This is a genomic window from Mesorhizobium sp., assembly GCF_041661565.1.
Classification (GTDB): domain Bacteria; phylum Pseudomonadota; class Alphaproteobacteria; order Rhizobiales; family Rhizobiaceae; genus Mesorhizobium.
This window is the reverse complement of record NZ_JBAZUD010000002.1, coordinates 1-109,621: the sequence shown is the minus strand read 5'-3', so window position 1 is coordinate 109,621 and position 109,621 is coordinate 1. Positions and strand designations below refer to the sequence as shown.

93 protein-coding genes and 1 pseudogene are annotated in these 109,621 nt (G+C 62.8%); 62 read left to right on the top strand and 32 right to left on the bottom strand.

The window, feature by feature from the left end:
- The 9 genes from WC739_RS00975 to WC739_RS00935 all read left to right on the top strand — a co-directional run.
- A partial coding sequence (locus WC739_RS00975) for a lytic transglycosylase domain-containing protein (protein WP_372951131.1) occupies positions 1 to 730 on the top strand: 730 nt, incomplete at its 5' end.
- A 14-nt stretch (positions 731 to 744) separates the two neighbouring features.
- Positions 745 to 1,443 carry a type IV secretion system protein gene (locus tag WC739_RS00970; RefSeq protein WP_372951130.1) on the top strand — a complete coding sequence of 233 codons (699 nt, stop codon included), beginning with the start codon at positions 745 to 747 and terminating at the stop codon, positions 1,441 to 1,443.
- Entirely contained in the window at positions 1,440 to 1,664 is a 225-nt protein-coding gene (locus tag WC739_RS00965; RefSeq protein WP_372951129.1) for a hypothetical protein, read from the top strand. Before WC739_RS00970 ends, WC739_RS00965 begins: the two co-directional genes overlap by 4 nt.
- A gap of 7 nt (positions 1,665 to 1,671) precedes the next feature.
- Entirely contained in the window at positions 1,672 to 2,682 is a 1,011-nt protein-coding gene (locus WC739_RS00960) for a type IV secretion system protein (protein ID WP_372951128.1), read from the top strand.
- Positions 2,683 to 2,723: 41 nt separating this feature from the next.
- A complete protein-coding gene (locus WC739_RS00955) occupies positions 2,724 to 3,416 on the top strand; it encodes a virB8 family protein (protein WP_372951127.1) in 693 nt (230 codons plus the stop codon).
- Entirely contained in the window at positions 3,416 to 4,228 is an 813-nt protein-coding gene (virB9, locus tag WC739_RS00950) for a P-type conjugative transfer protein VirB9 (RefSeq protein WP_372951126.1), read from the top strand. Before WC739_RS00955 ends, virB9 begins: the two co-directional genes overlap by 1 nt.
- Positions 4,228 to 5,457 carry a type IV secretion system protein VirB10 gene (virB10, locus tag WC739_RS00945; protein ID WP_372951132.1) on the top strand — a complete coding sequence of 410 codons (1,230 nt, stop codon included), beginning with the start codon at positions 4,228 to 4,230 and terminating at the stop codon, positions 5,455 to 5,457. The genes virB9 and virB10 overlap by 1 nt, the downstream gene beginning before the upstream one ends.
- Entirely contained in the window at positions 5,438 to 6,463 is a 1,026-nt protein-coding gene (virB11, locus tag WC739_RS00940) for a P-type DNA transfer ATPase VirB11 (RefSeq protein ID WP_372951125.1), read from the top strand. Before virB10 ends, virB11 begins: the two co-directional genes overlap by 20 nt.
- Positions 6,460 to 8,502: a type IV secretory system conjugative DNA transfer family protein gene (locus WC739_RS00935; protein WP_372951124.1), complete on the top strand. Its 2,043-nt coding sequence runs from the start codon at positions 6,460 to 6,462 to the stop codon at positions 8,500 to 8,502. The genes virB11 and WC739_RS00935 overlap by 4 nt, the downstream gene beginning before the upstream one ends.
- A gap of 239 nt (positions 8,503 to 8,741) precedes the next feature.
- Here the strand turns inward: WC739_RS00935 and WC739_RS00930 are convergent, their stop codons facing one another.
- Positions 8,742 to 9,212: a MucR family transcriptional regulator gene (locus WC739_RS00930; RefSeq protein ID WP_372951123.1), complete on the bottom strand. Its 471-nt coding sequence runs from the start codon at positions 9,210 to 9,212 to the stop codon at positions 8,742 to 8,744.
- A gap of 319 nt (positions 9,213 to 9,531) precedes the next feature.
- Positions 9,532 to 9,972, bottom strand: coding sequence for an Lrp/AsnC family transcriptional regulator (locus WC739_RS00925; protein WP_372951122.1), 441 nt, complete (start codon positions 9,970 to 9,972; stop codon positions 9,532 to 9,534).
- A 132-nt stretch (positions 9,973 to 10,104) separates the two neighbouring features.
- Between WC739_RS00925 and rocF the strand changes: the two genes are divergently transcribed.
- Positions 10,105 to 11,040 (top strand): arginase, encoded by a 936-nt coding sequence (gene rocF, locus WC739_RS00920; protein WP_372951121.1) that lies wholly within the window; start codon positions 10,105 to 10,107, stop codon positions 11,038 to 11,040.
- Complete coding sequence (locus WC739_RS00915; RefSeq protein WP_372951120.1) at positions 11,037 to 12,095, top strand: ornithine cyclodeaminase; 1,059 nt, start codon at positions 11,037 to 11,039, stop codon at positions 12,093 to 12,095. The genes rocF and WC739_RS00915 overlap by 4 nt, the downstream gene beginning before the upstream one ends.
- A gap of 3 nt (positions 12,096 to 12,098) precedes the next feature.
- Here the strand turns inward: WC739_RS00915 and WC739_RS00910 are convergent, their stop codons facing one another.
- From WC739_RS00910 to WC739_RS00875, 8 genes are all read right to left on the bottom strand, one after another.
- Positions 12,099 to 13,004 carry a LysR substrate-binding domain-containing protein gene (locus WC739_RS00910; protein ID WP_372951119.1) on the bottom strand — a complete coding sequence of 302 codons (906 nt, stop codon included), beginning with the start codon at positions 13,002 to 13,004 and terminating at the stop codon, positions 12,099 to 12,101.
- Positions 13,005 to 13,074: 70 nt separating this feature from the next.
- Positions 13,075 to 14,454, bottom strand: a complete 1,380-nt coding sequence (argH, locus tag WC739_RS00905; RefSeq protein WP_372951118.1) for an argininosuccinate lyase — start codon at positions 14,452 to 14,454, stop codon at positions 13,075 to 13,077.
- A 50-nt stretch (positions 14,455 to 14,504) separates the two neighbouring features.
- Positions 14,505 to 15,875 (bottom strand): MmgE/PrpD family protein, encoded by a 1,371-nt coding sequence (locus WC739_RS00900; RefSeq protein ID WP_372951117.1) that lies wholly within the window; start codon positions 15,873 to 15,875, stop codon positions 14,505 to 14,507.
- 1 nt (position 15,876) lies between these two features.
- Positions 15,877 to 16,758 carry a polysaccharide deacetylase family protein gene (locus WC739_RS00895; RefSeq protein WP_372951116.1) on the bottom strand — a complete coding sequence of 294 codons (882 nt, stop codon included), beginning with the start codon at positions 16,756 to 16,758 and terminating at the stop codon, positions 15,877 to 15,879.
- Positions 16,755 to 17,636: a polysaccharide deacetylase gene (locus WC739_RS00890; protein WP_372951115.1), complete on the bottom strand. Its 882-nt coding sequence runs from the start codon at positions 17,634 to 17,636 to the stop codon at positions 16,755 to 16,757. The genes WC739_RS00895 and WC739_RS00890 overlap by 4 nt, the downstream gene beginning before the upstream one ends.
- A 175-nt stretch (positions 17,637 to 17,811) precedes the next feature.
- Complete coding sequence (locus tag WC739_RS00885; protein ID WP_372951114.1) at positions 17,812 to 18,639, bottom strand: ABC transporter substrate-binding protein; 828 nt, start codon at positions 18,637 to 18,639, stop codon at positions 17,812 to 17,814.
- 40 nt (positions 18,640 to 18,679) lie between these two features.
- Entirely contained in the window at positions 18,680 to 19,441 is a 762-nt protein-coding gene (locus WC739_RS00880) for an amino acid ABC transporter ATP-binding protein (protein ID WP_372951113.1), read from the bottom strand.
- Entirely contained in the window at positions 19,441 to 20,319 is an 879-nt protein-coding gene (locus WC739_RS00875; RefSeq protein WP_372951112.1) for an amino acid ABC transporter permease, read from the bottom strand. Before WC739_RS00875 ends, WC739_RS00880 begins: the two co-directional genes overlap by 1 nt.
- A gap of 341 nt (positions 20,320 to 20,660) precedes the next feature.
- On the opposite strand from WC739_RS00875, the gene WC739_RS00870 reads away from it, so the two are divergent.
- The 4 genes from WC739_RS00870 to WC739_RS00855 all read left to right on the top strand — a co-directional run bounded on the left by WC739_RS00870 (position 20,661) and on the right by WC739_RS00855 (position 23,468).
- Complete coding sequence (locus tag WC739_RS00870; RefSeq protein WP_372951111.1) at positions 20,661 to 20,885, top strand: hypothetical protein; 225 nt, start codon at positions 20,661 to 20,663, stop codon at positions 20,883 to 20,885.
- Between the two features lie 23 nt (positions 20,886 to 20,908).
- Positions 20,909 to 21,481, top strand: coding sequence for a GNAT family N-acetyltransferase (locus WC739_RS00865; protein ID WP_372951110.1), 573 nt, complete (start codon positions 20,909 to 20,911; stop codon positions 21,479 to 21,481).
- Positions 21,482 to 21,656: 175 nt separating this feature from the next.
- Entirely contained in the window at positions 21,657 to 21,905 is a 249-nt protein-coding gene (locus WC739_RS00860) for an ATP-binding protein (protein ID WP_372951109.1), read from the top strand.
- Positions 21,906 to 22,775: 870 nt separating this feature from the next.
- Positions 22,776 to 23,468 carry a hypothetical protein gene (locus WC739_RS00855; protein WP_372951108.1) on the top strand — a complete coding sequence of 231 codons (693 nt, stop codon included), beginning with the start codon at positions 22,776 to 22,778 and terminating at the stop codon, positions 23,466 to 23,468.
- Positions 23,469 to 23,638: 170 nt separating this feature from the next.
- Here the strand turns inward: WC739_RS00855 and WC739_RS00850 are convergent, their stop codons facing one another.
- The 6 genes from WC739_RS00850 to WC739_RS00825 form a co-directional block, all read right to left on the bottom strand.
- On the bottom strand, positions 23,639 to 24,337 hold the full coding sequence (locus WC739_RS00850) for a hypothetical protein (RefSeq protein WP_372951107.1): 699 nt from the start codon (positions 24,335 to 24,337) through the stop codon (positions 23,639 to 23,641).
- Entirely contained in the window at positions 24,334 to 25,080 is a 747-nt protein-coding gene (locus WC739_RS00845; RefSeq protein ID WP_372951106.1) for a hypothetical protein, read from the bottom strand. Before WC739_RS00845 ends, WC739_RS00850 begins: the two co-directional genes overlap by 4 nt.
- A 608-nt stretch (positions 25,081 to 25,688) precedes the next feature.
- Positions 25,689 to 26,831 carry a glycosyltransferase family 9 protein gene (locus WC739_RS00840; protein ID WP_372951105.1) on the bottom strand — a complete coding sequence of 381 codons (1,143 nt, stop codon included), beginning with the start codon at positions 26,829 to 26,831 and terminating at the stop codon, positions 25,689 to 25,691.
- Positions 26,832 to 27,395: 564 nt separating this feature from the next.
- Entirely contained in the window at positions 27,396 to 27,869 is a 474-nt protein-coding gene (locus tag WC739_RS00835) for a MucR family transcriptional regulator (RefSeq protein WP_372951104.1), read from the bottom strand.
- Positions 27,870 to 27,953: 84 nt separating this feature from the next.
- The gene (locus WC739_RS00830; protein WP_372951103.1) at positions 27,954 to 28,244 is read right to left on the bottom strand and encodes a hypothetical protein; all 291 of its coding nucleotides are present in this window, start codon (positions 28,242 to 28,244) and stop codon (positions 27,954 to 27,956) included.
- Positions 28,245 to 28,643: 399 nt separating this feature from the next.
- Positions 28,644 to 28,952, bottom strand: coding sequence for a hypothetical protein (locus tag WC739_RS00825; protein ID WP_372951102.1), 309 nt, complete (start codon positions 28,950 to 28,952; stop codon positions 28,644 to 28,646).
- 2,067 nt (positions 28,953 to 31,019) lie between these two features.
- On the opposite strand from WC739_RS00825, the gene WC739_RS00820 reads away from it, so the two are divergent.
- The 23 genes from WC739_RS00820 (at position 31,020) to WC739_RS00710 (ending at position 55,885) form a co-directional block, all read left to right on the top strand.
- The gene (locus WC739_RS00820) at positions 31,020 to 31,820 is read left to right on the top strand and encodes a glutathione S-transferase family protein (RefSeq protein ID WP_372951101.1); all 801 of its coding nucleotides are present in this window, start codon (positions 31,020 to 31,022) and stop codon (positions 31,818 to 31,820) included.
- A 270-nt stretch (positions 31,821 to 32,090) separates the two neighbouring features.
- Positions 32,091 to 32,948, top strand: a complete 858-nt coding sequence (locus WC739_RS00815; protein WP_372951100.1) for an alpha/beta hydrolase — start codon at positions 32,091 to 32,093, stop codon at positions 32,946 to 32,948.
- Between the two features lie 545 nt (positions 32,949 to 33,493).
- Positions 33,494 to 34,567 carry an alpha/beta hydrolase family protein gene (locus tag WC739_RS00810; protein WP_372951099.1) on the top strand — a complete coding sequence of 358 codons (1,074 nt, stop codon included), beginning with the start codon at positions 33,494 to 33,496 and terminating at the stop codon, positions 34,565 to 34,567.
- 28 nt (positions 34,568 to 34,595) lie between these two features.
- Positions 34,596 to 35,585, top strand: a complete 990-nt coding sequence (locus WC739_RS00805) for an ABC transporter substrate-binding protein (RefSeq protein ID WP_372951098.1) — start codon at positions 34,596 to 34,598, stop codon at positions 35,583 to 35,585.
- Positions 35,586 to 35,600: 15 nt separating this feature from the next.
- Positions 35,601 to 36,416: an ABC transporter ATP-binding protein gene (locus WC739_RS00800; RefSeq protein WP_372951097.1), complete on the top strand. Its 816-nt coding sequence runs from the start codon at positions 35,601 to 35,603 to the stop codon at positions 36,414 to 36,416.
- Entirely contained in the window at positions 36,413 to 37,180 is a 768-nt protein-coding gene (locus WC739_RS00795; RefSeq protein ID WP_372951096.1) for an ABC transporter permease, read from the top strand. Before WC739_RS00800 ends, WC739_RS00795 begins: the two co-directional genes overlap by 4 nt.
- 32 nt (positions 37,181 to 37,212) lie before the next feature.
- Entirely contained in the window at positions 37,213 to 37,947 is a 735-nt protein-coding gene (locus WC739_RS00790; RefSeq protein WP_372951095.1) for an isochorismatase family protein, read from the top strand.
- Positions 37,944 to 38,924, top strand: a complete 981-nt coding sequence (locus WC739_RS00785; RefSeq protein ID WP_372951094.1) for an ABC transporter substrate-binding protein — start codon at positions 37,944 to 37,946, stop codon at positions 38,922 to 38,924. The genes WC739_RS00790 and WC739_RS00785 overlap by 4 nt, the downstream gene beginning before the upstream one ends.
- 76 nt (positions 38,925 to 39,000) lie before the next feature.
- The gene (locus WC739_RS00780) at positions 39,001 to 41,079 is read left to right on the top strand and encodes a hydantoinase/oxoprolinase family protein (RefSeq protein ID WP_372951093.1); all 2,079 of its coding nucleotides are present in this window, start codon (positions 39,001 to 39,003) and stop codon (positions 41,077 to 41,079) included.
- Between the two features lie 15 nt (positions 41,080 to 41,094).
- Positions 41,095 to 42,825: a hydantoinase B/oxoprolinase family protein gene (locus tag WC739_RS00775; RefSeq protein ID WP_372951092.1), complete on the top strand. Its 1,731-nt coding sequence runs from the start codon at positions 41,095 to 41,097 to the stop codon at positions 42,823 to 42,825.
- A gap of 283 nt (positions 42,826 to 43,108) precedes the next feature.
- The gene (locus tag WC739_RS00770) at positions 43,109 to 43,726 is read left to right on the top strand and encodes a TetR/AcrR family transcriptional regulator (protein ID WP_372951091.1); all 618 of its coding nucleotides are present in this window, start codon (positions 43,109 to 43,111) and stop codon (positions 43,724 to 43,726) included.
- A complete protein-coding gene (locus WC739_RS00765; protein WP_372951090.1) occupies positions 43,723 to 44,094 on the top strand; it encodes a hypothetical protein in 372 nt (123 codons plus the stop codon). The genes WC739_RS00770 and WC739_RS00765 overlap by 4 nt, the downstream gene beginning before the upstream one ends.
- Positions 44,091 to 44,387 carry an SH3-like domain-containing protein gene (locus WC739_RS00760; protein ID WP_372951089.1) on the top strand — a complete coding sequence of 99 codons (297 nt, stop codon included), beginning with the start codon at positions 44,091 to 44,093 and terminating at the stop codon, positions 44,385 to 44,387. Before WC739_RS00765 ends, WC739_RS00760 begins: the two co-directional genes overlap by 4 nt.
- A 4-nt stretch (positions 44,388 to 44,391) precedes the next feature.
- Complete coding sequence (locus tag WC739_RS00755) at positions 44,392 to 45,060, top strand: nitrile hydratase subunit alpha (RefSeq protein ID WP_372951088.1); 669 nt, start codon at positions 44,392 to 44,394, stop codon at positions 45,058 to 45,060.
- A 94-nt stretch (positions 45,061 to 45,154) separates the two neighbouring features.
- Positions 45,155 to 47,557 (top strand): xanthine dehydrogenase family protein molybdopterin-binding subunit, encoded by a 2,403-nt coding sequence (locus WC739_RS00750; RefSeq protein ID WP_372951087.1) that lies wholly within the window; start codon positions 45,155 to 45,157, stop codon positions 47,555 to 47,557.
- 284 nt (positions 47,558 to 47,841) lie between these two features.
- Positions 47,842 to 48,597, top strand: coding sequence for a GntR family transcriptional regulator (locus WC739_RS00745; protein WP_372951086.1), 756 nt, complete (start codon positions 47,842 to 47,844; stop codon positions 48,595 to 48,597).
- Positions 48,598 to 48,674: 77 nt separating this feature from the next.
- Positions 48,675 to 50,168: an FGGY-family carbohydrate kinase gene (locus WC739_RS00740; protein WP_372951085.1), complete on the top strand. Its 1,494-nt coding sequence runs from the start codon at positions 48,675 to 48,677 to the stop codon at positions 50,166 to 50,168.
- Between the two features lie 69 nt (positions 50,169 to 50,237).
- Positions 50,238 to 50,984 (top strand): GntR family transcriptional regulator, encoded by a 747-nt coding sequence (locus tag WC739_RS00735; protein WP_372951084.1) that lies wholly within the window; start codon positions 50,238 to 50,240, stop codon positions 50,982 to 50,984.
- Positions 50,981 to 51,718, top strand: coding sequence for an SIS domain-containing protein (locus WC739_RS00730; protein ID WP_372951083.1), 738 nt, complete (start codon positions 50,981 to 50,983; stop codon positions 51,716 to 51,718). Before WC739_RS00735 ends, WC739_RS00730 begins: the two co-directional genes overlap by 4 nt.
- Positions 51,719 to 51,784: 66 nt before the next feature.
- Entirely contained in the window at positions 51,785 to 53,071 is a 1,287-nt protein-coding gene (locus tag WC739_RS00725; RefSeq protein WP_372951082.1) for an ABC transporter substrate-binding protein, read from the top strand.
- Positions 53,072 to 53,093: 22 nt separating this feature from the next.
- Complete coding sequence (locus tag WC739_RS00720) at positions 53,094 to 53,966, top strand: carbohydrate ABC transporter permease (RefSeq protein WP_372951081.1); 873 nt, start codon at positions 53,094 to 53,096, stop codon at positions 53,964 to 53,966.
- Positions 53,963 to 54,790, top strand: coding sequence for a carbohydrate ABC transporter permease (locus WC739_RS00715; RefSeq protein WP_372951080.1), 828 nt, complete (start codon positions 53,963 to 53,965; stop codon positions 54,788 to 54,790). Before WC739_RS00720 ends, WC739_RS00715 begins: the two co-directional genes overlap by 4 nt.
- 15 nt (positions 54,791 to 54,805) lie before the next feature.
- Positions 54,806 to 55,885, top strand: coding sequence for an ABC transporter ATP-binding protein (locus WC739_RS00710; RefSeq protein ID WP_372951079.1), 1,080 nt, complete (start codon positions 54,806 to 54,808; stop codon positions 55,883 to 55,885).
- Between the two features lie 333 nt (positions 55,886 to 56,218).
- On the opposite strand, the gene WC739_RS00705 is transcribed toward WC739_RS00710, so the two are convergent.
- The 4 genes from WC739_RS00705 to WC739_RS00690 are packed head-to-tail and all read right to left on the bottom strand — an operon-like array spanning position 56,219 to position 59,860.
- Positions 56,219 to 56,980 (bottom strand): N-formylglutamate amidohydrolase, encoded by a 762-nt coding sequence (locus WC739_RS00705; RefSeq protein WP_372951078.1) that lies wholly within the window; start codon positions 56,978 to 56,980, stop codon positions 56,219 to 56,221.
- Positions 56,980 to 58,299: a glutamine synthetase gene (locus WC739_RS00700; protein WP_372951077.1), complete on the bottom strand. Its 1,320-nt coding sequence runs from the start codon at positions 58,297 to 58,299 to the stop codon at positions 56,980 to 56,982. The genes WC739_RS00705 and WC739_RS00700 overlap by 1 nt, the downstream gene beginning before the upstream one ends.
- Positions 58,296 to 58,943, bottom strand: a complete 648-nt coding sequence (locus tag WC739_RS00695) for a cysteine hydrolase family protein (RefSeq protein ID WP_372951076.1) — start codon at positions 58,941 to 58,943, stop codon at positions 58,296 to 58,298. The genes WC739_RS00700 and WC739_RS00695 overlap by 4 nt, the downstream gene beginning before the upstream one ends.
- The gene (locus WC739_RS00690; RefSeq protein ID WP_372951075.1) at positions 58,940 to 59,860 is read right to left on the bottom strand and encodes a MurR/RpiR family transcriptional regulator; all 921 of its coding nucleotides are present in this window, start codon (positions 59,858 to 59,860) and stop codon (positions 58,940 to 58,942) included. The genes WC739_RS00695 and WC739_RS00690 overlap by 4 nt, the downstream gene beginning before the upstream one ends.
- A 143-nt stretch (positions 59,861 to 60,003) precedes the next feature.
- On the opposite strand from WC739_RS00690, the gene WC739_RS00685 reads away from it, so the two are divergent.
- The 6 genes from WC739_RS00685 to WC739_RS00660 all read left to right on the top strand — a co-directional run bounded on the left by WC739_RS00685 (position 60,004) and on the right by WC739_RS00660 (position 67,499).
- Positions 60,004 to 61,170, top strand: a complete 1,167-nt coding sequence (locus tag WC739_RS00685; RefSeq protein ID WP_372951074.1) for an NAD(P)/FAD-dependent oxidoreductase — start codon at positions 60,004 to 60,006, stop codon at positions 61,168 to 61,170.
- The gene (locus WC739_RS00680) at positions 61,170 to 63,023 is read left to right on the top strand and encodes a branched-chain amino acid ABC transporter ATP-binding protein/permease (protein ID WP_372951073.1); all 1,854 of its coding nucleotides are present in this window, start codon (positions 61,170 to 61,172) and stop codon (positions 63,021 to 63,023) included. The genes WC739_RS00685 and WC739_RS00680 overlap by 1 nt, the downstream gene beginning before the upstream one ends.
- Before the next feature lie 51 nt (positions 63,024 to 63,074).
- Complete coding sequence (locus WC739_RS00675) at positions 63,075 to 64,241, top strand: ABC transporter substrate-binding protein (RefSeq protein ID WP_372951072.1); 1,167 nt, start codon at positions 63,075 to 63,077, stop codon at positions 64,239 to 64,241.
- Between the two features lie 4 nt (positions 64,242 to 64,245).
- Positions 64,246 to 64,950, top strand: a complete 705-nt coding sequence (locus WC739_RS00670) for an ABC transporter ATP-binding protein (RefSeq protein ID WP_372951071.1) — start codon at positions 64,246 to 64,248, stop codon at positions 64,948 to 64,950.
- 5 nt (positions 64,951 to 64,955) lie between these two features.
- Entirely contained in the window at positions 64,956 to 65,837 is an 882-nt protein-coding gene (locus tag WC739_RS00665; protein ID WP_372951070.1) for a branched-chain amino acid ABC transporter permease, read from the top strand.
- Between the two features lie 753 nt (positions 65,838 to 66,590).
- Positions 66,591 to 67,499: a nucleotidyltransferase and HEPN domain-containing protein gene (locus tag WC739_RS00660; protein WP_372951069.1), complete on the top strand. Its 909-nt coding sequence runs from the start codon at positions 66,591 to 66,593 to the stop codon at positions 67,497 to 67,499.
- A 761-nt stretch (positions 67,500 to 68,260) separates the two neighbouring features.
- On the opposite strand, the gene WC739_RS00655 is transcribed toward WC739_RS00660, so the two are convergent.
- Complete coding sequence (locus WC739_RS00655; protein ID WP_372951068.1) at positions 68,261 to 70,126, bottom strand: vanadium-dependent haloperoxidase; 1,866 nt, start codon at positions 70,124 to 70,126, stop codon at positions 68,261 to 68,263.
- A gap of 218 nt (positions 70,127 to 70,344) precedes the next feature.
- On the opposite strand from WC739_RS00655, the gene WC739_RS00650 reads away from it, so the two are divergent.
- The 3 genes from WC739_RS00650 (at position 70,345) to WC739_RS00640 (ending at position 76,143) form a co-directional block, all read left to right on the top strand.
- Positions 70,345 to 71,526 carry a ferritin-like protein gene (locus tag WC739_RS00650; protein WP_372951067.1) on the top strand — a complete coding sequence of 394 codons (1,182 nt, stop codon included), beginning with the start codon at positions 70,345 to 70,347 and terminating at the stop codon, positions 71,524 to 71,526.
- Between the two features lie 317 nt (positions 71,527 to 71,843).
- Complete coding sequence (locus tag WC739_RS00645) at positions 71,844 to 72,503, top strand: Crp/Fnr family transcriptional regulator (RefSeq protein ID WP_372951066.1); 660 nt, start codon at positions 71,844 to 71,846, stop codon at positions 72,501 to 72,503.
- A gap of 100 nt (positions 72,504 to 72,603) precedes the next feature.
- Positions 72,604 to 76,143 (top strand): tetratricopeptide repeat protein, encoded by a 3,540-nt coding sequence (locus WC739_RS00640; protein WP_372951065.1) that lies wholly within the window; start codon positions 72,604 to 72,606, stop codon positions 76,141 to 76,143.
- 47 nt (positions 76,144 to 76,190) lie between these two features.
- Here WC739_RS00640 and WC739_RS00635 read toward each other — a convergent pair whose 3' ends face one another.
- The 7 genes from WC739_RS00635 to WC739_RS00605 all read right to left on the bottom strand — a co-directional run bounded on the left by WC739_RS00635 (position 76,191) and on the right by WC739_RS00605 (position 85,034).
- Entirely contained in the window at positions 76,191 to 76,841 is a 651-nt protein-coding gene (locus WC739_RS00635) for a hypothetical protein (protein WP_372951064.1), read from the bottom strand.
- Complete coding sequence (locus WC739_RS00630) at positions 76,838 to 78,163, bottom strand: YCF48-related protein (RefSeq protein WP_372951063.1); 1,326 nt, start codon at positions 78,161 to 78,163, stop codon at positions 76,838 to 76,840. The genes WC739_RS00635 and WC739_RS00630 overlap by 4 nt, the downstream gene beginning before the upstream one ends.
- Before the next feature lie 253 nt (positions 78,164 to 78,416).
- Positions 78,417 to 79,826: an NAD(P)/FAD-dependent oxidoreductase gene (locus WC739_RS00625; RefSeq protein WP_372951062.1), complete on the bottom strand. Its 1,410-nt coding sequence runs from the start codon at positions 79,824 to 79,826 to the stop codon at positions 78,417 to 78,419.
- Positions 79,827 to 79,838: 12 nt separating this feature from the next.
- Positions 79,839 to 81,212, bottom strand: coding sequence for a radical SAM protein (locus WC739_RS00620; RefSeq protein WP_372951061.1), 1,374 nt, complete (start codon positions 81,210 to 81,212; stop codon positions 79,839 to 79,841).
- A complete protein-coding gene (locus WC739_RS00615; RefSeq protein ID WP_372951060.1) occupies positions 81,196 to 82,026 on the bottom strand; it encodes a hypothetical protein in 831 nt (276 codons plus the stop codon). Before WC739_RS00615 ends, WC739_RS00620 begins: the two co-directional genes overlap by 17 nt.
- Before the next feature lie 15 nt (positions 82,027 to 82,041).
- A complete protein-coding gene (locus WC739_RS00610; protein WP_372951059.1) occupies positions 82,042 to 83,565 on the bottom strand; it encodes a hypothetical protein in 1,524 nt (507 codons plus the stop codon).
- Positions 83,566 to 83,672: 107 nt separating this feature from the next.
- Positions 83,673 to 85,034 (bottom strand): WD40/YVTN/BNR-like repeat-containing protein, encoded by a 1,362-nt coding sequence (locus tag WC739_RS00605; protein ID WP_372951058.1) that lies wholly within the window; start codon positions 85,032 to 85,034, stop codon positions 83,673 to 83,675.
- 277 nt (positions 85,035 to 85,311) lie between these two features.
- On the opposite strand from WC739_RS00605, the gene WC739_RS00600 reads away from it, so the two are divergent.
- The 5 genes from WC739_RS00600 (at position 85,312) to WC739_RS00580 (ending at position 95,675) form a co-directional block, all read left to right on the top strand.
- The gene (locus tag WC739_RS00600; RefSeq protein ID WP_372951057.1) at positions 85,312 to 89,157 is read left to right on the top strand and encodes a S8 family serine peptidase; all 3,846 of its coding nucleotides are present in this window, start codon (positions 85,312 to 85,314) and stop codon (positions 89,155 to 89,157) included.
- 73 nt (positions 89,158 to 89,230) lie between these two features.
- Positions 89,231 to 90,901: a hypothetical protein gene (locus WC739_RS00595; RefSeq protein ID WP_372951056.1), complete on the top strand. Its 1,671-nt coding sequence runs from the start codon at positions 89,231 to 89,233 to the stop codon at positions 90,899 to 90,901.
- 34 nt (positions 90,902 to 90,935) lie between these two features.
- Entirely contained in the window at positions 90,936 to 93,455 is a 2,520-nt protein-coding gene (locus tag WC739_RS00590) for a phosphatidylserine/phosphatidylglycerophosphate/cardiolipin synthase family protein (protein WP_372951055.1), read from the top strand.
- Positions 93,456 to 93,556: 101 nt separating this feature from the next.
- Complete coding sequence (locus tag WC739_RS00585; protein WP_372951054.1) at positions 93,557 to 95,137, top strand: S8 family serine peptidase; 1,581 nt, start codon at positions 93,557 to 93,559, stop codon at positions 95,135 to 95,137.
- Positions 95,097 to 95,675 (top strand): hypothetical protein, encoded by a 579-nt coding sequence (locus WC739_RS00580; protein ID WP_372951053.1) that lies wholly within the window; start codon positions 95,097 to 95,099, stop codon positions 95,673 to 95,675. Before WC739_RS00585 ends, WC739_RS00580 begins: the two co-directional genes overlap by 41 nt.
- Positions 95,676 to 96,015: 340 nt before the next feature.
- Here the strand turns inward: WC739_RS00580 and WC739_RS00575 are convergent.
- Positions 96,016 to 96,198: pseudogene (locus WC739_RS00575) on the bottom strand (transposase); the annotation flags it as partial.
- Between the two features lie 281 nt (positions 96,199 to 96,479).
- Between WC739_RS00575 and WC739_RS00570 the strand changes: the two are divergent.
- A complete protein-coding gene (locus tag WC739_RS00570) occupies positions 96,480 to 97,430 on the top strand; it encodes an HNH endonuclease (protein WP_372951052.1) in 951 nt (316 codons plus the stop codon).
- A gap of 311 nt (positions 97,431 to 97,741) precedes the next feature.
- On the opposite strand, the gene WC739_RS00565 is transcribed toward WC739_RS00570, so the two are convergent.
- Together WC739_RS00565 and WC739_RS00560 are read right to left on the bottom strand one after the other, a co-directional pair.
- Entirely contained in the window at positions 97,742 to 98,269 is a 528-nt protein-coding gene (locus WC739_RS00565) for a very short patch repair endonuclease (protein WP_372951051.1), read from the bottom strand.
- A gap of 11 nt (positions 98,270 to 98,280) precedes the next feature.
- Positions 98,281 to 100,119: a helicase HerA domain-containing protein gene (locus tag WC739_RS00560; protein WP_372951050.1), complete on the bottom strand. Its 1,839-nt coding sequence runs from the start codon at positions 100,117 to 100,119 to the stop codon at positions 98,281 to 98,283.
- A gap of 481 nt (positions 100,120 to 100,600) precedes the next feature.
- Here WC739_RS00560 and WC739_RS00555 point away from each other — a divergent pair, with 481 nt between their 5' ends.
- From WC739_RS00555 to WC739_RS00515, 9 genes are all read left to right on the top strand, one after another.
- Positions 100,601 to 100,735: a MucR family transcriptional regulator gene (locus WC739_RS00555; protein ID WP_372951049.1), complete on the top strand. Its 135-nt coding sequence runs from the start codon at positions 100,601 to 100,603 to the stop codon at positions 100,733 to 100,735.
- Positions 100,736 to 101,145: 410 nt separating this feature from the next.
- Positions 101,146 to 101,964 carry an ABC transporter ATP-binding protein gene (locus tag WC739_RS00550; RefSeq protein ID WP_372951048.1) on the top strand — a complete coding sequence of 273 codons (819 nt, stop codon included), beginning with the start codon at positions 101,146 to 101,148 and terminating at the stop codon, positions 101,962 to 101,964.
- Positions 101,957 to 102,682 (top strand): ABC transporter ATP-binding protein, encoded by a 726-nt coding sequence (locus WC739_RS00545; RefSeq protein WP_372951047.1) that lies wholly within the window; start codon positions 101,957 to 101,959, stop codon positions 102,680 to 102,682. Before WC739_RS00550 ends, WC739_RS00545 begins: the two co-directional genes overlap by 8 nt.
- Positions 102,679 to 103,581 carry a branched-chain amino acid ABC transporter permease gene (locus tag WC739_RS00540; RefSeq protein ID WP_372951046.1) on the top strand — a complete coding sequence of 301 codons (903 nt, stop codon included), beginning with the start codon at positions 102,679 to 102,681 and terminating at the stop codon, positions 103,579 to 103,581. Before WC739_RS00545 ends, WC739_RS00540 begins: the two co-directional genes overlap by 4 nt.
- Complete coding sequence (locus WC739_RS00535; RefSeq protein WP_372951045.1) at positions 103,578 to 104,627, top strand: branched-chain amino acid ABC transporter permease; 1,050 nt, start codon at positions 103,578 to 103,580, stop codon at positions 104,625 to 104,627. The genes WC739_RS00540 and WC739_RS00535 overlap by 4 nt, the downstream gene beginning before the upstream one ends.
- Entirely contained in the window at positions 104,624 to 105,802 is a 1,179-nt protein-coding gene (locus tag WC739_RS00530) for an ABC transporter substrate-binding protein (protein ID WP_224663450.1), read from the top strand. The genes WC739_RS00535 and WC739_RS00530 overlap by 4 nt, the downstream gene beginning before the upstream one ends.
- Positions 105,803 to 105,804: 2 nt before the next feature.
- Positions 105,805 to 106,563 (top strand): cyclase family protein, encoded by a 759-nt coding sequence (locus WC739_RS00525; protein WP_372951044.1) that lies wholly within the window; start codon positions 105,805 to 105,807, stop codon positions 106,561 to 106,563.
- 65 nt (positions 106,564 to 106,628) lie between these two features.
- On the top strand, positions 106,629 to 107,885 hold the full coding sequence (locus tag WC739_RS00520) for a cysteine desulfurase-like protein (RefSeq protein WP_372951043.1): 1,257 nt from the start codon (positions 106,629 to 106,631) through the stop codon (positions 107,883 to 107,885).
- Between the two features lie 13 nt (positions 107,886 to 107,898).
- Positions 107,899 to 108,468 (top strand): cupin domain-containing protein, encoded by a 570-nt coding sequence (locus WC739_RS00515; protein WP_372951042.1) that lies wholly within the window; start codon positions 107,899 to 107,901, stop codon positions 108,466 to 108,468.
- A gap of 141 nt (positions 108,469 to 108,609) precedes the next feature.
- On the opposite strand, the gene WC739_RS00510 is transcribed toward WC739_RS00515, so the two are convergent.
- Positions 108,610 to 109,440: a GNAT family N-acetyltransferase gene (locus WC739_RS00510; RefSeq protein ID WP_372951041.1), complete on the bottom strand. Its 831-nt coding sequence runs from the start codon at positions 109,438 to 109,440 to the stop codon at positions 108,610 to 108,612.
- Positions 109,441 to 109,621 lie beyond the last annotated feature (181 nt).

Genomic DNA, 109,621 nt, shown 5'->3' with positions numbered 1-109,621 from the left:
CGCCGGCGCGTTGGGCCTTGCCCAGCTGATGCCGGGCACCGCGTCGGAGCTGGGCGTCAACCCCTACGACATCGAGCAGAACCTGCGCGGCGGCGCACGCTACTTCAAGCAGCAGCTGGATCGCTTTGACGGTACCGTGTCGCTGGCGCTTGCAGCCTACAATTCGGGCTCCGGCAATGTCGAAACCTATGGCGGCATCCCGCCATTCCGCGAAACCCAGGACTACGTGCGCGACATCACGCAGAAATGGCTGCCGGCGTTTGGCGGATCGGACAAGTCAGGCATTCCGCTGAACTATGGCGGCACCGGCTTGGCCTATGAAGGCATGCGCTCCAGCACCATCGAGGCGCTCGCATTGACCCGCGCCACCGCCGACGGGTCGGGCGAGGTGGCGTCCTGGTTCGAGCAATTCGGCGCGGTTCCAACCGGCACCGTGCAGGAGAGCTGGGATCAGAATTCAGCCGCCCGCAACGCCTCGATCGACCTGCTGAACCGCATGATCGCGCTGTCGGCCAGCCTGGCCGACCTCGCCAACAGCGCCAACGCCGTCACGATGAGCGAGGTGTCGGGCGCCAATCGCTCGGGCCGCTACCAACAGGGGCACGGGCAGGGTTCACAGCCGGGCGCCGGCTCCTGCAATGACCGTGCCGGTGACGTCCCGGGCAGCGAGCCAAAGGCCTGCGCCGGCGAACCCGACCACCAAAACCAACTGCTTCTTGTGGCGCAATGAACTGGGAGATCTCGATGAAACGCATTCTGTTTCTGGTGGCCGGCATGGCCGTCGGCATGACGACGGCGCAGGCCGATATTCCGGTCATCGACAAGACAAATTATGCCGTCGCCAAGGACACGGCCGAAAAGACCGCCAGGATCCTCGACACCAACAAGGACATTCTGACCACCGTCGAAAAAACGTTGCAAGCGATCTCCGGCGACCGCAGCAGCGAGACGGGCACGCTCAAGGACATCGCCATCGGCAATGGCTTCAGCGTGACGTCGGTGCCGTCCTTTGACAGTCTTCTACAGAGCGGAATGCCGAATTTCGGCGCCATGGCACCCGAGATCGCCAGGACGGCGACGCTGTTCGTCAACGGACTGCAACTGGTGAAGTCGCTCTCGGGCAGGCAGGACAGCGCGCTTGCCAGCGACAAATCCTACGAGGAACTGGTCAAGACCGTCCTTGGCGTCTCCGCGCTCATCAATGGCTCGCGGCAGGCGGTTGAAAGCCGGCGCTCGGCGCTGGAGCGGGCGGGACAACAGATCGGCGCCGCGAGGGACATCAAGGGATCGATCGACCAGAACACGCAGCTCCAGGTGCAGACCGGGCTTACCCTCAACGAAATGATCGGGACGATGAACGCGGCGGTGCAATCGCTGCAGGCGGACAACCAGCGCAAGCTGACCGATATTTCCAATACAAGAAAAGCGCTGACCTACCAATGAGCACGACCAGGCCTTTCGCGAGCGCGGGCGTTGCCGCGGTCATCTCCGTGCTGGCGGCCTGTGCCGCGCCGGCGCAGAAATCCGCGCCCTGCAAGAGGCCGGCCGATCTGACCGGCTACGTCGCCGATCCCCGCCAGGACTGCGGCACAATGCGGCTGGTCGAGCCCGACAGCGCGGCCGTGCTTGCGGCAATCGACCGCCTCGCACGAAAAGCGGAGTAGACAGGCGGTGGACGATTTCGTCGGACAGCTCCTGCAGCGCATCGACGCGTCTGGCCAGAATTTCTCCCAGCGCGCGTTTGAAGCGCTGGGCAGGGATCTCGAACCACTGCTTCGGCTGCTCTTCATCCTGGCCGTGGTGTTTTATGGACTGCAGCTTTTCCTCGGCACGTCCCGGCTCAGCATGGCCGAGATCGTCGGCCGGCTTGCACGCGTCATCGTGATCTTCATCCTGGTCAGGACATGGTCGAGCTTCGATACGCTGGTCTATGACTGGTTGACGAAAGTGCCCGAAGCCGCCGGCCGCGCCGTGCTGTCGGCGTCCGGCACCGGCGTCACGGAGCCGAGCAACGGGCTTTCGCAGATCTGGAAGACAGCCAACATGGCTGCCTCGACATTCTCGGAGCAGGCCGGCTATTTTTCCGTGCTGCCGGCGCTGATCGGCATCGTGATCATGATCTTTGCCGGGCTTTTCGTGGCCATCGCGCTCGGCATCCTGGTGCTGGCCAAGGTCGTCCTGTGGGTGTTGCTCGGCACCGCGCCGATCTTCATATCCTGCATGCTGTTCAATCCCACGCGCAACTATGCAATGGGCTGGCTCAACCAGTCCCTGCTCTACGCGCTGATCCCGCTGTTCGTCTACGTCATCGCCGCCTTTCTGATTACGGCCATGGCGCCGGAGCTGACCAGGATCAACGAAGTCTCGGGGACCCGCGAGCTGAAGCTCAGCGACTTTGCGGCATTCATCATGCTTTGCCTCGCTGGATCGTTCGTCCTTGTCCAGGTCCAGTCGCTGGCGCAGGGCGTTGCCGGCGGCTTCTCAATGCCGATCGGCAATCGGTCACGCGCCTTCACCGACCGCGGCATCCTCTTGGGTCGCATGGCGATCGGCACCTCGTCGCGGCAGATGCAGAGCGCCGTTCACCGGGTGCAGGCCCAGCTTCATCCAGCCCGTTCCACGGCCCGCGAGACCATGCAACGGGCCATCACGGCCAACGCAACACCACAGCAATCCGCGTGAGCGTCAGCGGTGATTGTCCAAACCAGAACCGGCGGAAAGGCATGACACAGAGCACCGAGGACAGACTGGCAGCCTATTTCCGGGATGGAGAGATCTGGGAGATCGAGATCATCAAGCAGGCGAAGCGCTCGCGTCGCGTCGCCTGGTTCTTCGCGATGCTGTTTGCCGCGATCGCGGTGCTCAGCCTGCTCGCCGTCGTCGTGATGCTGCCGCTGAAGAGTTTCGAGCCCTATCTGGTCGAGGTCGACACCAACACCGGCTATACCGAGGTCAAGACCGGATTGACGCGACCAACCAGGCTGACGGAGCAGGAGGCAGTCACACAAGCCAACGTGGTTCGCTACATCCGCAACCGGGAGGGGTACGACCCTTACGCGATCGAAGAGCATTTTGGCATCGCGGCCCTTCTTTCGACCGGCGCCGCCGCGCGCGACCTGCAGGCTCTCTACAGTGCGGCCAATCCGCAAAATCCAGCCAAGGTCTATGGCAGGCTGAAAAGCGTCGCGGTGACGATCAAGTCAGTCAGTTTTCCCAATGCGTCGACGGCGATCGTGCGCTTTTCCAGCACCGAGAAGAGTGAGACCGAGGCAATCGACCGACACTGGATCTCGGTCGTGCGCTTTCGCTACACCGACACGCCGGTCAAGAACGAGTGGCGCTTCGAGAACCCGCTTGGCTTCCAGGTCTACGATTATCGCCGCGACCAGGAAACCGTGACGCCGGGGAGCCCGTGATGCGGCGGAGAACAGCGTTTGCCTGTGTGCTCCATCTGCTCGCCCTCGGTTCGGCCGCGCTCGCGGCGCAGACGCCGAAGGGCGGGGCGCTGGACCGGCGCGTTACCAGCGTGACCTATCAGAAGAACAATGTCGTCCAGGTGCTGGCCACCTATGGCATTTCGACCATGATCATCTTTGATGAGGACGAAAAATTCCAGACGATCTCGCTCGGCGACACCGACAGCTGGCAGGTCGTCCCGGCCGAAAAGGGCAACATCCTCTTCGTCAAGCCGACCGCCAGGAACGTGACGACCAACATGAACGTCGTCACCGACAAGCGGATCTACTATCTGGAGCTCCAAGACAACCAGCCGGAAGCCAACAGGCAAGTCTTCGGCATTCGCTTCGTCTACCCCGACAAGACCCTGGATGCCGCCTTGCGCAACGAGGCCGAGCAGCGCGCCGCTTGGCCGAACATGTCCGGCATCGACAAGGCCAGCGTCAACATCGACTATTCCTTCTCCGGCGACGCCGCGCTGAAGCCGCTGATGATCTTCGACGACGGCGCCAAGACGTTCTTCAAGTTCGAACGCCGCGTGCCGGCGATCTTCGCCGTCAATTCCGACTTCTCCGAAACGCTGGAGAATTTTCGCAGGGAAGGCGACTATGTCGTCATCGATGGAACGGCGACGCAGTTCACCTTGCGCGACGGTCCTCAATGGGGCTGCATCTTCAATCTGAAGAAGCCGGATTTCGGCGCTCCCGATCCCGGAATTCTCGGCCCGGTCGAGGACCCTCGAGCAAGCAGGCGCAGGGGGAGCGGCAATTGATCCAGCGCAGCCCCGAACTCGAGGCGATGGCGCGTGCCGACGAGCCCACGGTCGCCGACCGGTCCGTTCGCCGCAAGCAATTGCTCGGCGGGGCAATCCTGGTTCTGGCCGGCGTGGCCGCGGCCTATTTCGTTGTCACCGGCGGCCGGCCGCAGCAAGGCGATCCGTTGGCCGGCGACGAGGAATTCTCGACGACGTCGTTTCGGCCGCCCTCCTTTGTGCGCAACGGCGCGACACAACCAAAACCGACGCCAACGGAAGTGCTGCAAATCCCGCCGCCACCGCCGCCGCCGCCGCCAAAAGAGGCAGAGCGTTCCGACACGAGCGAGTTCAATGTTCCGCCTCCGCCCGTGGCGGCACAACAAGCTGACCTGGAGCCGCCGCCAGCCAAGGACGAATTCCCGAAACGATATCGCTCCAACATGATCGTGTTCGACAACAAGGGCGGTTCTTCCAGCAAGGAGTTCGGATCGACGTCAGGGGAGGGACAGGGCGGCGCCTCCGTGACGGGCGAGGATCGCAACAGCAAGTTCCTGGCGGCCGCGATCAGCCGCGATGATCGGACCGCGCAGGCAAGAAGGATCGGTCGCATCGATGCCCTGGTTGCGGAAGGGACTTTAATCCCCGGGATCCTGGAAACGGCAATTGTAAGCGACCTGCCTGGCCAGATCAGCGCAGTCGTCTCGCAGGACGTTTATTCCTTCGATGGCCGGCGCGTCCTCATACCGACTGGCACACGCCTGATCGGTGAATATCAGTCCGACATCGTGCGGGGTCAAAAGCGTGTGTTCGTCATCTGGACACGCCTGCTGCGCGATGACGGCGTCAGCCTTCGCCTCGATTCGGTTGGGGCCGACAGCCTCGGCCGTTCCGGCCTGACCGGGCGGGTCGACAACAAATACAAGGAGCGGTTTGGCGCCGCCATTCTGCTCTCCATCGTCGGCGGCGGCGCCAGCTATCTGGCGGGCGGCGGCAGCCAGTCGGCGACGGCCGGCGGCGACGACGGACAGCGCGCCCAGGACCTCGCGCGCACCACCTTGGCGCAGACCTTCTCCGACATGGCCAACCAGGCCCTTGGCGACAGCCTGAAGATCCCGCCGACCATCAGCATCCCGCAAGGGGAACGCATCTTTGTCTTCGTGCGCCAGGACCTCGATTTCTCGGCGCTCTACGATGACCCGCGCACCGAAGCGCTCAGGGAGATCAGGCATGAACGTGGTCTCGACTGAGCTCGCCCGCGAGCACAGGCATTATTTTCTCTACCGGGCGCTGGAGCCGCTGAGCCCGTTTCTGGCCGATCCGCGGGTCATAGAGGTGTCGATCAATCGACCGGGTCATGTCTATGTCGAGCGGCTGGGCGAGGAGCATATGGCGTTCTTTGCGGCGCCTGAACTGACAACGGCCGAGATCGTCAACATCGGCGAACGCGTGGCCGCCTCGACGAACCAGTTCATCAGTTCGGCCAACCCGATCCTGAGCGCGGCACTTCCCACGGGCGAGCGCATCCAGATCGTGCTGCCGCCGGCGGCTGCCGACGGCGGCGCCATCTCGGTGCGCAAGCAGGTCGTCAGCGATTTCAGCCTCGACGACTATCGAGACAGAGGTGCGTTTGACCAGGTCCTGGTGAGGATCGGCGGCGCGACCGACGTGGATCGTGAGCTGACGAAGCGTCTCCATGCCAGGGATGTTCATGGCTTCCTGCGTTGCGCGATTGCCAATCGCATTTCGATCCTGATCAGCGGCGGCACCTCGAGCGGCAAGACGACTTTCCTCAATGCGTGTCTCAAATCGGTCGACCCGCTCGAGCGGGTCATCACCCTGGAGGATACCAGGGAGCTGTTTCCGCCGCAGGCCAATGCGGTGCATCTGTTGGCCTCAAGAGGCGACCAGGGGACCGCCTGCGTCACCATCGAAAGTCTGCTGGAGGCCTCGCTGCGCATGCGTCCCGACCGGCTGTTCGTTGGCGAGGTGAGAGGCCAGGAAGCGTTCTTCTTCCTTCGCGCCATCAACACCGGACATCCAGGCTCGATGACGACGGTGCACGCCGACACGCCGCTTGGCGCCTACGAGCAATTGGCGATGATGGTGATGCAGTCGGGTCTTTCGGCGGCCTATCCGAAGGCGGATCTGATCTCCTATATCCGCGGCGTGATCCCGATCGTCATCCAGCTCCGGCGCGAGGGAGGCCGGCGCTGCGTCTCGGAAATCTACTTTGAGCGCCTGGTGGCGTCATGACAGGCGCCTTTCGCCTTCTCTACATCCTGTTTTGCCTGGCGACCGCCTTCGCCATCTGGCTCCTGTGCTACGGTCTGGCGTTGAAGCTCCTCTACGGTGACGCCCGCATCATCGCAGCGACGCTCGCGACGAACCCCTTTGTGCCTCTCCGACAGCTCGCGGTCTATGGCGGCAATCGCGCCCTGCAGCAGGCGGCGTCAGGGGCGGCAGTGCCCGCGCTCCTCGTCGCCGGGCTTCTCGCCTATGCCGGCCTGCGCATGCCGTCCAACCCGCTCGGCGACGCGCGCTTTCAAGATGCCCTGTCGCTGCGCCGGGCAAAGTGGTTTCGCCGCAGCGGCCACATATTGGGATCGTTCGGGCGCCGGCTCCTGCGCGTCGACGACGAGCGCCATCATCTTGTCATTGGTCCCACACGCTCCGGCAAGGGTGTCTCATACGTCATCCCCAATGCCCTCGGTCACGAAGGCTCGATGATCGTCACCGATCTGAAAGGCGAGATTTTCCAGTCCACGGCGGGCTATCGCAAGGCGACGGGCAGCCAGGTCTTCCTGTTTGCGCCGGGGTCCGAGCGAACGCACCGCTACAATCCGCTGGACTTCATCCGCCCCGATCGCGGCGACCGGACCACCGACATCCAGAACATTGCCGCAATCCTGGTCCCCGAAAGCGTCGATTCGGAGAATTCGATCTGGCAGGCAACGGCCCAGCAGGTGATGGCCGGGGTGATCGGCTATATCAACGAGAGTGCCTTTTATGACGGCCGGCGCAATCTCGGCGAAGTGGCGGCCTTCTTCAACAGCAGCGTCAACCTGCAGGCGTTGATGGCCCTTATCAAGGCGAAAGAGCCCGATCTGTCGCGCTTCACCGTCGAGAGTTTTAACGCCTATATCGCGCTTTCGGAGCGCGCGGCCGCCTCGGCACTTCTCGACATCCAGAAGGCGCTGCGACCTTTTCGGAACGAACGCGTGCTCGCGGCCACCTGCGTCACGGACATGGATCTGCGCGCCCTGAAATACCGCCCGATCTCCATCTACCTGGCGCCGAACATCACCGACGTCACACTGTTGAAACCGCTGCTGGCTCTGTTCGTCCAGCAGGCCCTCGACATAATCTTGCTGGAGCATGGGCGCTGCCCGGTGCCGGTCTACTTCCTCCTGGATGAGTTCCGGCAATTGAAGAAGCTGAGCGAAATCACCGCAAGACTGCCCTTCGTCGCCGGCTACAACGTCAAGATGGCCTTCATCGTGCAGGATTTGAAAAACCTCGACGAGATCTATGGCGAGACCGCGCGCCAGTCCCTGATGGGCAACTGCGGTTACCAGCTTGTGCTTGGCGCGAACGACCAGGCGACCGCCGAGGCCGTGTCGAAGAGCCTTGGCCGGCGCACGCTGCGCTACCAGACCTTGTCCCGGACGATCGAGCCGATGGGCTTTTCCCGGCGCACCAAGGTGGAGCAGTTGAGGGAGCGGGATTTGATGATGCCGCAGGAAATCCGCCAGCTGCCGCCCGACAAGATGCTTGTGATCGCCGAAGGGCAGAACCCGATCCTGGCCGACAAGTTGCGCTTCTTTGCGGTGAAGCGGTTGCGAGAGAGGGAGCTTTACTCTCGCGCTCACATTCCCTTCGTTCCGGCAATGGAATTCCTGCCGTCGAGACCCGTTCCCGCGACGACGGCATCGTATCAGATGGCCGGCACGAAAGGCACGGATGCCGCGCGCCAACGATCCGCCGCGCTGGCCGCTTCCCTCCCGGCCGACAAGAACCGGGAGGCATCGGCCCCTGGCGAACAGGCCGTAAGGGCTGTCGAGGCGCGGTTCAACGTGGCGGCGAGACGCCTGAAGGATCTGATCGCGGGCAGACCCGAGGCGCTTGCGTCAGGCAGCGACACGAAGAACTGGTCGGCAATATTCGACGAGACGGTCCCTGACGCCTGGTCGGAACTTGAGTCGGAAGACGCAACGATATCCCCTGGCGTGATGGGCGCACCAAGGCCGGCATCGACGGATGCCAGCAGCCCGGTCACCGGAGTGCCTATCTGAACGCGCTACAAATTGAGTATCATCGCGAACAAATCGGCGAAGTAAGTCTGGCAATCTCGCTGCGGTAGCGTTTGCCCAGGTGGCGTGCAAATCGTCAGTTACCCAAGCATAGGCCAGGAACTCCTCGACGGTTCCAGCCCGGCGGCGAACGAGGCCGGCGCCAGCTTGCGAGGCAGCTGATGGCCGGCCGAGGGACAGGTCCGCCCCCCTCCGACGCACCGCTGGGTCGTGACGTAGCGTTATGCTTTGGCGGATTGCACTTTCGCCTTCCGCTTCACGGGCGCTTTTACAGCCGGCGCCTCAGCCTTTGCCTTACGCCCAAGCCCTATCGACTTTGCCAGGGCAGACCGCGTGGCCGCGTAGTTGGGGGCAACCATCGGGTAGTCCGCGGCCAGGCCCCATTTGGCGCGGTAGGCATCGGGTGTCATGCCGAGTTGCGCAATGTGACGCTTAAGGGATTTGAACTTCTTGCCGTCATCGAGGCAGATGATGAAATCCGGCGTCACCGATTTCTTCGGATTAACTGCGGGAGCTTTCATCTCAACAACCGGCGCGATCGGGGCTCCAAGTCCAGATAGCGAAGCGTGAACCGATGCTATGACTTCGGGCAGGCCAGCCGTCGGCAAAGGGTTGTTGCGAACATAGGCAGACACGATGTCGGCTGTAAGTTCGATGAGTTCGGCTGCGCTGTTGTCTGTGGTGTCGATCATTCCTGGTCCTTTGCCGGGTTTTCAAGAAAGGACACATGGACAAGGGCAGTAAGTTAGTCAATCTTTCCTGACCGCAATTCTGCAGCACGCTGGGCCTGGTATTCATCTGTGGCTCGCAACTTATCCGGATTACCGTGCCAGGCTCCGTTCCTCTATATCCCGACCCGCGGCCCGGCGCCGTTCTTCAACGCTGATCCGCTACGATGATAATCGTACCCCGGCGTGGGTGAACTGCCTGAGATATCGAGATGAACCTGAACATGAACGTCATTGTTCGTCTCTTGGGGCAATCGCCTTCCAGCCTTCGGCGACGTCCAGCCTAGGTCAATCGCGCTCGGGTCGTGCGCGGCGTGGCCAGAAGCAGGCTGGTTTCGCTGCCGGTTATGCCCGCGATGAGCCGGATCCGGCGCAGCACGGCGTCAAAATCGGTGAGCGAGGCCGTTCCGAGCTCGACCACCAGGTCCCAGCGGCCATTGGTCGTGTGAATGGTCGAAACCTCTGGGAAGCCGCCAAGCGCACGGATCACGCGATCCGCCGCATGGCCCTCGATCTCGATCAGCATGACGCCGCGTATCCGCTGGTCGACGGCGTCAGCGCGCAACACCACGGTATAGCCGATGATCTCGCCGGCCCTTTCCAGCCGCTCCATGCGCGACCTGACCGTGGCGCGCGAGACGCCGAGATCGACCGCAAGATCGGAGATGCTGCGCCGCGCATCGTGCCTCAGAAGCGTCACCAGCCTTTCGTCGAAAGCGTCCATGCGTGTCCATTTCGGTCAAAGCAATCGTCCATTACGATAGAATATTGTTCCCGAAATGCCAATTCTCCCTGTTCAAAGTGCCGGAGCATGATGGTCCACTCCATGGATCAATCGTGAGGGCGAAAGAGAATCATGCGCTGCAGGATCGTTGGCGTGCCGGTGCAAGACGGCGCGGGCAGGATGGGATGCGAGATGGGGCCGAGCGCGCTGCGCACGGCAGGGCTTGTCTCGGTCCTGTCGGGACTCGGCCATGAGGTCGAAGACTGGGGCGCGGTGCAACCGGCCGCGGCACGCGCTGTGGTGCATGGCAACCTTGCACTGAAGGCCCTGCCGGAGATTTCCGCCTGGACCGCGGCGATAGCCGGGACCGCCTACGCCGCCTCGCAGGACGCCATGCCGATTTTCCTTGGCGGCGATCACGCGATATCGGCCGGCACCGTATCCGGCATTGCGCGCCGGGCCGCCGAGCGCGACCGGCCGCTTTTCGTGCTGTGGCTCGACGCGCATCCGGATTTTCACACGCTCGACACCACCGTCAGCGGCAATCTGCACGGCGTGCCGCTCGCCTATGCCAGCGGCCGGCCAGGCTTCGACGGCTATTTCCCTGACCTGCCCGTCGCCGTCGATCCCGCCCGCATCTGCGTCATGGGCCTGCGCAGCGTCGACCCGGCCGAGCGCCGGGCGCTCAGCGAAGCGGGCGTGACAGTGCACGACATGCGCAGCATCGACGAATACGGCGTCGCGCCATTGCTGCGCGCCTTCCTGACCGTCGTTGAAGAGGCCAAGGGCCTGCTGCATGTCAGCCTCGATGTCGACTTCCTCGATCCCTCGATCGCGCCGGCTGTCGGCACCACCGTGCCGGGCGGCGCCACCTTCCGCGAGGCGCATCTGGTGATGGAGATGCTGTCCGACAGTGGTCTGGTCTCCAGCCTCGACCTGGTCGAGCTCAACCCGTTTCTCGACGAGCGCGGCCGCACCGCGACCCTGATGGTCGACCTCGCCGCCAGCCTGATGGGCCGCCGCATCATGGACCGCCCGACCCGCAGCCATTCCGGAAGCATTTCATGACCCAGCCATCGCGCCTTGCCATCGTCCCCTTCGTCAGCGTCGACCGTATGATGAAGCTGGTGTTGACCATCGGCGTCGAGCGGTTCCTGACCGAGCTCGCGGCCTATATCGAGGAGGATTTCCGCCGCTGGGAGCTGTTCGACAAGACGCCGCGCATCGCCTCGCACAGCCATGACGGCGTCATCGAGTTGATGCCGACCAGCGACGGCCATCTCTACGGCTTCAAATATGTCAACGGCCATCCAAAGAACATGCGCGAGGGCCGCCAGACGGTCACTGCCTTCGGCGTCCTCGCCGATGTCGGCTCTGGCTATCCGATGCTGCTGACCGAGATGACGATCCTGACAGCGCTGCGCACCGCGGCCACCTCGGCTGTCGCGGCCAAATATCTGGCGCCCAGGGGTTCACGCTCCATGGCCATCATCGGCAACGGCGCCCAGTCGGAATTCCAGGCCGTCGCCTTCAAGGCGCTGCTTGGCATCGACCGTGTGCGGCTCTACGACATCGATCGCCAGGCTTCGGAAAAATGCGCCCGCAACCTCGCCGGCAAAGGTTTTGACATCACCATCTGCACGACGGGCCAAGATGCGGTGGAAGGCGTCGACATCATTACCACGGTCACCGCCGACAAGCAGTGCGCCACCATCCTGACCGACAACATGGTCGGCTCCGGCGTTCACATCAACGCGGTCGGCGGCGACTGCCCGGGCAAGACCGAACTCCATCGCGACATCCTGCTGCGCTCCGACATCTTCGTCGAGTTTGCGCCGCAAACGCGCATCGAGGGCGAGATCCAGCAGCTCGACGCCGACCATCCGGTGACGGAGCTGTGGCAGGTGATGACCGGGCAGGCAGAAGGCCGCAAGGCGCCGGAACAGATCACGCTGTTCGATTCCGTCGGCTTTGCCACGGAGGATTTTTCAGCCCTGCGCTATATCAGAGACCAGCTCCAGGCCACCGGCCTCTATGAAGAGCTCGATTTGCTTGCCGACCCCGACGAGCCGCGCGACCTCTTTGGCATGCTGCTCAGGGCTGGCTTGCGGCCGGCCGCCTGAGCTTCAGGCGTCGCGGCCGGATGCGTGCCGCAGCCAGTCCACGAAATCCGCTACCTTGCGTCGCGCATCCGCGCGCGCCGGATAGAGCGCGTAATAACCATAGCCGCTTTCGACGATGCGCTCGAATGGCGCCACCAGGTCTCCGGCGTCGAGGTCCTGCTGGGCGAAATTCAGATCGCCCATGGTGATGCCGTAGCCGCTGGCGGCGGCGGTCATGGCGAAGTCCTGGGTGTCGAAAACCTGGTTGCGCGCCGGCTGCAGCGAGTAGGCCCCTTCCGCCTGCAGCCACAGCGCCCAGTCACTGTGGCGCGCATTCGAGTGCAGCAGGACGCAGCTGTCGAGATTTTCCACCAGCGGCGGATCCCCCAGCCTGGAGAGCATCCGCGGCGAACACATCGGCGTCAGCCGTTCGTGCAGCAGCGGCAGCACGTCCATGCCGGGCCAATGGCCGTTGCCATAGGTGATCAGCATGTCGATGTCGCCGACGGAAAAATTCGGGCGCACGAACCAGGCCGTGTCGATGTTGATGTTCAGATCGTCATATTGGCGGTGAAGGTCGGACAAGCGCGGTAGAAACCATTTGCGGGCGAGCGTCGGCGGCATGCGCACGGTCAGCGAACGCACCTTGCTGCGCGTCGCCTCGAAAGAGCTTTTCAGCGATGCCAGCAGGCTGTTGACCACCGGGAACAGCGCCATGCCGCGCTCGGTCAGCACCACCTTGCGGGTGTGGCGCTCAAACAGGCTGCAGCCGAAATAATGCTCCAGCTGCTGCACTTGGCGGCTGATGGCGCTCTGGCTGAGATGGAGCTCGGCGGCCGCGGCCGTGAAGCTGCCGGTTTCCGCCACGACGGAAAAGGTCTGCAGCGTCTGCAGCGGCGGCAGCCTGTTCTGGCCGGACCTTGGTTCCATTGCGCGGCCTCCATGCCCTTGGGAAGAGTCTGGCATGAAAGCAGCAAGGCGACCTAAGGCAAAGTCCGATCTATCGCAAAAGTTCTCTCACGCTGGCGATAGCGCGCCTGACCTGCGCGGGGGCGGTGCCGCCTTTGTGATTGCGGCTGGCGACCGAGCCCTCGACCGTCAGCACGTCGCAGACCTCCGGCCCGATCGCGGACGCGATGGCCTGCATGTCGGCCAGCGGCATTTGCGCCAGGGTCGCCAGCCCGCGGTCACGGGCGAGGCCAACAATCGCGGCCACCGCATGATGCGCGTCGCGGAAAGGGACGCCGGCGCGCACCAGGTAGTCCGCCAGATCGGTCGCCGTCGAATAGCCCTGGTCGGCGGCAGCCAGCATCCTGTCCTTGCGGACCTTGATCGTGGCGATCATCTGCGCTGTGACGGTGACCGCCGCGCGCACTGTTTCGAACGTGTCGGTCAATGGCGGCTTCGACTCCTGCTGATCCTTGTTGAAGGCCAGCGGCTGGCTTTTCATCAAGGTGAGGGCAACAGTGAGGTTGCCGATGACGCGCGCCGCCTTGCCGCGCACCAGCTCGGCCAGATCCGGATTGCGCTTCTGCGGCATGATCGACGAACCCGTGCAGAACTGGTCGCCGACCTCGATGAAGTCGAACATCGGCGTGCACCACAAGATCACTTCCTCGCTGAAGCGCGACAGATGGCCCATGACGATGGCGCCGGCGTTGCAGATATCGATGACGTAGTCGCGATCCGAAACCGCATCCATCGAGTTGCGGAAGGCCGAGGCGAAACCGAGTTGCGCGGCGCTATAGTCGGGGTCGATGGGATAGCCGCTGCCGGCCAGCGCAGCCGCACCGAGCGGACAGACGTTCAGGCGCTCGCGTGCCTGCGTCACGCGTTCGAGGTCGCGCAGGAACATCTCGACATAGGCCATGAGATGATGGCCGAAGGTGACCGGCTGGGCGACCTGGAGATGGGTGAAGCCGGGCATGATGGTGTCGGCATGGGTTTCCGCGAGATCGGTGAAGGCATGGATCAGACCCTTCAGTTCGCCAGCCAGCGCGTCGAGCTCGGCACGCGCGTAAAGACGAATATCGGTCGCCACCTGATCGTTGCGCGAGCGGGCCGTGTGCAGCTTCTTGCCGGCGTCGCCGACCAGAGCAGTCAGCCGGCTCTCGACATTCATGTGAACGTCTTCGAGTTCCTTTTTCCATTCGAACGCGCCCGACCGCATCTCTTCGGCGATCTGGACGAGCCCGGCCTGGATATCGGCATTTTCCTTCGGGGTCAGGATGCTCGCGCGCGCCAGCATCGCGGCATGCACCTGCGAACCCGCCACGTCGTAAAGCGCGATGCGCTTGTCCTGGTCCAGGCACTCGTGGAAGTCGCGGAAATCCGTCGAAACCGCCTGCTTGAAGAGGGGCGACCATGTCGTCTGGGTCATTGTCTGTGTCTCACGCTTTGGATTTGAGGCCGCCTTGCGGCAGTCGGGGATCAGCCAGGCCCCTGCAGCAGGGGCAGGAGTTTGCGCGCATCTGCGCAGCTGTCGAGGTCAAGGACGAGGGCGCGGATGGCTACGACCTTGGCGGCAGGCAGGACGGCACCCGCCAGGTCGGTGTATTTGGCGACCAGCTGCGCGTCGCTCAGCGGATTGAGCGGGCCGCCGAGCGGGAATTCCACCGTCGCCTGATGACGCTGGCCGTCCATGGTCACGACCGTGATGGACGGTTCGTCCTCGTCCTTCATTGCGGCATCGACGCGAACGGCGATTCGGTCCAGCCAATCGGCTACGGTCGGATCCGACCAGGCTGTCGCCTCCAGCTCCGCCAGGAAAACCTTGCCGTAGCGCAGTCGCGCGGCGATGGCATAGGGCAGGCTCATCTGGGCCTGCGGCCGCGACTGGATCACCTTCCCGCCGCACATGCCGAACTGGAAGCGGCTCATATCGGCCTCGACGGAAGCTATGTCCGATACGCTCAGCCCATGCCGTGAAGAAATCAGGTCGATCGCATCGATGGCCGAATGCGTGCCGCGGCAGGTGGCGTAGGGCTTGATAGAGCAGCGGTTCAGCCGCCAGTTGTCACCGAAGTCTGAAACCAGCGCCGAGGCATGCGCCTTTCCGGCGCAGAAGGTCGCGAAGAAACTGCCCCACACCGTCGGCTCGAACACCGCGTCGGGACCTTGGAAACCTTGCGCGGCGAGACAGGCGGCGATGACACCGCCTTCGGCCGCGCGCCCCGGATGCAGCTTCTTTGCCGGGCTGCCGTTTTGAATGAAGGCCCAGGTGCCGCCGGCATAGGAGCAGGCGGTGCCCAGCGCGGATGCCATTTTGCGCGCATCGAATTCCAGCAGCATGCCGGCGGCGGCCGCCGCGGCGAAAGGGCCACATGTTCCGGTCGAATGCCAGCCGAGATCATTGTGGGATTCATAACCGCCGGCGGCCTCCAGCACGCGCCGGCCGACCTCGTAGCCGAGGAGAACGCTGCGCAGCAGTTCACGACCGGAAACCGGCCGCGCGATCTCGCCCAGGACGGCAAGTGCTGCCGGCAGAACCACCGCGCCCGAATGATCGCAGCCGCCACTGTCATCCAGTTCGAAGGCATGCGCCGAAACGCCGTTGACGAAGGCAGCCGTGCGCGCGTCGGCGCGAACGGACGATCCCCAGACCGGCGCGCGCCCTTGCCCCTCGCCGAGGCCGAGGGCTGCCATCGTCATCCGGGTTTCGCCGGAGGCCGATCCGGCAATGGCAACGCCCAGCGTGTCGAGAATATGCAGCTTTGCCTTGTGGACGGTCGCGTCTGGAAAATCCTCGAACGCCGTCGCGCAGATCTTCGTCGCCAGCTGACCGGCCATGTCAGCACTCATCTCACTCATGCTCCCGGCGATAGGCGGCGTAGACATTGATGGGGTGCTGCGCAGGCGTCGGCACCGCGTTGGCGGCGTGCCATGCGGCAATCTCGGCGCCGGTGGCGATCCAGACATCGTCGAACCCGCTTATATGACGCAGCAGCGCTTCCAGAATGGGAATGCGCCCCGGCGTCCCCGTCCATTCCGGCCGCAACTGCAGCACATAGCAGAGGCCGAACTTGCGGTAGGCATCGAACTCGGCGATCCAGTTGCCCAGGACGCCGTCATAATCGGGGATGCGACCCTGCCCCTTGGGGAAGGCCGGGGTGAAATTGAACTGGAAATAGGGCCGGTCTTCAAGTTCGATATGGACCGGAATCTCGGTCAGCCCCGACGCGTGCGGATAGGGTACGTCATCGCCATTGAGGGAGGCCGACCAGAGATATCCTGCCTCCTGCAGCATGGCGTCGAACGCATGCGGCCAGTTTCCAGCCGGCAACCGGAACCCACCTGGCGAACGGCCAGACAATTCCCCCAGCACGTGGCGCGATCGTTTGAGAAGCGTGAGCGCCTCTCGTTCCGGCAGCGCGTCATAGCGCTCGAAGAGCCAGCCATGGCTTTCGATCTCGTGGCCGGCGCCGGCAACAGCGCGCACCAGCTCGGCATGGTTCGACGCCACGCTGCCCGGCACAAACCAGCTGGTGCGGATATCGGCAGCGGCAAAGGCCTGGCACAAACGCTCGACGCCCCGCGCGGCGCCATATTTCCACACCGAAAGGCTCTTGCTGCGCTGGAGCAGATCGGGGGCCTTGGAGACCGCGTCCATGCCATCGTCGAAGATTATGGAAATCATCGCCGCGCAGCTTTTGCCAGCGGGCCAGGCGAACGGTGCAGGGGTCATGGCGTCTGCTCCGGACCGGCCGCGTGGCGGTCGATCCACCATTGGGCGACGTCCTGGCACCTCGCCGTCCAGACGGCGTCGCCATGGTCGCGGATGCGCCCGAAAAGGCCTTCAAGAATACCGAGGCGTCCGGGCTTGGCGCAGACCTTCGGGTGCAGAATGGTCGTCCAGCACAATCCTGCCCGATGGTAGCCCTCGAATTCGGCACACCAGTTGCGCTCGACTGTGCGGTAGTCGGAAATGCGGTCGAGACCGATCGGAAAGTCCGGCTCCTCCGTGTAGGCGAGGGCGGTGTAGTCATCGATGTCCCAGCGCGCCGGGATTTCGACCAGACCGGGGCCTGGTCCCCGTGGTGGATGGAAATAGGGCCGGTCGTCACCGCGCATCGAACTGGAATAGATGATGCCGAAATCACGCAGCAGCGCCGCTGTCTCCTCACTCCAGTCTCCGGACGGGGTGCGGAATCCGACCGGGGTGACGCCGAGCCGCTGCTGGAAGATGGCGCGCGACCGCTCCATGATCTCAAGCTGTTGTTGCGGCGAGCAGTCGATAAAAACCTCGTGGTGGTGGCCGTGATAGGCGATCTCACACCCTTGACGCAGGATTCGCGCGCAGATGTCGGTCCAGTGCAGGACGACCCAGGTCGGCACGAAAAAGGTGGCCTTGAGCTCATAGGCGCCAAGCAGGTCGAGCAACCGGGGCAGGGCGCGCCAAGGGCCATAGGCGCCTTGGGTGAAATAGCGCGGGTTGGACAGAAGCGAGCCGTCGAGCATGGCGTCGCCGGTCGGGCCATCGACATCGAAGGCAAGCGCGACGGCGGACCGCCGGCCTTGCGGCCAAACCGGCCGGGTCTGCTGGAGGCGGGGAGGAATTGGCATTGCATGCCTCTGTTGGGCAGGTTGGCTGCCGAGCCCAAGAGTTTCCTCGAGCTCGGCGTTGGCACGAAGCAGGGGTTGCCGACAAAGCCTGACGGCTCCGGCCAACTGCTGGCTTCTGGAGACGGGCCTGCAGCGTTTTCGAAGACGGCGCCGGCCCGGAAGACGCTGGTGCGCCTTACTTCACGCCGTTGATGACGGCCTTCGGCACCGCGTTGTGAACGAGGCCCCACTTCTTGAGGATTTCGCCATAGGTGCCGTCCTTGATGACCTCGTCGAAGGCGGTGGCCACCGCGTCGCGAAGCGCGGTGTTGTCCTTCTTGAAGCCCATGCCGAACGTGTCGTTGCTGAGCAACGGATCGCCGACGAGGATGAACGTATCCGGCTCGAGCTTCATCTGGTAGGCGATGGTCTCGATGCCCTGCACGACCGCGTCATAGCGACCCTGCTTCATGCCCATGCGCGCGGCATTCGAATCGGCCGTGCCTTCAAACTTGATCGCCGGCTTGCCTTTGCCTTCGCAATTGGCGGCGCTCCAGTCCTTCACATTTTCACCGAAGCTGGTGCTGCGGCTGCCGGCAACCGTCTTGCCGCACAGGTCGACCGTCTGCTTGTACTGTCCCGCATTGGCCTTGGTGGTGAACAGGATCGGGCCGCTGGTGATGTAGTCGACAAAATCCATGCTGGCCTGGCGTTTCACATTGTCGCTCATGCCCGAAATGATCATGTCGGCGCGGCCGGTCTGCAGGCCGCTCTGTAGCTCCTGGAACGCGGAGGTGACGAACACCGTCTTGAGGTTGAGCTTCTTGGCGACGGCGTTGGCGAGGTCGACGTCGAAGCCGTCGATGGTGCCGCTGTCGGGATTGACGAACTCCATCGGCGGATAGATCGGGTTGGTCAGGATGCGGATTTCGCCATCGGTGATCAGGTTCAGCTTGGTTTCGGCGCAAGCCGCGCTGGCCGTAAGCAGAGCGATCGCCGAGACGATCAGGTGGGTGATTTTCATTGAAGTTCTCCTCACTGGGTTTGTCTTGATTGGAAGGGACCTAGAGCACCGCGGAGATGAAGTTGCGGACCCTTGGGTTTCGTGGGTTTTCGAAAATCTCGGCGGCGGTGCCGGACTCGACGATGCAACCTGCATCCATGAACAGCACACGGTCGGCCACCTCGCGGCAGAAACCGATCTCATGGGTGACGACGATCATCGTCGTGCCGGAAGCGGCCAGCTCCTTCATCACGCCTAGAACCTCGCCCACCAGTTCGGGGTCGAGCGCCGAGGTCGGCTCGTCGAACAGCATCGCCTTGGGCTTCATGGCCAGCGCCCTGGCGATGGCGACGCGCTGCTGCTGGCCGCCGGAGAGTTCGCCGGGATAGGCATCTGCCTTGTCGGCCAGCCCGACGCGCTGCAGCAATGCCCGCGCCTCCGCGACGCAATCCTGCAGGGGCCGCTTCTGCACGCCGACCGGCCCCTCGACGATGTTGCGCAGCACTGTCAGGTGCGGAAACAGATGGAAGCGCTGGAACACCATGCCGACCGATTGCCGCTGCCGCGCGATCTCGCTGTCGGGCAGCGGATGGAGGCGGTTGCCGTCACGGCGGTAGCCGATGATCTCGCCATCGACGGCGACATAGCCGGCGTCGATGGTCTCGAGCTGGTTGATGCAGCGCAGGAAGGTGCTCTTTCCCGATCCCGAGGGGCCGATGATGCAGACCACCTCGCCCTTCATGATCTCGAACTCGATGTCGCGCAGCACATGAAAAGTACCGAAATATTTCTGCAGACCCTTGGCGGTGATGACCGCTTCCATCACGCGGCCTCCACGGCTGCCGGCTGCACGGCCTGCGTCTGGTTGCGGCGGCCCCAGCCCTTGGAGAAATGCCGTTCGATGTAGATTTGGCCGATGCTGAGCACGGTGACCACGACCATGTACCAGGCGGCGGCGACGATCAGCAGTTCGATGACGCGGGAATTGACGTAGTAGATGTCCTCCACACTTCTCAGCACCTCGGAATACTGGATGACGCTGGCAAGCGAGGTCAGCTTGACCATGCCTATCGTCTCATTGCCGATCGGCGGCACGATCACCCGCATGGCCTGCGGCAGCACGATCTTCATCATCGCGCGCAGCTTGGTCATGCCGATCGATTGGGCGGCCTCCAACTGGCCCTTGTCGATGGAGAGGATGCCGGCGCGCACGACCTCCGCCGTGTAGGCGCCTTGCTGGATGCCCAGGCCGAGGAAGGCCGCGACGAACGGCGTCATCACGTCGACGGTGCGCACGGAGAACAGCCCGAAGAAGCCGATCGTCGGAAAGATCAGAGCCAGGTTGAACCACAACAGCAGCTGAAGCAGCGCAGGCGTGCCACGGAACAGCCAGACATAGCCGACCGATATGCTGCGAAACACCGGGTTGTCGGACATCCGCATGATGGCGGCGATGACGCCGAGAAGGATGCCGAGCATCATGGCGAAGAAGGTCATGACGATGGTGTTGACGACGCCCCTCATCACCGATTTCGAGAACAGGTTCTCGGCGACATAGTTCCAGCCGATGTCGCCGTTCCAGAAGGCCCGCACCAGAAGCAGCAACAACACAATGCAGACGGCGGCCATGATCTTGGTGCCGATCTGGCGGCGAGGCACGATGACGAGACTGCCTGGGTCGGCAAGCACGGAAGCGTTCATCTCATTCCCCTGAGCTCTTTGCGAGCTTCAATTTATGTCAGGGACGAGCTTATGGGTGTTTAAGTGATGCCAACAAACGAATTATCGACATGCGATTTATGATGAAAATGCATAAATTCAAAAGCCTGTCAGGCGACGCTGGACAGCGTATCTGGTGGGGCCCATCGGCTTTCCAGCAGCCGCTCGAAGACGCTTGAACGTCGTCCCGAAAAAGAGCGGCGCGGCCGGTTCGCTGGAGGCGACGGGTTATGGACTGGGCACCGGTCTAGGCATCACCCTGTTCGGCGTCGTCACGTCGAGCGTGTTCAGCCGAACCATCGCACTCCCTTCCGGCTTTGTCATTGGATCTGTTCGAGCAGGCATCCGGAACGATCGGCGACACCTCCATCGTCGCAGGCCAGATTTCGGGTGCGCAGGGTGATGCGTTGACCAGGGCAGGCGGAAGCGTCTTCGCCCAGGCGCACTCAGTGTCGTTGACGACGGCGGCCGGTTTGATCGCGTTGCTGGCGGTGGTGGTGTTCTTCACGCTGGCCGGGTATCGCATCCAGTCCCATGCGCATCATTGACCAACTCTCGAAGGGTACCGGGCATGCAAATCGTCGAAACCGAACGCCTGACCCTCAGGCGCTTCCGTGAGGGGGATGCAGAAGACCTCTTTGCCTATTTGCGGGCGCCCACCGCCACCTGCTTCCTATCGCTGAAGCTCGCGGACCTGGCCGAGGCGAAGGCCGAGGTGAAAAAGCGCGCCCTCGACGCGGGCAGCGTGGCTGTATGCCTGAAACAGACCGGTCAAGTCATCGGCGATCTTTTCGGCGGCGGGGCAGGAGAGGAGGAGGAAGACGGGACGACCTCGGTCGGATGGAACCTCAATCCCCAGTTTGGTGGCCAAGGATATGCGTTCGAAGCGACACGAGCCCTGCTCGATCACTTGTTCCGGGCAAGGGGCTTCCGCCGGATCTATGCCTATGTCGAGGACCACAACAAGCCTTCAAAGCGCCTCTGCGAAAAGCTCGGCATGCGCCGGGAGGGCGTGTTCATCGAGTTCGTATCGTTCACCAATGACGATGCGGGCAACCCGATCTACGAAAACACCATGCAATACGCCATCCTGCGTCACGAGTGGATGTCTGGCCGTCCAGCACTTCATGAGTGCGCGTCATGATCGGCATGCATGTGCTGAGACGCCGTGTTCCGACGCATAAACGGCGGCGTTTGCCTGATCCTTCAGGTGGATAGTCTGACGCCGCTGGTGGACGACCTGTGCACCGTGACGCTGCCGACAGCGGGTACCTCGACCTGCGCGTCGAACCGGTTCACCTCCCAAGCAGATTTCCGAGGTGGCCGATCTGAGAGCCGACGGCTTCACGCTTTCCCTCGATCTGTCCGACATCGCCGTGGTTGTCGACCCGGTCCGCGTCCGTCAAGCCCTTCTCGCACTCGTCACGAACGCGCGGCGCTATACGGTGCGCGGCGTGATCACGATCTCGCTGACCGCGTACGGCGACGAGACGGTGCTGAGCGTCGCCGACGACGGGGCCGGACTCGCGCCGGACGTGAGAACACGCATCTTCGAGCCGTTCATGTAGGGCGATCCGATCAGGGCGCGCGAGCTTGGCGGCAAAGGGCTCGGTCTTTCGGTGGTCCACGCCATCGTTGAAGCGCACGCAGATACGTCCGCCACCGACCGCCGCTGACCGGCGGCGCGCTCTTCGAGATGGTCTTCAGGACCTCGATGGCCAAGCCGCGATAGTGCCGGAGGTTCGGTAAACCTGGTGGCAATTTGCGGCGTCAAGGCAGCCGAAAATTCGCGTCCAAGCGTGTGACGCCGCCATATTTGTGCTGGTTGTTGACGAGGTTGGAAAACAGGACGGCGAAAACAGCAACGACCGCACATGCAATGCAGAAATTTCGGGCAATCATTGAGTGCCTCCTTGTGCAAGCTGCCTACCGGTCAGAGATCGAGGGAAGATGGAGGGCCTGTGCAGACCTGGTGGAGCGCGGCGCGCACAGGCATTGCAAGAACGTTAAAGAGGCCCACTCCAACGGACACCCTATCCAAAAGCTCGGTCAACTCAAGATCACCGGATTGATATGATTGGTCGCCTGATTCGTTTCGCAGTCTGCGCGCTCGGACTCTCCGTGGCGCCAACAACAATGCCCACCAGATCTGCGGAATTGACAGGGTGCATAGGCAACAACTGGGGAGACCTACTCGCCTCCTTGGAACCCCAAGAGACGGGCCCACCAGATGGCTCAGCGGACTTTGTCTGCGGCGATCGTTTGGGCTTTCGCGGTTCACTGCAGCGGCGCTGCCGATCCGCGCTTCTGGTTCTGGCTCATCATTCTGCTTGCCGCCCCAACGATCCTGTTGCTGCGCACACTGTCCCTGCGTTCCCTAGCCCCCGACGTGACCAATAAGGCTGGAATTCGGACACCTGTCATCGCCCCCCTTGATTGTGTCCGGCATCGTCTGGGCGCTGCTGGCACAACTCCTGCTGTTCGACCTGCATCTGCCTAACCTATATTCCGGCACGTCTTTGCTGATCGCCGTTGCAGCGACGACGCTACTCATCTGCGAAACTGTGCGACGATGCCCGTTCCCTGAAGATTTAGCGCGACGGTCCTGGGGGCGCTGGCTGCTGAGCATCACTGCTGTGGCGATCATCGCCGGATCGGCTGCCTCCGCCCTCACGATCGATATGTCCGCAACCTCGCCCCTGGCCGCAAGTCGTCGCTGCAGCCGCCAGACCGCGCCGGAAACCCGGCTTGCTGGTTTCATTGGGGAGCTAGACTATGTGCCTGTCTTCGCCCAGCGCTCAGTGTTCTTTAGTCGCGAACTCGCCGTCGCATATCAGCTCGGATACTTCCAGCGGATCCAGGAGAGGATGGAATATCTCCGTCGCCTAGTTCAAACGACCGACAAGGCGGAGCTCGCTCACCCTCTAGCGCAGGACCGGTTCGACATCCTCCTCGTTGGCGACGACACGCTGGCGGACGGCACGGTCCCACGCGACTTCCATATCTTCTTTCCCTCGAACGATCCGGTAGCGGGGACGACGGCTCTGGCCGCGATGTGCCGTATCAAGTCGATCGGCTCAGTGTCGTTGCTCAACGCGAGTTGTTTGCGAAGCGCCGCAATGGTGTCCTGATGTCTGTCTCAGTGTTGATAGCAGGGCCGTTCGAAACTAGGCAACAATTGACCTTTCAATCATGATTTTAGTCCACGGCTTTCCAGCTGACGGGAGACCGCTTCGAAAGCAGCAAAGCGGAAGCCTCAAATGCTTGGGCACTGAGGTGGCGTGGCTCACGGGCTTAGTCGTCACGGCATCTGGCCCTGCCACAAGGGCAATCCACTTTCTGCAGCGAAGTCTCTATCCTCCGCATAGATTGGCTCGCCTCGTCTCACCACCTGTCTAAGCACCTTCGCATCTTCATCCGCGTGATACCGGAACGCATTTCGGCTATCGTATCCATGCCCGGCCTGGGACAGGGAAAACCCGCTGACGACAACAGGAGCAAAACCGGCGAAACGGGCCAGAATGATGGCGAAGGCTCCGGTGGAGATTTTGCGGTGCCAGCCGGGGCCCATATGATATTTGCCGCTAAGCTGCCAAACGATGTTGGCAAGCTGCCACTTGGTAAACGCCTGCAAGGTGTCATAGCGATAATTGAAGGTGCGACAACCGGCTTTCAGCTTGTCCTCCACGTCTGGCCACACCGGGATGATCAGGTGCTTTACCTGACGTCCTTTTAACAAGTCGCGCTTGTAGAAATCCTGCTTACCCGCGTCGACTAAAATGCCGCGGCGGATCACGGCGATATCGGGAACAGAGAGGCCGAACGTCTCAGCCAATAGCTGGGAGGCATTAACGGTCACGAGTGCCCAATTGCCATCATGGCGCTGCGGGAGGCGAAAATTCGGCGCCGACCCCATCACCAGGGCGGGACCACTGGCCTTGGGCAAGAGAAGTTTTGGCTTTGAGAAAAATGGCAAGAGATCAGAAAGTGCAGTCGTCATTTGGGAAGGTGGCCCGAACATTCCTCATACGCGCGCAGAATGCTCTCTTCTCGGGTCCACAATTCGTCCCATTGCGTGGCGCCGGACCAGCCTGCAAACCAAGGGCCGCCGAGCGTGTAGTGCGCGAGCGAAACATCGGCGGGGTCAAGTTCGGAAGCCGAAGCCCCGACCAGGTAGTTCCATGCCAGAGGCAATTCCCCGATCTCATGGTCCTCAAGCCATTTGAAGGCGTGGAGGTCACGCCCGGGCCACGTATTAAGCATTTCGTTGGTCAGCCGTTTGTTGGCGGGATGATCCAGATTCCACAAAACGACCGACGACCAATTTTTGCGGCGATAGAACGTCTGCATTTGTCCGTCCATCTTGACCGCCTCCGATTCGCGTTGCCGGTGCTTGACCGCCATAATCGCGTAGGAAGGATCGACCAGGTCGAACAGTTCGGTTGGATCCTTCAGAAAAAGGACGTCGCAATCACAGAACATGGCCCAGCCGCTTTGCCGTAGAAACGGAACGGCAAATCGCGATATGGCAAACTCAGTCGCCATCGGTGCATCGGAAATCGGGCACCATAGCTTACCATCGCGGACCTCCATCGGCCGCTTCATGATCCCTTGGGTTTCAAGATCTTTGAGCACGAGCGGCTCTATCTGCAACGGTGTGCTTGTCCGCCGGTAGGCGCTCCATCGCGCTACGTCCAGAACCCGGGATTCGCGTGGATCATACCCAATGTAGATCGGTATCATGTTGTAACTCGACAATTTGATGTGAATTTACTCGATTATGCATGGGAGCACTGCAGGCGGAAGACCCAGAGCACAGCTAATCGCTGGGGGCGGGATATTAATGAGTCCTCAGTGCCTGTGCCAACTCGAAGGTGGGTCGATACGTGCGTCGCGATACCGGCGGAAGGCCGGCCGATCCGAATGAGGGTTCTACGAGTCGCCAGACCGAAGAGCAGTCGATCGTCGTTCTGACGATTGGTGTTGCGGGAGATGGCTCGGCGAGCCGGATAACCCCGGCTTCGTTTCTCGATGTCAGCGAGAGACTGATCGCAAGCCTGCATTCTGGGAGTTTTCATCGGGGCTAAGACCACCATATGCGAGGTGCATAAGTACAACGACATATGCGTTCATCGGTGCGACCGCGCAAAAGCGCGCGGCTACTGAGGTAGAGGGAGCGCTGTCCGGCCATTTTCTTCGATCACCTCGTCATTTCAAGTCGAGAAGACTTCATAACACGTGGTTCGGCGGATCGCGGCAGCGCTATAAGCGCTTTAATTGATATTATGCCCGTCACGACGCAACGGTACGATGATTAGGGAACTCGCCCATCAATTGTCGGGCACGGCAACTCATAACGCGGCCTCTCCACAGGGCGATGTGGGATCGAAATGGTCAAGTAGCAATCCGGAGGCCTGAAGCAGTTCGAATGCTGCAATCGCGACATCCACCACTTTGACCCGGTGTACACAGTAGACACCGCCGGGATTATTCGGACGGCAGCGACCCGGGGCCACACACTGGCAGGGTAATGGCGGCGCAATGGTTCGGTTGGGAACGCCAAGAGGCCCCCAGATATCAGGGGGCGTCAAACCGTATATACCCACCACGGGTGTTCCAGCTGAGGCCGCGAGATGCATCGGGCCACTCTCATTTCCCAGGAAAATGCGGGCATCGGCAAGCAGCGCAGTCAATGTTTCTAGGGAGACACTACCCACGAGGCTTCTTACGGGGGACACCGCGGTCTCGATAATTTTCTGCGCGGTCGCACTCTCTTCCGGGCCACCAATAAGCAAGGATATAAGACCGGTCCTTGAGTAGATCTCATCAATCACCCTGGCGAAGCGCTCCGGTTGCCAGCACCTGCCTTCGAATCTTGCGCCGGCGTGTACTGCGATAAAGGTGCCCCTGGCCAAGCTGATCTGTTGCAGTACCTTTGCGCATTCGGCACGTGCCTCTGGGCCGGCTTCAAGTCTAGGTATCGGGTCGGCTACGTCCACTCCTAAAGCCCGAAGTGGTGAAAGATACCTTTGGAGGTAATGCGCATCGCCATGGCCATGTGTGGCGGCCAAGATATTGGCGGGCTGGGTTTCCCAGAATTTTAAAGGGCTCTCAGGAGGATCGAAGCCAACACGGAGAGGCGCCCCTATCAGCCGATGCAACAGCCGCGATGATTTCGAGTCACTCAGATCTATGGTTAGATCGAAATCCCGGCTGCGAACCTCCGCGAGTACGCTTCGGTACTCCTTGAAGCGTTGCCAAAGACTCATCCCCCGTCCTCGGATGTCAAAACCTATGGCTTGGTCCACGATCTGTTGTTTGACCACGAATTGCCTCAGTCCCATGGTGCAAAGCATGGTGACCGTGGCATCCGGATAGGCCAGCCGCAGGTTTCGCACCATCGCGGATGTCAGAATGACATCGCCAATGTATTTCGTCTGGATGATCAGGATCGAGTGTATCGCGTGCTTAAGGTGATGCGGTTCAGTTGACACGCTGGATCACGACGGATGGTAGATTTCGTGCATCGCAACCAACGTCGAGCCGCAACAGCAGTTCCACACGAGCGACCGATATTCTGACATCGCCGCAAAGACGCCGGCCTCCCGCGAGCAGGGAGGAGGAAATTGCGATTGTCCAGGACGTTGGCCGTCCTCGAAAAAGGATTGCCAACTGACCCTCTTTCATCCGCAGCTTTGCTTATGCTCGTAGTGACTTGCGCCATCCTGCCTTGGCCTTTGCCGACACCTCCGCGTGCCTGTCAACTCCAAGACTGTCGCGGCCAAGCCAGAGCCTATATGGCGCGCGCAAAACTCGCCATCTTCGGCAATTGTCGCAATGGCTCGAGCAAACCCTCAAAGCATTGCCAAAACGATGAAATTGAACGGTTCATGGCGGAGGCACTGCACAAGAGAACATTGTTAAGCCGCTTATATCGCTACCTGTGACCATCATCGAGCCTCCAGCCAACGCACGCCGTGCTGCTAAGACGGTGCGTGACATCACTGGGCAAGATGCGACGTTCAGTCAGTGGCAGGCGACGGGACCGGTACGGCCTCCTACGGCTGGGTAGCGGCCTTTGTCTTCCGCTTCGAAGGCGCCTTCTCAACAACCGGCGCTTCGGCCTCTGCCTTGCGGCCCAGCCCGAATGACCTCGCCATTTCTGACCGCCTGTTGGAATAGCTTGGCGCCACCATCGGGTAGTCCGCCGGCAGGCCCCATTTGGCGCGATATGCGTCCGGCGTCAGATTGTAGCGGGCACGGATGTGCCGCTTTAGCGATTTGAACTGCTTGCCGTCTTCCAGGCAGATGATGAAATCCGGCGTCACCGATTTCTTCGGGTTGACGGCCGGTACAAGCTCCTTGGGCGGCGTTGCGCTAGGCTCCCTGAGACCCGAAAGGGAGCGGTGAACCGAAGCGATCAAATCCGACAGACCCGCGACCGGAACTGAATTGTTGCTGACGAATGCGGACACAACGTCTGCCGTCAGTTCGGCTAGTTCGGCCGCGTTGTCGCTGGCTTGGTCAGTCATTCGATGATCCTTGTGGGGATTGAGAGCGCCGGAAGACGCTGGGGATAGCTAGGCTGTTTGGCAGCAAAGGCAAGCCATCCACACCTAAGCGATGCCGTCAGTCTCATTGTCATCCTCGAGTTGTCCTACGGGTATATAGGAGTTCGTTTCTAGCCAATCCCGCAATATGATCTTGATGAGGTCCGTCTGACCGATCCGCATTTCGGCGGCAAGAGAATTCAGTGCGTCCTCCACCCTCGCATGGAGCGACATGCCGGGGACGTTTCGGAGCATCAATGCAGCCCGTCTTAGGATTGATGGCAGATTGGCTTGGGGAATATCGGCGATGCGATCAGCGGCGCTCTCAAGCTCTTTGGCGATTGATAAACGCGTCATGCTTCCTAATCCGGTTTGGCAATAGCAGGCTCCCACCATGCACAGCAATTCAAACCAACAACGGGGTTATTGGGGAATAGTTCAGAACGTTCTTGAACTAACGACCGATGCAGTCACCCTTCGTGCGGGTGGGCATCAACGGATGAAAGGCACCTGCGATGCACCTTGCCGAAGTTTCGAAAGCCACTGCCCGTGGTAAAAAACAGTTTCGTCGAATGCGTCGGCGCGGAACCACCAACCAAGGAATTTTGATTTGGACGAAAAGCACTAAGACGCACGCGGGTTGCCCGCCGCTGACGGGACGTTCCGGCCTGCTTGCCGCCTTGTGGCGGGTCCGCAAACAATGAAGCCCGCCACCGTGAGGCAGCGGGCTATGATGGTCTGGCCAGTCTCGAGTTTTCAGCGTGGGGCGAGCCCTGCATATTGGTCGGCAAGCCACAGCTGGCCCTCTTGGGGCAGGCTAGGGTCGTTGCTCCATGCCGCGTCCCCGTAGTCCTCGGCGCAAGAGCCTTCGGCGTTGTTCATGTCCTCCAGGTCGCAATAGTCCCCTTCGCGGTCATCGGTCCCGACGACTTCGGGGCCGCCTGCAAGCCATGGCTCTAGATCGGGGTCGGCGTCAAAATAATCGAGCTTGGAAATCACGCGCTCGATTTCGTCTTCAATTGATCGGCGCATGGGCAGATCGGCAGGACAAGCATGTGCCGTCATTTGCGTTCCCCCAAGAGCGAGCGAAGGAAGGCAAGAGCGCGTATTCTTTGCTCGCCAGCATGAAGCAAGCCCGGATTGAGTCGAACGGCTCCTGGGTTTTAAGAAAGAACCGGGCTTTGGTCCGCACGCCTTCCAGCGTCTCGCAAGGAACGCAAAAACGGCGCGTTCGGATTCCTCATATGGCGCTCATTCCGCCCCGTCATCGAAAGCGGCCTTGGCGTTGGCTTCCTTCGCCTCAATGTAGGCGGCCAGCACTGAGATTGTGCGCGGCCGCATAGACATCATGGCCGCGATCCGGTCCGCGATCAGGGCCAAGCGCCTCAAACTGATCGAGGATGGGCAGACCTCGACCGGTGGCTTAGGCCGTGCGGTTCATCAGCCGCCTGTAGCGATAACACCAACTCTCGATAGATTCGCGCGGTGGTGACCCTTGAAAAACCAAACGAGGTCGTTCGCGCGACGGAGAGGCGGTCGGCAAAAAGGCGGGACAATAGCGCTCGCCTACAATCGATCTGCACATTTTTTCGCCGTCCTTTCACCGCGACTCAATTGGGCGCAAGTGGGCGTCGCCGCCGCCCATTTTTCCCTTCAGACAAGATGTGCCCGTGTCTTTTGGCGTGCCTCTCGACGAGAGAGCATTGCTGGCGCATTGGAGTCGGTGACCGGGACGATTGTCGGGCAATCAACGCCGAGAACCGCGGCAGCCGGCCAGGTCAATGCTATTGCGAGCCCACGCTTCGCTCGATCGGGCGCAGGCATGGTGAGGGCCACCTCGCCATCTGCCTCCGCCTGATCAATGAGACTGGCAACGGCCTGGAGCCGTCTTAGCGCTGCCCGTGTTGGGACGGGCGGCTCCGATCTCTTCGACGCATTCGACGGCATCGGCCTGGCCCGCGTCAGGTCCCTTGCTAAGCACCTGCCCCGCTCCCCGCCGGAGAATTGGAGCTGACAGCCTTCATTTTAACCAGCAGTAGGGGGACCTACGACGCCGAGCGAAATACCAAAAGGTCAGACGATCAATTAGAGCTCCGCGCGTTTATCTGATCGATGAGGTGAAACTACCATCGGGTCGAGCAGGCGTCGCTCGCTCGGAAACCAATGCCAACACAAACAGCACCACCGCAAAAATGAATGGGCCGAGAAGGATTGCTGCGCAGACCGGATTGATTTTTCTCATCTGCTGACCGTCCACTTAGCAATCTAATTAAATGGAAACAAACACGGTTAACTCGGCCATCTGACGCTGCGCGGCGATCAACTAGAGTTTCACAACGATATAAACGAGAGCCCCAAGAGGCGCGGATGGATCCCGTGGACGTCTGAGCACGGTAGAGCTCACTTGCGCAGATAGCTCTTCGCGCCACTGTCGGTTAGGCAGTAGCGCCCGCCTCGCGGCCCAGTGCAATAGTGCCCCTCCCGACAGGAGCACTCGGCTTGGGATCCAGCCGGCGCCATCTCCGCATCTTCAGTACCCATCAGGCCGAGCGACTGATTGGAGGCGCCACCGGATTCAGCGGAGCAATCCTTCTTGCTGGCACTCACCGAGCCGTCATTGCAAATGAAGGTCCTTCCTTGGCAGTGAGAAACCCCACCCTTTCGGCCGCTGCATGGAGTGTTCGACGCCATCGCTGGCTGGACCAGCAGCGCGCACAGACAAATGCTGATCAAACTCTTGGAAAGTCGCCCCATGTCCCGCCGGCCGCGTTCATTCACTAGGCTTACGCTATCGCACCATATCGAATGTTCTACAAATCGCGGACGCTCAGCGCGCGGCGGACCTAAAATCCTCCAGGCCGGCGCCGGTCCGGTCCAGTTGACCTCAGGTCGGAGCAGCCATCCGCTGCGACGCCCGCCGCTCCCTGTGACCGGAGAAATGCCCGCCCCCTGGGAGGCAGGACCGGAGCAATGGCGGAGGAAGTGTCTGGCGTTCGAGCCGCACACGACGGTGCCAATCCTAAAGCGGTTGACCGATCAATTGTCTATCATGTTATTCGAGCTGCAGTGTTTGCTCCGATCTCGCGCGCCAGAGCGAAGAACAGTAGCGCCCGATTGAGCCAGGAGAGAAAGTTGACCGCTTTGATCGAGGTCTACAATTATCCGCTATCCCCCTGCGGCGAAAAGGTGCGATTTGCCCTAGCAGAGAAGCAGCTTTCCTGGACCGACCATCATGTCGATCTCGGGGCAAAAGAGAACCTGAGGCCCGACTTCCTGCGCTTCAATCCAAAAGGCCTCGTGCCCGTGCTGCGGCTCGGCGCAGACGTGATCGCCGAATCGACCATCATCATCGAGTTCATCGACGATCGCTGGGCCGAGCCGTCGCTTCGTCCCGACGACCCCTTGGCGCGGGCCCGGATGCGGCGGTGGACAAAACTGGTGGACGAGGTGCTCCATCCCGCCTGGCCTGGCATTGCATGGCCGATCCTGGTGAGGCCGGCTTGGCAGGCAAAGAGTGCAGAAACCGTCGAGGCGATGCTGGCGGCACTTCCCGACCCGCGCCGTCGCGAGAAACAGTCCCGACTCTACCAACTCGGGCTCAATGCGCCCGACGCGCAGGAGAGCCTGACTGTATTCGCAACCGTTTGCCGGGAGATGGAAGAAGCGCTGAATGCCGGCCCGTGGATCTCGGGCGAAAGCTTCTCGCTTGGAGACATTGCCCTGCTTCCTTACTTCGTGGCCCTCGAGGCCTTCAGCCTCGAACGGCTGTTTGCGACGTATTCGCGGATCACCGACTGGTACAGCCGGGCCTGCGCGCGGCCGGCATATGGCGGGCACCCGCGCACATTGCTGCCGCCGGTGCGACTTGCGGAAGTGGCGCAATACGGGCGCGCCGCGAGCGCCGCCCTGAAGCCGTCGCCAGCGCATCCGTGACAGGCGCGTCGGGTTGGCTGAAGATGCAACTTTTTCCGCGTAGCATCCGCGCGACTTCGGTGCTGGACGCGGCCATTGGGCCGGCAACGATCGGCCTGGGTTCGCCGGGTGGCCGGGACGAGGCCTGCACGGCAAGAGTGGTGAGGTTGGAGCAGGTCCTCTCGATCGATATGAAGGCGGGCACATAGGGCGGCAGCAACGGGATCCCCGCCGTGGCCGTCTCTGTTGGCCTTGCGCACCAATAGCCGGGGCAAACGAAGGGTGACAAGCATGAACGAAGACCTCAAGGTCTGGCGCGGATACAATCAGGCGGCCCTGGACGACGAGTACAACAATCAACGGACCGTCATGGACTATGAGGCGATCATCCGCGAGTGGACCAGCGCAAGCGACGAGGCCCGCTCAGGCGGCGTCAGCCATCCCGACGTCGTTTATGGCCAGCATCCACGCGCGCTCCTTGACGTCTACTCCGCGCCAGGCGGCGGGGGCTGCGTCGTCTTCTTTCACGGCGGGTTCTGGCGCTCGTTCGACAAGGCCGGTCTTGCTTTTCTCGGCCCTGCCTTTAACGCCGCCGGCCTTTCCCTCGCATTGCCCAACTATCCCCTGGCGCCCGAGGCACAGATGGGGCGCATCGTGCAGCATGCGATCGATGCAGTCGGGTGGGTGGCCGATCGCGCCGGCGAGTTCAACCATGATCCGTCGAAGCTGTGGGTAGCAGGGCACTCCGCCGGCGCACATCTGGCGCTGATGGCGGCCCTTTCGCCGGCCTTGCGCTCCACTGTCGCGGGATGCTGCGCGATCAGTGGCGTTTATGATCTTGAGCCGGTACGCCTGAGCTATCTGAACGCCAGTCTGGATCTCGATGCACAAGACGTGCGCGCCTGCAGTCCAGTTACGCATCTGACGCCCGATCTGAACATCATTGTCGCGGTCGGTGGTCGCGAGACGGACGAGTTTCGCCGGCAGGCCGCTGATCTGGCCCGGGGCTGCCAGGCCGCGGGCGCGCGCTGCGAGAGCATTGTTCTGCCGGGAGCGGACCATTACGAAACCGTTCGAAGCCTTGCCCGTCCAGGCAGCGCGATCCTCGCGTCGATCTCTGTCGCGATGAAGGCGACGCGCATTGCCTGACTGAGCAAGCCATGCTGCAAAGCGCAGGCGAACCGGCTCGCGACGAGCTTCCGTGCCGGCCTTCCAGCTGCGAGCGCGAAGCATAAGCCACCCAACGCGCTTGCGTCCGGTCTGCTGATTGCGGGCGCGTTCGGTCGCCGCAGCGGGACGCCGACGCCGCACGGGTGAGCCCGCGCCCTTTCTCCCGCATCGTCCAGTTTACAGCCGCCCGGATTTGTCCGGTCCGCCTGGCCTCACGCATGGCCAACCGCGTCTCCACATAATTGACTATCCAGTTAATTAGGTTTTCTCGCTGTGATGCGTGCGGCGCGGCGACTGCATGCCCAAAATGCGAGCGTTTTCGGCCATCGATCTATGCACATCGTACAAAAAATGCGCTATTATCTCCGTAATCCGTTCAGTTCTGGTGTTTTTGCGCGATGGGGTTGACGCCCGGATGAATTCGTGGATTTCTAGCGTAATTGACCGGACAGTTAGCTAAGAGAAATGGTATGTTTCACTATTGGAGCGACGGCAGTCCGGAAGCTCACGTCGACTCGTTTCAGTTGACCTGGCTGTTCTCGGAAGCCGCGCAGGGCGCCGCCGACACGAATGAACTGCTGCGGACCGTGAAGCACATTCGCGCCGGCAATCGCGAGGATTGGTACGCTGCGTTCCTTCGCTTGGCCGAAGAGCTTGAAGGACAGGCGGATGCCGCCCGGCAGCAAGGGCACGACGCGACCGCAAGCGACTTCTACTTCCGCGCTTTCACGGCTTTTCGCGCGGCAGAACGAGGCGTGGCGGGGTCCGATCCTCGCAAGATGGAGGTCTACGAGCGGGCAATGACCAGCTGGGAGCGCGCACTGACGTTGTCCGTGCATCCTTTCGAGAGGATGTCGGTGCCGTTCGAGGGGGCGGCGCTGGACGCGTGGTACTTTCCGCCCCGGTACAGGATAAAGAACGACCTGCCGCCATGCGTCATGTTCCTGTCGGGCGCCGACGCGTTGCCCGAGGAGAACTTTTTCCGCGGCGTCCAGTATTTCACCGCGCGCGGAGCGGCATGTTTCGTCTTCAACATGCCCGGCCAGGGATCATCCTTGCGCCGCCTCAACCTGTCCACGCGCGCCGACACCGAGGCGCCGGTCAAGGCCGCCATCGATGCCTTGATGACGCGCCAGGATTTCGACCACGAACGCCTGGGCCTGCTGGGCGTGTCGATGGCGGGATACTACGCGCCGCGCGCCGCGGCCTTCGAGCCGAGGTTCAAGGCGCTCTGTATCTGGGGCGGATTGTACGACGTCCTCACCGATCTCTACGACTACTATCCGCCGTTGCGCGAGCAGCTGCGGTGGATCGGCGGATGCGCGAGCGACGAAGAGGCGCGGGCCAAGTACCGCAGCTTTACCCTTGAGGGCCTGCTGCCACGCATTCAATGCCCGGTGCTGATTACACACGGGGCCAGGGACAGGATGGTTCCGGTCGCTTCGGCACAGCGAACCTTCGACGAGCTTGTCGTTCACGACAAGACCCTGAGACTCTACACCCCGGATGAGGGTGGAGCGGAACATTGCTCGATGGACAATTGGAGCCAGGTCATCCCGTATCAGGTCGACTGGTTGCTCGATCGCATCGCTCGTTAGAACCGTCCAACAACAACAAGAGGGAAGCATGAAAATCAGGACTATGATCGCGGCAATGACAATTGCCGCTTCCACCATCGCCGCCAGTACAGCCTGGGCACAGGAAAAAGTAACCGTCAGGCTCGACTTCCTGCCATGGGGCATCCACGCCGCGCTCCACCTGGCCGCCGAGAAGGGCTGGTTCAAAGACGAGGGCCTCGACGTCGAGATCTCGGACGGCAAGGGATCCAATGTCACCATCCAGCAGGTCGCGTCGGGCGAGATCGACATCGGCCAGGTGCAGCTCAACGTCGCGGCGGTCGCCCGCACGAAGGGCCTTCCCGTCATGTCCATCGCCGGCTTCGTTCGTCGCGGCGACCTTGGCGCCCTGGTCCCCACCGACTCCGGGATCAACAGCGTCAAGGACCTGGAAGGCCGCAAGGTAGCCTATGTGGCGACGACGAGCGCGAGCGTGCTGGCAGAGCCTTTCTTCGTCGCCGGTGGGGCCGATCCGAAGAAGATCGAACTCATCAACGTCGATTCGTCTTCCCAGATGTCCGTCTACAACGCCAAGACGGTCGACGCGGTCATCATGACGGTCCCGCTCGGCATTGCCGTTGCGGCGCAAACGCGCCCCTCCAAGGGCATCATGCTCGCCGATGTCGGCATGAACCTGCCGAGCTACGGCCTGATCACGAGCGACACCACGCTGAAGAACCGCGCACCGGTGCTGAAGAAGTTTGTCGCGGTTGCCGTCAAGGCCTGGGATTATCTCTACAGCGATCCGAGCCACATCGACGAGGGCGTCGCCGCCATCCTCGCGCAGCGGCCCAACGACAAGCTCAATGGCGACATCCTGAAAAGGCAGGTTACCCTATACAAGGCGTTCCTCGACACGGACGCGACCAAGGGCAAGAAGATCGGCTGGCAGTCAGACGAAGACTGGAAGATCGGCATCGCCACGCTTGAAAAGGCTGGCCTCATTCCCGCCGGCAAGCAGCCGAGCGATTTCTACACGAACGAGTTCGTGTCCGAGTAGCTCATGCAATCGTCCTTGAGCACCCCTGGCAAAGCCCACGACATGGAGCTGGCGCGGCCGGCCCATGTCGTGATCGAAAATGTGACCAAACAGTACAACGGCGACACCGGCTTCGTTGCGCTCAAGGACATCAACCTCAAGATCGGCCGGCGTCAGTTCGTCAGCATCGTCGGCCCCAGCGGCTGCGGAAAGTCGACCCTGCTGAAATGTGTCGCCGGCCTGACCGACCTCAGCGCGGGGTCGATCGCCGTCGACGGCAAAATCGTGCGCGATCCTCCCCTCGACATGGCCGTCGTGTTCCAACGCGACATCCTCCTCGACTGGCGTCGGGTCATCGACAACATCCTCCTGCCTGTCGATTTTCGCGGCGAGCGCAGCCCGGCCTGGATCGAGAAAGCCAAGTCGCTGCTGCACCTGATGGGGCTTGATGGCATTGACCAACGCTTTCCATGGGAACTGTCGGGCGGGCAGAGGCAACGCGTCGCCATCTGCCGGGCCCTGATCCAGGACCCCTCTCTGCTGCTCATGGACGAACCCTTCGGCGCGCTCGACGCCATGACCCGCGACGAGCTCAACCTCGAACTGCAGCGCATCTGGATGCAGGCCGACAAGTCCGTGATGTTCATCACCCATGGCATCAGCGAGGCGGTCTTTCTGTCGGACGTCGTTGTCGTGATGGGCACCAGTCCCGGCCGGATCGTCCAGGTCCTGGAGATCGACCTGCCAAGACCGCGCACGCTCGACATGCGCGAGACGCCCGAGTTCGGCGTCTATGCCAAGCACATCCGCCACATCTTCCAGGAGATGGGTTTCTTGAGGGGCCACCCATGATCAGACGGTTCGAACCGGCCATCGTTCTCATCGGCTTCCTGGCGTTCTGGGAGATCGGCGCGCGCCTCATGCAGGTTCCGCAGTACATCCTCCCGCTTCCCACCGCCATCTTCGCCGAACTCTGGAACAATCTCGGTTGGTACGCCATGCATGCCTACTACACGCTGGCGGCCTGCATCCTGGGCTTTCTGCTCGCCCTTTTCGTGGGCATCGCGATGTCTGTAGGCATCGTCTATTCGCGTGTCCTCGAAAGTACGCTCTACACCTTGCTCGTGTCGCTGAACTCCATCCCGAAGATCGCGCTGGCGCCCCTTTTCATCATCTGGATGGGAACCAACCTCACCTCGAAGGTCGCGATCTCGATGCTGATCGCTCTCTTCTCGATTGTCATCGACGCGGTCCTCGGGCTTCGCTCGGTCGATTCCGACACGCTGTCCATGGCGCGCTCCATGCGCGCTTCGCCGATGAAGGTGCTCTGGTACATCCGCTTCCCGGCGGCCATGCCCTACATCTTCGCCGGCATGAAGGTGGCCATTTCGCTCGCGCTCGTCGGCGCCATCGCCGGTGAGTTTGTCGCCTCGCAGGTCGGCCTCGGCTACGTCATCATGGTTGCCCAGGGCTCGTTCGAGATCACACGCGTCTTCGCCGCGATCGTCCTGCTTGGAATCCTCGGCACCATCCTTTTCTACCTGATCATCATCGCCGAGCGCTTCGTGATCCCCTGGCACATATCGCACCGCGTGATCGCCGGCGGCGGGCACTAAGCGTCATAACGAAATCGAGCAAAGGCAGCATCATGACAGCACGAATCTGGGAACAGTACTGGACCGCGAAGGATCGCGAGGCGATGCAGGCTTCGGGCTACGCCAACCCAATGGGTTTTGGCAGCCGGCCGGCTCTGATGATCGTCGACGCCAGCTATAATTTCTGCGGCGAGAAGTCAGAGCCATTGCTTGAGTCCATCAAGACCTGGCGCAATTCCTGCGGGACCGACGCCTGGGATGCCCTTGCGGTCATACGCAGGCTCATCGATGCGGCACACGACAAGAGCGTCCCGGTCTTCTATTCGACCAACACGCGACGTCTGGACGGTTTCGACGCCGGCAGCTGGCGCTGGAAGAACGCCCGTGAGCTTGAAGATCCAGAGAAGGAAATTCGCGGCAACGAAATCGTCGCCGCGATCGCACCAGAAGACCGCGACGTCGTCATCCTGAAGACGAAGCCCAGCGCCTTTTTCGGCACGCCGCTGCTGAGCTTCCTGGTCGACCTCAAGGTCGACACGCTGGTCGTGTGCGGCGTCTCCACGAGTGGCTGCGTGCGCGCCACGGTGATCGACGCGTTCTCCAACAATTTCCGTGTGCAGGTCGTCGAGGATGCCTGTTTCGACCGCTCCGAAGTCTCTCATGCCGTCAACCTCGGAGACATGAACGCCAAATATTCCGACGTGGTTTCCAGCGCACGGGTGCTCGAGGTGTTCTCGGGCCTGGACGCCGCCACGCAGAGCGCAGGGCGCCCGCGGATGGGCGGGTGAAGTCGAGCCTCGTCATGCGCACCGCGTTCTGGAACTACGATCGTACGATGCCGCTCTGCGACGGCCGCGTGGATCTCGGTGGGTTGCCACTCGAGATCAGCATCCTTCGACCGGAGCAGACATTCGCCATGGCTTATCAAGGCGACGGATTCGATATCTGCGAGGCTTCGCTCAGCAATACGCTGACGGCGACCTCCAAGGGCGAATGCCCTTACGTTCTCGTCCCCGCCTTCGTGTCGCGGGCATTCCGCCACGGTTCGATTTTCGTCCGCGCGGATGGCAGCGTCAGCGGTCCCGAAGACCTGGCCGGCAAGACGATCGGCCTGCAGGAATACGACATGACGGCGGCTGTCGTCGTGCGCGGCCTGCTGCGCGACGAGTATGGCATCGAATCGTCGTCGATCGATTGGCGGGTGGGTGACGTGGAGCGTCTGAAGCCTCTGGACTTTCCGCTTGGCCGACCGCCCGCGGGGGTCTCGCTGACGATGCGACCACAAGGAACGAGCCTCGAGCAGGGCCTTCTTTCTGGCGAGCTTGATGCAATCATTTCCCTGCGCACGCCACAGGCCGCATTGCAGCCAGAGCCGCTCGTCAGACGGCTCTTCGACGATCTGGCCGAGCGCGAATGGTTTGCGCGGAGCGGCCTCTTCCCGATCATGCACGCCGTCGGGGTCAAACGCTCCCTCGCACAGAGCAATCCGGGATTGACGCGGAAAGTCTACAATCTCTTCAAGGCGGCCAGGGATCTCGCCATTGCCGACCTCGACGTGATCCAGGTGCCCAAGGTCACACTCCCTTGGCCGGCGGCCATCGTGAGGGAAATCCGGGGCCTTATGGGATCTGACTTCTGGCCATATGGCATCGACGCGAACCGGGCCGTCCTGGAAACCCAGATGCGCTGGTCGCGCCAAGATGGCCTGCAGGCGCGTCCGGTCCAGCTTCACGACCTGTTCGCGCACGACTGCATGGACACCTGATCGCGACCCCATCGCTCGCGACTTCGGCAGGGTCGCACCGACAATTGCTGCGCAAATGCGCCAACGGAGACATTTGATGACAAATTCTGCTGAAGTGCGGATCGGCGTCGACATCGGCGGCACTTTCACCGATCTGGTGCTCACGCATTCCGACGGCCGCATCGTCCACCGCAAGGTCTCGTCTACGCCGGCCGGGCCCGAGGAGGCCGTCCTGACTGGCGTGCTCCAGCTGCTGCGGGACGCCGAGGTCGATGCCGCGGCCGTCAAAGAGGTCGTTCATGGCACCACTGTCGGCTCGAACACGCTGTTGCAGAAAACCGGGGCACCGACCGGCCTGATCACGACCAAGGGTTTTCGCGACGTCCTCGAAATCGGCCGCCTGCGGACGCCCAGCATGTTCGACCTGCAATGGGAAAAGCCGCTGCCACTGATCCCCCGCCGTCACCGGCGCGAGGTTACCGAGCGGATGACCTTCGATGGCAAGGTCCTGATCCCCCTGGACGAGGTGGAACTGGTTCAGGTCGCCAGCGAACTCGTCGACAGCGGCATCACCTCGCTCGCCGTGTGTTTTCTCAACAGCTACACAAATCCCGTCCACGAGCATGCCGCCGAAAAGATCCTCGCCGCGCGTTTCCCCCTGCTGAAGATCACGACGTCCGTTTCTGTGCTGCCCGAGCCCAAGGAGTACGAGCGGACCTCGACCACGGCCGTGAACGCCTATGTCCGTCCGGTGCTCGAGAAGTATCTGACCCGGCTTGAAGACGGCCTTGCATCGATCGGCATCAAGGCGCCTTTGCTTGTATGCAATTCGAACGGCGCCCTGGCGTCGTCGGAGACGGCGAGAACCAAGCCCGTCTTTTTCATCTCGTCGGGCCGAGCCGCCGGCGCTGCCGGTGGCGCCCGTCTAGGCGACGCCATCGGCCTGCGGGACATGGTGGTGTTCGATATGGGCGGCACCACGGCATCGGCCTCGCTCGTGCAGAACGGCGAGCTGTCGCGCGTGACGGAGTACGAGTTCCGCGCCGGCATCAGCACGCCCAGCCGCTTCATCAAGGCCGGCGGCTATATGATGAGCGTGCCCAGCGTCGACGTGGCGGAGGTCGGCAGCGGCGCCGGCTCGATCGCCTATGCCGACGATGGTGGCCTGATCCGCGTCGGGCCGACCTCGGCGGGGGCCGACCCGGGCCCCGTCTGCTACGGCCTGGGCGGCACGCGGCCGACCGTCACCGACGCCAATCTGGTACTGGGACACCTTCCGGACTCGCTTGCGGGCGGGTCGCTGCGGCTTTCCGTCGACAAGGCGCGCGATGCGCTCCACGACGAACTGGGCGCCGGCTTCGGTTTGTCTCCGGAACTGGCTGCCTTCGGTGTCCGCGAGGTCGTCAACGCCAACATGGCGCGCGCCATACGCGCGGTCACAATCGAGCGCGGTGTCGACCCGCGTGACTTCACATTGGTTGCCATAGGCGGGTCTGGACCGGTCCACGCCGTCGACATTGCCCGGCTCCTGTCGATGCCGCGCGTGCTCGTGCCGGCATCGCCGGGGGTCTTCACGGCGATGGGCATGCTGGCGGGTGACATTGAGCGCTACTTCATCCGGCCGATGACCGGCCGGCTGGCCGAATTCGATCATGCCAGGGTCAACGACCTGCTCGACCAGATGCGCGCGGACGCCCGCGCGGCGTTGATGTCGGAGGGCAAGTCGGACGACGACATGCAATTGCTGCCGGAACTGAACATGCGCTTCCGGGGTCAGGAGCTTTTCCTGCCGATCCCGCTTGGAGACGATCCCGATCCGCAGGCGCTGCGGATGGCATTCCTGGCCGCCTACGAAGCCATCTATTCCTACGCGCCGACGGACGCCGTCGAGACGGTCAGCATCCGGCTCGTCGGTCGCGGCCTTCGGCACGGCAAGCTGGATTTCAGGTTTCCCTCAAGCCGAAATCGTGCAGCCGGTGCGGCAAAGGGCAGCCGCAGGGTCTATTTTGGCGAGCAGGAAGGCTGGGTCGAAACCCCCGTCTACGACCGGGCGGTCATGCCCGATCGCATCGAGGGACCGGCGATCATCGAGGCGACCGACAGCACCATCTCCATGCCCCCGGGATCGACCGCCGCGCTTGATGACCACCAAAACATCTTCATCACCTTGAACTGACGAGTGGGAACGACCATGAGTACCGCCATAGATCCGATCACCTTCGCTGTTCTCAAGAGTGCGCTCGATTCGATTGTCGACGACATGGCCTACACGGTCATGCGGACCGCCCGGTCGCCGATCGTGCGCGACGTTCTCGACTATTCCACGACGATGTGCGACGCGACCGGCCAGATCCTCGCCCAGGCCAAGACCGTCGCGCTGCATCTGGGCGCGGTTCCGGATGCCATGGAAGCGCTGCTGCGCCACTATGGCGACGATCTGGCGCCCGGCGACGTCATCATCTTCAATGACCCTTACGATGGAGGCATGCACCTCCCGGACATCTTCATGTTCAAGCCGATCTTCGCGAGGGACAGGCACATCGGCTTCTCCGTCGTCATCTGCCATCATTGCGATGTCGGCGGCCGCGTGCCTGGCTCGAACGCAAGCGATTCGACGGAGATATTTCAGGAAGGGTTGCGGATTCCGCCGCTGAAGCTTTTCGATCGCGGCGTGCGCAACAAGACGCTGTTCGACGTGATCTCCAAGAACGTCCGGCTCCCCGATCTGGTCATTGGCGATCTCGAGGCGCAGCTGGCGACCTGCGCCTTGGGCGAACGCGAGATGCTGCGCCTCGTCGAGCGCTACGGCGTCGAGACGCTTGAGGCGTTCCTCGTCAATGTCCTCGACTATGGCGAGCGCCTGACGCGAAAGGCTATCGCGCAATGGCCGGACGGAACGTACGGCTTTACCGACTACATCGACGGTGACGGCTTCAGCGAGGAGCGCATTCCCATCGTCGTCTCGGTCAAGGTTGCCGGCGACCAGCTCACCATCTCCTTCGACGGCAGCTCGCCGCAGGTCAAGGGAGCAATCAACTCGACCTTGTCTTTCGTCAAATCGGCGACCTACCTGGCGGTGCGCTGCGTTCTGGACTCCGACGTGCCGAACAATTCCGGCGTCTACCGCTGCATCGATGTCAACGCGCCCAAAGGCTCGCTGCTGAACCCGTCCTTCCCCGCGCCTGTCGCGGCCCGGGCCCTGACCGGATACCGGGTCGCCGACACGGTCCTGGGCGCGCTGGCTGAGATCGTGCCGGAACGCGTCGTCGCCGCGGGCGAAGGCGGCAACTCCGTTGTCTGCCTCGGCGGATATGACAAGGCGACCGGCGAGCCCTTCATCGTCGTCGACATGATCAACGGCGCCTTGGGCGCGCGCGCCACACGCGACGGCATAGACGCCATCACCAATCCGACGCAGAACATGTCGAATATGCCGATAGAGATCATGGAGGCCACATATCCGCTCCGCATCGAAGAGTATTCTCTGCGCGAGGATTCCTGTGGCGCGGGGCGAACGCGCGGCGGGCTGAGCGTCGTTCGGCAGTACCGGCTGCTCGCCGACGAGGCCATCCTGCAACTGCGTACCGACCGCTATCACACCGCTCCCTATGGTCTGTTCGGCGGGAAGGGCGGCGCATTGTCGCGCAACTATCTCATCCGCGACGGCGAGAGCGAACTCCTTGCCAGCAAGGTGACCCGCGAGGTGGGCCGCGATGACGTGATCCGCCACGAGCAGGCCGGGGGAGGCGGCTACGGCGATCCCAATGAGCGGCCCTTGGGTGCCATACTCAGCGATGTTCTGGACGGGAAAATCAGCTTGTCGTATGCCCGGGAGCATTTCGGTGTTGTCATAGCCGGCAATGCAATAGACGAGGCCGGCACGTCGACGCTACGCAGGTCAAGGCAGATGGCGAACACATGATGGGTTCGACCGGACCAACCGGAAAGACGCCCACCGGGCCGATGATGGGTTTGCGCGGATTGCCGGCGGGGTCCAGTCTTGCCGGCGATCCCGGGGTGACTATCGCGGCGGCGTGGTCCGGTAGCGGAGGACATGCATGACTGCATCGGCGACAACCCGAAAACCGAGGAAGGGCGTGAAGTTGGCGACGGCCGCGCTGGTGCCGGGCCAACCGGCCCGGCGTGTCGCGCATCCTGCAAGTGGGTCGCCGCAACGCAACGCGGTCAAGACACAGGAACGCATCTTGAGCGCCGCCCAGGCCGAGTTTGCAGGCAAGGGATATGATGGAGCGCGCGTCGAAGCCATCGTCGCGCGCGCCAAGGTGAGCAAGAACCTGGTCTACTACTATTTCGCAAGCAAGGAGCAGCTCTACATCCGTGTGCTGGAGCGGATCTATGAAACGCTACGCAGGCGCCAGGACGAGCTCCCGCTGCTCGGGCTCGACCCGGTCGAAGCGATGACCGCGCTTTGCGAAAAGACCTTTCAGGTCTTCGTCGACGAGCCGGACATCATCACCATCCTGAACACGGAAAATCTCCATCGCGGCAGGCACGTCAAGAAGTCGCCGATCATCCGGTTGCTCTACGAGCGGCTGGCGTCTTCATTGTCGACGATCCTCGATCAAGGCGTCGCGGCCGGCGTCTTTCGCAAGGATCTGGATCCTGTCGACCTCTATATCTCCATGTCCGGCCTTGGCTACTTCTACCTGTCCAACAAGTACACTTTATCGCTTATCTTCGATCGTGACCTGAAGACGTCGGAATACATAGAAAAACGCAAGGATCACATAGTCGATATGGTCATGCGTTACGTGCTGGTCAGCAACATCGATTCACCCACAAAACGGAAGCCTGAGAAATGACGCGGGACCCTTCGGCACCGGACGGACATGTCGGCGATCAGGCGTCGCGGTCTGCCGAGCACCACGATCATCACGACTGCGGCGGCAAGCCCGCGGGTCCAGTCGATGTCGTCCATCACGACCCGACCTATTGGGAACTGCGCGTCGATGCGGTGTACCAGTTGCTGGCCGATTCGAGGCGTAACATCCTGCGGGCCGACGAATTGCGCTGGATGCGCGAATCGCTCAGCGCCGAAGACTACGACCGCTTCAACTACTACGAGCGCTGGGTGGCCGCGATGTCCAGGATACTGTTGTCGAAGCAGGTCGTCACGCCGGGCGAGCTCGCCGCGAAGATCGACGAGATCAGGCGCCGGGGAGCCGGATGAACGCGCGATTTCGCATCGGCGATCGTGTCGACGTCGCTACGCGTCATCAAGCCGGCCACGTCCGGACACCGAATTACGTCAAGGGGAAGACCGGGCGCATCGTCGATGTCCGCGGCGCGTTTCGCAACCCGGAACTGCTGGCGCAGGGCGAGCCCGGTCTGCCCCGCCAGTATCTCTACCGGGTTGAATTCGATTGGCATTCGCTTTGGCACGATGGCCCTTCGTCCTGCCCGGATCGGATTATCGTCGACATCTACGAGCACTGGCTGATGACGGCAGCGGGGATGGAATGAGAAGATGAGCGGCGACCAGGAACACGAAACTCACGGCCACGGCGACAATCAGCGTCACGATCACCAGCCGATCGAACACGTCCACACGCCCGACCACGATCCGGAGATCGTCATTCTGGACCAGGCGATCCGGGAACTGCTCGAGGAAAAGGGCATCGTCTCGCCCGCCGAGATGCAGCAATGCATCGAAGCCCTGGAAGGGCGCAATGGGGGTATCCGCGGCAAGGAGATGATTGCGCGCGCCTGGACTGACCCCGGTTTCCGCGAACTGCTTCTCTCGGACGGTCAGGCGGCTTTGGCGTCGATGGGGCTCGGCCTTGGCGGTCCGGAATTCGTCGTGGTCGAGAATACGCAGGACGTTCACAATGTCATCGTTTGCACGCTGTGCTCCTGCTACCCGCGCGGCGTGCTTGGCCTGCCGCCGAGTTGGTACAAAAGCGCGGCATACCGCTCGCGGGTCGTACGCGAGCCCAGGGTGGTGCTGAAGGAGTTCGGTACGGTCTTGCCGGACCACGTGGAAATCCGGGTCCACGACAGCCTGGCTGACCTCAGATACATGGTGTTGCCGATGCGCCCCGTCGGCACTGAGGGCTGGTCGGCGGAAATGCTGGCCGAGCTCGTTGGAAGCGACGCAATGATCGGGGTGCGGCCGGCGGATTGTCCGGTTCGGTGAAGCCCTCGGACACAAACACCGGTGCCTGCGTCACCGCCATGTCAAGTGCATCCGACAGAGCCCGGCGCGGGTTCGGCGCAGCAGGCGCTGCGGATTGCGGTTCCTGTCGCCACTGGTTTCGCAGAACAGGCGCGAAGCGATGGTGACCGGCGGCATTGGCGAGCCTGTCGAGCGGCGCGAGGATGTTCGGTTCGTGCGCGGCCTTGGCCGCTACACCGACGACATTGCGGCCTCAATGCCCGGTGCTCTCCACATGGCGGTCGTGCGCTCGCCCCATGCGTCGGCGCGCATCATCTCGATCGATGCCGAAGCGGGACGGCTGGCACCCGGCGTGCGCGCTGTGCTGACGCGCGACGAGATGGCGGCGCAAGATTTCCATCCCCTGCCGGTACGCATGCGGCGCGAACGTCGAGAAGGCGAGGCAAGTTTCGTGCCGCCCTATATGCCGCTGGCGGTCGATGCCGTCCGCCATGTCGGTGACGCCGTGGCCGTCGTCGTTGCGGACACGCTGAACCAGGCGCGGGATGCGGCCGAGCGCATCGATGTCGTCTACGAGCCGACGGACTGCGTGACACAGCTCGACATCGCGGTTTCGCCACAGTCGCCGCGCGTATGGGCCTGCGAGCCGGACAACATCTGCTTCGACCAGAGGTGGGGCGACGCCGCTGCCTGCGACGCTGCCTTCGCGTCGGCAAGCCACGTGGTCTCGGAGCGCTTCGTCATCAGCCGCGTCGCGACCAATTCGCTCGAGCCGCGCACGGCGGTTGGCGACTACGATCGGATGACCCAGCGATACACGCTCCATGCCGGCCTTCAGTCGCCGCACGAAATGCGCGACGACATCGCCACTGTCTTTCGCCTGCCGCCCGATCGCTTTCGCCTTGTCTCGCCGGACGTGGGCGGAGCCTTCGGGCTCAAGGGCAGCTTGCATCCGGAACTCGTCCTTGTCCTGTGGGCATCGCGCCAGACCGGGCGCCCTGTCCGGCACGTCTGTGAACGATCCGAAGCTTTCCTGTCCGACCACCAGTCGCGCGACCATGTGTCCGACGTCTCACTGGCGCTGGATGCCTCCGGAAAGTTCCTCGGCCTGCGCGTGTCCACGCTGGCCAATCTCGGAGCCTATGTCGCCTCCGACGGCCTGCATTCGCCTACCAACAACATTGGCGGCCTGGCCGGGCAATACACGACACCGGCCTTCGACGTCCGCGTCCAGGGGGTGTTCACGCACACGCTTCCAACCTGTCCCTATCGCGGCGCCGGCCGTCCCGAGGCGTCGTTCTGCATCGAGCAGATCATCGACAAGTCCGCCCGCCAGCTCGGCATGGACAGGGCCGAGATCAGGCGCATGAACATGATCCCGCCGCAAGCGCTGCCCTTCAAGACGCCTCTCGTCTTCACCTATGACAGCGGTGAATTCGAGAGCGTGCTCGACAAAGGCCTGGCCGCCGCCGACTGGTCCGGCTTCGAATCCCGCCGCTCTGCGGCGAAGGCGCGGGGCTTGCTGCGCGGCATTGGAATTGCCTGCGTCATCGAGGTAGCCGGCGGCCCGCACGGCAGGCCGTTCGAGGAGTCGGCGGAAATCCGGTTCGATGCCACTGGCCGCGCAAAGATCCTCGCCGGCAGTCACTCGCAAGGCCAGGGCCACGAGACGGTGTTCGTCCAGATGGCGCGGGAAATTCTCGGGGTCCCGGCCGACGACGTGCAGATTGTCTATGGCGATACCGATGTCGTGGCGCACGGTCGCGGCACATTCGGATCGCGCACCATGATGGCGTTCGGCGCCGCCTTCACCAGCGCCGCCCGCAAGATCATCGACAAGGGCAGGATCATCGCCGCCCATCTTCTCGAGGCCCCTGAACAATCGCTGGTTTTCGGCGACGGTCACTTCTCAGTGCGGGGCACCAATCGCCACATCTCGCTGACCGACGTCGCCCGTGCGGCATTCGCCACCACGCGGATGCCGCACGGGCTCGAAATCGGTCTGTGCGAGCGCGCCATCGTGGCCCTCGAGAAACCGACTTTTCCAAATGGCTGTCACATCTGCGAGGTCGAGATCGATCCCCTGACCGGCCTGACCGACATCGTTGCCTACACCGTCGTCGACGACGTCGGAACGGTCATGAACCCGATGCTCGTCAACGGCCAGATCCACGGGGGCATAGCGCAAGGCATCGGGCAGGTGTTGAGCGAACAGATCATCTACGGCGACGACGGGCAGATCGTCACCGGGTCCTTCATGGACTACGCAATGCCCAGAGCCGATGGCCTTCCCGCGATGCAAGTCCGGAGCCATCCGGTCCCGACAGCCACAAATCCACTCGGTGTGAAAGGCGCCGGGGAGGCCGGCACCGTAGGTTCGCTTCCCGCGACGATGAGCGCTATCCAGGACGCGATCATGCCGGAGGGCGTCGATCGCATCGACATGCCCGCGACCCCCCTGGCTATCTGGAAGGCCCTCCGTATCGTCCGGGAAAAGTCAGGCCGGGGCAGGATTTGACCCGTTCCCCTACCATAGGATTCGACTTGTGTTTGAATGATCAAAGACCGCAACATTATCGATCTCTCGATGAATCACGATGGGCTGATCACGCGCATCGACGCCGATCTCGTGTGATCGCAAGAACAGGGCGGGGACGTCCGCCGTGCCATGCCATCAAGCCGCATCCCTCGGCTCCGTCGGCACCGGTGACCAATCGAAATTCAGCAAGACAACGCGGCGAGGACTGTTGCGGATGCGGCTGAAATTGGTATTGTGCTGGTATTATCGAACGGACCGCCAGAGTGACATTTTTTGACATTTTCACCGCGGTTCGGGGCGGCAAGGATAGTGGTTCGCCAGCCTATCGGCGGCTGCAGTCTTCATTGGTCGGCGCGATCGCCTCGGGTGCAGTGAAGCCTGGATCGGCTCTGCCTGCGGAGCGTGAGCTGGCGCTTGAACTGGGCATCTCGCGGGTCACCGTCCGCAGGGCGATGGCTGAACTGGTGCGCGATGGTTTCGTTGTCCAGCGACACGGCAGTGGGACCTATGTGTCGGGACCGCCCGAGCGCGTCGTGCAAAGCCTGAGCCGGCTCTATTCGTTTTCCGAAGACATGATGTCGCGCGGACGGGTAGCCGGTACTGTGTGGCTGGGCCGAGAGTTGAGCGTGGCCAATGCCAAGGAGGCGCTGCGGCTCGAAATCCCGAGCGGCAGCAGTATCGTCAGAATGCGTCGCCTGCGTCTGGCGGACGAAGAGCCGATGGCTCTCGAGACCTCGCTGATCCCGGCTGCGATGCTTCCGGATGTGACGAAGATCAAGGATTCGCTCTATCAGACATTGCGCGAGCTCGGTCATGTCCCATCGCGGGCCGTGCAGCGCATTTCGGCCGTCAATGTCGATGCGGAAAGAGCGCGGCTGCTCAAGCTGACCCCTGGCGCGGCAGCACTCGACATCGACCGCGTCACCCGCATGGACGATGGGACGGTCATCGAACTGAGCCGATCGATCTTCCGGGGCGACGCCTACGATTTCGTCGCTGAACTCGGTCTGTGTAGGTGAGTCTGCTGGACGCTGGCCAGTGTGAATGCCAAGCCGCGGCTGTGGCCTTGGATAGCGATCAGAGATAATACCAGTTCATGACCACTTATTTCCTCGGCATCGACGCCGGCTCGTCCCTGACCAAAGCCGCGGTCTTCGATGTAAACGGCAACCAGCTTGGCATGGGGGTTCGGCGTATCCATCTGCAGCGGCCTCATCCAGGCTGGTCGGAAATCGACCCGGTTGAAGCATGGAGCGCGGTCAGCGCGGCGATCCGTGCGGCGCTCGACAGTGCCGGTGTAGCAGCAACCGACATTGCGGCGGTGGGACTGTCCGCGGCAATGGTCGGGGCATGGCTGGTCGATGGCGACGGCAACGCCTTGCGTCCGGGCATTGTGTGGGAGGACAGCCGGGCGCAGGAGCTGCTGGACGAGCGGGTGGCCGCCGTGCCGGATTTCTATCGCAGGATCTTCAGGTCGAATGGCTGCGTGCTTCAGCAGGGCTGCACATTGCCGCTCCTCGCCTGGCTGCAAATACACGAGCCCGATGTCCTCGAAAGGGCCTCCCATGTCTTCAGCTACAAAGACTTCCTGCGCCTGAAGCTTACCGGACGCGTGGCCGCCGACCGAACCGAAGCGGCGGTGGCGCCGGGCAGCGCCAGCTTGCGTGACCGCAGCCCCGAAATGCTCGATTTGTTCGAGATAGCCGGGCTTGCCCAAAAGCTGCCTGCGCCGGCCGAGTCCGAGACCATAGCCGGTCTCGTCACGGCAGAAGCGGCGGCGCTCACCGGTCTCGCCGAAGGCACGCCCGTGGCGATCGGTGCCGGCGATGTTCCGGCAACGGTCATCGGCGCCAGCGCGCTCGAAGCCGGGATCGCGCTGGCTGTGCTCGGCACGACCTGCATGGTTGGCATCGTGTCCGATCAGCCTGTGTTCACACCACCCGACATCGGCCTGCTCTTCACCTTGCCCGGAGAGGCCTGGTTCCGGGCAATGGTCAATGTTGCCGGCACGCTCAATCTTGACTGGGCCATCGCGACGCTGCTTCCCGACATCGCTGCGGAACCTGATCTCTACGCCCGCATGGAAGCGATGATCGCACCGCTGCCGATCGGCTGCGAGGGCGTCGTCTATCTGCCCTATCTCAGCGAAAGCGGCATCATCGCACCGGTGGTCGATCACGAAGCGCGCGCCGGCTTCCACGGGCTTGCGCCCCGGCACGGGCGGCCGCACATGATCCGCGCCGTTTACGAGGGCGTCGCCCTCGCCCTGCGCGACCTGTATGACGAGCTCGAAGGGACCACCGGCACGATCCTCCTGACGGGTGGCGGCGCACGCAGCCAGATGTGGACACAGATGATCGCCGACGCTCTCGGCGCCACCGTCCTGGTTCCGGCCGGCACGGAATTCGGGGCGAGGGGGGCGGCACTGCTTGCCGCGACCGCCGTCGGACGGTTCTGGTCCGTCCGCCAGGCGTCGACCTCAACGCGGCAGATACAGCGCCGGCAAGAGCCGGATCATACCACGAAGCCGGCCTGGGACCGGGCGTTCATAAATTATCGGGCGCGCCGCGACAGCATCTTGCGCGGATAGCCAAAAACCCACTACACAGGATTTGCGGGTGTGGTACATACCACCAGAGAGTCCTGGTTATACCTGACAATGACTGCAAGCGTCGTCGCGGATCAATTCCCACTCTATCAACGCATAGCCAATGCGCTTGCGACGCAGATTGCGTCCGGCGTCCTGAAGGTCGGCGAACGGCTGCCGTCGGAAAGGCAGATGGCCGAGGATCTCGGTGCAAGCCGGATGACCGCCCGCCAGGCCCTGAAGCTGCTGGAGCGGCGAGGCCTGGTGGAGACCCGTACCGGCCTTGGCGCCTTCGTCGCGCGTGCCCAGATCGAACAACAGCTGAGCACGCTGAGCGGGTTCACCGAAGATATGGACCGTGGCGGCCGCAAGGCGTCAAGCATCGTGCTCAACGCCGGACTGGGCTCCGCGGACCGGGAGGCGGCCGCCGCACTTGGCATTGCAGAGGATGCGCCGGTCCATCGCCTCGTTCGTGTGCGCCTGGCGGACGCCGAGCCGGTCGGTCTCGAGCGCACGGAAATCTCGGCCGTTCTCGTGCCGAAACTTTTCGAACGGGCCGATTTCAGCACGGATTCACTCTACCGCGTTTTGCGCGAGGACTATGGGCTGTTTCCAAGCGTGGCCGAGCAGAAGCTCTGGTCCGCGCATCCGGATGCTGCGAGTGCCGCGTCGTTGGGAATTTCGCTGCAAAGCCCGGTGCTCATCCTCACCCGGCGCACACTCGATAGTACTGGCCGCCCGCTCGAATATGTGCGGGCAGTCTATCGGGGCGACTGCTTCGTGATGCGCGCCAATCTGACCCTTGGAAAAGGCACATGACAAAAACGCCGACCGCCGCAGCCTATCTGGCCGACCTCACGATCCGCATTGGCCGCCTGCTCGACGTCAATGCCGACGCCATCGCGGCCGCCGCGGACGCCATCGAGCGAACGGCAAAGGCTGACGGTCTGGTCTATGTCTTCGGCACCGGCCACAGCCATACCATGGCCGAGGAGGCGCATTATCGCGCCGGTGGGTTGGCATTGACCGTTCCGATCCTCGCCGGTGTGACAATGGTCCATGAAGGTGCGGTCGCCGGCACCGTCTTCGAGCGCATGTCCGGCATCGTGGCGCCTGTCTTCGCCCGCTATCCGATCGGCCCGAACGACGTGCTGATCGTGGTGTCGAACAGCGGCGTCAACACGGCCACCGTGGAAGCGGCGATGATTGGAAAGACAGTCGGCGCGACCGTCATTGCGATCACCTCGGAAGCCTATTCCAGGCTCGCCGCCCAAGGCCGTACAAGGCTGGCCGATGTCGCCGACATCGTGCTCGACAATGGTGGCCCACCTGGCGACGCCACGACCAGCGTTGCCGGCAGCGAGTTGCGCGTCGGGCCGGTTTCAACCTCGATCGGCGCGGCGCTGATGAACGCCGTCTTCGTTGAGGCGGCGGCACGCCTGCAATCGGCCGGTGTGGCCGCCCCCATTTATCTCAGCGCCAACATGCCTGGCGCCAAGGAGGTCAACGAAGCGCTGGTGGCCCGCTATCGGCCGCGCAATCCGCATCTCTGACCATTCCAGACGACAAGAATTCCGGGTCTCAAGGGGAGCCCCGGGGGAAACGGGAGACGACACACAATGGGCCTGACACGTATTCTGACACTCGCCGGCTTCGCGACGACACTTCTTACCGGCACCGCCTATGCCGAACCGGTAAACCTGACGCTTTGGCACATGGAGCAGCCGCCGCACCGTGTGCAGCGCATGAAAGAGCTGCTTGATGAGTTCAATGCTGCGCACCCCGATATCCAGGTCAAGCAGGAGCCGCAGAGCTGGGGCGAAATCTACGCCAAGGCGCCGGCCGCCTTCGCTGCGGGAAATGGTCCCGACCTGCTCTTCACCATCCCCGACTTCACGACCGTGCTGAAGGGAATAGACGCCGTGGTGCCGGTCGACGACGTGGTCAAGGACCTCGACGCCAAGCATGGCTTCGTCAAGGCGACGCTCGCGCCCTACCAGTATGACGACCACGTCTGGGCCGTGCCGGCCTACAACATGGCGATCTCGCTATGGTATCGCAACAGCGTGCTGAAGGCGGCCGGCGTCGAAGTGCCGAAGACCTGGAGCCAGTGGCAGGCAGCGGCCGAGAAACTCAGCACCGACGGCAAATCGGGCATTGGCCTTCCAGCCAACAAACAGCTCTATACCGACCAGACGGTCTACAGCTTCATGGTCAACAGCGGCGCCGGCGACATCTACAATGCAGACGGCTCCATCGCCTTCGACAAGCCGGAAACGGTCAAGGCTTACGATTTCTACAGCAAGCTCGCAAAACTGTCCCCGGCCGACAATGGCACGTGGACCTGGGGCGAGGCCGAAGCCTGCTTTGCCAACAGCAGTTGCGGCATGATCCTGCAGTTCGGCGTCATCAACACCTATGACACCCAGGCAGAGGGTGATGCGGCCGACCTCGGCGTGGCGCCTGTCCCGCACGCCGATGACCAGAGCGATTCGGCGACGATCTCCTATTCGAATGCCATCATGCTGACGACAAAGGATGAAGCCAAGCAGAAAGCCGCCAAGGTATTTCTCGCCTGGCTGCTCGAGCCCGCAAACTATGGCCGCTTCCTGACCATGGAGCCGGGCCTGTTCCTGCCGGTCACCGATGACGGCGCCAAGGCGGAATCGTTCTGGAACGACAAGACCGTGACCAAGTACAAGTCGCAGGTCGAAACCATGATCGCCAACTCGCACCGCGGCAAGCTCTTCGGCTTCACCACCGGCAAGGTCTTCCCGTCGATCGGCGCCATCTCCGCGCAGAATGTCATCGCCGAGACCTTGCAGCACATCGTTGTCGACGGCCAGAGCGCCGCCGATGCGGTCAAGGCCGGCCAGGCGCGCATGAGCGAAGTCGCCAAGAAATAGAGGTCGGGGCCGGGGAACGCGCATGAAGAACACGACGCTCGCCTTCGCGTTCGTTTCACCGGCCCTCATCTTCCTGCTGGCCGTTCTCGGCTGGCCGCTCGTTCAAGCCGCCATCCTGAGTTTTCAGGATGTCGGCGTGATAGGTTCCGAGGGCCATTTCATCGGCCTCGGCAACTACGCGACGATCCTCGGTGGCAGAGGTTTCTGGCAGGCGCTTGGCCGCAGTATCGTATGGGTGCTGTCGAACGCGGTGGTGCAAACCATCCTGGCGCTCGCGACAGCGCTGATCCTCAACCAGAAATTCCCGGGTGTGCGCATCGCGCGCACCTGGATCATCCTCACCAGGATCGTGCCGACTGTCGTGGTCGTCATCATCTGGCGCTGGCTGCTGTCCTCGTCGGGCGGCATGATCAACCCGCTCCTGATACAGGCTGGCGCAATCGACCGCCCGGTCGGGTTCTTCGCCACGCGCGAGAGCGCCATGGCGACACTGATCATGATCAATTCCTGGCGTTGGTTTCCCTTCACCACCTTGATGATGCTGGCTGGCCTGACGCGCATTCCCGGAGACCTCTACGAAGCCGCCAGGGTCGATGGCGCCGGCACGTTTCAGCGGTTCAAGCGCATCACCTGGCCGTTGCTGCACCCAACCCTCATGGTGCTTGGCGTCGTCGGAACGCTTTTGTCGTTCAACGTGTTCGATGTCATCTGGCTGCTCACCGCCGGCGGCCCAGCCGGGGCGACCCAGACACTGCCGGTGCTGATCTACGAAACCGCCTTCAAGGGCTATCGTCTGAGCCAGGCCGCGACGATTTCCGTGCTCACCACGATCCTTCTCATGGGGTTCGCGTTTTTCGCCACCCGTGCCATGGCAGCCGCGGAGGCAGATCGATGAGGCGGACCTTGAGCCAGTCTCTGTCGCTCTATGGCGGTCTTCTGCTCATCGTCTTGGTGATCGGCTTGCCGTTCTGGTGGGTGCTGACCGGCTCCATCAAGCTGCCGAAGGAAATCATCCAGCGCGTGCCCACCATGGTGCCGCAAAGCTTCACCCTGCAGCATTTCGAGAAACTGCTGCAGGCGTCGGACTTCCCCGTCTATCTGCTGAACAGCATGGTCGTGGCCCTGTTTTCAACGGCGTTCACCGTCCTGCTGGCGTTGCCTGCGGCCTACGCGTTCTTCCGCATGGAGTTTCCCGGGCGCAACGCACTCTACAAGACCATTCTGCTCGCCTACGCTTTTCCGGGCGTGGTCGTGCTGATCCCGCTCTATGGCCTGTTTGCGAAGGTCGGATTGATCGACAGTCCGGTGGCGCTGGTGATCGTCAACGTCGCCTTCGCTCTGCCCTTCTCGATCTGGATGATGCGGTCCTTCCTGGCCAGCGTTCCCCGTGAGATTGAGGAGGCAGCCGTCGTCGACGGCGCATCGACCATTACCATCCTGGTCAGGATCCTTATGCCGCTGATCGCGCCGGGCATCGCCAGCGTTGCGATCTTCGCATTCATCTCGTCATGGACGGAATATCTGTTCGCCTCGGTACTCATCGTGTCGGACGCGCGGCGGACCATACCGGTCGGCTTTGCCGGCATCATCGGCCAGTACCAGATAGACTGGGGGCTGCTGCTGGCCGGCGCGACGGCGGCGATCATCCCGGTTGTCATCCTCTTCGCTCTTGTCGGTCGCTGGTTCGTCTCCGGTCTTACCGACGGCGCCGTGAAATAGGTCAAAGGAACAATCATGGCGGGTCTGTCGCTCCAGAAGGTCAAGAAGCGTTTCGGCGAAACGGAGGTTATCGCGGGCGTCGATCTCGACGTTGCCGATGGCGAGTTCGTCGTTTTTGTCGGTCCATCGGGCTGCGGTAAGTCCACGCTGTTGCGCATGATCGCCGGGCTGGAAAGAACCTCCGAGGGGCGCGTCCTGATCGGCGGGCGAGATGTGACTGACGAAGATCCGGCCAAGCGTGGCATTGCCATGGTATTCCAGACCTATGCCCTCTACCCGCACATGACGGTGGCGACCAACATGGGTTTCCCACTGGAGATGGCCAAGCGCCCCAAGGAGGAGATCGATCGCAAGGTCGCGGAGGCCGCCAGGATACTGCATCTGGAAGCCTATCTGCATCGCAAGCCACGCGAACTGTCCGGCGGCCAGCGCCAACGGGTCGCTATCGGCCGCGCGATAGTGCGCCAGCCGGGCGTCTTCCTGTTTGACGAACCTCTTTCCAATCTCGACGCCGAATTGCGCGTGCAAATGCGCATCGAGATTGCCCGGCTGCACCAGGAACTCGGCACAACGATGGTCTACGTCACGCATGACCAGGTCGAGGCAATGACGCTGGCCAGCCGTATTGTGGTGTTGCGCGCTGGCCGCATCGAGCAGGTCGGCGCGCCACTCGATCTTTACGAGGATCCCGACAACAGTTTCGTGGCCGGCTTTATCGGCTCGCCTCGCATGAACTTCGTCGATGCGACCGTTACGGCCGTCCAGGACGGCCACGCCGTTGTCGCCGCGCCCGAGGCCGGACTGGTCGGGATGGCGGTCGCCACACGCGGCACGCCGCCCAAATCGGGTACGCCTGTCAGCCTGGGCATCCGTCCGGAGCACTTCGTACCCGCTGATGGCGCGGCCGGTACGCTCTGCGGCAAAATCTCGCTGGTCGAGCGCCTGGGTGGCGTTGCCTACGCCCATGCGGTGCTCGCCGACGGCTCGATGATCACGGTCGAAAGCAGGGACGCCCATAATTTCGAAGTTGGAAACACGCAGCTCTTCGGCCTGCAGCGCGCGTTTTTGTTCGGCGCCGACGGCATGCGATTGTAAGGACGGCGGCGAAAGGCAACGGCGTGTGTTGGCTGCCTGGGATAAAGATTAGCCCAGTCCGAATGGTGTACACTGGAGATTAGGCACAGCTTTTCCAGGCGCGCTGCTCTTTCAAGCTCGATTCGTTGACTGGTCGTCAGCGTCATGAAGAGCCTGATGTGCTGGACAACCTCCGCGCACCATTCGCGCATGCTGTGGGGCTTGAAGCCTTGCGGAGATTTCGTTTCAGCGATCGAGATCCGACTGACGACACTGGATGGCATTGGCTCGGGAACCACTCATATGGCGGCCGCGCATCCCCTGCCGGCCACGATCGGGCAGGGTTGTTATTGTTCACCCGACCGTCTGCCTCTGCGCTGCCGGCAGTGCCGCCGCCAGCCGGTCCGCCCATTCCTCGATGCCGGGCGTTGTTGAAAGCAGATCCTGCCGGATCTCGACGAGGACGGCGGGAATACCGCAATCGTCGCCATGGACTGGCACGGCGTAATCGCCGTCACGGCTGATCACGTATGGCACGTTGGCCTCGACATTGAGGGCCACATCGTTGCGAAGGCCGGAGATCAGCGCCCCGGCAAGATCGCTGGCAGCGCCGTGCAACACGCCGGCATGCCAAGGTCTGGCAACACCGAGGAAGATCGGCGTGAAGGAATGGATAGTTATGATTCGCGTCGGCCTGCCCTCGGCCACCCGCAGATCGAGATGGGCGGCCACCCGGTCATGGAAAGGCGAAAACATGATCTCGGCGCGCCGGGCCCGTTCGGCTGCGTCGATGCCGACATTGCCGGGAATGTCGGTGTCTTCCGACAGCACCGGAATGCTGCCCTTGGCTCCGAGCGGCCGGTTAAGGTCGATCAACAGCCGCGAATAGCCGCCGAGGAAGGCCGGTGCATCAAGCCGCGCCGACAGCAGCCGAGTGACCTGGGCGGCGCCGATATCCCAGGCGATGTGACGCTGCAGATGTCCGGCGTCGAGGCCGAGTTGCCCATACTCTGCCGGAATGTGGTTCGACGCATGCTCGCACAAGAGCACGATGTCCGAGCGGCCGTGCTCGTTGAGAATTTCGACAGCCCCGGGCCAGTCCGTGTGCGCAGTCATCAATAAAGCGTCCGATAAAGATCGCAGATGGCAACCGGATCGAGTCCGGCAAGCCGCTCAGCCTCGTGACGCTTGAGCCCGACGAAAGTTTCGACGAAGACCGGCGCGAACCAGCCGGTCACAACGCCGTCGGCCAAAAGCGCGTCCAGGGCCGCCGGCAAGGTTTCCGGCAGGCGCACGAGCCCCAGATTTGCCCGTTCGGCGTCGCTCATCAGCGTTGGGTCGCCGGTGACCAAAGGCGGCGACGGCAGTTTCGCGTTCAGCCCCTCCAGTCCGGCCCGGATGATCGCCGCCAGGGAGAGATAGGGGTTGCCCGTGGCGTCGGCGGCCCGGTATTCGATGTTGTATTGCCGCGCCGGATCCCGCCCGTCGATCGTCACCGTCGGGCAGATGCGCAGGCTTGCCTCTCGGTCGCGATCCGCAAGCCAGGTATAGGATGAACTCCAGCTATGCGGCTTCAGGCGATAGAAGGACGATACGCTGGCCGCCGTCATGGCGGTGATCGCCGGCAAGTGGCGTAGCACGCCGGCACAGAACGCACCGGCAATTCTGGAAAGGCCGCCGGGTTGGGCGGCATCGTAAGTTGCCGGCTTGCCGGCGTCATCGAGGAAACTGAAATGGATATGGACGCCGTTGCCGACCGCGGTTGGCGCTGTCTTGGGCGCGAAACTCGCGCGCCAGCCGAAATTGCGAGCGACTTCCCGGGTGATTTCGCGGATGGCCACGGCGCGGTCGGCTGCCGTCAGCGCATCGGCCGGCTCATGCGTCACCTCAAACTGATCCTCGCCGTATTCGGCGATGACCACTTCAGGAGCGACACCGGCCTCCGTCAGCGCCGCCATCAGATTGGGTGCGAAGGGATCGGTGCGCCTGAGCGCGGCGAACGAAAACGAATGCGCCGGCGCAAAGCCGCCGTCGACATGGAATTCATGCTCGAACGCTGCAACGACCGATAGGCCGGTCGCGGCCTTCAAGTCGGCGAGCGCTTCCCTCAGCATCGTTCGGGTGCAGCCTGGCCAGGCGCTGCCGTCGAGCTCGACAATGTCGCCGGCCACCATGTCGAACGGCGTCGCCGATCCGGTGCGCGTCGTGCGAAAGCGCGCCTTGAGATCGGGGATCAGCCGCAGGTCGCCTGACGAGCCCCAAGGGTTGGGATCGACGATCGAGTTGAACGGCGTCATCGACAGATTGGCCTGCAGCCAGCCGACGCCTGTCGCAGCTGTTTTCTGCAGCTTGCTTTCGGTAACGAAGCGGCCGCGCGTAATGGCGGAAAGATCCGTGGTGACGACGGCGACCAGAGGCTCGACGGGCGAAGTCATGCGGTTTTTTCCAAGGCGTTGAAGCGGGCGACAATTGTGTCGGTGTCGGTGATCCAGCAGTATCCCCCGAAGGCCTTCAGCGCGATGTCGTGGCGTTCCTGCGTGATGGTGGCGCAGGCGTCCGCCACACAGGTGACGAGATAGCCGCGGTCGGCCCCGTCACGCACCGTCATGTCGACGCATTGATCGGTCAGCACCCCGGCGACAACGAGGTAGCGAATGCCGAGGTTCTTCAGGAGATAATCCACATTGGTCGAATTGAAGATGCCCGAGGACGTCTTCGGCAGCATGATTTCGTCGCCCACCGGCGCCAGCGACGCCACCGGCAGGCCCTCGGCGAGGCTGGGCGGGACATGGATCGGGGTGAGCTTGTGGTCGAGGGAACGGTCGCGGCCATCCTCGGTCAAGCTCTGGATGATGGTGTGCAGGACCTCGACGCCGTTGGCCCGCGCGGCGGCAAGCAGGCGCTCCTGGTTGGGGATCGTCTGCGACGATGTCTGCCGGTAGAAATAGTGATCCGGCCCCCGCTCCGGATGCGAGGGATCGGCGCCAGGTTCCAGCCAGATGCGCTGCATGTCGACGAGCAGCAGCGCCGTTTCGCCGGCGCGGAAGGCCTCGTTTCGCTGGGGTAGGGCTTGGGTCATTTGTTGCCGTCCTGCTTTGTCGATTTGGGTCCGGGTGTCTTTCGAAATCCATTCTGCTGCGGGTCGCTGTCGAGCGTCACCGCGTTGGCATGGCGCACCCTTTCGAGCCGCTCGATGCGGGCGCGGGCATCATCGCCGAGCGTCGAAACGATCTGGGCCACCAGCGCCTCCATCTGAGCGATTGCGGGAGCCAGCGTGTCGTAGGGCGAGGCGACCTCGAGTGGGCCGACTATGGTGACTTCGGCCAGGTCGGCGATCGGCGACAGCCATTGGTCGGTGAACAGGACGATGCGAACATCAAGCGCCGCCGCCTGTTTCGCATAGGCGATCACATCGAGCTGGTAACGACGATAGTCGAAGACAACGAGCACGTCGCGACGGTCGAGGTCGGCGAGCGTGTCGAAGGTCTGCGGGGAAAGCACGCCGAGATCGCGAACCCCGGAACGAAACTGGACGAGGTATCCGGCAAACATGCCCGCTATGTGACGGCTGAACCGGCCGCCAAGCATCACGATCTCGCCCTTTGCCTCCATGAGCAAACGCGTGGCTCGTTCATAAGTCTGCACCGGCGTCGCAGCGTTGGCCTTCTGCAAGGCAGCGGTGACACTGTCGAGATAGGCCAGCACGGGGCTGTCGTTGGATCCGCTCTGCCGCTTGGCCTCCATCATCAGCAGCGGTGAATGCAGCCTTGCCTCGACCTCGGCCAGCAGTTTCGCCTGAAAATCCGCAAACCCGTCATAGCCGAGCTTCATCACCAGCCGCACAACGGTTGGATCGCTGACGCCGGCGCGCCGCGCCAGCGACGATGCGGTGCCGAGGCCCGAGGTCGGGTAGTCCGTCAGCAGCAGCCGGACTATCTTCTCTTCCGACGGCGTCAGGACGAGATCGCCGCGCATCAGAACATCGCGTATCGCCATTGACGCTCCCGACCATCGTATCCCCTGGCTGTCGAGTTTATTACAGAGATTGAAATATCGGTCAATGATGAAGAGATGTTGACATCGCGCAATTGCTGGTCTTAGCTCGCCTGAAGCAGCCGATAAAACCCTGGGGAACTGCCATGCGAAACGGAAGCGACGTCATCGTCGTGGGTGCGGGAATTGTCGGCTCGAGCGCCGCCTATCACCTTGCCAAGGCCGGCGTGAATGTCACGCTCATCGAGCAGAGCCACCCTGCCGGCGGCCCATCTGGCAAATCATCCGCCTTGCTGCACGCCTTCTACCTGATGCCGGAATTGTCGCAGCTGTCCATCCGCGGCCGCGAGATCCTGGTGTCGCTGCCGGAGATCGCAGGCGAGGGATCGTTCGTCACCGAGGTCGGCATGATGTGGGTCTGCGGCAACGACAATGAGGCGAGCTGGGCGGCGGCGGCCGAACGCATTCGCGGCGAAGGCGCGCGGATGGAGACCCTGTCGCCGCAAGCCTTCGCGGACGCCGCGCCCGGCTTTGCGCTGGACAATGTCGCCCTCGCCCTGTGGGAGCCTGAATTTGGCTACGCCGATGCCTTCGGCGCCACCAACGCCATTGCCCGCGCCGCTCGCGCCAAGGGTGCGACGGTCCTGCAGAACACGGCCGTTGAAAGCCTTCGGCGACAGGGCGACCGCATCACCGGCGTCACTCTTGCCGATGGCACTGTGCTGGAGGCCGATACGGTCGTTCTCGCCGCCGGTCCGTGGACGCGCCGGCTGCTGGCGACGGTCGGCCTTGACCTGCCGCTGCATGTCGAGCGCCATCCCATGGCCGTGCTCGATGCGGCGGGGCGGGCGCGCGAAGTGATGCCTTTTGCGTGGTGCGACGACATCTCCTGCAACTACGCGCGGCCCGACAATGACGGCGTCATCCTGGCCGGCACCTGGGCCGGCGGCGGCACGGGCCTGCGCCATGAGCACGCGGGCCGGCCGCGTCTCGTCGAGAACCCCGACAATTACATGGAGGGGGTCGAGGAGGCGGAATCGGTGGAGATCCTGGAAACCTTTGCAACCCGTGTACCCGCCATGGCCGAGCTTGGCATCCGCCCCGGCTATGCCGGGCTCTACGATATGAGCCCGGACGATCTGCCCGTCATCGGGGCGATGCCCGGTGTCGAACGCCTGGTGGTTTCGGCGGGGTCCTCCGGGCACGGCTTCAAGACCGGGCCAGCGGTCGGCGAAGCAATCGCCAGACTGGTCACCGAAGGCGCCCAGTCGATCCTGACGCCGTTCTCGCCCAGCCGCTTCAAGGCTGCGTGATGGCGTCGGCGCCTGGCGGCAGCAAGCCACGCCATGCCATGCCGGCGGCGTTTCGCGATGCCGCGGTCGATGCCCTGTGCATGGTGGCGGTGCTGTTGCTGATGGCGCTTGCCGCCTCCGCCTTCGGCGGCGCGGCCATGCAACGTGTCGTCACCTATGCCGCGATCATGCTGACGGCGGTGCTTGGCCTGCAGATTTTCTCCGGCAACAGCGGCATCGTCTCTTTCGCACAGGCCGCCTTTGTCGGCATCGGCGCCTACGCCACCGGCATTCTCACCATGCCGGCCACCCTGCAGCGGACCGCATTGCGCGATCTGCCGCAGTTTCTTGCAGGGCATGAGCTTTCCTTCTTCGCGGCACTGGCCGTCGTCCTTGCTCTGGCCGTGCTTGTCGGTCTGCTGACCGGCACGCCGCTGCTCAGGCTGACCGGATCGAGCGCCTCGATCGCAACGCTCGCCATGCTGATCATCGTCTACACGCTTCTGGTTGCCGGGCGCGAGATCACCCGTGGCAGCCAGCCCTTCTACGGCGTGCCGCGCGAGGTCGGACTCTGGACCGCCGCGACAGTCGCCTCGGTGGCGCTGATCGCCGCAAGACTGTTTCGCGAAACCTCCTCTGGCCTGGCAACCCGCGCCGCCGCCGATGACGAGCGCGGCGCCGCCGCGGTCGGCGTCGATCAGCGCACGGCCAGGCTCGCGGCCTGGGTGGCCGGTGTTGTCGCGGCCATGGCCGCCGGCGCCCTGATGGCGCAGTTCCTGGGCGCTTTTTCGCCACGCGATTTCTATTTCGATCTCGGCTTCACCATGCTCGCCATGCTGATTGTCGGGGGCATGTCGTCTTCGCTCGGCGCCTTTGCCGGCGTCGTCGTCACCATGGTCGTCATCGAGGCGGTGCGCCGCTTCGAGGGCGGCGGGGAGGTGCTCGGCCTGCATCTGCCGGTCTTGTTCGGATTGACACAGGGCGTGCTGGCCATCGCCATGATCCTGGTCATCTGGCGGCGGCCGACGGGCCTTTTCGGCGCGCGCGAGCTGAACCTGTTGCGCCTTGCCGGCCGCCAGGCGGTCATTGCGTCGGCCGCTGCGCCAAGGCCGGTTGCTGCCGACCGGCTGGTGGCCGACCATCTGTCGCGCCGCTATGCCGGCGTCGTCGCCGTCGATGACGTATCGCTCAGTTTCGAGACCGACAGCATCACCGGCATCATCGGCCCCAACGGCGCCGGCAAGACGACGTTGCTGAACATGCTGGCCGGCGATGTCCAGCCAAGTTCCGGGACGGTGTCCGTCGGTGGCACGGTGCGGCAGGCCTCGGCCTTCCGCTTCGCGCGCTCGGGCGTTGCCCGCACCTTCCAGAACATCCGGGTCTTCCCGCACATGAGCGTGCTGGAAAATGTCGTCGTCGCCGCACGCCAGGTGGAACCCGGTCTTGGCCAGGCCGAGGCGGCGGCGATGGCGGAGCTCGCGCGCATGGGGTTGGAGAAACTGGCCGACCAGCCGGCGGCCAGCCTCGCCTATGGGCAGCGTCGCCGGCTCGAAGTGGCACGCGCGCTGGCGCTGAGGCCGCGCTTCCTGCTGCTTGACGAGCCCGCTGCCGGGATGAACGCCGTCGAGACCGCCGAACTGGTCGCCATCCTGTCTGCGGTCCGTATCGAGCGCCGGATCGGCGTCGTCCTGATCGAACACGATATGCGGCTGGTGATGAACCTATGTGAGCGCATCGTCGTCATCGACCATGGCCACGTCATCGCCGACGGCACGCCCGGTGAAATTCAGAACAACCCTGCCGTGATCGCCGCCTATCTGGGCAGCCGCACGGCCCGCGCGAAGTCGGCCGCAGCAGAGCAGCAGCCCTCATGACCCGCAACGGCCCATTCATTCAACGATAACAAATCCAGAAGGAGAACCCGCATGCCACGTCTCTACCGTCTCCACTGCGCTGCCCTGTGCGCTGCCGTATTCGGCGTCGCGCCGATCTTTGCGGCCAATGCCGAAGAGATCATCATCGGCGCTGCGACCGCGCAGACCGGCGGCCTCGCCCCCTACGATCAGCCGGCGCTCGCCGGCCTGCGCATGTCTCTCGACGAACTCAATGCCAGGGGCGGGCTTGGCGGCAAATACACCGTCAAGCTGCTGATCAAGGACACACGGTCCGACACGGCCCAGACCGCCACCGTTGCGCAGGAGCTGATCGACGCCGGCGCCAGGATCATGATCACGCCCTGCGACGCCGATGCCTCGATCTCGGCGGGCCAGATGACCCAGCCGGTCGGAATTCCGACCTTGACGTTGTGCGGGTCGGCCCCCGTGCTCACCGACGCGGTCGGTGACGTGATGTTCGGCACCTATCCGGCCGACAATGTGCAGGCGACGGCGGTTGCCGACTTCGCCGTGTCGGAAGGCAAGAAGAAAGTGTTCCTGCTGACCTCGCCGGACTCGACCTATACCGCCAACCTGCCCGAATATTTTGGCAAGGTGTTTGAGAAGAAGGGTGGCGCCGTCGTTGGCCGCGGCACGTTCAGCATGGGCCAGCCCGACTTTTCCGCCGAGATCACCAACATCAAGGCCATGGCCGACCAGCCGGACCTGATCATGACGGCCGCCTACGAGCCTGATTTCCCGGCCTTCATTCAGCAATTGCGCGGCGCCGGTGTCACCATTCCGGTCTACGGCGCCGACGCCATCGGCACGCCGACCATCAAGGCCCTGGGAAAACTGGTCGACGGCGTGGTCTATACGGCCGCCGGCTATGCCGAGCCGGGCAGCAAGCTGGAGGCCTTCAACGCCGCCTTCGGCAAATATGCCGGCCATGCGCCGGAATCGACCTATGAGGTCAACGGTTACGAGATCGGCCTGATACTCGATCAGGCGGTCAAGACCGCAGGGTCCGACGACGCGAAAGCGATCCGCGACGCCATTGCAGGCCTCAAGGATTTCGAAGGCGTCACCGGCAAGATCACCTATGCCGGCACCAACCGCATGCCGCTGCGGGCCGTGGCGCTGATGCGCTACGAGAGCGGCGAGGGCAAGCATGTCGAGACGCTGATCCCGGACGCTGCCGACGTTCCGGCGCCTTGATGCCATGCTGAGCGTCGAAGGCCTGAAGATCCGCTACGGTGAAGTCGAGGCGGTTCGCCGCGTCGACCTCACGGTCGAGAGCGGCGAGATCCTGGCCCTGGTTGGCGCCAATGGAGCGGGCAAGAGCTCGACGCTCGGCGCGGTCGCCGGGCTGGTGCGGGCTGCCGCGGGCAAGGTGGTCTTTGCCGGCGTCGACATTACCGGCCTTGCGCCGGAGGTGGTCGCGCGCAAGGGTGTCGCGCTGGTCCCGGAGGGTCGCCGCATCTTTGCCAGCCTGACGGTGGCCGACAATCTGCGTCTGGGCGGCGCGGTGCATCAGCCCGCGGCCGAGGCGCGGCTGCGCGAGGAAGAGATGCTGGAGCTGTTCCCGATCCTGCGCCGCTATTACCGCGCCAAGGGCGGCAACCTGTCGGGTGGCGAACAGCAGATGCTGGCCATTGCGCGTGCGCTGATGGGCAGGCCGCGCATGCTCCTGCTCGACGAACCATCGCTCGGGCTGGCCCCGCAGCTGATCGATACCGTTTTCGACCTCATCGCCGAACTGCGCCGCAAGGGCCTGACCATTCTTCTGGTTGAGCAGAATGTGGCGCTGGCGCTCGAAATCGCCGACCGCGCCGTGGTGCTCGCCAATGGCGAGGTGGTGCTGTCGGGCACGGCACAGGACCTTGCCTCGTCCGACCTCGTCCGCCAGGCCTATTTGGGAGCTTAGCAAGCATGTTCGCGCAGCAGATCATCAATGCGGTGAGCCTTGGCGGCGTTTATGCGCTGCTGGCGCTCGGGCTTGCGATCGTCTTCTCGATCGTTGGCCTCATCAATTTCGCCCATGGCGAGCTCATGACGCTGTCGGGCTACGCGCTCCTGGCCGGCCTGGTGTTCGGCTTGCCGTTCCCGCTTGCCGTGCTCATCGCCGTCTCCTGCGGGGCGCTGGCGGCCGTGGCGATGGAGCGCATCGCCTTCCGGCCGATGCGCGGGGCCAGCGTCACCAGTCTCCTGTTGACCAGCTTTGCCGTGTCCAGCCTGCTTAAGGTCGTTTTCCAGAACGGCATCTCGGCTAGGCCACAGGCGGTCTCGATGCCAGGCTGGATGACGGGCGCCTTCTCGTTGGGCGATTTCACCATTGGCGTCGGTCCCAGCATCTCGATCGCCGTCTCGGCGCTGGCGCTGATCGCGCTGGAGGTGTTCCTGCGCCGTTCGGTGACCGGCACGGCGATGCGCGCGGCGGCCGAGGATTTCGATGTGGTCCGGCTGATGGGCATTCCGGCCAGCCGCGTCATCGCCACCGCCTTCCTGCTGTCAGGGCTGCTGGCGGGGCTGGCGGCCATGCTGTGGGTGGCACAGCGTGCCTCGGTCGATCCGCTGATGGGGTTCACACCGGTTCTGAAGGCCTTCATCGCCGCCGTCGTCGGTGGTCTGGGCAGCCTGCCCGGCGCTGTCGCCGGCGGCTTCCTGCTCGGCATCGTCGAGGTGCTGCTGCAGGCGACATTGCCGGCGGCGATCGCGCCTTATCGCGACGCCATCGTGCTGTCGGGGGTCATCGCCGTGCTGCTGCTTCGCCCGCAAGGCCTGATCCCGGCGGTACGGGTACAGCGAAGCTGACCTGATCCAATCCAAATCTGGACTGCGCCAAATCTGGCCGCAAAACACCGCACATGCGCGACCCTGACCCGGCGGCATGGAATGGTGCTCCCTTGGAACGATGACTTCGATCTGATGCCAGGACGTGACATGGAAGACGCCCCGGCGCGTGACATTTGCGCCGCCGCCTGTTGCGGCACGGTGGCGGCTAAACGGGACCATGAGCGTTATGGCGGTTGATGGCCGGCGCAACCTGGGCGAGCCGTGCGATCCTTCGCTGGACCTGCAGCTGGATAGCCGGTCCACCATAGCGCGTGGGGAGGGGCCTGTTTTGCTCCTGGGTCGGAACCAGGGAGTTGCAGAGCCCTTGCCTGGCGTTGCTGGCCCGCGAGTCCAATGCATCGCGTTCTGTCTGCCATTGAGCTTCAGGAATGCGTGGCCGAGAAAAGCCCTCCGGACACCGCAGGACAAAGTTGCTCAGACGGCGCCAGACGCACAAGAACTTGTTGCACGACTGGCGCAACCACAGAGGTCAGGTTCGACGCGTTCTTGAGTCCTCACATGATGACATTGGTCACAATGGTGGAGACAGCCAGCGCCAAGGACTTGTCGCTGACAGCCGCCACACGTGCTGAACAATCCGCGGACACATAAAGAGACATAGACCAACAGAATCAATTGCTCGCAACCACCGGACTCTTTCGCATATGGCCAGGCCTGCTATAACAAGCCCTTCGACGCGCCCCCGCGTTCACCCGATTTGAACCGACCAGGATGAAGACCAGCATGGATCATTTGCCGGAGCACAAGCAGGAGGAACTGGCCCGCGTGGTCGAGATCCTGCATGCCGAATTCGAGGACGCGCTGGCCGAGAGCAGCGCCGACTGGAAGAAGAGCGGCCGAATCCTGAAGATCATCCTGTTCGGGTCGTACGCCCGCGGCGACTGGGTCGACGAGCCACTGACGATGAAGGGCTATCGCAGCGATTTCGATCTGCTGGTGATCGTCAACAACAACAAGCTCGCCGACTTCGCCTACTGGTACAAGGCGAAGGACAGGCTCGACCGTGATCGCGCCATCAAGACGCCGACCAGCTTCATCGTTCACAGCCGGCGCTTCGTGAACACGGCGCTACGCCAGGGGCAGTACTTTTTCACCGACATCCGCCGCGAGGGCATTGTCCTTTACGAACTCGACGATGAGCCGTTAGCCGAGCCCAAGCCACTCACACCGATAGCGGCGTATGAGACGGCCAAGGAACATTTCGAGAGCCGGTTTCCTGGAGCGCGGGACTTCCTAAAACTATTCGACGCTGGCATGGAAAGGGGCCTATCGAAAACGGCAGCGTTTATTCTGCACCAAGCTATCGAACATGCGTATTCAACACTACTGCTCGTCGTGACCAATTATAGTCCGCCGTCCCACAAGCTCACTTTTTTGAGATCTCTATCCGAGGATCAAGATCGCCGGTTGTGCGAAGTATGGCCCCGTGAGCAACAGCGTTACAGAGCGTGGTTCAATACGCTCAACGAGGCGTACGTGAAGGCCCGGTACTCAAAGCATTACATGATCAGCGAGGAGGCGCTCGTCTGGTTGGGCGAGCGCACGGCGGAACTGCATGTTTGTGTTGAACAGATTTGTTTTGAGCATTTGGCACAAATAAGGGAAGCCGCTGACCATTAGTATTATGTGCCCTGTCTACTCTCCTACACCACTGATGATCGAATGGTCCATGACGTGTTTTAATGATCATCCGAGGCTGGCAGATACTCAGAAAAACTCAACTAGTTAACAGTCTTTGTGTGCAAAATTCGCACGCGAAATTTCTCCTTCTCTTTTTTTACCGTTCCATCGCCGACGTTCGGTGCGATATCCGTGCGCTTTGTTTTCCGATACGGTGTCCAATTTCCTGGGTTCTTCGAAGCTTTTGGAAATTGCTGTCTACTGTTTCAGTCGAATGCGCGCTTCTGAAGGAGGGTGGGTGCCCGGATCCGCTATGGTGGAACCTTGATCCAAGCTTCAACGAGGGTTCGAGTTGGTAGAGGGATAGCGTCAATACAGTCGGCCACCGAACTTGTTTGCTAAGCTCAACGGCTTTGTAAGGTATAAAGCGGTTTGCAGCCTCAAATCGTGTCCCCGCAACCAATTCTATCATAAATCAATAACCGCCTCGATCTGAACAATCGGGGCGGTTTTTGCGTTTTGCGATGGAAAGGTCTGGATTGTGCCTATCTCGCTAAGCGACGACGCCGGTACCCCCATCCGGGATATGCAATTGGGAGGGACGCTTTAGATGCCAGTGCATTGTGCATTGTGCCGAAGCCTAGCGTCGCATTTTCGAAGGTCGCATGCAGTCAGGAACGGTCCGCCGGAAGGCTCACTGGTGACTCCAGGGATGACGCAATTGCCACTGCCACTACAAAGACAGGACGGCGTGCGAAAGCCTACAACATGCTTACCGGGATGGATTTCTCAATTCCGTCGACAAATATGCGGCCGCCTTTGATCAATACCTTTTTGGGCTTGCCATCGACCCTGCGCGAAAATGTGCGGAAGGCGAACGTAGGCTTCTCCTGCGCGTCGGTGGTGATGCCTGCTAGAATTTCGGCCGCCAGTGCTTCACCGAGCATCAGGCTGCGCGTATTGTCCGAGCGCCAATGGACACCGCCCATGCTGCGTCCCATGGCAACATTTTGTGCCAGCTTGTTAAGTTCGCCCTCGATGGTCAGCTTCTTCGCATCCTTTGCTGCGAGGGGCTGGCGATTAGTGTGGCGTTCATGCCCAAGACAGGTTTCCGACATCGGGTCCGGGGTAAGTGTAGTGCAATAAGCTACGATTTGAGCTTTGGGATCGAAGGGTTCCGACCGTTCCTTTAAAGTGCTGAAAAACACAGGATGATCATCTCCATTCTCATCGGTAGTAAAGGTCAGGAAAAACGCCTTAAGGACAGTGACGCAAGCACCGGCCACGGTCGCATGTCCGGCTCCGTAGGAGGGATGCGTCGGGCTTCCCGGAGTGAAGGCCATTGGCAAAAGTAGGCTATCCGCATTTCCAGGATTTACGGCCATGTTGGCCGCTCGGATCAGCGGCACGACGTCGGTTGAAGTGATCCAACTAGGCAGCCCGTAAGCGCGCTTTGTACCCCCAACGCCGATGTTCTGCACATGGATCAGCCCGCCATAGGCCTCCGGGCGTAACCGGAGGTGGGATTGCCACTTTTGCTGCCAGATCACCTTCAGCGCACGCGTCGCCACTTCCGATACCAGAGCCAGGATGTGCGGTCCACCCAGCACGCCGAAGCCAGCCTCGCGATCGGGGAGCTCACCTTGATCAAGATCCGATAGCCCTAGTGGCATGCCGCTTTTTCCAATCTGATAGTATGGATTGCCCTCCGGCCAAAAGGCCCCCCCTGAAAGCAGGATCAATGTCGCGTTGAAATAGGCCTGATGCAGGGCGTCCTTGTTGACGAAGCGCGCTAAGTCGCGCGGGGTCGCAACATAACGCTCGAACGCCTCGAAGCGGCCGGCGTCGTCCTCATTGGCCTTACCATAGGACTGTCCCTGGGCGTCGCATCCGGAATTCTGTGCGTCCAGCCAGTCGGAAAATTCGGTGAGGTAGTTCTTGTCGTGGACATAAGGGCGTTGCCGCTGGTCGATCGATTGTGTGCCATAGGCGACTGGCCGTACGAAAAACTGGCTGATCAACGGACCTACGTCGTCACCGGGAAATCCCAGTCTGAATAGAGTTTCGGCGGTAAAGTGTTTGAAATTGTGCGCCGAACCGGGGACATCGACACCGAGGATAAAATTTTCTCCGGCATTGGCATGCGATTTGTCCAGAGATCGCTCGAAGGCCTTGTTGATGTCGCTGACGGCAGTTTTCAAAGTCGTCGTCGAGACCGGCAAATCCTTCTCATATGTGCAGAAGCCGACGTCCCTCAGCAGAGCCATCCAATACAACTCCACCATCTCAGCGGCCGTCGTGTCGGACATCACTCCAGGCGCCGGAGGCATATCGTAGACAAAAGGTGGATGCGTTAAACGATCAGACGCCAGACCGGCTCGCGGATTGTTGAGAGCTGCTGCATAGGCCCAGCCGGTTGGCCCCGCAATCGCGCGTGGCCTACCTGGGGGGACCTGTGCGAAACCGGTCCCGTCGCCGCGCGTTGCCGAAACGAGCGCTGCGAACGCCACAGGGTCAACTTCCCCGAAGCCGTTGTGCGGCAAAGTCTTGTGAAAACTGCCGAGTCCGCAAACCGATTCGTCATTCACATGCCAGATCCGATTCGTATCACCATTAGACTTGCTCATGCTCCAGCTCCTTGTCATGGCCGCCGCATCTATCGGTGGGTTACCTCAGGTTAGACGAATGGGTAGTCAGTTTTCAGTCGTAAGGGTTAGGGCCACGCTGTGGATGCGCTCGGCTGATTGTTTCATCCGTAACGTTGCCGTGCAGATCAGCGCGGGTCACTTGCGAAGGACTACCTGATGTCACAAACGCGCAACGACGACGGGCGTGATGAGGCTGAATGTTCGGCGCATCCATCATGCCAATCTCGTCAAGCGCCGATGTGGCAAAAGCCACAAACGTGAGAAGCGCCATGCCGCTAGAATTTCGAATAGCCGAGCCGTTGCCGTCGCCGGCCTCACAAGGGACAGTTGGTATGATCCGGATACAGGCTTCGCCGATCACCGACCTCGTCAGCCTTCGCGCAGCGCTGCAGCAGGCGATTCAGCTCGAGCATTCGACGATTCCACCCTACCTGTGTGCCTGGCTGACGCTGTCCGGAAACTCGGCCTCGGTGCGGTATGCGCGGGGCCTGATCAGGGACATCGTCTTGGAGGAGATGCTACATATGTCGTTGGCCTGCAACATCCTAAATGCCATTGGCGGTACGCCCGAGATCAATCGTCCTGACCTGCAGCCAATCTATCCCGGCCCGCTTCCGATGGGCATTGCCGGCGGTGTCGAGGTTCACCTGAAGCGCTACTCCCATGCGCTTGTCCGTGACGTGTTCATGCAGATCGAAGAGCCAGAGCTTCCGCTGGATATCCCGGTGCTGCGCGCATTGCCCCCCGATGCCGCGAGCGGACCACGCACAATTGGCGAGTTCTACGCGGCGATCCGACAGGAGATTGTCCGCCAAACGGATGCCATCTTCACCGGAGATCCGGCCCGGCAGGTGAACACCGGTCAGTTCGACGCCAGCGAGGAGTTCGTCGTCAGCAATGTCGAAACGGCTCTGCGCGCCATCGAAACGATCGTTGAGCAAGGGGAGGGCACACCGCAGTCGCCCTTTGATCTCCAACAGGACTTCGCACACTATTATCGGTTCCAGGAACTCGAAAAGGGCATGAAGCTGGTTGACAATCCAGGCTCCCCGCTGAAGGTCGGCTTCGACCCGGCCCAGCCTCTGGTGATCGACGACGATGCCGATGTGATCAAGATGGTCGACAACCCGCAGCTCGTCGCGATCGACATTTCGGACGCCCAGGCGGCGCAGCTTTCAGACGAGTGCGACCGGCTCTATTCAAGAATGTTGGACGAACTGCAAATGGGGTTCTCGGGCGAGCCGGATAAGGTGGATATCGCCGTCGGGACCATGCAGGAGTTCGCCGGGGTGGCACGCAATCTGCTGCGCCAACGGCTTACAGCAGGACCGCAATCCGGATTCTTCGCAGGGCCGCGTTTCCGCTATTCCGCAGCCTAGTTGCATCGGCGGCCTGTTTCCTCATTTACGCCACCATGCGTGTCTTTCCGGTCGAGCGTCCTTCAGTATTCGCATGAGCTTACCAGCTCGCCGGCAAATGAAAAAGCGCGCACCGATGCCGCTCAAATGCTTGGGATCTGCGATGTCAGCTAGGAGACTTGACGAGAGTCTCGGGAGTCTACCAGGCTGATGCTGCGGCACGTCGCAGGACAGGCGATTGACAATGCACCTTTCGTATTAGAAGATCATAAAATCTTCGAACTCCTGAGGGAAATGTGAAGTACGTGGCAGCTGCGCCTCTCTTCAGGCGTGTCGCGTTGCTCGCTCAACTCGCAGACAGCGAGTTGCAGGCGGTAGTTTCGAAATGCGTCGTATGCCGCCTTTCCAAGGGTAAGCAAATACTGTCCGCGAAGGACGATACCAAGGACTTGTTCTTTATTCTTGAGGGGCGAGCCCAAGTGAAGAACTACTCGCGGTACGGTCGAGAGTTGATCTATTCCGAAATTGGTAGCGGCGGGCTTTTCGGCGAATTCGCCGCCATTGACGGCATGCCTCGGGCGGCGGACGTATGGGCGCTCGAAGACACGATCGTCGCGCGGCTTGGTTCGGCCGACCTGCTGTCGCTGATGCGGGAACATTTCGTGCTGGCGCTGGAGCTGCTGAAATTACTCACGGCGAAGTCTCGGGCGTTGTCGGACGGGTTGATGCAACGGATCGTGCTCAGTGCGCATAATCGTATGCACATCGAGCTGGCGCGCTTAGCTGTCGACGGCCAGCACGATGGACCAAGCGCAATCATCAGGCCTGCGCCGACCCACTACGAGATCGCTGCAAGGGTCGGCTCGCACCGAGAGGCGGTGACAAAGGAACTCAACCGCTTGGAGGCCCAAGGTTATGTCCAGCTCGGACGTGGACAAATCGTCATCGTCGACGAGCAGCGGTTTCGAAACGATCTCGTCGACGCAGTCTTGGTCTAGGTCGGACCAAACCAAGGTCGGGTCGGTTCTCGCGTCGCGTCCTACGGCTGCAACCTTAGATGCTCCGGCAGCTCGAGAGCGGCCGCGCCGCAAGATCGCCGTGCTTCTCTATGCCGATGCGGTCGGCTACTCTGCGGCGACAGCCGCCGACGAACTCGCGGCGCATCTCGCGTTGGTCGCGAGCTTCGAGCTCTTCGCCAGTACAATCGGACGCCACGGCGGAGTAGTCATCTATCATCCGGGTGACGCAGTCCTTGCGGAGTTCTCGACGGTGGCGGGCGCGGTTGTGGCAGCTGAGGAAGTGCAGACGGTCCTCGCCGCATCGAGGGCCTCCGCCGCCGGCACCCTGGAGTTCAGGATCGGCGTCAATCTGGGCGACACGATCTTCGACCACAGCAATGTGTATGGCGACGGCGTCAATATTGCAGAGCGCATCCAACGGCTAGCCGCACCTGGGGGCTTGTGCATCTCGGAAGCCGTCTACTCGACGCTCGGAGAACCGTGGCAGCGCCGCTTCGGCTATCTAGGTGAAAAGAATCTCAAGAACATCAATCGGCCTGTCGGGGTCTACCGCCTGAAGGCGGCGGCGCAGGACACGGCCCCGACCGAAACCGAAGCAAAGCGTTTCCTTGCGGCAGCCACGTTCAAGATGTTGATGCAGGCAGGCTCTGGCGGACTCGACGCCGAGGATGCCCGCCGCGCGGCAATCGCGTTTGACAGGATGCTGCGCAGAAGTGTCACCGCCAAAGGTGGGACGATCGTCGGGCATGCTGGCGACAGATACATCATCGCTTTCGGACTTGAGCCTACGCAGGAAAGCGCGATCCTGGCTTCGGTCGCTGCCGCGCTGGATTTCTGCCGCTCCGCTGGCGATCCAGCCGAAGGGCTGTCATCCCTAGTCGGCTGGCGCGTCGGCATCGACTGCGGCCTCGCACTCGTTGAAGGCGAGCCGGGCTTTGGCGAAAAGGGCATCTACGGGCCACTGGTGGCGAATTCACTCTGGCTGGCGGAGCGCTCTGGCGACGCCGGCGTCTACATGACCGCGGACGTGTTCAATGCGGTAGCCGAGTGGTTCGACGCCATCAGGATCGACGCTGGCCCGGACGGGGCGGTCCCGATATGGCAGGTGATCGGTGAGTCCGGTCGGCCGGGAGCCAACCGCATCGGCTTTGTCGGCCGGCAGGTCGAGCTCCTGCAACTGCGCAGCATGCTGACGGCCGTGCTGTCGGCGGGACGCGGCTGCGTCGTCAGGATCGTTGGCGAGGCCGGCATTGGCAAGACGCGCCTCGCTGAGGAAGTAGCCAACCAGCAGGGCGCGAGCTGGCGCTCGATCCGCGTGGAGTTCGACGATTTCGAGGCACGGTCGGCATCGCTCTCCGTCGCCGGATCGTTCGTTATTGAGCTAATTAGGGCGAACGGCCTGAATACCACGAACGTCGCGATTCTGGTTGCCGAGTTGCAGCGTCAGGGCTGGCTGGAGAAAAAGAATCTGGCCTTCTTCTACGATCTGCTCAACGCGGCCATTCCGATCCAGCTTATGGGGCAGCATTCGCTGCTGGACGAGCAGGCGCGCAAGGTGGGCAAGCAGGCGGTCGCGCTCGATCTCGTGGTGAAGCTGTCGCGCCGCGCGCCCCTGGTCATCATCGTCGACAATGCCGAACAGGCCGATCATCTCCAGCTGTCGTTCATCAGCGATCTCGGCGAGATTGCGGCCGCCCACCCGGTCGCGGTGCTGCTCACGTCGCGCATTGCCGGCCTTCCGGCGGCGGTGGACGTGTCGGACCGATCCGTCCCGCGCGGCCTCGTGTTGCCTCTCGGATCGTTGGCTTATGACGAATGCAGCCAGATAGCGCAGCAGTTCCAGAGTGTGGACGCACAGATGATCGATGACTGCATCCAGCGCTCCGGCGGCAATCCGTTGTTCCTGGTCCAGTTGCTGCAGCATCACGACACATCGACCGGCAGTGTGATTCCGGCCACCATTATGGACGCTATCGATTCGCAATTGGCCAGCCTGTCGCGTCGCGACAATGCGGCGCTCCAGGCGCTGGCCGTAGCCGGGCCGCGCGCTGCCGCTGAAACGCTGGCCTTCCTGCTCGGCGAGCCCGCCTACGATCCGCGCAGCCTGGTGCAGGGTGGACTGATCCGAATGGTCGACGACGCTTGGACCTTCAACCATCCGCTCATGCGTGAAGTCGCCTACGCCTCCATCACGACCTCACGGCGGCGCGACCTGCATCTGGGCGCCGCCGAATGGTTCACCGACAAGGACGCTCTGCTGGAAGCGGAACATCTCGAAAAGGCGGGCGACGAGCGCGCCGGCGAGGCCTTCTACCGCGCTGGCCACCAGCAACTGGATCGTCTGCGCTATGAAGAGGCGCTGGCGCTGGTGGAGCGGGGCCTGCTCTGGAGCCGCTCCGGACGCCTCAGGGGCGACCTGCTCGCTCTGAAAGCACAGGTTCTGCTGGCCACGGGCCTCACGGCGAGCGCCACCTCGGTCGCCAGCGAAGCGGTGGCGCTGCTCGACGAGGCCGACGATCACAAGGCGGTCAAGGCCCGGCTGGTGCTGGCGAAATGCTGTCTGGCGCTCGACCACTATGACGACGCGCTGGCCGCGCTGGAGCGTGCCGAGGAGACGGCGGACCGCTGCGACTTCGCGGCCGAACTGGCGCAGGTCCACTACCTGAAAGGCAGCGTCTATTTCCCGCAGGGACGGATCGAAGAGTGCTACCGCCGGCAACGGGCAGCGCAGGAGATCGCACGCAAGGCCAATTCCGCCGAGATCGAGGTGCTGGCGCTCAGTGGTCTCGGCGATGCCGAATATGCGCGCGGCCGCATGCGCAGTGCCCATGAGCTGTTCCGTCAGTGCGTCGAGATGTCGGATGCCCGCGGCTGGCGCCGCCGCGCGGCCGAGAACCACCACATGGTCGCGACGGCCGCCCACTATTTCGTGCGGCTCGCCGAAGCGCTGCAGGAAGGCTATGCGGCGCTGGAGCGCGCCGAGGAGATCGCCCACCACCGCGCCAGGCTCTGCTGCCACTCATTTCTCAGCGTCATCCAGTTCGACCTCGGCCAGCTCGACCAGGTCAGGCACCATGTCGAGCAGGCCCGGGGGCTCGTCCGCGAACTCAATGCACGCCGCTTCGAGCCACTCAACCTCACCTATCTCGCTAAGGCGCATCGGCTTTCGGGCGAGCCCGCGCAGGCACGATCGATCATAGCCTCCGCCCTGGCGATCAGCGAGGAAGTCGGCACCTCCTACAACGGCGCGCGCGTGCTCGGCGAGGCGGCGCTCAACGAACCCGGCACGACGCGCCGCAAGGCGATCCTTGCCCGGGGCGAAGCGTTGCTTGCCACCGGCTGCATCGGCTCGAACCACCTCTGGTTCTATCGCGACGCCATCGACGCCTGTCTCGAGCACGATGACACGACCGAGGCGCTGCGCTTCGCGGCCGCGCTCAAGCGCTACACTGCCCATGAGCCGATGGTCTGGACGGATACCATCGTTCGGCGATGTGAGCATTTGGCGGCCGTTCGCGGCGGCAGCGGCGCCACGTTCGACGACATGAGCGATGTGCTTGCGACCTTCGGCTATCGGTCGTTCGCTGCCGGCATCGGGTCGACGCCTCCGGCCGGCTGACGCGTTTCGATCGCTCGCTGTTGATGCATGTTCAACGCGACGCGCTGTCAGGCCTGCATGCCGCCTTTGATCCATTTGTCGAACAGGTCGATGTCGGACTGCGGCCAGGGTCCGTCACACGGCATGGATCCGGCGCGGATCTCACCGCCGATCCCTTCGATGTTGGCCTTGACGTCCTCGTAGACGTCCAGGCGCCATCCCGCGACCGCCTTCATCGCATTGATGTCCTTCTTCCGGAACAGCGGCTTTATGTCCGTTTCGAAACTTGGTGCCGGCATGGCGTCCATCGTCCGGCTCGGCCCCGCGGCGACACCCTGTCCGGTGGCGAGGTTGTGCATCTTGGACGTTGCGTCGAAGCTGACGGTCTTGGAGTTGGAGACGGCGAATACGCGCACGCCGCGCAACGGCAGTCCAGGCCCCCAATAATTGGCGAGGTCGATGCCATCGAGCACGGCCTCGGCGCGGATCGGACGCAGCACCGGCAGGACGATCGAACCGGCGACCGGCCGTGTGGCGGTGAAGTCGAACTCCTGGATTCCGTCGGCCGGCGGTGTCAGATAGACATACTGCGACAGCTCGCCATTGCTCCAGCCACTGGTGGTCACCCGCCCGAGACAGATGATCAGCAGCGATGGCGGATTGCTCTTGAGCAAGGTGGTTTCGATGTCGTCGACGGCGTAGATCTTGCTGCTGCTCATGAGTCCGTTCCCTTGGCTTTCGTTGCAGGCTTGCGGTGCACGACGATGCTCGTGGAGACATCGTCGGCTGTCAGGCGGACGATGAAGGCGCCGGCAGCGAGTTCTTTGCCGGCATCATCGGTGAAGTCCCATTGGATCGAGCGCGCGCCCGGCTGGGGGTCCGTCTCGTCGACGAGCTGGCGCACCTGCCGGCCGAACCGCTCCCAGATGCGGACGTGGAACGTCCTGGCGCCTTGCGGGATATCCGCGGCGAGCTGTACCCGGTCCTCTTCGGCTGGCTCTGCATTGCGCAGGCCGGCCGTGCTCGCGACAGGCGGGAGCGGCTCGTCGGAGAGCTTGTAGACGGTGTCGCCCGACGCATAGGCGATCACGGGCGGTGAGCCGATGAAACGGAAGCGGTTCAGCCGGAAGCCGGTTTCGTTGGCGTCGGTCCAGTTGCGCCCGCCGTCCTCGGTCATGCTGGCGAAGCCGCCGGCGAAATCGAGATCCCCCCAGCCGCCGACCCAGCCGAGATTCTCATTGAGGAAGCCGATGCCTTCGAGGTTGGAGTTGCGCTGGCGATCGTTGATGCGGTGCCGGCGCCAGGTTACGCCACTGTCGTCGCTGCGCAGGATCGCGCCGTCGAGGAAGTTCTCGCATGAGACCAGGAGCGTGCGGTTGTTGAGTTTCTGGAACTTCCAGCCCCATTCGCCGCGCGGGAACTCGCCGTTCCTTGCGTTCCTGGCGACGACATTGACCCATGAATCGCCGCCGTCCTCGGTGAAGAATATCCCGGGCACCACATCCGCCCGCTTCGGCGGGTGCCCGGGATGGCCGACATCGTCCACCCCCCCGACCATCCATCCACGCTCGGGTGCGTCGAAGAAGATGTCGACCAGCAGCGTCGCGCCCGGAACCTCGAGGGAATCCCAGGTCGCGCCGCCGTCTCGTGTGCGCAATATGCCTGTCGGCTCGTTCGGAAAATTGGTGCCGGCCGCGAAGACGACACCCGGCGCAGGCGAGCACAGACCGCAGATGCGGCCGGGAGGTGTCGCCGGCAGGTTCCCGACCGGCGCCCAGCTCTCTCCGCCATCGCGCGTTACGATCAGGCGCGGAGTACGCTCCATGGTTCCGACCCATCCCGTGCGCGGATCGGAGAATGCCATGCAGCGCAGGTAGTTATCGGCGAAGTGCGCCTTTCGCACCCAGCTCTCTCCGCCGTCGACGGTCTTCAGGATGTTGCCGTCGGCGTTGACCGCCCACCCGACCGAGCCGTCGGCAAACCAGATGTCGTCCGTGCGACTGGCGGCAGTCAGTTTCGTCGGCCGCCATGTCAGAGGCATTTCACTCACTCCCTGCCCAGGCAGCGCTCGCCGGCGAGAATTTCCCGGTGAGTTTGCCGGCTTCCGCACACGGCAACTGTGGGAAATGCCACCTTTATGCATTTTCGGCGCGCCACCGGGTCCGCCCTGTCCTTGGCCATGAACGTCGCTGCCAGGTCGACAAGCCTCACATGCGTGGCGTCGGCTTCATGTGACGCGCTTCAGGCCTTTGTCTGTGCCACCAAAACCCGAGATCGCTTTCGGGCGACATGCGTCAGGCCGCGCGATTGCTCACTTTGGCCGGGACGAGAACCGCATCGTCCCAGAGCTGCTTCAAAAGCCGCATCGCCGCCCGATCGCCGATGACGGTCGACCAGAGCTGGACCAGTTCGGCCGCCGTCATGCTTCGAGGGAGGTCCGCGAGCAGCGCGCCGATCGGCACGTTGCCGACGAAAGCGATCGGCCTCGCCAGCCGGGGATGGTGCAAGGCCGTCTCCTCGTCGATCATCTGCCCGCGGATGACCGGTTCGGGCGCAAAGCTTGCCGCTGCGTCGAAAATGAGCGCGGTCTGCGCAAGCGGAGGGCAATCCGCCTGGCGATGCCGTGCCTGCGCCATGCCCTCGGCGCGGGAGAGCCAGAATGGCGTTGGCGTGACGGCTGCCTGGCGCGCGTAGTGCGCGGCCGACGCGCGCCGGTCCCAGTCGGGGGCTTCCCGCGTGCGGTCGAGATGAAACCTCTTGGCGGCACCGTGCCTGCCGGATTGCTGCAGCAGGGTGTTCGCCGCGATAGCGCCCTGCTCGGCCGAGACGATCGCCTTGGTCATGCCTTGCGACGACAGCGGGTCGATCGTGAAGGCCGCGTCTCCGATCGCGACGAAATGGTCGTCGACGCAAGGCTCGACGATGGTCGGCGATGCGTCGCAGACCGTGACCGGATTGGCGAGTGGCGCCGCGGCCAGGTGGCCGAGCAGCTCCGAACCGGCGATCAGGCGGCGCAATCCGTCCTCCAGCGTGGCCCCGCCGGCAAGCGATGGATGATCGGGTGCGGCGAAGGCGGTCACTTGAATGCCGCCGGCGAGCGGCGCCGCCCAGAACCAGGCATGGGCGGTGGCTTCGACGCAGCCTCGCGCAGCAGCCCCGGGCAGGCCGAACTGGCCCGTCACGGCAAGCGTGACCTGAGAGAGGCGTCTGCGCCGGCCGCATTTGGGCCCGTGCCGGCCGCCGGCGAAGATCGCGAGTTTCGCCTCGATCCGCACCTGCCCGTCCGGGCAGTCCGCCTCGGCCAGCCAGCCCATGCCGTGCCGGTGGAGCTTGTGGATGGATTTTGCGGCCCTGACGACGGCACCGCATTGGACGGCCTTGTGCAGCAGCGCCGTCCGCACCGCGGCGCGGCGGACGATGATGCTGGCGGCTTCGGCGGCGGTCTCGGTGGCCTCGCCTGCCCAGCGGACGGACGTGCCTGCCGATTGTGGAATGCGCGCCTGGGCAATGCAGTCGGCGATCCCCAGCCGTTCGAGCACGACCAGCGAGCCCTTGGCGACGGACTCCACCACGCGCTGTTCGCGTGGTTCGCTCTGGTGAAGCAGGCAGACGTCAAGTCCGAACTCGGCCAGACGGCGGGCAGCCACGGCGGCGCTGACGCCGCCGCCGATGACGATGCAGTCGAAGCGTTGCCGGGCCGCCATCGACGGCCGGTCTCAGACCGGCCGAACCGGGGCGGCGCCGAAAAAGTCGGGACGGCGCGCGCTGAGCCTGACATAGGCGGCCAGGCAATAGGCAAGCCAGCCACGGATGAAATCGCAGGCCGGGCGTCCGCGATGGATCACTTCGTGATGGCAGCCGCCGCCGCACAGATAGCGGGCACCGCAGCCCGAGCAAGGTTCTTGGCGATGCACATGGCGATCCGACAGCCATTCACGCCGGCGCGTCTCGTCCGGCCCAAGCGCGACCGTGCCCATCGCGCCGGCACCATCGTCGACGAAGCGATGGCAGGCGAAGTAGGCGCCTTCGGCGGATACGCCGAGATAGCCGCCGCCGGCCCCGCACCCATAGGGCCGGTGCGTACCGCGATGGATTTCACGCATGGCGTTGACCATGTTGAGGAAGGGGTAGCGGCGTCCTTCGACCACCGCCTCCTCGAACGCGCCGCCACAGGCAATCATCTGCTCGAGCATGGTTTCGAGCGCTGGTGCATCCATCTCGCCGCGCCGCGTCGGCGAACTCAGCATCGGCGAGAAACCCACGCTGAAGAAACCGCGGTCGATGAAATCCTCCAGCGTGCGCGGCAGCTCGAGGTTGCCCGGCGTGACGGTTACCCTGGCGGACACCTGCATGCGGCGCTGCCTCTCCAGCAGCGGCGTGACGCGCCGGATGATTTCGTCGAACGAGCCGCGGCCGCCCTTGTAGGACCGTTGCGCGTCGTGGATCTGGCCGACGCCGTCGAGGCTGATCGTCACCGCGAAGCCATGCCGCTCGAAGAACTCGCCGTCGTCAGGGCGTATGAGCGTGCCGTTGGTGGTGATCGAGAAGTTGACCTGGACACCCTTTTCGTCGGCCACCCGCTCGGCATGCTCAGCCGCCGCGCGCAACACATCCCGGTTGACCAGGGGCTCGCCGCCGAGGAAGGCGATGTTGACCCGTTCGCCGGGCGTCACGCCGCCGACGAGCGCGTCGATCGAAGCCTTCGCGATATCGAGGGGCATGTTCTTCGGCCGGCCACCGAATTCGCCTTCCTGGGCGTAGCAGTAGGTGCAGCCCAGATTGCATTTCTGCGCCACGGCCAGCGATATCGCATGCACCGGAAACGGATCGATCGCCGTGTCGTCTATGAACCGCTCCGCGTCGAGCTGATGCTCGGCGAGCCAGTCCGACAGCGCGTCGTCGTCGTTCGCACGGCCGAGGAAGGAGCCTAGCAAGGCGTCGTCGATGCCGTACAGGCGCGAGCCGTTGGCAAGGAACAGATGCGCCTGGCCGTCGGCATGAAAGGTGAGACCGGCCTTCGACCAGCGCGGCGCCGGTACGCCAACGGCCGTCATGTCGGCTTCGGTCCGCATCTCAGGATGCCGATCCATCGGGCGAATCCTTGCTCCTGAAGACGAACTGGAACTTGTTCTCCCAGCCCTGCATCACGTCCTCATGCGACAGCAGGTTCGTATCCACCAGCGTGTAGAGTGGCTTGCCGCCGGCGTTCACGCGGGCGACGTTCAGCCAGTTGTGGCCGGTGGTGTTCGCCGTATCGGCATCGGTTATGTTGACATAGTCGGGACGGTTGGCGGCCCAGTAGTAGCAGGCGCAGCCGATATAGTCGGTCTGCCATGGCGAACAGAGGCTCTCGGTGATCTCGCCCGGCAGGCTGGTATCACGCTTGATCAGCAGCGAATCCGGCTCGAGCAGCCGGTTGACCTTCAGGCGGAACGGCCCGACGCGACGCCCGTCGCCCGCTGGCTGGAAGAAGCACTCGACGGTCTGTCCGGTGCCGCCCTTCTGGGCATGGATGTCGGCCAGCATGTTGCTCCATTCGAACAGGATGAATGGGCTGCCGCCATCCGGATCCTGCAGCGGGCCTTGCACCTGCGTGAAGGTCTGCTTGCCGTCGATGGCCAGGAAGAGGCCGCCCGCCACCGCGCTCAGCGGGGTGGCGTCCGGGCCCTGCGAGACGATGTCGCCGCCGCTTGCGGTGACCGCCGCCTCGTCGACGGAGATCACCTGGGCGTTGTGCTCGAGCACCTCGAGCCCGACGAAGAAGCGTTTCCAAACGTTCTGGAAGTTGAACTCCAGGCCCGGAAAGAAATTGCCGACGGCGTCCTTGGGATGTGAGGCAGGAGGATTGCCCCGGCCGCGGAACTGCATCTCCGCGGTCACGTTCTTGGCCTTGATCGTAGGCATCCGCAATTCCCCCTGTCAGGTTTCGTTCTCGCCGCGCACACGGCTCATGATCGGGCGCGTGGCGTTGGCGAAGTCCAGCGGCTCCGGCAGGGCCACAGCCGCCGGCGCGGCCGCCGGCGGTGCCGCGTTGGGGTCGGCATGAGCCAGCTTCGCTATCATGCGCCGGGTCAGCACCAGTTCGACGCCCTCATTGCCGCGCATCATCGCCGGCATCTTGCGGCGGCCGGCATCCGTGAGGTCCGCGGCCTCTTCCGGCAGCCGCACGACGGCCATACCGTTCGGGAACGCGCCGGCGAGATCCGGACTGCGCAATGCGCGGTCGACGACCCGCTTGTGCGTGCGCAGGGCGAAGTTGTAGCTGGCCTGCTGCGGCGGCCTGAAGATCGGTTCGAAGCGCCGATTGTAGGAGCCTGCTTCCTGGCCCGGCATGTTGTTGAAGAATGCCGCCACGTCGGCGACCGGATTGTCGCCATTGTGTACCGCCGTGTTGATCTGCCGCATCGTGTCGAGGCCACGGCGCAGGATGTCGCGCACGTCGGCGAGCAGCGTTGCCTGCCCGGCCGCGTCCGCCGGCGCGTCGACGGTGGGTCCCAGCGCCATCTGCTCGATCTCGTCGGCGATGGAGCGCACCGGCAGCGTGTCGGGCGCGAAATCCGGAACGGCCGACGCAAATCGGGCATAGGCGCTGAAAGTCTGGCCGCCGAGCGTCAGCGTCACCTCGGCGAGGCCGTCGCAGGAATCGTCGAGATAGCCATGGCTGAGCTTCGAGCTTTGGCCGACGCCGATCGTCTCCCCCTGGAAGATGTCGCCCGGCGCGGTCACCGCCGGTGTGCCGGGTTCGTTCAGGAAGTAGCGGTCCCACCGGCCCGACCGTCGCGGCTCGGGATCCACGGAGGTGGCACCGAAATAGACGTCGTCGTTGGTCAACGGATCGCCGGCTCGCGGTCCAAAGACCAGTCCCTTGCCAGGCGTGAAACGCAGTCGGATCTCTGGGAAGGCCGCAGTCGGCTTGATGAAGCGGACATCGCCCACGGCGACGGTCTTGCCAGGCTTGAAATTGGGAGATTTGCCGACAAGCGTGTGCCGTGCGTGGTCTGAAAAGTCGCCGCTGTCCGCGGTGACCTTGTCGCCCTCGACACCGGTACGGCGGAACACCTTCAGGTTGGCCGCCCTGACACGCCATGAGATCGATGCCAGCGAACCGCCGAGGTCGGCGAGATCCTGCAGGGTCAACGGCGTCAGCTCATCGCTCCCGTCGAACTGCGCCCAGACCTCGAGGAAGGGCGAAACCGGCCTGATGCGCCCCTCGCTGTCGCGGAAAATCACGTTTGCGGGGGTGGTTGCCGCGCTGATCTCGCCAGTCGCCTCGTCGACCGAAAGCGTGTCGGCGGGCACGATGACGCGGTAGTCCGACGTCTCCGCGCCCGCCGCGTCGCGCGGCAGCTCGAGAGCATAATTGTCCATTGGCGAGGGCGATGACCCGAACCGTGCGATCACCATGGGTGGGAGGATGCGTAGCTGCCGCAAAACCTTGGCCATGGATGGTTCTCCATTGATGCGGCCAGCCCGTGCGCCGCACCGTCACGTTAAGTCCCGTGCCACAGGGCGAATGTGAAAATTGCCACGTCGATCCGCTTGCGGACGGCCTACCCGGCCTTGAAGACGATGCGGCTCTGCGCGACCTTGTCGACGATGATGCGGATCAGATACGGCCCCGGCGGCAGCGGTCGGCCGTCGCCGTCGTTCATGTCCCAGTGGAGGCTGGCGGGGCTGCGAAGCGACGCTTCCATCGGGTCGGCCTGCCACACGAGTCGGCCCTGCATCGTCCACGCCCGCACGGCGACGCGGGAGTGGGCGGGAAAATGGAGCCGCGTGGCGAACGCGGCAGCTGTCTCGGTGTCCCGCGAGGCGCGCGCTGCCCTGCGTGCCGCCAGCCGGTTGGTGGATGGCGCGCCGCCCGGGTCGCTCAGCCGGTAGATCGTGTCGCCCGCCGCGAAGACGATGCCGCCGGGGTGGCTGGCGAAGCGGCTGATGCGCAGCCCCGCGTGGTCCTCCCTGACCCAGTTCATGCCGCCGTCCGTGGTCGACAGGCAGTGGCCGCCGGTGAAGGTGCTGTTTCCCCAGCCGCCGACCCAGCCGACATTGCTGTCGACGAAGCAGACGCCGTCGAGATTGGTCTGGCCCTGGACCGGCAGCAGACGCCATGTCCGCCCACAATCGTCGGAAACCAGTATGCCGTCATGCGCGCCGCCGAGCGAGACCGCGATGCGCCCGTTCGCCGAGACGCTGAGCTTGCGCGCCGCGCCCCTGGCGGGCAGGTTCAGGGTCACGGTATCGTGCCAGCTTGCGCTGGCATCGTGTGTCTCAAGGACGATCGGTTCCAGACGCCCATGGACCCCGGCGTCGCCCGCGGCCAGCTTGCCGCCGACAATCCAGCCGTGATCCGCGTCGAGGAAGCGGACGTCCGAAATCACCGAGGCGTGGCGGCTGAGGTCGACAGTCGTCCAGTTCTCGCCTGCGTCCCGCGTCCAGACAATCGCCGCTCTGTCTGTCGGGCAAGCGCCTCCAGCGAGCACGACGGTGTTTTCGTCGACGACGCTCAGGCAGCTGATGCGCCGCGGCTCCGGCGGCAGATTCTCGACCGCGCGCCAGGTCCTTCCGCCATCGCGCGTGCAGAGCAGCCTTTGCTCCGGCGTCAGCGTGCCGACCCATCCGACCATGGTTCCGGCAAAGCCGACGCAGGAAAGATAGGCTGTCGGCAACATCGCTTGCTCAAACCAGCTCAAGCCGCCGTCGACCGTCGCGACGATCTGGCCACTAGTGTTGACGGCCCACCCGTATCGCTGACTGGCGAAGCAGATGTCCGGGGTCCATGCGCTTTCGACGGGTGCGGCGGTCTGGAGCCAGCTGTCTACGGGGTCGTCAAGCAAAGTACGCCTTTCGAACGGCGGGTCCGATCTCGAGGGACTATGGGCCGTATCGGCGTTCCACGAGGTGGCGATTGTCACATAGGCTCAGCCTGCGTACAGGGCCGGCTGCGGAGCCGCTGACGGGAGGGTGGCGATTTTCACATCGCCGTTTGGGGAGGGCTCCTAACATCGGTCGAAGTCGGGTTGCACGGCCAGGACGGCGGCATCGTCCCGCCGACAGGGCCGGATATCGGATTGAAGACGATCCGATCCACCTCGCCGGTCGCAAGAGAGCAACAAAATGGTCGGGAAACCCAGGAAATCGGCTACGAGAGGGTCATCGGGTCCGCAGCAGCCCGAGCAGCCGCCATCCGCGGTGCTGGACGACAATCCGGCGGGTGCGCCGTTCATTCCGCAGGGCTCGGGCGCTATCGGCGGCGGTACCACCGAGGCTATGGCGCCGCCGCCAGAAAGCCTGCTGGTTGAGGTTGAATTGACGGCCAACGCGTCGTCGATCGGTGCCGTGCTAGCCGCGGACGCCTCTGCCTTCGCCTCCGGCAGCACAGCCGGCGCCCGGGCCGATACCGCGCTCGCCGAGGTGTTGCGTCAGTTCCAGGTAATCGACGCGCATCAGGTATTCACCCCCGAGCAGAACCAAGCCGACGAGGCGCGACTGGCGTTCGTCAGGCAGGCCGTTATGATGGGCGAGGCGTCGCAGGAGCGGGCAAGCGCGCTGGAGCGGCTGTCCCCGTTGTCGAATTTCGTGCGCCTGCGGTTTCCAGCTGAGACATCGGCAACGGCCGTGACGGCAGCGCTTAGTCGCGTCCCGGATGTCGCGCGTGCTGTCGTTGTGCCGAAGGCAATGCCGCCCATGCTGGCGTTTAACGCGCCTGCGCCGGCGGACCCGCTCATAGGCAGCGGCTTGCTCATCGTTGATGATGCGACCGGTCTGGAATCGCAGTGGTACCTGCACCGGACACGCGTTCCCCAGGCTTGGCGGTACACGCGCGGCGCAGGCGTGGTTGTTGCGGATATCGACTGGGGTTTCCGCACGTCACACCAGGATTTCGGGAGCGGATTCGAACAGACCTACAATGCCGTGGACGGCAGCGCCAACGTGACCCACGGTGCCAGCGCAGGTCACGGCACGGCGGTGATGGGCATAGCGGCCGCGCGCACCAATGGCGTCGGTATTGCCGGCTATGCGCCGGAGGCGAGCCTTTGGGGCATCCAGGGCGACAGCGGGACGGGCATACCCATATTCCAGGAACCGTGGGCCGAGGCGATCGACTTTGTGCGGCGCCAGCCGGATGCCCGCCGCAAGGTCATCATCCTCGAGGTCCAGACCGGGCAGGGCGGCAACTACGAACAAGTGCCAAGCGTTGCTCGCGCGATCCGCGCGGCGATTGCAGACGGTTGTGTTGTCTGCGTGGCTGCGGGGAACGGCAACCGTGCCGCCGACCGCACCGATGCCGGCGATCCGTTCGATCCCACCGGCTCGATCCTGGTCGGCGCCACCGCCTATGATCCGGTGCTGAACAAACGCGCCTGGTTCAGCAATTTCGGCAGTCGTGTCTCGATGTCGGCGCCAGGCGATTCCAGCCATGATCTGACCTGCGCGAACGAGAGCGATAGTGCCTATCGCAATGGCTTCGGCGGTACCTCCGGCGCTACGCCGAAGGTGGCCGGCACCGTGGCCTTGATGCTGTCGGTCAACCCCGCTCTCACGCATGACGATGCGCGCGACATCCTTGTCGGCACCGGCGCTTCGCTCGTCGAGGACCCCGGCAAGCCGATTGGGATGTTCCTCAACGCGGAGGCGGCGGTGGCCGAGGCATTGCGGCGCCGCAGCGAGTCGACGCCTGCTACGGCATTGCTGACGCCTCAGGGTGAACCGGCGCCGGAGCCGCCGCCGACCACGAGGCTGGAAGGCGTACGTCGGCGTGTCGGTCAGATGTCGCTGCCGCGCGACACCGGCGGGCCGCTTTCCTGGAACGAGACTGACGAAGCCGTGGCAGTTGCGCCGGCGGCCATGCCGGAGCTGGGTCAGCCGCCCGCCGGCGATAAGACGCTCAGGCTCTTCCGCGAAAGTGTCGAAGGCACGCTCACCCAGGACGACCGCATCCTGATCGTAAGCCAGGCAATCCAGATGCTGGATAATTTCTATGTCCATCGGACATTGAAGGAGGCGGTGCACGCGGTGCGGCCAATTCAGCGGCTGCGGGTGCTGCAGCGCCGTCTGCAGACGGAGGGTAACATCCCCTCCGCCGAGCGCGACGAACTTGCCTTCCATAATACGCTGACGCAGATATTCAATTCGGTGCGCGATCTGCACACCAGCTATCAGCTGCCGCGACCCTACCGCGACTTCATCGCCTACTTGCCTTTCGAGGTCGCCTGGTTCCGGGAGAATGGCCGCGACCGGTATCTCGTCACTCGTGTGGTGCCGGGCTACGGTTTCGAATCCTCCGACTTCGCGCCCGGCGCCGAGCTGCTGTACTGGAACGGCATGGCAATCGGCCGTGCGGTGCGCGCGAATGCCGACCAGACGGCCGGTGGCAACGAGGCTGCGCGCCATACGCGGGGCGTCAGCGCGTTGACGATTCGCCCGATGAACACCGCGCTTCCTCCCGACGCGGATTTCGTTGACCTGGAGTTCGTGCCGCGCGACGCCGATCCGCAGGACAGCAGCGCGCGACGCAAGATGCGGCAGGATTGGTTCGTACGCTTCGCACCGTCGACCTCGGCGCCGGCCGAACTCACGTCGTCGGCGCCCGTTGCCCCAGCCATGGTACCCGCGAACATGGCGGTGGCAGCCGCGGCGCGGTCATCGCTCGACTTGGGCCGCCACAGTACGCAGCGGTCGCTTGACATGCTCTACGGCTTGCCAGGCGCCGGGGCGCCCTTGGCGGCCGATTCGCCGCCTCAGGTTGCTGCGGCCGCAGCGCAACCCGTGCGCATAGAAGCGTTCTCGGCGGTTCTCGGGCTCGACGCAGCAGCCGATTCGGTGCGTGAGGCTCGCCAGCTCATCTTCGATTCTGCCTCGCTCAAGAATCTCCAGGCGGCCAGCATCGGCGACGAGGCTGACGGCATCCGGGGGAGCAGTTCTGCTGGCTCGGTAGAGGACACACTCGACAGCGAGGAGATCAAGGTCAAGGTGACTTGGGCGACGGCGTTTCGAGCGAGGACGCTCGGCATTGACGGCAAACGGTTCGGGCACATCCATGTCCGCACCTTCAATTCCTCGGATGCGGATGGGTTCGTCGAGGAATTCGTTCGGCTGCTCCGGCAGATTCCGGACAACGGCTTGATCATGGACGTCCGCGGCAATGGTGGCGGCAATATCTGGGCGGCGGAGCGGCTCTTGCAGACGCTGACCGCTCGGTCGATCGAACCCGAGCGGATGCAATTCGTTTCGTCTGCGGGGACGCTCGATCTCGCCCGCAATAATCCGGCTACGTCGTCGATACCTCTGAACTTGTGGCGACCGTCCTTGGAGGAGGCGGTGGAAACCGGGGCCACCTATTCGCGCGCCTTCCCTCTGACGTCGCTGGACAGCTGCAACGCCATCGGCCAGCAATACTATGGTCCGGTCGTGCTGGTCGTCGACGGCAACTGCTATTCCGCCACCGACATGTTCGCGGCAGGCTTTCAGGACCACCAGGTCGGCAAGGTGCTCGGCGTCGCCAATGCGACCGGAGCGGGGGGCGCCAACGTTTGGCCGCACTCGCTGCTCACCCAGGCGCTTCCGGCCGGCTGGGGTCTCAAGCCGCTGCCCAACCAGGCCGGGATGCGGGTGGCGATACGGCAATGCCTGCGTGTCGGTCCGCGCGCCGGCGCCCTACTTGAGGACTTCGGTGTAGTGCCCGACAAAGTCCAGTTCCCGTCCCGTGCGGATCTGATGCTCGGCGACATCGAGCTGTTCAAGCGTGCGGCGGAGTTGCTCGCGGAGAACGGACCGCGCAGCATCCGGATCGAAATCGGTGCTCCGCAGGCCGGCAACACCGGAAGGCGCGCGCTGACAGTGATGACACGCGGACTGAAGCGGCTGGATTTTTTTATCAACGACCGTCCGGAAGGCTCCGTCACCCTGACGCCCGACGCCGCCGGCAACGCCACGCTCACGCCGGCGATCGATATCAATGCGCGCTTCAGGTTGGTCGGCTACGCCCAGGTGAGCGATCGCGATCCAGCGGCCCTGTGCCAAGGCCAGGTCCCGTGACGACGCCGGCAACCCTCGCGGCCCCGCAGCCGGCGCCCCCCGCATACGCATCTGTCTTGCGACGGAGGCCAGCGTGAGCACCACCCGCGAGCAGCAGAGCTTTCCGACCCGCAACTATCCCTATGAGGTGGCGTCGCTCCGCGCGGCGCCGGCGGACATCGCCGTGGCGCAAGCGGTCGAGAAAAACGTCCTCTATCGGCGGGTCGCCGGGCTGGACGTCATGCCGCGCCCGATGACCGCCGAGGAATTGCTGGAGCTTGACGACCCGCTCGGCCGTCTGCTGCGGTCAGGCAAGCCTTTTCCGCTCACGCTGCGCGCGCTTCTTGCGGCGGTCGACGCGCTGGCCGGTACTTCGGATGCCTTGCCGCAGCAGCTTGTCTTCCTGGTCGCCGACGGCGGCTATATTCCGTGGACGCCCGAGACCGATCGGCTGAGACGCGGCTTCCGCTTCGCGATCGCCCGCGGGGCCAATGATTTTCCGCTCCTGATTTCGGCCAGCACATTGATCGAGTCCGATATCGACCAGGCCTTTCTGCAGATCATCGGCTGGGACGCGACCCACGGCGTGTTCAATTTCTACGAGAGGCGGGCGGGAACGTTCTTCTGGGCCGGCATGTCGGAACACGCCTTGCGCGACCAGACACGCGGGCAGAAGGGACCGTTCGACAGCCATGTCAACGGCGCCCCGGTGATGAAGGAGTTGCGCCCGCCCTGGGTGAATTGGCATTCGACCCAGGCCGGCATCAACGCCGATGCATTCGCGCCGGACGACAGCCTGCGCACCGAACCGCTGTTTCTGGCACGCGTGTCGGCTGAGCGCCTCGAACGCGAGGTCGTGCGCCCCGGAATCGCGCGCTGGAACCAGATACGTGTGGCCGGGGCCATGGCATCCGACGGCACCTGGGAGCATGTCGACTGGTTCATGCGGCAGGTGGTGACCGAGACGACGGTCAATCTGGTCACCGCCGACCTTGCCAGCCATATCCTCACCGACGAAACGCCCCTCGGCTTGCCGCTGTCGTTCTTCCTCAACCGCGATGTGCTGTTCGATACGCTGTCTCTCGTCCCCGCGAACCCCGACGTCGCCAGGATTGTCATCCCCGGAAGACTCTACCGTGACTGCCTACGGCGCTACGATGTCCATCGCTTCGACGGCGAAATGCGTGTCGAAGGTGACACGCATTTCGCCTTCCTCGTCCCCGAAGCCGCCTTCGAAGATACCAACCTGATCGACCAGATGGTGCTGAAAGGCCTCGCCAGCGCACGCCTGATCGCCGCGATCTCGATGACGGACTTCGCCAATCCGGTGTTTTCCGGCCGCCGCGCCGCGCTGCTGAAATATATGCCGGCCAGCGTGCATGCCGCCGACCACGCCGTGGAACTGGAGACACGCCTCGTCGCGGCGGTCGAGGGCGCCGTGGCGGCAGGCGGTGAGGCGGCGTCGGCCGACAGCCCGGAACGCGAATTCCTGGCGAACTGGGCGACGGCCGACTTCGCCAATGCCTTTGCGGCGAGGATCGGCGATTATCTCGCCGCAGTGCAGTCGGGCATGGCTGATCCGCAGGTCGTGGACGGCTGGTTCCGCCTGGCCGAATACCGGCGGCGACGTTTTCGCAGCCGTCCTCTCGCCGAATTCCGCCTGACCACGCCGTGCACAAACATACCGGAAGGTGCACCCGCCATGCGCATGACCGTCGCCGGCCGGGCCGAGACGATTGCATCCTTCCAAGCACCTTCCGCCTGAACGCCGCAATTGATTTCCTGGGAGACAAACCGCCATGCTTCGCTTCGATCCGCCCGGCGACCTCGACGACCTCGACGACGCACAGAAACAGGGCTGGAGCGCCCAGGTCTCGGCCTGGTTCGATGCGGCCCGCGCCGGAGCGCCCGGTGAGAATGACGGGCCGCGCCTGCAGTTCTTCAATCCGCTGGTCGATCCGCCGGCGGGAGATGCGACGGTCGCGACCATCGCCTGGAACGCGTTTCCGCGCCAGGTGCGCAGCAGCTCGCTCAGTGAAGTCCAGCGCTGGAGGCGGGCCGACGCCAGCCGTCACGTTCAGGACGAATACTGCGAGTGGAGCGTCAGCCGCGATCCGGCAACCGGCAAGATCGTCCGCGTCACCTTCACCTGCGAGCCGCCCGAATACTGGAGTGAGCTGGCGCTGGTGAATCCCGAAAAGGTGCTGGCTCTCTACCGCCAGTTCGTCTCGCCGCAGGTCCAGCTCGAGGATCTGTTCGTTGCCGGCACCTATGTTCCGGAAAACCGCTACAACAGCACCACCACCAACGGTGCCATGCACCTGATCCAGCAGGCAAACACGCTCGCTGCCGAAATCGGGCTCGCTGCCGCGGCGACCATCCGGCGGCTGAGAGACGGGCAGGAAATCACCGACGCGCAGGCCTTGATCCGCTGTTCGCTCTACGGCTCCGCCGGGCGCAACAGCGATCCCTTCATTGGCGAGCAGGTCAATGCGCTGGCAAGGCAACGCGCCGACATCACCCTTAATAACCCGGTCGGCCTGTACTTCCACGAATTCAATCCGGTGGGCTGGACGACGCCGGACAATGCGGATCCGCGCACCTTCTGGAATTATGTCCGCGGCAGTGAAGGACACTTCGTGCGGGCCGTCTTCGAGGTGCCGGCCGGGCGCGGCTACACTGTCGGCGACATCATGGTAGCCGGCCGGCGCATCGACTTCGGCGGCCAGATCGCCGACTTCGTGACGATGAAGCTGGAGGGCTTGGCGACCCGTCTCGGCCAGAGCACCGTCGCGCCTGTCGCCGGGTGTCGGGTCAAGCCGCCCAGTGCTGTCGCCGCGGCCGTGCCGCTGGCGCCGGCGGCGATTCCCGCTGCCCTCGGCAACCGCGCGCCGGCGACGCTGCCGGGTCCGGCAGCCGTGCGCTCGTCCGATCCCGAGCCGGCCGCCGATGCGCGGATGGAGGCCTTGCTTGCTAGGCTGCCGGCGGTGCTTCGCGACGAACGGGAGGAAGACGACGGCGACGCCGTTCCTGCCGCGCTGATCCCTTACCCGAGGCTGCCGCCGGAGCATTTCGCCACCCGGTCGGTTTCCGGCCGCATCATGGCGTTCGCCTCTCCCGATTCGACCTACGCGGTCACCCGGAAGCTGATCGAAAGCGCCCGGCATTCCATCGTCATCGGCATATACGACTTCAGTGCCTCCTACATGAAGGAGCATCTCAAGAAGGCGATGCGGCGGGGCGCGTCGGTTTCCCTGATGCTGGATACCAATGCGGACGACGACCCCAACCTGTTCACGGAACTCAGCATGCTCGGCGCCAATTGCGTGAAGGCGCCGTCGCAAAGCGCCGGCAATCCGAACCATTATTTCGGCAACGCCCACGAGAAGATCATCGTCGTCGACGGCGAGATCGTCATGATCCAGAGTGGCAACTGGTCGGAAAACAGCATCCCGTTCAACGAGGGCGACGGCGTCGTCGTCGGCAGCTTCGAGCCGGGCAACCGTGACATGGGCGTTGCGGTGCAGTCGACCGAACTCGCCAGGCTGTTCTCGGACCTCGTTGCGCGCGACATGCGCCTTGCGCTTGGTGAACCGCCAGATCTGCCGCCCGCGATCGTGCCGGCGGCGGTCGATGGCGCCGCGGCGAGCGGGATGTTCTTCGAAGCCGCCCCGAGCGAAATGCCGCAACGGCTGTTCTCCAGCTTGACGATCACGCCCTCCGCACCGGTCGCGGTGACGCCGCTGGTGACGCCGGAAAATTTCCACGGCGCCGTCCGCTCATTCCTGCGCACGGCACGCCGCAGCATCCGTATCGAGCAGCAGTATATACGTGGCGGTCAAGCGGCCGTCGAAGAACTGCTCGGCGCGATCGGGGAGGCTCGTGCCGACAATCCAGGCCTGATTGTAAAGATCATCGTTTCGCCCAAATACCTGTTTGGCGAGAAGAAACAGAAGTTCGAAAAGGCCATGCGGGACTTCGGCTTCGAGTTCGATGAGAATTACCGCTATCTGTCGCTGCGACACTTCGTGCATTGCCACAACAAGCTGGTCGTCGTCGACGACGAGAAGGTGCTGGTCGGATCGCAGAACTGGTCGACGACGGGCCTGATGTCCAACCGCGAAACGAGCATGCTGATCGAGCATGCCGGACTTGCCGCCTACTTCGCCGAAATCTTCGACTCGGATTGGCAGTCGAGCGAGCCCGTCGAAACGCCCGACGAGATCGTCGCGCGGTCACTGGAGGGGTTGCGCAACTCCGCCGATTTCGCGGCCGGCGGCGTCGTGGTGTCTTCAACCGCTGACTACCGGGATACCTGACCGGGGCGGAGACTGCCGCCGTCCCAGGAGTGATGAACGTGATGTGACGTCACGGAAGCGGCCGCTTTCGAAACAGTCCGACAATTGCAATGGAGATTCCCATGAGCGTGAAAGATCTGGCTTTGGCAAAGCTCTCAGCGATCAAGCCTTTGGAAGGGGTCTTCCCGACGGCGAGCGGACAGACCGGCGCGGTCCGAGAACAGTGGCGTGGTGTGGCCAGAAGCATGCGCGCACGAGACATGACGGTGGCTGAAGTCGATTCACGCGCCGCACTGGGCTCCGAACTGTCTGCGGCCGACGTGGTGGAATCCGCCGTGCCGACACTTTCCGGATCGATCGAAACCGATGAACAGCTGGCAGGCTTCGCCGAGGCCGGCATCGGTTTCTTCCATGGGTCCGACAGCTATTCGCAAATGCCGCTGGCCCAGCGGCGGGACGCCGGAGGCAATGGCTCGGTATCCCGAGTGATGCTGGAGGGATCCAGAATTCTGCTTGAGCCGGAGCGGCTCATTCTGCGCTTTGAAGCAGGCGTCAAGGCCCCCGAGCGAAAGCGGATCTTCAAGAGATACGGACTGCTGCTCGTCGGTTCGGACGGATTGCCGCCCGACACCTATCGCCTGGCCAACACCCAGGGCTTTGCCACCGAGGTCGCCGCGGAACTGATGCAGGAAGGCGTCGTCGTTTTTGCCGAGCCTGATTTCATCGAGCACATCGGAACACGCTATGTGCCTGGCGATCCCAGCTATCCCCAGCAATGGCACCATCCCCGCATCGGCTGCCCGAACGCGTGGGACGTAACCAAAGGAGAAGGCGTCCGCATCGCCATAATCGACAACGGCTTTGACAAAGGTCATCCAGATCTGGCTTTCGGCACCTTGTCCGGCTGGTACCGCCAAACCGCGGATTTCGCCGATGCGGACTTCACACGGGGCACGGCCAGCATGCCTGACCAAAATCACGGCACCGCCTGCGCGGGTATGATAGCGGCAAAAGAAGGCAACGGCATTGGAGGCTGTGGCGTAGCGTTCGGCAGCGAACTTAACATGATCGCGTGTATGGGCGATCAGGTCGGAACGCAAAGTACGCTCGCACGCGCAATTGCTTACGCTGCCCAGCCTTCCCTGGAACCGGGAGGCGTGGCTGGCCAGCTTGGTGCTGACGTTATCTCGTGCTCGCTCGGACCCAACACGGCACTTTGGACGCTTCGACAAGTTTTATCGGACGCCATCGACTTCGCCGCAACGCAAGGCCGCCAAGGCAAAGGGGTCGCGATTTTCTGGGCATGCACCAACGGCAATTTCCCCATCAGCTCGGATCAGGTCTGTTCGCATCCGAGCGTCTGTGCAGTTGGACGCTCGACATCGGCGGATTCCGACAATGGCTCGGGCTTTGGTCCGGAGTTGGAGTTTCTGGCGCCGGGAGTACAGGTCCTTATTCCAGCCAGTGGGGGCGGCTACGCTGCAACGACCGGGACAAGTTTCGCTGCACCTTGCGCAACCGGCGTCGCAGCGCTCGCCCTTTCGCAAAATCTTGCGCTGACAAGCACCCAGCTTCGAGATCTTATCCGATCGACATGTGACAAAATTGGGCCACTAAACTATGTTAATGGTAGGAATCCAAGGTTTGGATATGGGAGAGTGAATGCTGAGAAAGCTGTCGCAGCCGCGCCGGCAATCGTCTAGCATCATTCCGACCCAACACAGGATGATGATGACAGACAAAGAGACTTTGGCTGAAAAGCTTGACGACCTTAAACGGGTCGAAGGTGTGTCTGCTGTCCCGCCTGGACCGCCGGGAACAGTTGAAAACGGTCCAGGCCGAGCGCCGCAAGCGGTGTTGATGCTGCCACGTGACGATGTCGACAACTTCACCAGAGCGGGTTGGGCATTTGTCGAGTCGACATCGAGGGTGAACCAAACCGGCGCAAGGCCGGTTTTCAAGGACAGCGACGGTCACCTCAAGATCGACAGCGGCAATTTGAATGTGCGGTTCGCCGGAGAGGCCTCTGTTCCCGAAATTGAGAGTCTTCTGAAAGACCACGGTCTTTTGATCAGGCGGCAACTGGGCTTTGCACCAAATCTCTACACTGTCGGTCCAAGTCAGGCCGATGCCGTCACGGATTCGGTCGAGATCGCCAAGTTGCTGACGACATCCCAGAAGGTTGAATACGCTGAACCCGTGCTAATCGAGGCACTTGGTGGGCGTAACCTAGCTCGATAACGCTTCTGCCGTCGCCGCGATGATAGACCTCCAGGTACCGCTCTAACACATGGCAGTCGTTCCCTGATTCATTTCGGAAGCGCTCCCGGTTTGATGTCATTGGTAAGCGCACGAACTATTTCACATTCGACATCACGTGTTGTCAGCGCCTTCGTGAACTCCAAGTTGAGGTGCGAGGCGGTTCGCGCCGGGCCTTTGCAGTACCTCGCCGCATCCGACGCGACCCTCCGAGTTGCAAAGGGCGGGATACGACGTTCGCGGTTTTGGATCGGATCGTGTCCCGCGGCGTGGTGTAGTTGGCGGCATTGGTCGCCGTGCTCTCCGGCATGGGCCGGGCTGATCAGCGCGCCACGGCTGGCAGGCTTATCAGGGGATCATCGCTTATCTGGCTGATCGTTTCCAGGGTCATGTATCTGGCCCGCTGCACCGCCCATTCATCGTTCTGTTCGAGCAGGATTGCGCCGACGAGGCGCACGATCGCATCGTCGTTCGGGAAGATTCCGACGACCTCGGTGCGCCGGCGATCTTAACCTGCATCAGGGGCCCGCAAGGAGACGAAGCCGACGCCGCGGGACAGAAAACTCAAATCCTGTCCCCGCAACCAGTTCTATCATAAATCAATTACCGTCCCGGTCTAACCGGGGCGGTTTTTGCGTTTAAGGCCGGGGCGGAAACTCTGCCTGAGCCCGCCTATCCAAACGAAGAGGAAATGAAACGGAGCATGGCTTCACGACTTAAGCCGACAGTCGGCGTATCCTTGCCTGACGCTACTCGCGCCAGAGACCGCAGAGGAGATATTCTAGAGTGCTAAAGCCTTTTGATGAGAGCGCTCGGGAGTTGGACGCGCTTTTTTCCGTGGAACTTCGTTCGAATGGTTTTGACCTAATTGTGGAATCCCGTGGCGGATCTGACCACGGGCCGAATGCGGCTCGAAATAGCGAGTATGCGCCGGCGTTGGAGCTGCATTTGGCCAGAATGGGTGCGCTGGGCATGGTGCTTGACGACCTGCAGGTAGCCAGCAGCATAGCCATGAAACTGCCAGAGCTGGATCGTAGGGTGAGTCTCGACAGGTTCCCACTGCCCCTTGCCCTATCATCTGCAACAGATGTGCGGGAACTGCGTCATTCGATCGGACGTGCCTCCGCGGCATTTGGCCGGACGGACGGCAGCGACCGGGGCAATCGGACAAAGCGCATGCGGCTGCGCATGCAGTGGCACGGCGCAGCTGGAATGACGGTAAACGCCATTGAGCGGGTGCTCTGGCGACCGACAACCCCGGCGACGGACGAACAACCCACTGATGATCCTCACGAGCTTCAGAAACGGGTAGCGCAGGCAACGGCCCGCATACGGGCGGCGGCAGAGCGCGGAACCGTTCAGCCACCAGCAGGCCAGCCCGCACCGCCGAAAGCCAGCGGCAGACTGTCTCGTTTCGTCCGCGACCCAAACGTCATCGCATGGGTGCTGAATGAAGCGGATGGACATTGTGAAATCTGCAGCGACACTGCGCCTTTCCTCGGTGCTGGTGGGGAACCCTTTCTCGAGGTACATCACGTCCGCCCTCTGGGAGAAGGCGGACCCGATACGGTGGACAATGCCGCTGCTTGCTGCCCGAACTGCCACCGGCAGCTCCATCATGATCCGAACAGGGAAACGCTTCGCCAAAATGCGATCGCGTCGATAACACGTCTCAGGGACTATCCTCTGATGGCAGCGGCCGGTGCGGTGACTTCAGCCGCAGCGGTGATCCGGTAATCATTCGGTTCGCAGACCGCTTCAACCACCGGCAACGCAATATTGGCCACGGCCAATGCCCTGCTGGAGGCGTTCCCGATTTTCCCGGATACTGCGGCCCGCCATAGCGCCCCTTCCGAAAAGGAGTAAAAAACGGGGCATCACCTTGTCATGAAAAATTGGTCGACATTCAATTTCATAAGACCACTCGGGCGGTTTTGTCGTTTCAAGGCTTGGATACGACGGATTGCGCCAACAGCCGGCATTCTGTACCAAGGGTGTGGACGGCTCCTATGGCCGCGAACTGACGGTCAGCGTCTAGCTTGAACTGATCAACAAGCGGACGTTCCATTGGCGCCCCTAGGTGGCAGATCGGCAGCACCCGCACTCTCAGCCAAAAGATTCAAGCCAAAGACTCGCCCTTGGGCCTCCTGCGTGTCACCTGTCCGAATTAGTCGGACTAACCGCTCGGCCGTTTCCCGCGCACGCACCCTCGACTGGACAGTGCATTCCCAAGCTACGATCACCCGCCATCCAAGTTCGTCAAGCCGGGCTGCTACTCGGTCGTCCCTGGCGACGTTTCGGTCAAACTTCTCTTGCCAGAAGGATGTGTTGGACTTCGGGGTCGTGGCGATGCTGCACCCTGGATGCCGATGCCAGAAACACCCGTGAACAAAGACGATTGCGCGATGTCGAGGAAAGACGAGATCTGGCTTCCCGGGCAACCTCTTGTTGTCTAGCGTGAATCGTAGCCCGAGCCTGTGTAGCTCGCGGCGCAAGATCAGTTCTGGCGACGTGTTCGACGAACGTATCTGCGCCATTCTCTTGGACCGCTCATCTGGCGATAGGAAGTCCACCATTATTCTGTCCGCTATTTGTCGGCTAACAGCTCGTAGAACGGCAAGCCACGCACGATGTGCCCGGGGGAATCAAATGATTTATAGAGACACTGGTGGTTCGCCAACCCCTTCACTCGCTCGGCGATTTCCGCAGCCGTACTTGAGAGACCCAGGGCGGACAACTCCGAGACGGTGACATTGGGTACCTTGTGCACGAACCAAGTGAGCAGCGGCTCCCGGTAGTCGGTCGCGTTCACCTTGAAATGACGGAGATACTGCGAGGCCAGAATAACACCGCACCCAAACTCGCGCCCCTGAAGCAGCAATTTTCGCAGCACGTCGAACTCGTACCGCATGATGTTGTCCGCCTCATCGACCAGAAGGTACGAGTCGATGGCTCGCAGCTGGGGATCGCTACCCAAAAATGGCCGCTTGGGGGTTTTTAACATGTTCTCATAGAACATGTTAAGCATCACCGCCACGAGCATGTTCTTGCTGCGATCGTCCTGTCCGAAGGCGTCGAGCGACACCACTACAACACCGTTTAGGAAGCGGTCGAAGGGCATGCACTTGGCGGGGTCTCGCTCGAAGACTTCCATATCTACAAGGTCGTCGATAATTGCCATCGGCGAGTCAGATTTGCCTTCCAGCAGGTCGGAATAGGCCGCGTGGACATCGTAGATAGTGGGAGCGGTCCCGGCCGACGACTCGTAGGCGGTACGGACAGCACGCTTGAGCTTGTCGCGCTGGACTGGGCCGATACCCGAATAGATCTTATCCAGGACATCGGCAAAGAACCTGAAACGATCGAGCCACGGCGCGATTGAATCCTCCATGTTGCTCACGTCGAAAAGATTCAGTGGGAGCCGCTGTGGCTTCACGACAAGCGCGCCGGTGGCTGCAACAAAGTCCGGGCTGCTGTAATCCTTCTTGTAGTCGAAAATCAACAATCGGGGCCGGATGCCTCGGTTAGCTGGGGCAGACGATGCGATCTGATGCACAAGCGACTTCAGCAATTGAGTCTTCCCGGTGCCGAGGTCACCGACAACGCCAATGTTGAGCTGATTCAATCTTGTGTCGGACAGGGAAAGCGAGAGCTCTCGCTTCTCGAAGCCATCAACCGTTGTTCCAATTCTCAGGTGAATACCGCGTTCGACAGGCTCAACCAAGTCCCCGCCCGTCGCCTTGGTATCGAGGCCACGCCCCTCAGGACCGCGCGAACTAATCGGGTCTTCGCCAACGCCGTCGCTTGATAGACTGGGGTCTAGGTCGGGCCCTTTATGCGCTAAGGCGGTCTGCGGCGAAGCATTTGCGGAGATTTGCCCCGCAACCAGCGGGTCCTCGTGTGCCCGCGCCGAAAGTTCCCAGTCGCCGACTTTCGCCCGAACACTGTCGTAAAGCGACTGTGCATCTAGGCCGACAATGCGGCCAGCATCGCCGATCCCGATGACAATTGTCTCTTCGAAGCCATCGCCATCCCGGTCGACGGCATCGCTCATCGGCGAGTCGTCGACAACAATTAACCGCCCCCGCATATCGACTGTGACGCAACTGCTGTCTGTGAGGATCGAAGAGGCAATGCGCTCGTGAAGGGCGGACCAATTTGCACCGGATCCCGCAAGGTCTTCATGCTGGCTGTAGACGCGCATCGCAAAGCCGATGACTGAGAGGAGCAAATGCTGGTAGGTTAGCCGCCAAGCAGAGAGCTTGCCCTCATGGGCTGCAAGTCTGGCGAGCAGGTTGGAAAGCGACTTAGCCTGGCCTAGCGCTTCTCGAGCGTCGCCGATCGGAAAGACCGTTCCCAACCTGCACTTGACCTCGACGGGCGTGAGGTGGACACGTGCGCCGCTTGGACTGAGCGTAATGCCCACCACCAACAAGTCTGGTCGCGAGAAGCCTCCCTCCAACCGATCCCGATTCAGCGCACGCGAAAGGTCGTCAAGGTAGCCGCGGAATGGGTCGACTGGCACGACAAGAGCGATGGAAGGTTCATCAACTATGAGGATTTCGATTTGCGGCTCGTGTCGGCGATGGCGCGACCGCCGCCGGGAAGCGGCGGGTTTGATGCGGCCTGACCGCTTCGCCTTTCAGCCATGCGGTATTGTCGGCTCGTCGCGCGGCCGGACGCGACCCGTTCGGCGTCGATGATCACGATGGACGTGCGTGGCCTCCGTTGCCGGAGGTTGAGTGCCTGCGGCTGAAGGCTGGAGCATGCCATGCCTGCTGATAAAGAGCTCTCCCGGTTCGTCGCCGTTGTGTCCGGCCGTCCACGCGATTGCTTCCACTGCGACGTGCGGGCTTTTCTGAAGCAAGCCTTTAGCGGATAGGCCTCTATCAGCGAAGGAGGTCAAGTTGGGGCTAAACCCTGACTATCCTATGGTGGCGCCGAACTATGCAGCACAACGATCAGCCCTCGCGAATTCCAGTGGGCTCGGTCGCAAGACCGTCGCCAAACGTGAAAAAAAGTCCGCACGTCAGAAGGCTTAATCTCGTTCACCCAGGGGCGAAGCTTATTGGCAGGATGGCCGCTGCGATTGCTAGCCTCGATATCCAACATGAGCGCGCCGACGACATTACGCCTCATCATTGTCTTTCGTTGCACGAAACGGAGGAATGCGAGACTATTTGCTCGCAAAACGACCCTGTCGACGGCCCACCAAGCGAGAGAGTTGGGCGCGGCTCACCGGCGTTGCCGCGGTTTAAGCCGTCAGTGGTTTCGTTGGCACGAATTGGTGTCCTTGACGTGGAATGTTGGATTTTCTCTGGACGAATTTGAAGCCATCTGAGGCGAGCATTGCGCGTGAAACGAGCTGAGTTGTTCTATCGCGCCCGATGAGTCATCAAGCTTTCCTATTAGGAATAGATCTTGACATCCCGCCGTTCGAACTGTCCATTTGATGCCGGGGCGGCGAGGGCGGACAGGGGTAGACCGGCGCGTGGATAGACAGTCGAGTCGAGTGCTGTTGAGGACAGCGGGGCTGACAAAGGCCTTCCGCGGGCTGGTTGCCCTTCGCGATCATTCAATAGAACTGAACGAAGGCGAGATCGTCGGCGTCATCGGGCCGAATGGTTCGGGCAAGAGCACGCTCTTCAACCTCATCACCGGGTTTACCCAGCCAAACTCAGGCCGCATCGAAATGAAGGGGCTGTCCATCGCCGGGATGCGCACGTCGCAGATCGTTGCGATGGGCATTGCACGCACCTTCCAGGGATCGCGTCTGTTCGGCAGCCTCAGCGTCGCGCAGAACGTTCTGGCCGCGGCGCAGCTTCGTCATCCTGTCCGCACCGTCGATACGGTCATTCGCGGCCGGCGCTATCGCGAGCGGGTAGCCGCGACACGACAGAAAGCCGATGAATTGCTTGACCTCATGGGGCTGACGGGACAGGCCGGCAGGACCGCCGCGGATCTCCCCTACGGCGATCAACGGCGCCTGGAAATCGCGCGCGCATTGGCCACCGGCCCGGAACTGCTGCTTCTTGACGAACCTGCCGCGGGGCTCGATTCCAATGAGACCAAGATGCTGGCAGCGCTGATCCGGACGATCCGCGACCGCTATGGCGTGACCGTCGTCGTCGTGGAGCACGACATGGATCTGATCATGACGCTGTGCGAGCGCATCCAGGTTCTGGCCGCTGGTGAGGTCATCTGCGTCGGCACCCCGGAACAGGTGCGCGAACACCCGAAAGTGCGGGAGGCGTATCTTGGACATGCCTAGCGCGCCCCTGCTTCAGGTCGAGGATCTCCAAGTCAATTTTGGCGCGGTGCGGGCGCTGAAGAGTATCTCGCTCGATGTGCATGCAGGCGAAGTCGTGGCGCTGGTGGGTGCCAACGGCGCTGGAAAGAGCACCACGTTGCGCACCATTTCCGGCCTGTCCCGGCCACGTGGCGGCAGGATCAGCTTTGACGGCAAATCGATCGCTGGCATGGCACCGTCGAAGATCGTCCGGCTGGGAGTTGCTCAATGTCCGGAAGGGAGGCGCCTGTTCGGCGGGCTGACGGTGGCCGACAATCTGCGGCTCGGCGCCTGCACGCGCACCGACAAGGACGCAGTCGCCAGCGATAGCGAGCGGATGTTCGGGTTGTTCCCTATACTAAAACAGCGGCTGAAGCAGCTGGCGGGCACGCTTTCCGGCGGCGAGCAGCAACAGCTTGCCCTGGCCCGGGCATTGATGGCAGCGCCAAGACTTCTGCTGCTTGACGAGCCATCGCTCGGCGTCGCGCCGCTCCTGGTGCGGCACATCTTCAGCGCGCTGGCGGAGCTGAAGCTTCAGGGCATGACGATGCTGCTGGTCGAGCAGAACATCAAGCTTGCCCTGGATCTGGCCGACCGCGCCTATGTGCTGCGCACTGGTCAGGTAGCCCTTTCGGGCCTGTCGGCGGAACTGCGCGACAGCGAGCGCGTGGCGCAGGCATATCTCGGGGCGGCGACATGACCCAGCTGGACTATATCCTGCAGCAGATTGTCAACGCGGTGAGCCTGGGCAGCCTTTACGCCCTCGTCGCGGTGGGTCTCTCGATCGTCTTCGGCGTCCTCAAGCTGACCAATTTCGCGCATGGCGACGTGATGATGGTCGGCGCCTTCGGGGTCGCGCTGCTGGTCGGGGTCGGGGTTCCTTTCCCGGTCGCAGTAATCTGCGGTATCGCAGCGGCCGCCGTCGCCGGCTTCCTCATCGAGCGTATCGCTTACCGTCCGATCCGCGACGCCCCGGACGTGTCACGCCTGCTGACCAGCCTTGCCGTCACCTACATCATCGAGAATGTCGGCATTCTGGTTTTCACGTCGTCGCCGCGCAACTTCCCGCTTCCAGCCTTTCTCAATACGTCATGGGAACTGTCGAGCGGCGCCATCACCTTCACCAGCATCAACCTCCTGACCATTGCGTTGACTTTCGTGTCGCTGCTCCTGCTCGGCTGGTTCATCACCCGCACCACGACCGGCCTCGGCATGCGGGCGGCGGCTGAGGACATGTCGGCGGCGCAGCTTGTCGGGCTCGACGTCAACCGGCTGATAATCGTCGCCTTCATCGTCGCTTCCGCCTATGCCGGCCTCGCCGGCATCCTTTGGGCTGCGCAAGCCGGCGTCGTGCAGCCGCAGATGGGCTTCACGCCGCTTCTAAAGGCCTTCGTTGCGGCGATCATCGGCGGCTTCGGGTCGATAGCCGGCGCGCTGGTGGGCGGCTACATTCTCGGCGCATTGGAGATCTTCATCGTGGCGTTCCTGCCGAGCAGCATCTCGTCCTATCGTGACGCCATCGTCTTCGCCGTGCTGATCGCCTTCCTTCTGGTCCGGCCGGGCGGGCTGCTGCAGCCAAACCGGGAGATCAAGCTGTGAGCCGGGAAACGCGGATCACGCTCTGCGTCCTCTCCGCTTTGGTGGCCGGGGCTGTGGTCGCTTTCGGTGCGCCGCATGTACTCAGCGACTATTTCGTTCGTATCACCCTGTTGATCGCGCTGAATGCGATCCTGGTCCTGTCGCTATCGCTCAGCAACGGCTTCACCGGAGTGTTTTCGCTCGGCCATGTCGGCTTCATCGGCGCCGGTGCGTATATTTCGGGAATCCTGTCGATCCCGGTGCAGCAGAAGATGGCGCTGCTGCCGCATCTCCCAGCTTTCCTGCATGCTTTCAGCCTGCCTTTCCTGCCGGCCACGCTGGTGGCGGGCGTTTTGACCGCGTTGCTCGCGGTGGTCGTCGGTTATCCGCTGATGCGCCTGTCAGGCTATTTCGTATCAGTGGCCACGATGGGCTTCCTGATCATTGTCAATGTGGTGCTGATCAACGCTTCGGACTTTACCCGCGGCGCCCGCACCTTTACCGGCGTGCCGCTGGAAACCACACTGCCATGGGTATTCGGCTGGCTGGCGATCACGCTGTTCGTTCTGGCGCGGCTGGTCTATTCGCCCTTTGGCCGCGCGATGAAGTCGGTGCGCGACGATACCATCGCGGCCAGCGCCGTCGGCATCGGCGTGTTGCGAACCCGGTTGATCGCGTTCGTTATCGGCGCTTTTTTCGCGGGCGTCGGAGGGTCGCTCTACGCGCACTACCTCGGCTCGTTCTCGCCCAATACGTTTTATTTCTCGCTGACGATGAGCCTCATAACCATGCTGGTGCTGGGCGGGATGGGCTCGCTGTCTGGGGCTTTGGTCGGTGTCATCTGCGTTTCGCTCCTGTCAGAGGTTCTGCGCTCGGTCGAGCGTGGTTTCACGATCGGCGAGTTCGCGGTCCCGGCTCTCTTTGGCGCCAGTCAGATCGTGCTCGGCTTCATCTTCATTCTAATCATGATCTTCCGGCCGAAGGGGATCATGGGGGAACGCGAATTCACGTTCGGGTTAACTCAAAGATCGGCAGTGGTGAACCAGACAGAGGAACGAAAACGATGATCAAACTCACTCGACGCGGTACCATTGGCCTGGGCCTGGGCGCACTTTTCGCCATCGCCTCAGCCAGCACGGCTCTCGCCGCCGACACGATCAAGATCGGCTATCCCGCAAACCTGACCGGAATCCAGGCGTCGCTCGACGGCCCCATGCTGAACGGCGCCAAGTTGGCGGCCAGCGAGATCAACGCCGCAGGCGGCGTGCTGGGCAAGCAGATCGAACTGGTAACTTACGATTCCAAGAGCGATTCGACGACCATCTCCACCGTTGCCAGCCAACTGATCGACAGCGACAAGGTCGTCGGGATCGTCGGCTTCGCCGATTCCGATTCGGTGCTGGCCATCGGGCCGCAAGTTCAGACGGCGCAGATCCCATTCATCACGCCCGGCGCGACATCGCCCAAACTGCCCAGTCAGCTCGGCAACGAGATCTTCCTCGCCGCCTTCGGCGACAACGTCCAAGCCGCTGTCGGCGCCGAATTCGCGCTTAACAAGCTGAACGGCAAGACCGCCTATCTGCTGACCGACATCGGCACCGAATATACGACGTTGCTGTCAGACTATTTCGTCACCGCCTATGAGCATGGCGGCGGAAAAATCCTCGAGCGCGACACTTACAAGATCGGCGACAAGACCTTCACCGCCCAGATCGCAAAGCTGAAGGCGCTATCGCCCCAGCCCGACTTCATCTACGCCTCGTCGAATGCCGAGGAGATCGGCCTGATCTTGAAGCAGCTGCGCCAGGCAGGCATAAACCTGCCGGTCGTCGGCGGCGACGGCTATGACACGCCGCTGCTGCTCCAGGTCGGCGGCGACGCGGCCAAGGATACCTATTTCACGACCCATGCCTATATCGGCGAGGGCGCTAGCCCGAAGGTTCAGGCCTTTATCGACGCCTATACGAAATCGGTCGGCAACGCTCCGGAGAATGCCTTCGCTGCGCTGGGCTACGATTCGATCAAGCTGATGGCTGACGCGATCAAGCGCGCCGGCGCACCCGATCCGGCCAAAATTCGTGACGCACTTGCCGCCACGTCCGGCCTGGACGGCGTTACGGGCACGATCACTTACCGACCTGGCGTTTCGGTTCCGGACAAGTCGGTTTCCGTCATCGGCGTCAAGGATGGCAAGCTGATGCTCGCCAGCGAAGCAGCGCCCAGCTTCGTCGCGGAGCCGTGATCTTGTCCGGCCAGGGCTCGCTTTGGGACATCTACGGGTCGCGGCTATCAGCCGCGACCTTCACCGATCTGACGCATGCCTTCCACCCCGGGCAGCCGAAATTCCCGAGCTTCCCGGACGAGCAGCGCAATACGGTGCTCGACCATTCGAAAGGCGACTCGTTTCAGGTCCACCATTATGCCTTCGTCGGCCAATGGGGTACGCATGTCGACCCGCCGGTGCATTTCATCGATGGGGGGCGCACGATCGACGAGCTGCCGGTTTCGGAGATGCTCCTGCCGCTGGTCATTCTCGACATCAGCGAGAGGGTCGCTGCCGATCCGGATGCAACGCCGACACTCGACGACATCGCCGCCTGGGAGGGCCGAAACGGCCGCATCCCGGAGAATTGCTTTGTTGCGCTGCGCACCGGCTGGTGGCCGCGCTGGCCGGACATTGCAAAGTTCCAGAACAAGTCAGCGGACGGCGTCTCGCATACGCCGGGCTGGTCGAAGCCTGTGCTGGAAGAACTCATCGAGCATCGCGGCATCACCGCCATCGGTCACGAGGGCATCGACACCGACCCCGGCCTCGCCACGTCGGCTGGCGATGGCAGCCTGGAATATTACGTGCTCTCGCGCGATTGTTGGCAAATCGAGCTGCTCGCCAATCTCGACAAGCTGCCAGAAGCGGGAGCGCTGATCGTCGCAAGCTGGCCGAAGCCGAAGGGTGGATCGGGTTTTCCGGCGCGCGCTTTCGCGATTCACGAGGCGGCCAGCTAAGCTTGAGGATGGCCGGCGGCAGCGGCTCGCGGGCCGCTGTCGCCGATATCGGGGAGGAATGAGAGATGGATATAGACACAGTTCGCGATTCCTTTCCGGCGATGGCGAAAGGCGCAAAGCCGGCGAACTGGATCTTCTTCGACAATCCGGCGGGAACCCAGATGGCGGGCCGGTCGATCGAGCGCATGACGCGCGCCATGATCGACACCAACGCCAATCTCGGCGGCTATTTCGAAACGTCGGTCGCGGCGCAGGCCATGGTCGACGACGCCCATCAGGCGATGGCGGATTTCTTGAACGCCGCCGATCGGCGCGAGGTCATTTTCGGCCAGAACATGACGACGCTGACCTTCGCCATGTCGCGCGCCATCGGTCGCGATCTGAAGGCGGGCGACGCGATCGTGCTGACGCGCATGGACCACGACGCCAACGTCGCGCCGTGGCTCATGCTGGCCGAGGACCGTGGGCTGGAGGTGCGCTGGATCGATCTCGATCCGAAAACGTTCGAGCTCGACCTGTCGACGCTGGAGGTCACCATTGACGACAAGGTCAAGCTGGTCGCCGTCGGCTATGCCAGCAACGTTACCGGCACGATCAACGACGTCAAGCGGATCGCGCAGCGCGCACGCGCGGTCGGGGCGCTGAGCTATATCGATGCGGTGCAGTTCGCGCCGCATCGGGTGATAGACGTCCAAGATCTCGGCTGCGATTTCCTGGTCTGTTCGGCCTACAAATTCTTCGGGCCCCATCATGGCGTGTTGTGGGGACGGATTGATCTCCTGCAGGCGCTGACTGCCTACAAAGTGCGAGCGGCCTCGAACACGCCGCCAGGGAAATTCGAGACGGGGACAACGAGCCGCGAGGCGCTCGCTGGGGTGCTCGGCGCGGTCGAGCACTATGCCTGGCTTGGGCAGTCCTTTGGCAATATCCATCCCGACGCGACGCGCCGCGAGCGCATCGTGGCGGGGATCGAGGTCGCCGATCGCTACGAACGCGGCTTGACGGCGCGGCTGATTGCCGGACTATCCAAGATCGATGGTGTCACCATTCAAGGCATTGTTGATCCGGGTGCGCAGGCCCGCCGCGTCCCGACCGTGTCGGTGACAATCGATGGCGTCGATCCTGCCGACGTCGCCAGAGCGATGGCGAAGGAAGGAATCTTTCTCTGGCACGGGCACAATTACGGGCTGGAGCCGATCAGGCGGCTCGGGCTTGCCGAGCGCAATGGCGTCGTGCGCATCGGACTTGCGCATTACAACACCGAAGCGGAAGTCGATTTCCTCCTGGCGACGCTAACGAAATGGCTGAATTCACGGACCTGATGTGGGCGACGGCATGAAAGCACCGAAGATCGGCGTGAAGCTGCGCCACGCAAGGCAGGTGCTCGGTCTCAGTCTGGAGGAACTCGGCGCCCGCATCGGGCTGACCGAAGGTTATCTGTCCAAGATCGAAAACGACCGGGCAACACCTTCGATGGCTGCGCTGCACCGGCTGGTGCAGGCGCTGGGCATCAATATGAACGCGATGTTTGGTACCCTTCAGCACGACGCCTCGGAAGTCTTCGTGTTGCGCCGCAATGATCGTCAGCGCATGGAGACGGGACACCGGCGATCAGGAAACCACGTCGTGCTCGAACAGCTCGTGCCGTCCGGTCCCGAATATCTGCTGCAGATCAATATCCATGTGATCGAGGCCGGCGGCGGTAGTCTTGAGCTGATCAGCCACAAGGGCCAGGAATTCGGCTATGTGCTCGAAGGGTCGCTTGAGTTGCTCGTCGAGACAAATGTGGTGGCGCTCGAGGCCGGCGACGTGTTCTATTTCAACTCCGAACTTGGCCACGGCTATCGCAACAGCGGTTCGGCAACGGTGCGAATCCTCTGGGTAAATACACCGCCCACATTCTAAAGCGGCGTTATCGATCCCGTATGAGTCCACTATCCAACAACCTGTTGAATTTATTCAGGTGGCGTCTGAGGCGGCAGCACATCAATCGATTATGCGCTGGATGTTGGCGGCCTTACCGTGATCGCGGCCAACACCTGCATTTCAGCCCAGTTCCAGAGTGCCGACGGCAAAGACCCGCTCGACGGCAATCGTTGGAAGCGGGCCATAGTACATTCGCGAGGTTTCGAAACCCGGTGATATGCCGCGCTCGACCAAGTCGCTTGCCAACCCGACCTGGGCCTCGGGTACGTCAATGTAAATCGAGCCTATGCAGCGGTTCGTCAGAGCCGAGAATATGGCTTTCGCAGTGTCGAGGTCGGTTGCAGAAAGCGGGCCGATCTTGAAACCTTCGCGGCATTGACGGGCGACGCCGTAGCCGCGGACGGAGGTGCCGTCCATGTCCACCAACGCGATGTGCGGTGGGGCTGTCCAGCGTTGGAGGAAGGCTGGCCGAGCGGCGGGAAAGCAGGTGCGATCGAAGGCTTCGATCCAAGGCACAAGCTCCGGTGTTACAGTTTTGAGGCTTGTCGGCGATGCCGCGGGTGGCTTCGGGGCGACGTGGCCGCTGAAGCGGACGGTGCGATATGCGGGCGCGAAGCCCATGCTGCGATAATTGGCCTGTTGGGCCGGGACACCGTCGAGGCCGATCGTTCTGTCACCCAGCAGCGCCATGCCAGCGTCCCATACTGATTTGCCAATGCCTTTGCCGCGCATGTCCGGGCGGCAAATGTAGAGGCCGATGAATCCGAAGTTGGCGTCGTAAGCGACGGCGGACATGCCGGCGACCATTTGGCCCTCGACGAAGGCGCCGATGAAGCCATCCGGGCCGGCGGCCTGAAAGGCGGCGGCGTCGTGCAGGCCTGGATTCCACCCTTCGTCCGCAGCCCAGTTGATGAGCGTCTCGATTTCAGCAAGCGACAGGGTCCGGATCATCGAATCATTTTGTGGCATCAGGCGGCGCTATGTCCAGGCGCAAAGCTCGCGAGTGTGACAACAAATTGCTTTTCGGACGGAGACCGAAGTAACGAAACGGAAGGCAGTTTTTCACCCGGATGCGCTCCCCGCCGTCCCACTTCGCTTTGATCCCCCATGAGCTTCGGCAAACGTTCTTGTT

Bases quoted from the DNA above. Each gene is read 5' to 3' on its own strand.
- WC739_RS00815 (WP_372951100.1), top strand. From the start codon at position 32,091: ATGAACGAAGACCTCAAGGTCTGGCGCGGATACAATCAGGCGGCCCTG.
- WC739_RS00875 (WP_372951112.1), bottom strand. From the start codon at position 20,319: ATGAACGCTTCCGTGCTTGCCGACCCAGGCAGTCTCGTCATCGTGCCT.
- WC739_RS00880 (WP_372951113.1), bottom strand. From the start codon at position 19,441: ATGGAAGCGGTCATCACCGCCAAGGGTCTGCAGAAATATTTCGGTACT.
- WC739_RS00705 (WP_372951078.1), bottom strand. From the start codon at position 56,980: ATGACTGCGCACACGGACTGGCCCGGGGCTGTCGAAATTCTCAACGAG.
- WC739_RS00710 (WP_372951079.1), top strand. From the start codon at position 54,806: ATGGCGGGTCTGTCGCTCCAGAAGGTCAAGAAGCGTTTCGGCGAAACG.
- WC739_RS00780 (WP_372951093.1), top strand. From the start codon at position 39,001: ATGACAAATTCTGCTGAAGTGCGGATCGGCGTCGACATCGGCGGCACT.
- WC739_RS00720 (WP_372951081.1), top strand. From the start codon at position 53,094: ATGAAGAACACGACGCTCGCCTTCGCGTTCGTTTCACCGGCCCTCATC.
- WC739_RS00865 (WP_372951110.1), top strand. From the start codon at position 20,909: ATGCAAATCGTCGAAACCGAACGCCTGACCCTCAGGCGCTTCCGTGAG.
- WC739_RS00900 (WP_372951117.1), bottom strand. From the start codon at position 15,875: ATGAGTGCTGACATGGCCGGTCAGCTGGCGACGAAGATCTGCGCGACG.
- WC739_RS00675 (WP_372951072.1), top strand. From the start codon at position 63,075: ATGCCACGTCTCTACCGTCTCCACTGCGCTGCCCTGTGCGCTGCCGTA.
- WC739_RS00550 (WP_372951048.1), top strand. From the start codon at position 101,146: ATGCCGGGGCGGCGAGGGCGGACAGGGGTAGACCGGCGCGTGGATAGA.
- WC739_RS00935 (WP_372951124.1), top strand. From the start codon at position 6,460: ATGACAGGCGCCTTTCGCCTTCTCTACATCCTGTTTTGCCTGGCGACC.
- WC739_RS00580 (WP_372951053.1), top strand. From the start codon at position 95,097: ATGCTGAGAAAGCTGTCGCAGCCGCGCCGGCAATCGTCTAGCATCATT.
- WC739_RS00540 (WP_372951046.1), top strand. From the start codon at position 102,679: ATGACCCAGCTGGACTATATCCTGCAGCAGATTGTCAACGCGGTGAGC.
- WC739_RS00965 (WP_372951129.1), top strand. From the start codon at position 1,440: ATGAGCACGACCAGGCCTTTCGCGAGCGCGGGCGTTGCCGCGGTCATC.
- WC739_RS00680 (WP_372951073.1), top strand. From the start codon at position 61,170: ATGGCGTCGGCGCCTGGCGGCAGCAAGCCACGCCATGCCATGCCGGCG.
- WC739_RS00725 (WP_372951082.1), top strand. From the start codon at position 51,785: ATGGGCCTGACACGTATTCTGACACTCGCCGGCTTCGCGACGACACTT.
- WC739_RS00520 (WP_372951043.1), top strand. From the start codon at position 106,629: ATGGATATAGACACAGTTCGCGATTCCTTTCCGGCGATGGCGAAAGGC.
- WC739_RS00690 (WP_372951075.1), bottom strand. From the start codon at position 59,860: ATGGCGATACGCGATGTTCTGATGCGCGGCGATCTCGTCCTGACGCCG.
- WC739_RS00835 (WP_372951104.1), bottom strand. From the start codon at position 27,869: ATGACTGACCAAGCCAGCGACAACGCGGCCGAACTAGCCGAACTGACG.
- WC739_RS00610 (WP_372951059.1), bottom strand. From the start codon at position 83,565: ATGGCCAAGGTTTTGCGGCAGCTACGCATCCTCCCACCCATGGTGATC.
- WC739_RS00790 (WP_372951095.1), top strand. From the start codon at position 37,213: ATGACAGCACGAATCTGGGAACAGTACTGGACCGCGAAGGATCGCGAG.
- WC739_RS00740 (WP_372951085.1), top strand. From the start codon at position 48,675: ATGACCACTTATTTCCTCGGCATCGACGCCGGCTCGTCCCTGACCAAA.
- WC739_RS00930 (WP_372951123.1), bottom strand. From the start codon at position 9,212: ATGATCGACACCACAGACAACAGCGCAGCCGAACTCATCGAACTTACA.
- WC739_RS00845 (WP_372951106.1), bottom strand. From the start codon at position 25,080: ATGATACCGATCTACATTGGGTATGATCCACGCGAATCCCGGGTTCTG.
- WC739_RS00670 (WP_372951071.1), top strand. From the start codon at position 64,246: ATGCTGAGCGTCGAAGGCCTGAAGATCCGCTACGGTGAAGTCGAGGCG.
- WC739_RS00515 (WP_372951042.1), top strand. From the start codon at position 107,899: ATGAAAGCACCGAAGATCGGCGTGAAGCTGCGCCACGCAAGGCAGGTG.
- WC739_RS00585 (WP_372951054.1), top strand. From the start codon at position 93,557: ATGAGCGTGAAAGATCTGGCTTTGGCAAAGCTCTCAGCGATCAAGCCT.
- WC739_RS00915 (WP_372951120.1), top strand. From the start codon at position 11,037: ATGACCCAGCCATCGCGCCTTGCCATCGTCCCCTTCGTCAGCGTCGAC.
- WC739_RS00530 (WP_224663450.1), top strand. From the start codon at position 104,624: ATGATCAAACTCACTCGACGCGGTACCATTGGCCTGGGCCTGGGCGCA.
- virB9 (WP_372951126.1), top strand. From the start codon at position 3,416: ATGCGGCGGAGAACAGCGTTTGCCTGTGTGCTCCATCTGCTCGCCCTC.
- WC739_RS00760 (WP_372951089.1), top strand. From the start codon at position 44,091: ATGAACGCGCGATTTCGCATCGGCGATCGTGTCGACGTCGCTACGCGT.
- virB11 (WP_372951125.1), top strand. From the start codon at position 5,438: ATGAACGTGGTCTCGACTGAGCTCGCCCGCGAGCACAGGCATTATTTT.
- WC739_RS00655 (WP_372951068.1), bottom strand. From the start codon at position 70,126: ATGAGCAAGTCTAATGGTGATACGAATCGGATCTGGCATGTGAATGAC.
- WC739_RS00755 (WP_372951088.1), top strand. From the start codon at position 44,392: ATGAGCGGCGACCAGGAACACGAAACTCACGGCCACGGCGACAATCAG.
- WC739_RS00805 (WP_372951098.1), top strand. From the start codon at position 34,596: ATGAAAATCAGGACTATGATCGCGGCAATGACAATTGCCGCTTCCACC.
- WC739_RS00685 (WP_372951074.1), top strand. From the start codon at position 60,004: ATGCGAAACGGAAGCGACGTCATCGTCGTGGGTGCGGGAATTGTCGGC.
- WC739_RS00830 (WP_372951103.1), bottom strand. From the start codon at position 28,244: ATGACGCGTTTATCAATCGCCAAAGAGCTTGAGAGCGCCGCTGATCGC.
- argH (WP_372951118.1), bottom strand. From the start codon at position 14,454: ATGACCCAGACGACATGGTCGCCCCTCTTCAAGCAGGCGGTTTCGACG.
- WC739_RS00715 (WP_372951080.1), top strand. From the start codon at position 53,963: ATGAGGCGGACCTTGAGCCAGTCTCTGTCGCTCTATGGCGGTCTTCTG.
- WC739_RS00590 (WP_372951055.1), top strand. From the start codon at position 90,936: ATGCTTCGCTTCGATCCGCCCGGCGACCTCGACGACCTCGACGACGCA.
- WC739_RS00850 (WP_372951107.1), bottom strand. From the start codon at position 24,337: ATGACGACTGCACTTTCTGATCTCTTGCCATTTTTCTCAAAGCCAAAA.
- WC739_RS00910 (WP_372951119.1), bottom strand. From the start codon at position 13,004: ATGGAACCAAGGTCCGGCCAGAACAGGCTGCCGCCGCTGCAGACGCTG.
- WC739_RS00545 (WP_372951047.1), top strand. From the start codon at position 101,957: ATGCCTAGCGCGCCCCTGCTTCAGGTCGAGGATCTCCAAGTCAATTTT.
- WC739_RS00970 (WP_372951130.1), top strand. From the start codon at position 745: ATGAAACGCATTCTGTTTCTGGTGGCCGGCATGGCCGTCGGCATGACG.
- WC739_RS00775 (WP_372951092.1), top strand. From the start codon at position 41,095: ATGAGTACCGCCATAGATCCGATCACCTTCGCTGTTCTCAAGAGTGCG.
- WC739_RS00615 (WP_372951060.1), bottom strand. From the start codon at position 82,026: ATGCCTACGATCAAGGCCAAGAACGTGACCGCGGAGATGCAGTTCCGC.
- WC739_RS00730 (WP_372951083.1), top strand. From the start codon at position 50,981: ATGACAAAAACGCCGACCGCCGCAGCCTATCTGGCCGACCTCACGATC.
- WC739_RS00925 (WP_372951122.1), bottom strand. From the start codon at position 9,972: ATGGACGCTTTCGACGAAAGGCTGGTGACGCTTCTGAGGCACGATGCG.
- WC739_RS00895 (WP_372951116.1), bottom strand. From the start codon at position 16,758: ATGACCCCTGCACCGTTCGCCTGGCCCGCTGGCAAAAGCTGCGCGGCG.
- WC739_RS00955 (WP_372951127.1), top strand. From the start codon at position 2,724: ATGACACAGAGCACCGAGGACAGACTGGCAGCCTATTTCCGGGATGGA.
- WC739_RS00885 (WP_372951114.1), bottom strand. From the start codon at position 18,639: ATGAAAATCACCCACCTGATCGTCTCGGCGATCGCTCTGCTTACGGCC.
- WC739_RS00620 (WP_372951061.1), bottom strand. From the start codon at position 81,212: ATGGATCGGCATCCTGAGATGCGGACCGAAGCCGACATGACGGCCGTT.
- WC739_RS00665 (WP_372951070.1), top strand. From the start codon at position 64,956: ATGTTCGCGCAGCAGATCATCAATGCGGTGAGCCTTGGCGGCGTTTAT.
- WC739_RS00650 (WP_372951067.1), top strand. From the start codon at position 70,345: ATGTTCGGCGCATCCATCATGCCAATCTCGTCAAGCGCCGATGTGGCA.
- WC739_RS00765 (WP_372951090.1), top strand. From the start codon at position 43,723: ATGACGCGGGACCCTTCGGCACCGGACGGACATGTCGGCGATCAGGCG.
- WC739_RS00630 (WP_372951063.1), bottom strand. From the start codon at position 78,163: ATGCCTCTGACATGGCGGCCGACGAAACTGACTGCCGCCAGTCGCACG.
- WC739_RS00890 (WP_372951115.1), bottom strand. From the start codon at position 17,636: ATGCCAATTCCTCCCCGCCTCCAGCAGACCCGGCCGGTTTGGCCGCAA.
- WC739_RS00635 (WP_372951064.1), bottom strand. From the start codon at position 76,841: ATGAGCAGCAGCAAGATCTACGCCGTCGACGACATCGAAACCACCTTG.
- WC739_RS00625 (WP_372951062.1), bottom strand. From the start codon at position 79,826: ATGGCGGCCCGGCAACGCTTCGACTGCATCGTCATCGGCGGCGGCGTC.
- WC739_RS00795 (WP_372951096.1), top strand. From the start codon at position 36,413: ATGATCAGACGGTTCGAACCGGCCATCGTTCTCATCGGCTTCCTGGCG.
- WC739_RS00700 (WP_372951077.1), bottom strand. From the start codon at position 58,299: ATGACTTCGCCCGTCGAGCCTCTGGTCGCCGTCGTCACCACGGATCTT.
- rocF (WP_372951121.1), top strand. From the start codon at position 10,105: ATGCGCTGCAGGATCGTTGGCGTGCCGGTGCAAGACGGCGCGGGCAGG.
- WC739_RS00510 (WP_372951041.1), bottom strand. From the start codon at position 109,440: ATGATCCGGACCCTGTCGCTTGCTGAAATCGAGACGCTCATCAACTGG.
- WC739_RS00660 (WP_372951069.1), top strand. From the start codon at position 66,591: ATGAAGACCAGCATGGATCATTTGCCGGAGCACAAGCAGGAGGAACTG.
- WC739_RS00565 (WP_372951051.1), bottom strand. From the start codon at position 98,269: ATGGTGGACTTCCTATCGCCAGATGAGCGGTCCAAGAGAATGGCGCAG.
- WC739_RS00695 (WP_372951076.1), bottom strand. From the start codon at position 58,943: ATGACCCAAGCCCTACCCCAGCGAAACGAGGCCTTCCGCGCCGGCGAA.
- WC739_RS00825 (WP_372951102.1), bottom strand. From the start codon at position 28,952: ATGACGGCACATGCTTGTCCTGCCGATCTGCCCATGCGCCGATCAATT.
- WC739_RS00735 (WP_372951084.1), top strand. From the start codon at position 50,238: ATGACTGCAAGCGTCGTCGCGGATCAATTCCCACTCTATCAACGCATA.